Genomic DNA, 94774 nt, shown 5'->3' with positions numbered 1-94774 from the left:
CGTCTGCCATCGGCTCGCAATGCTGGTCGTGGCAGCACTGTTTTTCGTACCAGTCATCATGTGCCGACGCCAACGGCATTCCGAAAGCGCAGGCTGCGGCGATGCTAGCGCCCAACCCGAATGCGCCGCCGCGCCCCCTCAATGGCCAGATCATGATTTTCATTAGGCTTGTCTGATATGATGGCGCAAGCGCAGGATCAACCGTTGAAGGTTCATGAGGGGAAAGCGCTGGCCAAAGCCCGGTCCGTTGCCTACTCCGCAGCGGCTGTCGGGCCGTCCCTATCACACGCGCGGTATGGCACGGGGGACAGGCCGGTGAACTAGGCTCAAGCCACCGTTTCCATCAGCGAATACGCACGGAATCGAGTCTAGGCCGTCCCATCTGGTGGCTAGGGGAACGGATCAAGATCATTTACTAAATTAGCAATGATGCATGAAATCGCCTATAATTCGCTCCAGCCGGCGAGTGCGAGAGCTCACGACCCGGTTATGCCTGGCGGCCGAAGGCTGTCGGGCCATTCACAGACCACTGTAAATTGGTAGCGAAAAGATAAATAACTCCGTGTTGGTCAAATATTGATACGACACGAGTATAAGCTTTGGAGGAACACCCATGAAAGTCACTATATTGGCAAACTATGCACCCAATGCCTATAAAGGATTGATACAGGGCTCAGACCGAGAAGCTGCAATCAAGGCGCTTTTTAAAGTGTTGGCGGCAAGGTTTTCGGTGTGATGTTTACTCGCGGCGCCTATGATATCGTGGTAAATGCTGAGGTGCCGGACCAGGCCGCTGGGATGGGGCTAGCCCTGGCGGTGCGGGCAAGCGGCTCGGTAACCGACCTCGTTGTCCTCGAAGAGCTCGACATGAAGGCGGTGCTCGCAGCGGCCAACAAAGCTGCAAGGGTTTACAAGCCCGCCGGCTGATTGGACTGACTGTGCATTGATGGCAGCACGGTTTCGATTGAGACTAACATACCTCCTTGGTCGGGAGGGACCAACGTGGGGAACTTCCTGGCAGGCCTGTTTGCCGCGATGCTGGTGGCGTCGGCAGGACAATGCTGGTCCAATGACAGGCTTCCTTACAAGCCGATCGCCGAAGAAGCAGTGAGAACGGCCAGTGCCCGGCTGTATTCCGACATTCTGAAGCAACAATGCATGCACGGGCGGCGGTATCCACGGAGCCAAATTAAGAGCGGCTTCAAAAGGCACTTCGAGGAATTGAAACTGACGATTGTCGAGGAAGGGTACACCATCGTTCCTAATGTGAGGGAGAACAACTCACTCTGGACTGTTTCTGAGATGGCATTTGACGCCAAACGGCGACTGGATCTCCCGCCCCAATTCGGCTGTTTTGGAGCATATTGGCTCGATGACAATCCGGATTGGTAACCCGCGATAAGGCAGCCGTGCAAGCCGAGAGGTGGTGTTTTCCTTTCCGACTATGACTGCCTCCGAAAATTCCGCGCGTATTGCGCAGAAAAGCGGCGGCTTGGTCTTTTAGGGCCCGACAAAAATCATCTGTTTCCCCCTACTTTAGGCGCGGCGCCCCGTGCCTGGCCGGCAACCGATTGAGAATGCAGCGCTTTCGAATTTTACTCCCCCGTCTAATTCGCTCTATTTTAGACCCCCCGAGACTGACGCTAAAAAAGCGGTAGCGTCGAAGCACGCCAAGCCTTAAGCAGTTGATTTCATGAAGGAATGCCCGGTTAACTGGTGGATGCCTGCGCGCGGGGAAGTCAGCAGGCTCGGGGCATTCCTGTTATTTTCCTTTACTGGCAGGCCCGACAACTCGCACGGTTCCTGAAAAATTTTCCCGTATCCGGCTAGTCTGAGGCTGAAAACCCCGGCAACCACCGGGGTTTTCAGCACCCTAACTGCTAGTAATACCAGGCCCAAACCCAAACAGGCCTGCGAAAGCACCGTCTGCGCAGACGGCCATACCGCCAGGCACGACGACAGACCCTTCTCCAAGTCCGCCGCCGGCGCCGCCGCCTGCGGTGCCAGCGTCTATGGCGGACCGGCTCCGCTTGAGTATTTTCATCCTCGAAGGCTTCCGTATCCGGCGCGTCGAGTTCATCGAGGATGCCACTTCTGGCGCTCGGTACGCCGGCTACCGCGTTGATTGGCCGGACTGCGCTCACAAGGGCTGCTGCCCCAGCAATGCCAAACATTCCTGTCAAAAATGATCGCCGATCCATGGAAACCTCCAATCGTCTAGTCAGCGAGACAAGGTCGCAAAACTGAAAAATAGCGCGGTCGATACAAAAGCAAAGCAGACGCTATGAATGGCGTTTAAGAAGCTTAACGCGTCACCTCCGCCAACTTAGGGCAGTTCCCGAAGCGGTAACTGGGTCAATTCTTACCATGCCGCATTGCACAATCGCGCGCCGTGCGCAAAATGCGGCATGATCCGGAAATCCCTCACCGTCCTGGTGATCGACGAAAACCACATCCGCGCCTCCATCATCGAGGCGGGATTGCGGGAGGCCGGGCATGAGCAGGTCACGGTCCTTCACGATGTTGCGGGAATAGCGCGGCGCATTGCCGAGATCGAACCGGACGTGATCGTCATCGATCTCGAAAATCCCAACCGCGATATGCTTGAAAACATGTTCCAACTTTCGCGCGTGGTGAAGCGGCCGATCGCCATGTTCGTGGACCGGTCGGATCAGGCTTCGATCGAAGCTGCGGTGGAAGCGGGGGTCTCCGCCTATGTCGTCGACGGGCTGCGCCAGGAGCGCGTCAAGCCGATCCTCGACATGGCGATCAGCCGCTTCAACGCGTTCTCGCGGATGGCGCGCGAACTGGAGGAAGCCCGCAGTGAATTAGAGGACCGCAAGGTCATCGACCGCGCCAAGGGCATCCTGATGCGGTCGCGCTGCCTGTCGGAGGACGCGGCCTATGCGCTTTTGCGCAAGACCGCCATGAACCAGAACCGCAAGATAAGCGAAATCGCACAGAGCCTGGTGACGGCGGCAGGCCTTCTGGATTCCGGAGAGAGTTGAGCATGGCGGCCGAACACCAGATCAATGCCGGTTTCATGCCGCTCTTCGACAGCGCCGTTCTTGTCGCAGCGAAGGAGATCGGCTTTGCCGCGCGCGAAGGCGTCGACCTGACGCTTAGTCGCGAAACGTCCTGGGCCAATATCCGCGACCGCATCGCGATCGGGCATTTCGATCTGGCGCATATGCTGGGGCCGATGCCGATCGCCTGCAATCTCGGACTCACCCCACTCGCCTCCGATACGATCGTGCCGTTCTCGCTGGGACTGGGCGGCAACTGCGTTACGGTTTCGAACACGCTCTGGGCGGGCATGGCCGAGCACGGCGCTTTGCCCGACCTCGATCCGGCGCGCGCCGGCAAGGCCTTGGGAGCGCTGATCCGTGAACGGGCAAATGCCGGTCGCGACCCGCTGCGCTTTGCGGTCGTGCATCCGCACTCCGGACACAATTACGAACTGCGCTACTGGCTCGCCGCCTGCGGCATCGATCCGTCGCGCGAAATAGAAATCGTCATCGTGCCGCCGCCCTTCATGGCCGACGCACTCGCCGCCGGCAGGATCGACGGCTACTGCGCCGGCGAACCGTGGAACAGCGCCTCGGTCGTCGCCGGAACCGGCCATATCGCCACGGTCAAGGCCACCATCTGGAAGACCAGCCCCGAGAAAGTCGTCGGCGTGCGCAAGGCTTGGGCCGAAAAACACCCGGAAGCCCTTTCGGCGCTGCTGCGCGCGCTCCATCACGCCGCGCGCTGGTGCCAGGATCCGGCAAACCGCGGCGAACTGGCCGCCCTGATGGCGCAGCCTTCCTTCCTCGGCCTTTCGCCGGCGCTGCAGATGCCGATCCTGACCGGACATCTGGCGCTGGGCGGCGGCGCCGAACTGACCGTCGAGGACTTCTTTCTGGCTTTCGGCAAGGCGGCAAATTTTCCGTGGAAAAGCCACGCGCTGTGGTTCTACACGCAGATGGTCCGTTGGGGGCAGGTCAAGCACAGCGCTGCCCACATGGCGCTCGCGCGCGACACCTACCGGCCCGACCTCTATCGCGCAGCGCTGAAGCCGCTCGGTGTCGCCCTGCCGGGAGCCAACGCCAAGGTCGAGGGGGCGCTGACCGCTGCCACCCCGGTAGGCTCGGCCGGCGCCAGCCTCGTCCTTGGTCCGGATGGGTTCTTCGACGGCCGCATCTTCGATCCGGACAGGATCGACGAATATCTCGCTGTCCGCGACTGGGCCATGCTCTGAGCATTCCTTGCGCACTATCGTGCACTGCACAATTTTTGTGCCACTGCACAATGAATGTGACTGCCGCATGAGCATCGACAATCCGGCGCTCCAGCCTTCACGCCCGCGCGCTCGATTGTTTTTATTGCTTAATCGGTCGTTTTTTCCAAGTGGCACGGTTCCTGCATAGTGTTCCATAGGCCTTCAGGCCACGGAATACGGCGTCCAATGGCGGGCGCCACAGGCAAAGCTGCCGCTCAGGTCAACACGCGATCCGGATCAACGGACGTAATGGCCTGGCCGGCGGCTTTTTTGTTTTTGGTCGAACACGCAATCGACGGCGCAGATCCCAAGCCGCGCCCAACGGAGATGACGATGACGAAACGCATCAAAACCCAATCCGCCCTCAAGGGCGTCACCCGCCGCGATTTCCTGATGATGAGCGCGGCCACTGCGGCAACGCTGGCGGCGGCGCGCGCGCTGCTGCCGTCCGGCGCCTATGCCGCGACCGCCTCGCCGGAAGTGACGGGCGCCAAGCTCGGCTTCATCGCGCTGACCGATGCCGCACCGCTGATGATCGCCAAGCAGAAGGGCCTGTTCGAAAAATTCGGCATGCCCGATGTCGAGGTGCTCAAGCAGGCCTCCTGGGGCGCGACCCGCGACAACCTGATGCTCGGCGGCGAAGCCAACGGCATCGACGGCGCCCATATCCTGACGCCGATGCCTTACCTGATGCACACCGGCAAGGTGACGCAGAACAACCAGCCGATGCCGATGGCGATCGTGGCGCGACTCAACTACGACTGCCAGGCGATTTCCGTCGCGCAGGAATATGCCGGCACCGGCGTCGGCCTCGATGCCTCCAAGCTGAAGGAAGCCTTCGCGGCCAAGAAGGCCGAAGGCAAGGAGGTGAAAGCCGCCATGACCTTCCCAGGCGGCACCCATGATCTCTGGTTGCGCTACTGGCTGGCTGCCGGCGGCATCGATCCCGACAAGGATGTCTCGACCATCGTCGTGCCGCCGCCGCAGATGGTCGCCAACATGAAGGTCGGCAACATGGACGTGTTCTGCGTCGGCGAGCCGTGGAACGAGCAGCTCGTCCATCAGGGCGTCGGCTTCACCGCGACCACAACCGGCGAACTCTGGAAGGGCCATCCGGAAAAGGCGCTCGGCCTGCGCGCCGCCTTCATCGACAAGAACCCGAACGCCACCAAGGCGATCCTGATGGCCGTCATGGAAGCCCAGCAATGGTGCGAAGCCATGGAAAACAAGGACGAGATGGCGGCCATCATCGGCAAGCGGCAATGGATGAACGTGCCGACCGCCGACATCATCGGCCGCCTCAAGGGCGACATCAACTATGGCAATGACCGCGTCGCCACCGGCACCGACCTCTACATGAAGTTCTGGAAGGGCGGTGTGTCCTATCCGTTCAAGAGCCACGACAGCTGGTTCCTCGCCGAGAACATCCGCTGGGGCAAATTCGCGGCGACCACCGACATCAAGGCGCTGGTCGATCAGGTCAACCGCGAAGATCTGTGGCGCGAGGCGGCGAAGGCTCTCGGCGTCGCTGCGGCAGACATCCCGGCGTCTTCATCGCGCGGTGTCGAAACCTTCTTCGACGGCAAGATCTTCGATCCGGCCAATCCGTCCGCCTATCTCGACAGCCTGAAGATCAAGGCATCGGCCTGACGTCGCCGGCAGCGCCGCCACTTGGCGCCGCCTGTCGGTCCAATGCTCAAGGAGCTTTTTGCGAAATGTCTATCCAAGCCATCGAGAACCCCAAGGTGAAGGCGTTCCCCACGCCTGCCAAACCCGCAGAGGTCATAGCTTTCACCGCCAAGGTGAGGCGCCGCTTCGAACCCGGCGCGATCGCCGGCAAGCTGGCGAGCACGCTGGTGCCGCCGGCAGTCGTCATCGTGGTCATGCTCGTCATCTGGCAGATCGCCTGCTCGTCGCCCAACGCCAGCTTGCCGCCGCCTAGCCAGGTATGGACCGAGGCCTACGATCTGATCGCCCATCCGTTCTTCGATTATGGTCCGCAGGATATCGGACTGGCCTGGCGGGTGCTGATCTCGCTGCAGCGCGTCGCCATCGGCTTCGGCCTGGCTGCAATTGTCGGCGTTGCGCTCGGCGCGCTGGTCGGCCAGTCGATCTGGGCGATGCGCGGTCTCGACCCGGTGTTCCAGATTCTGCGCACCGTGCCGCCGCTCGCCTGGCTGCCGCTGTCGCTGGCCGCTTTCCGCGACTCCAGCCCGTCGGCGATCTTCGTCATCTTCATCACCTCGATCTGGCCAGTGATCATCAACACCGCCGTCGGCGTTCGCAACATTCCAGAGGACTATCGCAACGTCTCGCGCATCCTCAGGCTCAACCAGCTCGAATTCTTCGTGAAGATCATGGTGCCGGCCGCGGCACCTTACATCTTCACCGGCCTGCGCATCGGCATCGGTCTGTCCTGGCTTGCCATCGTCGCCGCCGAAATGCTGACCGGCGGCGTCGGCATCGGCTTCTTCATCTGGGACGCCTGGAACTCGTCGCGGCTGCCCGACATCATCGTTGCGCTCGCCTATATCGGCGTCACCGGCTTTTGCCTCGACCGCCTGGTCGCGGCGGTCGGCGCCTTCGTCACCCGCGGCACAACGGCAAAGTGAGGAGAGGGCAATGACGGCCTATCTGAAACTCGACCATATCGACAAGTCCTTCGCCCGCGGCGGCCAGGTCAGCGAGGTGCTGAAAGACATCCGGCTGACCATCGACAAGGGCGAATTCGTCTCGATCATCGGCCATTCCGGCTGCGGCAAGTCGACCTTGCTCAACCTGATCGCCGGGCTGACGAAAGTGACCGCCGGAGCCGTCCTGCTCGAAAACAAGGAGGTCGACAGCCCCGGTCCTGAACGCGCCGTGGTGTTCCAGAACCACAGCCTGCTGCCATGGCTCACCGTCTACGAAAACATCAACCTGGCGGTGTCGAAGGTGTTCGGCCGCACCAGGAGCCGAGCCGAACGGCACGACTGGATCATGCGCAATCTCGACCTCGTGCAGATGGCGCATGCCAGGGACAAGCGGCCGGCCGAGATTTCGGGCGGCATGAAGCAGCGCGTCGGCATCGCCCGCGCGCTGGCCATGGAGCCTAAGATCCTGCTGCTCGACGAGCCCTTCGGTGCGCTCGACGCGCTGACGCGCGCGCATCTGCAGGACGCGGTGATGGATATCCATTCGAGGCTTGGCTCGACGACGATCATGATCACCCACGACGTCGACGAAGCGGTGCTGTTGTCCGACCGCATCGTGATGATGACCAACGGCCCGGCGGCGACCATCGGCGAGGTGCTTGCCGTGCCGCTGGCCCGGCCGCGCCGCCGCGTCGAGCTTTCCTCCGACCGGACCTTCCTGCGCTGCCGCGAGGCGGTGCTGAAGTTCCTCTACGAACGCCACCGCTTCGTCGAAGCCGCGGAGTAGCTCAAATGACCGAAAAACTCGTCATCATCGGCAACGGCATGGCGCCCGGGCGGATGCTGGAGCACCTTTTCGAACAGGTGCCCGGTCGCTACCAGGTCACCATCTTCAACGCCGAGCCGCGGGTCAATTACGACCGCATCATGCTGTCGCCGGTGCTGTCGGGTGAGAAGGCCTTCGAAGAGATCATCATCCATGGCGACGGCTGGTACATCGCCAACGGCATCACCCTCTACAAGGGCCACAAGATCGTCGCCATCGACCGGACGGCGAAGACGGTCACTTCCGACCACGGCGTCACCGAGTCTTATGACAAGCTCGTCATCGCCACCGGCTCGGTGCCGTTCATCATTCCGGTGCCCGGCCACGATCTGCCGGGCGTGCTCACCTATCGCGATCTCGACGACGTCCAGGCCATGCTGCTTGCCGCCCAGTCGCGAGCCAAGGCCGTGGTCATCGGCGGGGGTTTACTCGGGCTGGAGGCGGCAGCGGGCTTGAACTCGCAAGGCATGGACGTCACCGTGCTGCACGTCATGCCGACGCTGATGGAGCGTCAGCTTGATCCGGCCGCCGGCTATCTGCTGCAGCGAGCTGTCGAGCAACGCGGCATCAAGGTCATCACCAAGGCCAACACCCAGGCGATCACAGGCAAGGGCAAGGTCGAGCAGGTGGAACTCGCCGACGGAACCATCATCCCGGCGACGCTGGTCGTCATGGCGGTGGGCATCAGGCCGAATGCGGCGTTGGCGAAGGACGCCGGCATTGCCGTCAATCGCGGCATCGTCGTCGACTCTGGCATGCGCAGCAACGATCCCGATATCTACGCGCTCGGCGAATGCGCCGAGGTCAACGGACAGGTCTACGGGCTTGTCGCGCCGCTCTACGAGATGGCGCGCGTCGCAGCCAGCCAGCTTGCCGGCAACGAGGCGGCGGCTTTCGTCCATATGGATACGCCGACCAAGCTCAAGGTCACCGGCATCGAGCTGTTCTCGCTCGGCGACTTTGCCGAGGGCGAGGACCGCCAGGAGATCGTGCTGCGCGATGCCGCCGCCGGCGTCTACAAACGGCTGGTGCTCAGGGATGACCGCATCATCGGCACCGTGCTTTACGGCGAGACGGCGGACGGCGCCTGGTTCAACGACCTTAAGAAGAAGCAGACCGACATATCGGAAATGCGCGACACGCTTATCTTCGGCCAGTCATACCAGGGAGGCGCCTCCTTGGACCCTATGGCGGCCGTTGCAGCCTTGCCGAATGATGCGGAAATCTGCGGCTGCAACGGCGTTTGCAAGGGAAAGATCACTGGCGCGATCACGGCTAAAGGCCTGACCTCGCTCGACGACGTGCGCGCTCACACCAAGGCGTCCGCCTCCTGCGGCTCCTGCACCGGGCTGGTCGAAAAGCTGATGGTGCTTACCATCGGCGACAAATATAATCCGGCGGCGGTGCAACCGATGTGCGGCTGCACCACGCTCGGCCATGATGAGGTCCGCCGGCTGATCAAGGCCAAGGGCCTGAAGACCATTCCCGCCGTTATGCAGGAACTGGAATGGACCACCTCCTGCGGCTGCGCCAAATGCCGGCCGGCGCTCAATTATTATCTCGTCTGCGACTGGCCGGACGAGTATGCCGACGACTACCAGTCGCGCTTCATCAACGAGCGCGTCCACGCCAACATCCAGAAGGACGGCACCTATTCGGTGGTGCCGCGCATGTGGGGCGGCGTCACCAATGCGGCCGAACTGCGCGCCATTGCCGATGTCGTCGACAAATTCGAAATCCCAATGGTCAAGGTCACCGGTGGCCAGCGCATCGACATGCTCGGCATCCGCAAGGAGGATCTGCCGGCGGTGTGGGCCGATCTTGGTCAGGCCGGCTTCGTCTCCGGTCACGCCTATGCCAAGGGACTGCGCACGGTAAAGACCTGCGTCGGTTCGGACTGGTGCCGCTTCGGCACGCAGGATTCGACGGGGTTCGGCGTCCGCATCGAGAAATTCATGTGGGGCTCGTGGACGCCGGCCAAGGTCAAGATGGCGGTGTCGGGCTGCCCAAGGAACTGCGCTGAGGCAACCTGCAAGGATGTCGGCGTGGTCTGCGTCGATTCAGGCTACGAGATCCATTTCGCCGGGGCAGCCGGCCTCGACATCAAGGGCACCGAGGTGCTCGGCCTGGTCAAGACCGAGGACGAGGCACTGGAGCATATCGTGGCGCTGACGCAGATGTATCGCGAGCAGGGCCGCTATCTCGAGCGCATCTACAAATGGGCCAAGCGCATCGGCATCGCCGAGATCAAGCGCCAGATCATGGACGATGGCGAGAAGCGCAAGGCCTATTTCGACCGCTTCGTCTTTTCGCAGAGATTCGCGCAGGTCGACCCGTGGTCGGAACGCGTTTCCGGCAAGGACAAACACGAATTCCGGCCGATGGCTTCGGTCGGCTTCGCGCAGGCGGCGGAGTGATCATGATGAATTGGATTGCTGTCGGCACGCTCTCGGACATTCCGCGCCGCGGCGCGCGCTGCGTCGCCACGCCTCAAGGCAAGATCGCCGTCTTCCGCACGGCGGAGGACCAGGTCTTTGCCATCGAGGACCATTGCCCGCACAAGGGCGGACCGCTCTCGCAGGGGATCGTCCATGGCGCGGCGGTGACCTGTCCCCTGCACAATTGGGTGATCTCGCTGGAAACCGGCAAGGCGCTTGGCGCTGACGAAGGTGCGGTGCGCACCATTCCGGTGCGGATCGAGGGAGAGCGTCTATTCATTGCGCTGGAAGCGCTGGCCAGTCGCGCGGCTTGAGCATGAAGATCGACGAAGCGCGCGAGGTGAGGACCACCTGCCCCTATTGCGGGGTGGGCTGCGGCGTGCTGGCGAAGGTCGCCGCGAACGGTGAGGTAACCGTTCGCGGCGATCCTGAGCATCCGGCGAACTTCGGCCGGCTCTGTTCCAAGGGCTCGGCACTGGCCGAGACGATCGACCTCGACGGACGGCTGCTCTATCCGGAGATCCACGGTCGCCGCACCGACTGGGACGAAGCGCTCGATCTCGTCGCCTCGACCTTCTCGCGGACCATCGCCGAGCATGGTCCCGACGCGGTCGCCTTCTACGTCTCCGGTCAATTGCTGACCGAGGACTACTATGTCGCCAACAAGCTGATGAAAGGCTTCATCGGCTCGGCCAATATCGACACCAATTCGCGGCTGTGCATGGCCTCGTCGGTTGTCGGCCACCGCCGCGCCTTCGGCTCTGACACGGTGCCGGGCAGCTACGAGGATCTGGAACTCGCCGACCTGATCGTGCTGGTCGGCTCCAATCTCGCCTGGTGCCATCCGGTGCTTTACCAGCGCATTGCCGCTGCCCGGGAAAAACGGCCCGAGATGAAGGTGGTGCTGATCGACCCGCGCCGCACGATGACCGCCGATATCGCCGACATGCATCTGGCGATCGCGGCGGATGGCGACGTCGCGCTGTTCACAGGGCTGCTCGCCTATCTCGGCCAGCACAACGCGTTGGACCGCAACTACATCACGGCGCACACGACCGGCTTCGGGCAAGCCCTTTTTGCCGCTTCCGCGCTCGACATTGCCGGCATCGCCGCTGCCACGGGCCTCGGCGAGGATGAACTTGTCCGCTTCTACAGCCTGTTCGCCGCGACGGCGAATTCGGTGACCGTCTACAGCCAGGGCGTGAACCAGTCGTCCTCGGGCACCGACAAGGTCAACGCCATCATCAACTGTCATCTCGCCACCGGCCGCATCGGCAAGCCCGGCGCCGGACCGTTTTCGGTGACCGGCCAGCCCAACGCCATGGGCGGTCGCGAGGTCGGCGGCTTGGCCAACATGCTGGCCGCCCATATGGAGATCGAAAATCCCGAGCACCGCGACCGCGTGCAGCGGTTCTGGAGCGCACCGACCGTCGCCGAAAAGCCCGGCCTGAAGGCGGTCGAGATGTTTCAGGCGGTAGCCGATGGGCGCATCAAGGCGCTGTGGATCATGGCAACCAACCCGGTCGACTCGATGCCGGACGCCGATGCTGTCGAGGCGGCGATCAAGGCCTGCCCGTTTGTCGCGGTGTCGGACGTATTGGCCAAGACCGACACGGTCCGCCACGCCCACGTCCGGCTGCCCGCCGCCGCATGGGGCGAGAAGGACGGCTCGGTCACTAATTCGGAGCGCCGCATCTCGCGCCAGCGCGCCTTTTTGGCCACGCCCGGCGAGGCAAGGGCCGACTGGTGGATCGTCGCCGAAGTCGCCAGGCGGATGGGTTTTGGCGAAGCGTTTTCGCATGCGTTGCCAGCCGATGTCTTCGCCGAGCACGCCGCGCTGTCGGCATTCGAGAATGACGGCGCCCGCGATTTCGACATCGGTGCATATGCTGGGGTCGATGCGGAGACGTATGAGGAGTTGGCGCCATTCCAATGGCCAGCGCCGAGCCCAGGCACCCCCCTCTGGCCTGCCGGCCATCTCCCCCTCAAGGGGGGAGATCGGATGTCACCGTCGTTTTCGCCAATCGCCGACGTTGCAGAAAAGGCGCTCCAGCGGAAGCTGCCAATCTCCCCCCTTGAGGGGGAGATGGCCGGCAGGCCAGAGGGGGGTGTTCAAGCTGGACATAGCTCACCCAGCACCCGCTTTTTCGCCAACGGCAACTTCTACACACCCAATGGCAAAGCGCGCTTCATCCCGATCCGTCCAGTTCCGCAAACCCGCACGAACGAAAAATTCCCGCTTGTGCTCAACACCGGGCGGGTTCGCGACCACTGGCACACCATGACGCGAACCGGCAAGAGCCCGCGGCTGTCGCAGCACCTGGCCGAGCCGTTCGCCGAAATCCACCCGGCGGATGCGCAGCACTTCGGCATCGGCGACGCCGACATCGCCCGCGTCTCGAGCGCGCAGGGCGAGGTGCTGCTTCGTGCGCTGGTGACGGCGCGGCAGCGGCAAGGCTCGGTCTTCGTGCCGATGCATTGGACGGACCAGTTTTCCGCGCGAGCTCGCGTCGATGCGCTGGTGGCGCCCATCACCGATCCGATTTCAGGACAGCCGGCCTCGAAGAATGTTGCCGCTCGGGTGGAACGCTTCGCTGCCGTCGCGTTCGGCTTCGCGGTGCTTGCCGAACGGCCAGCCTCGATCGACGCCGACTATTGGAGCCTCGCCCGCTGCGCTGCCGGCTGGCGTCTCGAGCTTGCGCTGGAAGCCGACCGGGACTGGCCGGATTTCGCGGCTTCGCTTTTCGGGGCGGACGCGCCAGGCGAGACGCTCGCCTATCATGACGCTGCCGGCGGGCACTATCGCTTCGCCCGCTTTACCGGCAGCCGGCTGACTGGCGCGCTCTATCTTGCGCCCAAGCCGGTCGCGGTGTCGCGCAGCTGGGCGGTCGAGCAGTTGAGCGCGGACCATGCCGATCGGCGCGGGCGGCTGGCGATCGTGGCGGGGCGGCCGGGCGGCAACAGTGTCGATCGTGGTGCCGTTGTCTGCTCCTGTTTCGGGGTCGGCGCCAATCAGATCGCCGAAGCGGTGCGCGGAGGCTGCGTAAGCGTCGAAGCGATCGGCGCCACCTTGCATGCCGGCACCAATTGCGGCTCCTGCCGCGCCGAGATCAGGACCATCATCGAGGCGCGACGCCTTCACGCGGCGGAGTGAGGGCGTCTAAAGCGCGTCGCGTTTGACCGGCGTCATGCGACGCGCGTTAGGTTGTTGTTTTATGCATGTCGTTATCGCAAAACCGCTGCACACCCTCGGGTCAGGCCCGAAGGCATGCTTTTGCGCGACATGGATTAGAACTCTGTCACGCCGGGTCTCGGCGCTTACCAGCAATTTACAAACCGTGGGCTACCAAGGTCCTTATCCGATTCGTTCCGAGCAGGACCCTTATGAGCAAAGCCCTCACTTCATTCGCATTGGTGGCCATCTTGACGGCTTTGCTGATAGCTCTCAGCCTGGCAGTGGCCAGGCATGGCTATCCCTTTGGTGCGATCGGCGCAGAACGCCTGAACGACGTCGCCGATGCCGGGACGTTTATCCCGCTCGCGGCCGTGTACTTCTTCAGCGCGCTGCTGATGATGATCCTGCCGATCAGGGTCGCCGGCATCGTCCTGACACATGCTGCGGATGCGATCTTCTGGACAGTCATCGTGTTGTTCGCGGCCATCATTGGCGGCCTCGCCGCCAGATGGGCTTTTGATCGAAGCAATATCTTGCCGGCACTGCTGAATTGGCGGTTCCTGTTAGTCGCCGCCGTCATCGGCTGCCATCTCTTCATGAACGAGCTGCGCCGCAATATCCTGTTGAGAAGCCTGTTCTTTGTCGTCTTCGCTGCAGCGACGCTGGCCTGCCTGTTTTGGTCGTTCACCATCTGAGTATCCCGCGCAGGCGCTGGATTGACGGCTTAGTTCTTGTCGACCGGCTTCGAACGCATGCGCGAGACGGTCTCGCGTTCGGCCCGCTTCGACCGCATCGGCGGCAGGCCACGGTCGATCAAGTCCATGTCCTCCAGCACCATGTCGCCCATGCGCTTGAAAGCGATGTCGAGCGCGCCGGCCCGGTGGGCGGAGCGCAGGAAGCCGGGCAGCGTGCGGACAGGATGGTCTTGCGCCAGCGGCTCTTGCGGAAACACATCGCTGGCGGCGACAATGTGGCCGCTGCGAACTGCATCCATCAGCGCCGGAAAATCGACCACGCCGGCACGGCTGAGCAGGATGAAGGCGGCTCCTTTGCGCATCCTGGCAAAGGCCTCAGTGCCGAGAAAACCCTGGTTTTCGCTGGTCACCGAAGCGACGACGAAGACGAAATCGCTACTCGACAAAACCGTGTCGAGGGAAGCCGGCTCGACGCCGTTCTCGACCAGGATCGAGGGCGGCAGCCACGGATCGAAGACCTTGGTCCGCGTGCGAAAGCCCGACAGCAGCCGGTTGAGCGCACGGCCGAGATCGCCGAAGCCGATGATACCGACATCCGTGCCGGAGAGAAGCCGCGCCGCCTGGTTGCCCTCGCCGCCCCACAGCTCCTTGCCATGACGAAACGCAAGATCGGCGTCGACGATGTCGCGGGCGAGGTTGAGCGCCATGGCAAGACCGAGCTCGGCCACCGGCTCGGCAAATACCATGCCCGTGGTGACGACATGGATGCCGCGCGAAAACAGTGTTTCATACGGCATGTTGTTGATGAGGTTGCTCTCGACATTGAAGACACAGCGCAGCGTCGTCATTCTTTCCAGCGTCTCCGGCGCGATCGGCGGCTGGCCGACGATGTAGCGCGCCTCGGCGAGCACATCGTGTGGCAGGCCCGCGACGCCTTCAGGCGACGTTTCGACAATACGGTATCTGGCGCGGAATCTCGCCAGTGCCTCGGGCGTGAAAATCAGGTCGAGCGTGCGTGGCTCGGGCGCGCTGATCACCAGCGGCAACGCGCTGTCGGACATGGCAGCTTCCTCCTGGCGCGATCCGCGTCGCACCGCACTAGAATCATGGTTTACCACCTCGACACCCAAGCAGGCTTGCGCAGCTTCGCCTGCTGGGCTTTTGCTTGTCGCAGGTTTTTATCGGAAAACCATCGAACACTTTTCCGAAACCTGCTTAGCACATGCCTGTCGAGGAGCAGAACTTTGCCGCTGGCGGCCTTGCGGTGTGGCGGCCGGTGGTCCAGATAGACGGCAATCGAAGGACAAGGAAGACAGCGACATGATCCCGTTTCGAAAGAACCTCATCGATGGCGAGTGGGTGGGCGATGCCGACTCCCGCAACATCAACCCTTCCAATCTCGACGACGTGGTCGGCGAATATGCGTCGGGCGACGCCGAGCAGGCGCGGCAGGCCATCGCAGCGGCGAAAGCGGCATTTCCGGCGTGGTCTCGATCGGGCTTGCTGGCACGCCATGCGGTGCTGAGGAAGGCGTCGGACGAGATCACCGCGCGGAAAGATGAAATCGGCCGGGCGTTGGCCCGCGAGGAGGGCAAGACGCTGGTCGAGGGTATTGGCGAAACCGTGCGGGCCGCCCAGATCTTTGATTTCTTTGCTGGTGAGACGCTGCGCCTGTCGGGCCAGCTGGTTCCAAGCGTGCGGCCCGGCGTCGGTGTCGAGATCACACGCGAAGCAGTCGGCGTCGTCGGCATCATCACACCGTGGAATTTCCCGATCGCCATCCCGGCGTGGAAAATCGCTCCTGCCCTGGCCTACGGCAACACCATCGTCTTCAAGCCGGCCGAGCTGGTTCCGGAGAGCGCCTGGACCATTGTCGACATATTGCACCGTGCCGGCCTGCCTAAGGGTGTGCTCAATCTCGTCATGGGCAAGGGTTCGGTAGTCGGTCAGGCCATGCTCGACAGCCCTGACCTCAATGCCATCACCTTCACCGGCTCGGTCGGCACCGGCAAGCGCGTGGCTGCCGCCAGCGTCGAGCACATGCGCAAGTACCAGCTCGAAATGGGCGGCAAGAACCCGCTCGTCGTGCTCGACGATGCAGATCTTGCCATCGCCGTCGACTGCGCGATCAATGGCGCATATTTCTCTACCGGCCAGCGCTGCACGGCGTCGTCCCGCCTGGTCGTGACGGACGGCATCCATGACCGCTTCGTCGATGCGATGAAAGATCGCCTCGCCAAGCTGGTCGTCGGCGACGCTCTCGATGCGAAAACCCAGATCGGACCCGTCGTCGACCAGAGCCAGTTGAAACAGGACGAAGACTATATCGCCATTGGCCGCCAGGAAGGCGCCGATCTCGCCTTCGGCGGCGAGCGGCTCGATCGCGAAACCCGCGGCTTCTACCTGCAACCGGCGCTGTTCACGCAAGCCACCAACGCCATGCGCATTTCACGCGAGGAGATTTTCGGACCAGTCGCCAACGTCATCCGCGTCAAGGACTATGACGAGGCCCTGGCAGTAGCCAACGACACGCCGTTCGGGCTGACGTCGGGCATCTGCACCTCGAGCCTCAAGCACGCCACGCATTTCAAGCGCAACTCGGAGGCCGGCATGGTGATGGTCAATCTGCCGACGGCGGGCGTCGACTTCCACGTGCCTTTCGGCGGACGCAAGGGGTCGAGCTACGGCCCGCGCGAGCAAGGCCGCTACGCAGCGGAATTCTACACTACGGTAAAGACCGCCTACACGTTTGCCGGCTAGGTAAATCAAGCAGACGAAATCGAACGGCCCTCCCAGCAAGGGCGCGTTGCTGGGAAGGGCGAACGTCTTCGTGCCGAAACGACAGCGACCACTTGATGTAGCCGTCATTCAGCAGGGGTCTTGCGAGGAGGGCTCGCCGGCTGCGACAGCCAGCCGCCGCAGAACCCGGCCTTGCACAGGCCGCGACGGATATGCGGGCTCGACCGCATCAGGTCCCAGATCAGGCGCGAGCGGTGGTTTTCGATCATCAGCACGACGATGCCCTGGTCCAGTCCATAATGCGAATCTGATATCCAGCCGCTTGGCCCGAACTTCCGCCGGTTCGCCAGCGTCGGGTTGAAGCCGCTCGGCATCCTGAAACTGTCGACCACCTCAGGGTGGCGTTCTCTGAGGTGGCGCAGCGCCAGCAGGCAGATTTCAGGCGCGAAGGGCAGCGATGCGAGATACGACCACGGCGCGATCGTTCCGTCATCGGGGCCGAACGGTGCGCCGCGCGCCGCATAGCCGGCAAATTTGCGCGGTCGCCGCTCGATCTGCGCGCGAAAGTTGCCGGGTCCGTCACCCGCCGAAAGTCCCCAAAGTCCTTCGCCGTAGCCGTCATAGCCGGAGGGGTTGTGCCGCGCATAGTCCCGGTGAAGGTAGGTCGCGCGGCGGCTGTTTTCGAAATAGTCCGAGTTCTTGTCCCGCATGAACGCATCCCGGATGCCATCGAAGTCAATCCAGGCATGCGAGAATTGGTGCATGAACAGCGGGCCGCCATAGAGCACGTCGTAGCCGTAGATGTTTTCCCACTGATATGTAGCCGTCCAGCCGGCATAGCTGTCGTCCGAGGCTGGCTTGTCGGGGGCGGCCATTGCCAGGACGTAAAGGATCGTCGCTTCGTTGTAGCCTTCCCAGCCATAACGCAGAAAACCGCTCTTCGGCTTCCAGCCCTGTCGCAAGGTCGGTCTGCTGCCTTGCATCCATCGCCAGTCGACGCGCCGGTAGAGCATTTCCGCCAGCTCGCGGATTTCGGTTTCGTCGTCAGTGTCGCCTGTGAAATAGGCGCCAGCCGCGAGCACGCCGGCCATCAGCAGCGCCGTGTCAACCACCGACAACTCGCATCGCCAGGCGCGCAGGCCGGTCCGCATGTCGAGGAAATGGTAGTAAAAGCCTTTGTGGCCGGTGACGTCGTCGCCATCGCCTTGCCGGCTGTTCCAGAAGAAGCGCAGTGCGGCAAGCGTCAGCTTCACGGCTGCGTCTCGCGTTATCCAGCCGCGCTCGACCCCGACCGGATAGCAGGACAGGGCGAAGCCGACGACCGCGATGCTTGCCGGCCAATTTGGCCGCGACGTGTCGGCAACCAGTCCGTTTTCCGGATTCACTGTTTCCAGAAAATAGCCGAAGGCGGCGCGCTGGAAGCGGTCGAGGAGTTCTTCGTCGGACAGTGGAGGTTCGACCCTACGCAAACGACGGGAACTCCAGTCTGGCGTCCGTGGTTGCAAATCGTTCCAGTTGCTTCAATAAGTCGCCCGGCCGCCGGAAATGTCGAAAACGGCAGCCGTCGTAAAGGAACATTCCTCGGAAGCGATCCACGAGATCAGCGCCGCCACCTCCTCGACCTCGCCGAACCGCGCCATCGGTATCTTCGACAGCATGAAATCGATGTGCTGCTGGCTCATCTGCTGGAAGATCGCGGTGCGCACCGCCGCCGGCGTGACGCAGTTCACCGTCACCTTGGTCTTGGCCAGTTCCTTGCCCAGCGACTTGGTCAGGCCGATCACCGCCGCCTTGGAAGTGCTGTAGGCAGAGGCATTCTGGTTTCCCTCCTTGCCGGCGATGGAAGCGATGTTGACGATCCTGCCGTAATTGCGCTCGAGCATGTGCGGAACCAGTGCCTTGTTGCAGTAGAAGACGCCGTTAATGTTGATGTCGATGACCCGGCGCCAGTCCTCCACCGAATAGTCCCAGGTCGTCATATTCGGTCCGGTGATGGCCGCACTGGTGACCAGGATATCGACCGCGCCAAGGGCTTCGATCGTCTGCCGGGCGGCCTGTGCGACCGCTACGGGATCGGCGACGTCGACAGTCACGCCGTCCAAGTCGGCAATGACAGCCTTCGCCTGCTCGATCTGGGTGGAGTCGCGATCCCAGACGCAGACGCGCCCGCCCTCTTCAACGATTCTTTGCGCGACGGCCAGGCCAATTCCCGACGCGCCGCCGGTGATCACGGCCGACCGCCCGCCAAACCGTCCCGCAAAACTCATCGTCATGTGCTCGTCCTCCCAGTCGGCGGCGAATGTGAGGTCAACGGCGGAGAAAGAAAAGCAAAAACAGTTCCCGCGCTACGGTGATGCTTCTTGACTGTGCCGACGGGATGCCAAGCCAGAAGCCGGCCGCGATGCTCGGTTCTTGCCGCACGGCCTGTCGTGGTATTTTACCGCCCTTCCGGGACGCCCTTGGCTGTTTTCGCCTCATTTGGGTGACAGGCTGTGGGGGATGGCTTATATTGCACTGCACAATGGAAGCGTTGGCGCATGGCGCCGCGGCAGATCGGCATTGAACTGCATGGACGGGAATTCGTTACCGAGATGAAGATTCCAAAATCTCTGTTGATCGACCCCGAGAAGAACACGGTCTACGGTAGCTTTGCTGTTGCCATCTCCATTTGGGCGTTCTCCTACTCCTCGGTTTTTGGCCCGGTTCTGATCCTGGCCTATTATGCGGTCTGGCTTCCCCTGATCATGGTAGATTACCGGCGGCTGTTGCGACATGCCTCCGGTGCGTGGCTGCCGCTGGCGTTTGCAATCTACGTCTGCCTCTCGGTGTTCTGGTCGGATGCCCCCGGCATCACGTTGCGAACGGCAATCCAGTATTGCTCCCATATCGCCTGCGCCTACATCGCCGCGCGCACCGTCAGCGTCCGGACGTTGACGATAGGCTCGCTGATCGGGATTTTTCTCGTGCTGCTCTATTCGCTCAGCGTCGGGAGTTATTCCTATGATGTCCTCGACGGGACGTATAATTTCGTCGGCGCTTTCAGCTCCAAGAACCAGCTCGGCTTTGTCGCCTCCCTTGGCATCTATTTTTGCGTTGTCTTCCTGGCCCTTCTCAGGCGCGGCCGGATAAGCTTTATCCTGACGGCGCCCATCTTCGTCCTATCGGCCTATCTTCTGATCATGGCGCATTCCGCCACCTCGACGGCTTCGATACCGGCAGTTCTCGCCCTGGTGGTTCTGCTTGCCGTGGCCAAAAAGCTTCCACTCCGCTACCGACGGGTGATTTTCCTGGTCGGCGCATCCGGGCTGGTCGTGGTCACCGGGGTTGCCTTTGCAGGACTTCTGGATTTCGTCCTTGGCGCCTTCGGAAAGGATTCCACGCTCACCGGACGGACCTATCTCTGGGAGCAGGGCTGGGAAGCGGCGCAGCAAGCGCCGATCTTCGGCGTCGGCTACGCGGCCTATTGGGTGCAGGGGTTCGCCGAGGCCGAGCGGCTTTGGAACGAGTTCTACATCACGACCCGAAGCGGCTTCCACTTCCACAACACCTATATCGAAGCCCTCGTCGAGCTAGGTTATGTCGGGGCGACGCTGATTTCGCTGATCATCCTGCGCACGCTATGGGGCCATATATCGGCCCTGATATTCAGGGCGTGGCAAGCCGAGTCGGTGATTCTTGGCGGCGTGATGGTGCTTCTGTTGATCCGGTCCTTCGTTGAGATCGACACCTTCAACCCCTACATCATGGGCTCCTTCCTCCTGTATTACAGCTACTTCAAGCTGGTCAGGGTGCATGTCGCCCGTCCCCGATGGACCGCGGCCGACCTCGCGGAGCCAGAAACCGCAGGGCGCTAAGCAAAGGGCTAAAATATTACCCTGATTTGGTGGCGCGCACAAAAACGCCGCCTGATAGCGCTAAGCCCAAGCAATCATCTCATCTCACAGGCAGCAGGCGAGCCTCGCCCGAGTTGGGTTTGCTGCCTATTGATCAGGCCCTAAGGGTCAGGAGCGCATACCATGCGAACCGCTTCACAAAGGGAAGCGTCAAAACTACTGAATCGACAGCTTTGCCAACTGTGTAGACGGTCTCCGAGAGGGTTCGCGGCATCAGCGCGCTTCCTACGGAGCACAGGCCGAAATAGTCCACCTGGACGTTGCTGAAGTAGCGGCGGGCCAAAGCGAAGTCCGAAATTAGCAAGGGATGTTCATCAGCGGTGCGGATGAGGGGTGTCCGCTTTCTGAAGGCATTCAGGAGAGGATTGTGTCCCATCGGCTCGTAGAAGGACGCCACGCCGTTCGGCCTCAGGACACGGACCACATCGGAAAAACACCGGTCCAGATCCAGGTGATGGATGATCCCGCGTCCATACACCAGGTCGAACTTGTTGTCCTCGAACGACATGGCTTCCGCATTCATCGCCAGGAATGTAGCGTTCGTGCTTCCAAGCGCGCTCGCCCGTTCGTTCGCCTTGTTTACTGCTACATCCGAAATATCGATCCCCGTCAGAGATCGGCAAAGATCGGGCAGGTGCAGGGAGTGCAGGGACCACCCGCCATCGGAGCAACCGTACTCGAGCACGTCTGCGTTTTTCGAAAGCCGTTTTATCTGCTCGTCTTGACGTTCAGCGCCGTGGCGAATTGTTCGATACCACTTGTCCAGGCTTCCTCTTGGATCCTCCTCCTGACTAAATCTGAGATTGTGAAATTCTCTTTCTCGACTGACGATTTCGTCCCTTTCACTGTGCATTACGAAGTCCTCCACGGATTTAAGTCGCAACTAAAGCACAACATCTCCTGCGCTGTAATTACTCACGTCCCGACTTGGCGGTAGGCTGGCTTGTCGGGCAGCGAGCACAGTGTCGACGAGTTCAAGGTCGAACTCGTCCGGGTCGAACTCCTTGCAGATCGAATCTGTATGGCGCGGTCGGATCGGCCGATCGCTCCATGCCTACTGGCTTGCCATTGGCACCAGCTTCACCTTGATCACGTCCCCGGGCAGCACGGGCGTATCTTCGCTGGCAGCGATTTCGCTCGTCTTGCCGTCGACAACCCGAACCAGGCCAAACGACATCGCTGGCTCTTCGCCGTCCCGATAGCGTTGTAGCGCCGGGTTTCCCGACATGGCTTCGGCCATCAGGCCGGTGTGCATGTTCATCTTGAGCATTGTTTCGCTGAGATCGGCTTCTGCCTGTTGCCGGCCGGTGGCGAGATCCGCACTCTGGGTGTTCTCCAGGTCGATGGCGTCCTGGTTGGCCTTGCTGATCGACTGCCGGGCGGTGAGGATGGCCGTTTCGTAATCCAGGATCTGTCCTTCCAGGTCGGCGATCGTTTGCTGCGAATTCAGAACCCGAGTGTTGACGACAAGGCCTTTTTGCGCAAGCGAACCGATGCCGCTGAGCTGTTCCTTTGCCAGGTCGACCTGCCGCTGCTGGTTGACAATCTTTTTCTGCAGCGATTCGATCTCGCTCTGCAGCAGCTTCTTCAAATCGTCGAGCGCCTGAAGGCGCAGTTTGAGATTCTTTTGATCGGCCGTCAGGATCGCCATCTCGTCGGCAACGATGCTTGCCAGCTTCGGATCCTCGGTCAGCTCTTTCGGCACGTCGAATGTCGGCTTGTCGGCGATCTGTGCTTCGATGCGCGCGCGCCGAACGATCAGTCGGACCCGTTGGTCCTGGAGAACGTCAAACTCGCCCTTGGCGTTGATCATGTCGCGGTCGTACCGCTGTCCTTCGGGGGCCCGCCGGACGCCACCGGCGATGCTCATAGCCCTAAGGACGGTCAGGCCGGGCACGTAAGGATACTGGCCGGGCGTCTCGACCTCCCCGGAAATGTAGAAAGGCCTGTACTGCGCCATTTCGACGGAGGCTTCCGGCCGGTCCGTCAGAGCGAGCTTGCGCTGGAGCGCCTGGCCGATCGCTGCCGCGATCTCGGATGTGGTCTTGCCGGAGGCCGGCATTTCGCCGACGAACGGTACGGACAATGTTCCGGACGGGCCGACCGTGTATTCTCCGTTGACGGCCGTCCAGTCGCGGAACGTGCCTTCAACGGTCTGCCATTCGGCCACGCGGATGGTCAGCCTGTCCTGCGATCCAAGCCGGTACTCGTCGGCCGCGGCGAGTTGCGGAACGGCGAGCGCCAGCACGAGGCAAGTGGTCATAAGTCGCATCCGTCGCATGCGATTGCCAACCGTGCCGGCCCAGGAGATTTCGAAGATGTCTGTTTTCAACTGTACGTTTTCCGATTCGCTTTAGCCCGATGAAGCTTGCTGCAGAATGCTTGGGGCCTGGACAGTCACGCCTCCGCACAAAACCGGCTCCCGGCCGGTCAATAGCAGCCCCGCGACATCCAGACGGCAGGCACGGTCTTGATGATGATGCGAATGTCCTCGAACAGCGACCAGTTCTCGACATAGTGGCGATCGAATGCGACGCGGCTGTCATAGGAAACGTCATTGCGGCCGCTGACCTGCCAGAGCCCGGTCAGGCCAGGGCGCGATTTCAGGTAATAGACGGCCGAACTGCCATAGATTTCGAGCTCGTCGCGCACCACCGGGCGAGGACCGACAAGGCTCATGTCACCCTGAAGGATGTTGATGATCTGCGGCAGTTCATCGAGGCTGAGCTTCCTCAGCACGGCCCCGACGCGCGTGACGCGTGGATCGTTCTTGAGCTTGCGGGTGGCTACCCATTCGGCGTTGGCTTCCGGATTGGCGGCAAGATATGCCGCCAGCACCTGTTCGCCATTCTGAACCATAGTGCGGAACTTGAGGCACGGGAAAATCCGTCCTCCCCGACCGATCCGGCTGTGACCGTAGAAAATCGGCCCGCCGTCGGAAAACTTGACAAGCAGCGCGACCATCACAAACAGCGGACTGAGAGCAACCAGGCCAATCAGTGAACCGGCGATATCGAAGCTGCGTTTAAGCAGGCCGCCGATCGGTGGAAAGTCGATACCGGCCTGCGGAAAATCCGCGTCGGCCGGCTTGGCTACGTCCCTCATGCGTAAACTCCATACGTTGAACGGATGGTTTGCCGCACGATACCAAAAAAATGCTGCATCGCAACACACAATTCCTTGAGCGCCTGAAATAATCGCGTCATGAATTGACTAAATAATAACCCGATCCTGCGCAAATTTTGGCCTTTTGTGGCGAGTTCGTGACAAAGTTTGGGCAACCTTGAAAAATCTAGTGCCTTTTTGAGGCTGATTTTGGGCGTATCGCTCTCGTGCCAGGCGGCTGAGAATTATCCTGCTGTATCCTTGTAAAAATATAGAGCGCTTTTAGAGTAAAATACTGATTAATGTTATGATCCTTACTGAGGTGAGTCGATACCGGGTGGTTGGTTGTGATACCGGGTGTGCATCGCAACATGGCAGAGTCGATGCCCCGAGCTTATACAAAATAATTTGCGGCTGGCCTTGCCCGCTATTGCACACCTTAATAGAGTTGCAAATTGTTTCTGTCAGAGTATGGACAGCGTAGGAAGGCCGGAAGCAACCGGCCAAAAAAAGCGAGTGGCCTCAACGAGCTCGCATGGCGAAGGGAGGCTCGGGGTGGGTCAATCATCGATTTTGCCCGAGCAGGTTGACGGGCTATCGGGTATGTCGCTACCAAAATTCATTGTTGGCATGCTTTTCGCGCTGGCGATCGTGGTCGCCTGGTCTTATCTCGACGGCGCTTCGCTAGGCACAACGCTTTTTCGCGCCATAGCCTGCGCCATTGTCATTCAACTGGGCTACTTCCTGCTGGTTTTCGTCATGATTGCCAGGAATACCCCGACATCGGCTGATAAGATTCGCGATGCCGAACGAAAGCTGAGTTCGACCGAAGCGGCCGATGGCGAGAAGTTCAGTGCCAGGAGAAGCCTCCACTGACCTGACGGCAGGTGCGTCGGCCGGGTCCCGGCGGACTGCTCGCCCGATAGCATCCTGGGCAACCGACTTGCGGATTTCCCCTTCAGCCTCGGATCCTCTGACTCGGCCACCACTGCCTAAACTCTGTCGATCGACCTGGTGATCAGCTTCGAGTGCGCTGACGCCCCATCCAGAATGGGCAGGGACGGTGTGCGAAGCGGCCCGCCTATCCGCTGGCATTTCACCGCCCATCGATTTGCGACACCGAAAGGAAAGACTGGACGGAGCGAATGATTTTAACGATGCTTTGCTTCGCATTGCAGCATAAGCGCCGGCTGATGTTTTTCGTACAGCCGAACAGTCAGTGAGAACGAGAGCTGCGTTGGACATCAAAGGGGGGCAGGAAATTCGGAGCTACCTGTGCAGTCGAGAGGCGAATTGATGACAGAGCCGGAAGTCTGCGTGATCATCGCCGCCCGCAATGCGGCGCGGACAATTCCGGTTGCCGTCGCATCGGCCTTGCGCGAGCCGGCGGTGGCCGAAGTCGTCGTCGTCGATGATGCCTCCACTGACCATACCGCGAAAGTCGCTCGGGCGGCCGACGATGGCAGCGGCAGGCTTTCCGTCATCCGGCTCGACGTCAACGGCGGTCCTTCCTTCGCCCGCAATGCCGCGATCGCCAGTTCCAAATCGCCGTTCATCAGCATTCTGGACGCCGACGATTTTTTTCTCGAGGGCAGATTTCGCGAGTTGTTCGCCAGCGCCGATTGGGATTTCGCTGCCGACAACATCATGATGATCAGGGACGATGCGGCGACCGACGTTTCGAAAATCACCGCTCCGCGGTTTTCGGCCGATCCGGAATTTCTCGATTTCGAGCGCTTCATCGAAGGCAACATCTCCAGTCGTCGTGTGCGGAGAGGTGAGCTGGGTTTCCTCAAACCGGTGATCAGCCGCGCTTTTCTTGACCGGCATGGGCTGCGCTATGACGAAAACCTGCGGCTGGGCGAAGACTATGAACTCTACGCGCGCGCGGTCGCTTGCGGGGCGCGCTTCAAGGTCATCAGGTCCTGCGGCTACGGCGCGATTGTTCGCGCGGATTCGCTGAGCGGGCAGCACAAGACGCAGGATCTCAAGCGTCTGGCCGACGCGGATCTGGCGCTGCTGGCGATCGACAGTTTGCCGGAAGGCTCCAAAGCCGTGCTCAGAAGGCACGAACGGCAGGTGCGTGACAAATATCGGTTGCGAAAATTCCTTGACGTGAAGAACGACAAAGGGCTGACGGCGGCTGCGGCCTACGCCCTGGCCAGCCAATCCAATCTCATCCCCATCGTTCGCGGCGTGACCGCCGACAAGCTGGATGCGCTGTTTCGCCGCGCCGGCTTTGGCTCGAAACAGCCTGTGCCGCCGCGGCGCTTTCTCATGGCCGCAACCAGCCCGGCCGGCGAGAGTTGAGCTGGTCCGCAACCCGCGCCATGCCGATCATGTCAACAGGTCCTTACCCTGCCTCAAAGCGATGCGAATTTCCGATTCGCCGCCCTAGGTGGTTGCCTACTCGCTTTGGGGATGGCATGTATGTTGCGGTGCAGCAATTTTGACTGGCTGTTTGAATCGGCCGAAAATGTCCGCCTGTCAGAGGAGCTGGACGATGCGACAAGAATTTTTTTGGCCGGCCGGGCACAGGGATAGCTTAGGCCGGCTATGACAGGAAACTGAGCGCATGGCCTCGATATTTGGCTTCAGATCAAGGGATCCGGCTCGAGACAGACAGACCGATGTCTCGCGCCTTGACCGCCTGGCAAAGCTGCTTGACCAGATCGCAGCCGAGATCGAGGCGGAGAAGAACGGGCTTGAGAATCGCTACCGGACAAAGGCCACCAACGCTGCCTTCCTGGTCGAGGCGATGGAAAATGGCGCGGCCTCCTCCAGCAGATCCTCCGAGGTCAGCGAACTGACGAAGTCGATCCTGAATTACGAGCGGCGCATCGCGGCGCTCGCCCGCCAGTACGAATTGATGAAGGGTCTCCGTCATTCGCTGGATGCTATCTTCGACGAAAGCGCCCAGCGTAGCTCGACCACCAACGCCGATTTCGCCAACCCGGCCGCCGGCACGGGGTGAAATTTCAAGATCCTGGGTGGCGCCACTGGGCAAGAAGCAGGCAACCGGGGAAGCTACCGGCAGAAGGTCAAGATCAGCTCGTTTCGTCATGGTTTTGAACATCGACTTTGGGTTGGGGGGGCGCACAGCACAAGGTGAGTTTGGTATGAACGCGGATTCGATAAGCACGTCCACCCCAGAAACCGGCGACCGGCCGTTCACGCACTTGATGAGGCAAGGGAAACTGAGGCAGCTATGTTCGGGCGGCGCGTTTCTGCTGGTCGCACTCGGCAGCCTGGTTGCGGGCCCGACCCCTTCCCGTTCGCAGGACATCCCGACTGCGCCGTCGTTCGTCGATGATTTCACCAGCTTCGACCGAGCGCGTTGGTACATTGCCGACGGCTGGGCGAACGGCAAGTATCAGAACTGCATCTGGTCCAAAAGACAGGTCAAGCTTTCCAATGGCATGCTGACGCTCGGTTTCGAAAAGCAGAAGGTGAAGGCTCGCGACTTTGCCTGCGGCGAGATCCAATCCAAGCAGCGCTTCGGCTATGGCACCTACGAGGCGCGGATGAAAACCGATTCGGGCTCTGGCATCAACGCCTCCTTCTTCACCTATATCGGCCCCACCGATAAGCAGCCGTGGGATGAAATCGACTTCGAGGTGCTGACCAAGGACACCTCCAAAGTGCAGATCAATGCCTACATCGCCGGCAAGGGCAATAACGAGAAAGTGGTGGATGTAGCTGGCGGCACCGACAAGGCTTTTAACGATTACGCCTTCGTCTGGGAAAAGGACCGGCTGCGCTGGTACGTCAATGGCGAGCTGGTGAACACGATCACCGATCCGGCAAAGCTGCCCACCCATGCGCAAAAGATATTCTTTAGCCTCTGGGGCAGCGACACGATGAACGAATGGCTGGGGCCGTTTTCGGATCCGGGTCGCAAGCTTGCCCTGCAAGTGGATCGCGTCGCATTCACGGCGCTCGGCCAGCCATGCCAGTTTCCGGAATCGCTGGCATGCAGCATAAAGTAACGACTAATCTGAACCGGCCGGACCGAAAGCGCTCCGAAGTCTTCAACAGGAATGAAATCACATGAATTTGACGGTCTTTGGGATTGGCTATGTCGGTCTGGTGCAGGCGGCGGTGCTTGCCGAAGTCGGCCATCAGGTCGTATGCGTCGACATCGACGTTAAAAAGGTGGAGCGGCTCAATCAGGGCCTCATCCCGATTTTCGAGCCCGGGCTCGAAAACCTCGTCAAGGAGAACCATGCGGCCGGCCGCATCAAGTTCACCACCGACGCCGCGGCCGCCGTCAAGCATGGCCAGATCCAGATGATCGCTGTCGGCACGCCTCCGGGCGAGGATGGTTCGGCCGACCTCAAATATGTGCTGGCCGTTGCCGAGGCCATCGGCCGGGAGATGGCCGCGCCCAAGATCGTCGTCGGCAAGTCGACCGTGCCGGTCGGCACCTGCGAAAAGATAAAGGCCAAGATCGCCGCGACGCTGAAGGCGCGGGGCCGCGAGGATCTGACTTTCGACGTCGCCTCCAATCCGGAATTCCTCAAGGAAGGCTCCGCGGTGGCCGACTGCATGAAGCCCGACCGCATTATCGTCGGCACCGGCAGCGAAGACACCGAGGCGGTGATGCGTGAGCTTTACGCTCCATTCAACCGCAACCACGAGAAGATGATCGTGATGGATGTGCGCAGCGCCGAGTTCACCAAATACGCGGCCAATTGCATGCTGGCGACCAAGATCAGCTTCATGAACGAAATGGCCAATCTGGCCGAGGAACTCGGCGCCGACATCGAGGAGGTCCGCAAGGGCATCGGCAGCGATCCGCGCATCGGCTACCATTTCATCTATCCGGGCCTCGGTTATGGCGGCTCGTGCTTCCCCAAGGATGTGCGAGCCCTGATCAAAACCGCCGAAGGCGTCAAATTCGATGCCAAGCTGCTGCGCGCCGTCGAAGAACGCAACAACGAGCAGAAGTCGGTCCTGTTTGATAAGGTGAACCGCTATTTCAAGGGCAATCTGAAGGGCAAGACTTTTGCGCTGTGGGGCCTGGCTTTCAAGCCCAATACCGACGACATGCGCGAGGCGCCGGCTCGGGTCTTGATGGAAGCGCTCTGGAAGGCCGGTGCCAAGGTGCAGGCTTACGACCCCGAGGCGATGCAGGAGTGCCAGGCCATCTACGGACTGCGCGAGGATCTGCTCTTGTGCGGGACCAAGGAGGCAGCGATGCGTGGCGCCGATGCGCTCATGATCGCCACCGAGTGGAAGAACTTCCAGGCACCTTCGTTCGACGCGATCAAGGATGCGCTGTCCACGCCGATCATCTTCGACGGCCGAAACCTCTACGATCCCAAGGTCATCACTCGCTACGGCATCGAATATCACTCGATCGGCAGGATGGCGGCGTGAGATCACGCGGGAAAGGCCGGTGGCAAGACCGGCTGGGGCACCAAGGACGCTGATGAACGCGCTCGTATCAACAAAGGGTTTTATCTGATGGTGCTGGGCATCAGGCCGGAACAGATCGCCAACGAGCATTTCGATCTGGTCGCTGTCGGTTCCGGTTTCGGTTCGGCCTTCTTCCTGCATGCGTTCGCCAAGCAGCGAAAGGCACGCGTTCTGGTTCTGGAATGGGGCCGGCACAACACGCATGAATGGCAGCTCGAGCAGAACGTCAACACCGACATCGAGGACGAGACCACCTACAAGACCAACTCTGACAAGCCGTGGAACTACACCATCGGATTGGGTGGCGGAACGAATTGCTGGTTCGCGCAGACGCCTCGCTTTCACCCGAACGACTTCAGGCTGAAAAGCCTCTACGGCGTCGGTAACGATTGGCCGATCAGCTATGACGAGCTCGAGCCGTTCTACTGCGATGCAGAGGACGTCATGTCGATTTCAGGCGACCCCGACATGGCGGCGATGATGCCGCGTTCCAGGCCATTTCCCCAGCCACCGCATCACATGTCGACGCCGGACCGGATGATGAAAGCGGCGCAGCCGGACCAGCATTTTGTCATGCCGACAGCCCGGGCGCGCGTGCCGACCGCGCAGCGGTCTTCGTGCTGCGCCAACTTGCGATGCGGATTATGCCCGGTCGATGCCAAATTCACCGCCAACAATGGCCTGATGCACGTCTTCGAGCATCCCGACGTTTCGGTCTGCCTTGGCGCAGAAGTGCGCCGGCTCGACCATATCGGCGGTTCGGTCCGTTCGGTCGCTTTCGTCCATGAGGGCAAGGAATATTCGGTCAGCGGCGATCTTTTCATTCTGGGCGCCAATGCCATCCACAGCCCGGCGATCATGTTGCGCTCGGGCCTGTCGGGCGAATTCGTCGGGCGCGGCCTGCACGAATCCTACGGCTGGAATCTCGAAGCCTATCTCGACGGTGTCGACAATTTCGACGGAAGCACCATCACCACCGGCTTGAATTTCGGCCTTTATGACGGCGCTCACAGATCAGACCATGCGGCGGCGCTGGTCTATTTCGAAAACCGCTGGCAGCACGGGATGCGCCCCGAAAAGGGACGTGTCCGTCAGACGCTTCCCCTCATCATTGTTACCGAAGACCTGCTCGACCCGGAAAATCTCGTGATTCTAGACGAGGATGAAAACGCCTTCGTCAGTTTCGCGGGAGCATCCGACTATGCCGTCAAGGGCATGGCGCGGGCAAAGGAGAAATTGGCGGCGCTTCTGGCGCCGCTCCCGGTCGAAGAGATTTTCGATCGCGGCATCCGGCGCACCGAATCGCATGTCCAGGGCACGTTGCGGATGGGCTCGAGCCCAGCGGATTCGGTCGTCGACCGGGACATGATCCACCATCAGCTGAGGAACCTGGTTGTCGTCGGCTCGAGCACATATCCAAGCTGTTCCTGCGCCAATCCGAGCCTGACGGCGGCAGCCCTCTCCCTGCGGGCGGCGAGCCGGATAGCAGGAAAGGAAATGGCTGGATGATCAAGGTTTCGCGACGCGCGGCACTGGCCATCATGGCTGGCGGAGTTGCTTCGACCGGCATCGCCTACGCCGCCATTTCCTCGCTTTCGGACGAGGACCTGGTGCGCGTCACGCTCGAAAGATATTTCGGCAGGCTGAACATACGCATCGAGCATTTGCAGCAGTTCGTCCTGGAATTTCAGAAGCGGAACCCCTGGATATTTCCGAACACAAAGCTGGGCGATGCTGTCACTCTGCTTGAGGAGTTGAAATTGGGCGCCGCACGCCGGTTTCTGCCCGAACAGAAAAAAGCGGACCTGAGGCATTTCGACCGTTGGGTCATTGCCGAGTTCCATATGCTGACCGACTACGCCCGGCGCAGTTCGCCAGCCGACCCGGTCCGGTTCACCGGATGGCAGCCATGCACTAATCCGTTCGCCAATTTAGAGACGCAGCAGGATGCGTGAAGCGGGTCGCAAGCCAGCATCCGTAAATAAGCCGTGCGTCATTGCCCGTAATTTTGAGAATGCGACAAGGAGCCGAAACCATGAAAGTGCTTTTTGCAGGCGGTAACGGTTACACGCCCCAGTTCAGCGGCGGTGTCCAGTCCAGCACCCATCATCTCGCCGAACAGTTGCGCGAGCACGGGCATGAGGCTTCGGTGCTCGCCGCCCTGTTCGGCCAGGGCGTCTTCGGCTACAAGGCGCGCGCCAAGATGAAGCTTTTGAGGCAGCGCGCTGTCATCGACAGCTTTCCGGGCTATCCGGTCGTGCGCGCCTGGTTTCCCTGGGAGGCGGCGGGATTTGCCGTCGAAAAACTGAGGCCGGATGTCGCCGTGGTCCAGTGCCACAAGTCGGTTCCGATCGGCAAGGCGCTGCAGGCCGAAGGCGTGCCGCTGGTCGTCTATCTCAGGAATGTCGAGTTCCACGAATTGGGCGGCGATCTGCGCGAGCTGCGTTCGGCGCTCTACATCGCCAATTCCGAGTTCACGGCGCGCACCTACAAGGCAAAATTCGATATCGATTCGACGGTTATACCGCCGACCATCAATCCCACACTCTACAGCACGCCGACGACGGGTGAGTTTGTCACGCTGATCAACCCGTATGAGGAAAAGGGTTTCGAACTTGCGGTGCGCATCGCCGCCGCCTGCTCTGAAATTCCGTTCCTGTTCGTCGAAAGCTGGAAGCTCGATGACGATCATCGGGCCCGGATCGAGCAGACGATCGCGCCGCTCGGCAACGTCACGCTGGAGAGCCGGACCAACGACATGAAGACGGTCTACGGCCGCACGAAAATCCTGCTGGCTCCCAGCAAGTGGGAAGAGGCCTGGGGCCGGGTGGCGTCGGAAGCCCATTGCAGCGGCATTCCAGTCGTCGGCTCGCGTCGTGGCGGCCTGCCCGAAGCGATCGGCTCCGGTGGCGTGGTGCTGGACTACGACGCCCCTCTCGCCGATTGGGTGGCGGTGGTCAGGCGTCTGTGGACCGATAGCCAGGAATATCGGGGGCTTTCAGCGGCGGCGCGCGCATTCTCCGAGCGTCCGGAACTCGATCCGGCGGGTCAATTCGCGACTTTCTTCTCGATGCTCGAGAGGGCGGCACGGCAGCCTTCGCGGCAGGCCGCCTAGATGTTTGATCCCGGACCTTCGGTTCGGAAAAGATCGTGGCCGCAAGGAGATAGATCATGATCCCGAAAAGTGGATCCGGTTTTCGGAAAATGATCATGGTCGCACAAAGAGATAGAACCCATCCCGATTCCATCGGGATATCGGTTCAAAGTCCAACGCCTGGGTTCAAGCCGGTCGTTTGACCCGGCTTTTGAGCGTCTCGTAACCGCGTTCGCCAAGCAGCGTGCGCGCGACGGTCTTGATTGCCGTCTTGCGCCCGTCGGGCGAACTGATCTGCCGCAACCTGCCCGGAAGGTTGCGCGCCGTCTGTCCAAGTGCCGGAAGCGACAGCGTGTCGGGATAAGTTACCAGATGCGTTTCCACGCACAGCACCGGTTTGCCGGAAAGCTCGGCGATCTTGAGGGCCTGCTGGTGCTCGCTCTCGATGAACAGGATGGCGTCGGATTTGCGGTAGAAATCGGCTTTGAAACTGCCATGCACGCCAAGCCGTTGCCGTTCCGCCTTGCTCGGCAGGTCAAGCATGATCAGCTTGTCGTATTCGATGCCGTGCTTTGCCAGCCATGCTTCGGTAAGCGCGCGGTATTTCTCGAGCCGGCTGGTGACGAGCCAGCCGATCTTGCGGGTCGGGCCAAACAGAGGCAGCGCTTCGCCCAGGAATTTCTCATAGGCGGGGCCGTCGTCGTTCTCTGCTTCGGTCGGATCCAGGCAGAGCACGCCGTCGATATCGACGCAGCATTGCGCGAGGAATTTGTGGTGCATGAAATTCCACTGGAACATCCTTGGATGCGGCACGACCTCCAGGACGATGTCGGTTTCCTCGTGCTGCGGCAGCAGGCCGAACACTGCGGCAAAGGTGAAGTCCGCCTTGATCCCGGCGGCCTCTACCCGGCTGCGCGCCTCTCTCATGGCGGCGCCGCCGCTGACGCTGTCGTCGATCACCAGAACCTTGCGCATCTCGGCGGCCTGGCGGTCGAGCGCGGCGCGGCGTTTGGTGACGCCCGAAGCATAGATCTTTCCGGCCAGGAAACTGTCCAGGTCGGTCATCGGAATGTTCGCTGTCAGGCTGAGCAGAGTGGCGGCGAGAATGCCGCTTCGTGGAACCCCGACCACCAGGTCGATGTCGCGCGGCAGCCGGTGAAGGTTCCTGACGATGGCATCGTTCATATCAGAGATCGATCGGTAGTGCATGGGATCAGGCCTGGTCCTCGAATGGATGTCCGTGCAAGTTACTTCGCCTCGCTTGCTGTTGCCGCGGGGGCCCGTGCCGGCAGCAGCTTCAGTGCCTCCCGCAACGCCTCGCGGCCGGAAGCGAACGCCAGCGCGACCACAATGGTGACCATATAGGACAGCACCGCCGCGCTCGCCATGGCGAGGATATGCTGTTGCGGTAGCAGCGGCTTGGCGAACCAGATGACGGCAAGCGCCAGATGCGCGCCAAGCACGAAGGGGGTTGCCGCGCGAAGGATATGGCTTGCCCGCAGCGGCCCGGTCTTGCCGATATAGAGCCACAGGAAAGGCGTTCTGAGATACTCGCTCACCGCATAGGCGATCGCCACGCCCAGCGCGCCATAGGGCAGGCCGACCAGGAAGGCCAGCACCGACGTCAAGGCTGTTATGATGCCCCAGCGCATGAAATCGCCCGAGCGGCCCTGGCTGATGAAAAGCCATCCCGCCGGGTTGTTGAGCGGCTGCAGCAGCCCGGCAAAACCGAGCGCCAGGAAGATGCTGGAACTCTGGCGCCACTGCTCGCCGAGTGCGAACGGTATCAGCACGTCGGCCATGGCGATGGCGAAGGCGACACCTGGAAGTGCGACCAGCAATATCAGCGGCATGACGCGAAGATAAGCGCTGCGGTAGCGATCCGGCTCGTCCTTCAGCCTGGAAAGAGCCGGCACCATGACCTTCGACAGCGGATTGGTGATCTGGCTCAGCGGAAACAGAAGCAGCTTGTAGGCGCGGTCATAGAGTCCAAGTTGCGCTTCGCCCCAGTATTTTCCGATCAGCACATTGTCGAGATTTCGGGCAAAGAAGTTGGCGAAGTTGAACCCGGTGATGCCGGCGCCGAAATTGATCAGCTCGCTGATGCCGTTGACCTTGCGCGGCAGGCTGGGGCGCCATCGCGAGTTTGCCCAGTAGCAAAGCGTGGGCAGCACGGCTGCTGTCAGCGTGCCGGCAAAAAGCGCCCAGTAGGAACGGTCGATAAAAGTCCAGGCGATCGATACGGCGAGGCCGGCAATGGCACTTGCGACGTCGATGATAGCCAGGGGGGCGAACTGCATGCGGCGTGTCAGCAGCGCCAGATGCTGGGCGCCCAGCCCATAGGCTATGATCTGCAGCCCAAGTGCTGCCACCAGACCTGCAACCCGCGGTTCGCCGTAGAAGGCGGCGACCAGCGGCGCCGCGCCGGCCAGCACGCAGGCAAGCAATGCGCTGACCGCGACATTGACCCAGAAGAGGTAATTGACCTCCTCATGCTTGATTCCGCTTTTCTGGACCGTCGCCTGGGTCAGGCCGAAATCCTGGAACAGCGCGATGAAGGCCAGCACCGGCGCGCACATCGCCACGACGCCGAAGTCCTGCGGCGACAGCAGGCGCGACAGCACGATGACGGAGACGATCTGTGTTGCAACCCGCACGGATTGCGCCAAAGCCGTAATGATAGCGCCGCGTCCGACCGATCTGCGGAGAGAGCCCTCTGGCGGGTCGAATGCATTGGCTTGCAAATTCAGGGTCCCTGATTTTCGTGCCGGGTCCCGGAGTCCCGACCCATGCCCGATGCCACCACCAAACTACGGCAATAATTTTGCAGCGCAACAAAAAACGTGGATTTTGCTACGCTGCACCAAAAATGTTGCGATGCAGCACGAGCTGTACTAGGATTCTTTCGGGTGGGCCAACAGCGGTCGAGTTTTCATGCTGCATGTCTTGTACTTGGTGCACGACGTCTCCGATCCGGCGGTGCGCCGGCGGATCATAATGCTCAAGGCAGGCGGCGCCCAGGTCACACTGGCAGGCTTTCGCCGGTCAGCAAGCCCGATCGCCGAGGTCGAGGGCTTGCATCCGATCGATCTTGGCGCAACGCGCGACGGGCGATTTGCCCAGCGGCTGGCAGCGGTCACCAAGGCGGCGGTTTCGATCGGGTCGAAACTCGGTTCGATGCCCAGACCCGACCTCATCATCGCGCGCAATCTGGAAATGCTGGCGCTTGCCCGGCGTGCCAAATCGGCATTCCAGGCAACGGTGCCGATCGTCTATGAGTGTCTCGACATCCATCGTCTGATGCTTCGCAACGATTTTCTGGGCAAGGCGATGCGCAGCGCGGAGCGCTATCTGGCCAGGGATGTAAAGCTGCTGGTCACCAGTTCGCCGGCCTTCATCGCCAACTATTTCAAGCCGTTCGGGCAGATTTCTGCGCCGGTCGAACTGCTCGAAAACAAATATTTCGAGCCTGCCGCGGTTTCGCTGAATGATCGCACAGCGGCGGAGCCGGTCGCTCCGCCTTGGCGGATCGGCTGGTTCGGCGCGCTCCGATGCCGCCGCTCCCTGGAACTGCTGGCCGAATTTTCCCGACGATTTGAGGGCCGCTTCGAAATCATCCTAAGGGGCCGTCCGGCGCTTTCCGAATTTCCGGATTTCCACGGTTTCGTCGAATCTGAGCCTTGGCTCTCGTTTGGCGGGCCCTATCGGAATCCCGAAGATATGGCGACGATCTACCGTGAGGTTCATTTTTCCTGGGCCATCGATTTTTTCGAGCAGGGGCTGAATTCTGAATGGCTGCTGCCCAACCGCCTCTACGAGGGCTGCCGCTTCGGCGCCGTGCCGATCTCGATGGGCAATACCGAAACCGGCCGGTTCCTCGACCAGCAGGGAATCGGCGTTCTCTTGCCTCAAGCCACTCCCGAGGCACTCGAAGCCGCCTTGGGCGAGTTGGAGGAGCATCGTTTCGGGGAATTGCGGGCGCGTGTTCTTGCCCGCAATCCGCGAACCTGGAGCCACGATCGCAGCGATTGCCGGGCGCTCGTCGAGAAGCTTCGCGGGCTGACGGTCGCGCCCGGTTCATATGCTGCCGAGGCACTGGCTTAGGATGGCTAGGGAAGGACATAGGCCGATGATGCAGACCGAAATGCTGCCGTCCAACCTGATCGTGATTCCGTGCCTGAACGAAGCGGCTCACATCGGTGCGCTTGTTCATGAGCTTCGACCGGCGGCCGAGAGGCTCGGCGCCCGGATCATCGTTGCCGATGGCGGTAGCACGGACGGCACTAGGGCGATCGTCGAGGAGATCGCCGGGAAGGATCCGAGGGTCATCCTTCTTAACAATGAAAAGCGCCTCCAGAGCGCGGCGATCAATCTCGCTATCGCCAGTTACGGCGATCGGGCTGAGTATTTCATTCGCATCGACGCGCATGGCGGCTACCCACCGGATTATTGCGACCGGCTGATCGAAGAGGCGCTGGCCACCGGCGCCGATTCGGTCGTCGTCTCGATGCTGACCAGCGGCAGCGGCATGGTGCAGAAAGCGGTGGCGGCTGCACAGAATTCCAAGCTCGGCACGGGCGGCTCCAAGCACCGGCATCTCTCGGCGGGAGAGTGGGTCGACCACGGTCACCATGCGCTGATGCGAATATCGGCCTTCAAGGCGGTGGGCGGCTATGACGAAACGTTCAGCCACAACGAGGATGCGGAGCTCGACTACCGGCTCCGTCGGGCCGGCTACCGGATCTGGATGAGCGGCAAGACGCAAATGATCTATTACCCACGCTCGTCGCTCGCCGGCCTCTATTTCCAGTATCTCGGCTATGGCCGCGGCCGGGCAAAGAACGTTCTCAAGCACCGCATGATACCAAAAGTCCGGCAGCTGGTGCCGCTTCTGGTGTTCCCTGTCGTCCTTCTCTCTGCCTTTTTCTTCGTGCATTGGCTGGCAGTCATGCCGCTTCTGGTGTGGGCGTCGGTTTGTCTCGGCTATGGCGTGTGGACCGCCATCAGCCAGCGCAATCCGGACAGCGCCCTTGCCGGGATTTCGGCAATGGTCATGCATTTCGGCTGGTCCGTCGGTTTCTGGCTGCAACTGCTTGGACCGCGATCGCAGCCTAGGAGGATGGCGTGATGGGTGTGGCCGAAAAAAACCGCAGCGTCGACGTCTGCGTCTGCACGTTTCGGCGGCCGGAGCTTGCCGACACGCTTCGCTCCATAGCCGCCCTGGACGTGCCTTCAGGATTCGACATCCGCGTCATCGTCGCCGACAATGATGACGGGCCGACGGCCGAACTGCTGGTGGCGACGCTGGCGGAGACGCTGAAGCTGCCGATAAGCTATCGTCATTGCCCGGCACGCAACATCTCGATCGCCCGCAATGCCTGCCTCGACGCCAGCACGGCGGATTTCGTCGCTTTCCTCGACGACGACGAAACGGCATCGTCGAGATGGCTCGCCGAACTGGTTGCGACGGCGGATTTGAGTGGCGCTGCCGCCGTGCTCGGGCCAGTGCGGGCGCGCTATCGGCCGGACGCGCCCGACTGGATGCGCCGCGGCGATTTTCACTCCACCTTGCCGGTCTGGGTGGGCGGCGAGATCCGCACCGGCTACACCTGCAACGTCCTGCTCAGGATGGGCGCCGACTGCCTCTGCGGCCGGCGATTCAGCCTGGCGCGTGGCCAGACCGGCGGCGAGGACACCGAATTCTTCGACCATATGGTCAAGGCCGGCGGTCGCATCGCCTTTTCGCCGCACGCCTGGGTCGATGAAGTGGTGCCGCGCGCCAGGGCCGCTTTCGACTGGCTCCGTCGCCGCCGGTTCCGCGTCGGGCAGACGCATGGGCACCTGCTGGGGCGCGACGCGCATGGCCTCGCGCTGGTCAGGCAAGTCGGCCTCGCCTCGGCAAAGGCGGTTTTTTGTTTCGCATCGGCAATCCCGGTCGCCATCAGTCCCGTGCGCAGGAACCGCAGCGTGCTTCGCGGCATCATGCATGTCGGTGTCGTGAGCGGTCTTGTCGGTGTGCGTGAAATCCGCCAATACGGCCTGCCCTCGCCGCAGGAAGGGGGCAAGCGTGCAGCCTGACGTCACCTTTGTCATTGCCGCCTACAATGCAGAGCTGACCATCGAGCGGGCGATCGCCAGCGCCATCGCCCAGCGCGATGTCAGCGTGGAGGTGATCGTCGTCGACGACCAGTCGCGCGACCGGACGCTCGATCTGGCGCGATCCTACCCCGAAGACATCGTACGCGTCGTCGCACTTGAGCAAAACCGCGGTCCAGGCGGCGCCAGGAATGCCGGCCTTGAGCTTGCCCGAGGCCGGTGGATCGCGGTCCTCGATTCCGACGACGCGGTCTATCCCGGACGGATCTGCACCATGATTGACCGCGCCGAGAAAGCGGGCGCCGCGATCGCGGTCGACAATCTCCAGGTCGTTCGCGAGGACGGTGTTGCCGAAGAGACGATGTTCCCGGCCGACTATCTCGAGGGCTTGAGTGAAATCTCGCTGGCGGACTATATTGCCGGCAATGTGGTCTTCGAATCCAGGTTCAATCTCGGCTATCTCAAACCGATCTTCCAGCGCCGGTTTCTGAACGAAAACGGGCTTCGCTATGACGAAAGCCTGATCATCGGCGAGGATTACATCCTGCTGGCCAGTGCTCTGGCCAAGGGCGGCAAATGCGTGGTCGAACCGACGACCGGCTATGTCTACCATATCCGGACCGGCTCCATTTCCCGCGTGCTTGAGCTTCATCACGTCGAGGCGATGCATAAGGCCGACCTCGTTTTCGCCAGAACCCATTCGATGGACGCGAAGGCCGAGGCCGCCTTCGCAAGGCGCACACGCAGCCTGCGCAAGGCGGCGTCGTTCCTTTCTCTGGTCCAGCACATCAAGGCGCGATCCCCACTCAAGGCGGTGTGGACGGCGCTCAGCGATCCGGCGGCGGTTTGGCACATGGGCATGCCGATCGCCGTTCGGCTGCGAAGGGTGGCGGCGCAATTTGCCGTGGGTGCGGGGGAGGTAAAGGGTGCAGGCAGCTGAAATATTTTCGCGGCCTGCAACACGTTGAAATCGATCTCCTCAGAAGGAATATGCAATGAAGAAAGTCAGGAAGGCAGTCATACCGGTAGCGGGGCTTGGAACGCGATTCCTGCCGGCGACCAAGTCGATGCCGAAGGAAATGCTGCCGGTCGTCGACAGGCCTGTCGTGCAATATGCGGTGGACGAGGCGTTCGAAGCCGGCATCGAGCACATTGTCTTCGTGACGGGCCGCAACAAGGCGGTCATCGAGGATTATTTCGACCTGCATCCAGAATTGATCGGAACTTTGGAGCAGACCGGCAAGACGGCGCAGCTTCAGGCGCTCGAAAGCCTGCTTCCGGTGGCTGGTGCGACGAGCTTCATCCGGCAGCAGTCGCCGCAAGGTCTCGGCCATGCGGTATGGTGCGCCCGGGAAGTCATCGGCGATGAGCCCTTCGCGTTGCTGTTACCGGACATGGTGTCCTTCGGCGGCCGCGGATGTCTCGCTGAAATTGCCGACCTCTATGCGCAGACCGGCGGAAACGTCATCGCCGTCGAGCGCTGCGACCCGACCGAGACCAGCAAATACGGCATCGTCGGCTGCGGCGCCGATGTCGGCTCGGGCTTCGAGGTCACCGCCATGGTCGAAAAGCCGGCTCCGGCGAATGCGCCGTCGAACTACTACATCAACGGCCGCTATATCCTGCAGCCCGAGATATTCGGGCTGCTCGGCAATCAGCAGCGCGGCGCCGGCAATGAGATCCAACTGACCGACGCCATGGTTCGCCTTGCGCAAAGCCAGGCTTTCTTCGCCCAGCCCTTCAACGGCCGGATGTTCGATTGTGGCTCGAAAGAAGGGTTTATCCAGGCCAATGTCGCCTTCGCGCTGGCGCGCGACGACATGAAAGGACCGATCTTCGAAATGCTTGAGGAGTTCGTCCGGTCGCATGAGCGCCGGGTGGAAGCCGCATAAACCCCATTATTTGGGAGCATTGGGGATATGAATGATGACGGAAGACATGCCGATGTGTTTGCTGCCCAGGTCCCGCGGTGGCTGGCATGAAGCTTGCGTTGGGCATATGCTGATGCTCCCGATCTGCTCTAAGCGCCTGCAAAGGAGAGCAGCGGACCCGAGTGGAAACAGGGTTTGGGAAAATCCGAGGCTCAAACAAAGATAGAGCGGCGGCGCGTTCGACTTGAGAGACCGCCGCACTAGATGCAAACTTGAATTGGACCGAAGATGAATTATGCCAATTTTCCTCTCGACAAGAGGAAACCATTGCCGAGTTCGGACCCAGTCAGCGCCGACGATTTCATTGATGTCGAGCGCCTGCTCGGCATGGCAGCAAGGCAGGCAAAGGTGGTTGCGGCATGCGCTGCCATCGGTCTTTTTCTGGGTGTGCTCTATTTGCAGACCACGCCTCCCACCTACATGGCGACGAGCCGTGTGCTGATCGACGAAGGGTTGAACAAGGTCGTTGACGAGGTCTCGGCGGCGTCGGTCAGCATGCAGACCGACTCCGCCATTCTGAGCCAGATCGAAATACTCCACTCGGCGAGACTGGCAGCGGTGGTCGTCGACAAGCAGAAGCTCGATCAGAACGACGCTTTCATGAACCCTCCGACGTCGGCCGTGTCGAAGGCTGCCGGTTTTGTGCGCGGCGTGGTCCGGTATTTCCGTCCCAATCCCGCCGTCGGTACTGCCGACGTTACTCAGCTTGATCCGGCCACGCGTGACGCGATGATTGCCTCGTCACGCCGCGATTACGCAATCCTCAAACTGCAGGACGAGGTGCAAGCCGAGCGCATTGGTCGAAGCTATGTGATCTCCATCGCCTACCAGGCGACGGACCCCGCACTTGCGACCTCGGTCACCAAAGCCTATGCCGACGCCTATCTCGCCGATCAGCTCGATGCGAGCTTCGATGCGACCGAGCGGGCGGCGGTCTGGCTGCAAGGTCGGCTGACGGAGCTTCGCGAAAGTTCCCAGGCAGCGGCGCTCGCCGTCGAGAAGTTCAGGGCCGAACATGGGCTGGCCGTCGATGACGGCCAGTTGATCAGTGGCAAGCAACTGTCGGACCTCAATGGCCAGCTCATTGAGGCGCAGGCCGATACCGCCCGCGCCAGCGCCCGCTACCAGCAATACAAGTCGATCGTCGAAAGCGGTTCGGACAACGCATTCAGGGACGCCGCCATATCCGCCGACCAGCCGAGCAACTCGATCATTTCAACGCTCAAGACCCGCTATCTCACTGTCGCCAAGCGGCAGCAGGATATCGAAGCCAATTTCGGGGCTGAGCATCCCCAGGCGGTCGCACTTGCCAAGGAAAAGGCCGACATTTCGGCGCAGATATTCGGCGAGCTGAAGCAATTGACCGAAAGCTACCGCAACGAATACGAAGTCGCTCTCGCGCGCGAGACGGCGCTCCGCGCAAATGTCGCGTTAGCGGCTGGCAAGAGTTCCATCGACAACCAGTCGCAGGTCAAGCTGCGCGAACTGGAGCAGAAGGCAACGGCGCTCTCGACGCTCTATCAGACGTTCCTTGGCCGCTACGAGGAAGCCTCCCAGCAGCAATCCTTCCCAGTCGGCAAGATCCGCGTCATCTCGGACGCGACGATGCCAAAGTCCGCGGCAACCCCGCGCACGTCCATGGTGCTGGGACTTTCGCTCGTGCTTGGCGTGATGATGGGAGCCGGGGTTGGTGGCCTGAATGAATTCAGGGAGCGGTTCTTCAGGACCGGCGAAGACGTTCGCGATCGCGTCGGCCTCAAATTCCTCGGCTACCTGCCGATCATTGGCAGCAAGGTCGCCAAGGACGATAAGCGCGATGGCGGTCAGGCGGATATCAAAACCGCCCAATCACCGTCGGCGGCTGAAAGACGCGCGCGCATGCGGGTGAGCATCGACGCCCCGGCATCGATGTTTTCCGAGACGCTTCGCAGCGCCAAGATTGCCTTCGACGTGGTGATGGAAGGGCAAGGCAGCCGGGTCATTGGCGTGATCTCGGTCCTTCCGGGCGAGGGCAAGTCGACCGTGGCGGCGAATCTGGCCGGATTGCTCGCCGCCAATGGGTCGAAAACCCTGCTGGTGGACGGCGACCTGCGTAACCCCGGCCTCAGCCGCAGCCTTGGCATGGAGGCCGAGCAAGGCCTGATGGAAGCGGTAGTGAGCGGGCAGACCTGGCAGTCCGTCGGCAAGATCGACCGGCAGACCAAGCTGGCGATCGTCCCGGCCGTGCCGCGCGGTCATTTCTCGCACACAAGCGAGCTTCTGTCGTCGGCCGGGATGCGGCGTTTCATCGACAATGCCAAGGAGACCTTCGAGTACATCATCGTCGATCTGCCGCCGCTCGGCCCCGTGGTCGATGCCAAGGCCTTTGCTCCGCTTGCCGACGGCTTCGTGCTCGTGACCGAGTGGGGACGCACGCCGCGTGCGATGGTGCAATCCATATTGAGTTCGGAATCCTATATCGCCAACAAGATCGTCGGCGTGGTCCTCAACAAGGTCGATTTGAAGAAGCTGGCGAAGTATGGATCGCTCGGCGGCTCGGAAAAATTCTTCGACAGATATTCGTCATACTATCTGGAGAAGTCGGAAGCGCGGACGAAGGTGAACAGCTGAGGCCCGTCGGTAGTACGGATACTGAGCAGATCGGCGTCGTCCTGCGCGGCCAGGCCGATACCGGGCCCGAGGCCGTCGCGAGCGAAGACGAATGCCCCTCGAACAGACCATAACCGGCAGCCTGCGCAGGAGCCGGTAGGGTCGGTGGGGAATGATGTCCCTTAGTGCATGTCGCGCAAAAGTGTCAGCGGTTTTGCGATAACCCTAAGCGCGTCGCATGAGGCCGGTCAAACGCGACACGCTTGGGGGTGCCGGACGATTTCCTCGCTTGACTTGACTAGTATAGGTCGCCGAGCCGCGAGGGGGCGCGCAAAAGCGTGCGCACCATGCTTTGTGCCGGACACCGTAGGACGTTTGCAGCCAGGAACCGGCGTGACAACGCCGGCGCGGTTACACGGCCTTGAGCCGATAGCGGAAGATGGTGTGGTCGAGCAGAAGCCGGATACGCGGTTCGGCCTCGATCGCAATCAGCCAGCTCGCGGCGATCATGGTCGCGCCGACGATGACCACCGAAAGCAGGTATGGCACTCCCGCGCGCGTCAACGCCCCGAGAATAGCCGCGCCGACCACATTATGGATCAGATAGAGAGGGTAGGTCATCAGCCCGATCCGGCGCCAGCCGCGCCAGGACAGGTCGAGCCGTAATGACCACGCCATCAGCGCCATGGCAGCGAGAAACAGGACGATCGGCGGCGCGTAGGGCATCGCGGCTTCGACCTTGATGCTGCGGACGTCGACAGCACTGATGATCTGCAGCACGCCGCCGGCCAGGAACAAGGCGCAGAAAACAAGGCGGGCGGGCGTCACTGCCTTGAAACGCATCAGCCAGAGCAGCACACCTGTCGCGAAAAAACATCCGTGATGCACCAGGAGCAGGTCGAGCCAGCGCGCCTCGGCAAGGTCCGACCAGTCGAATGGATAGTACAGGCACCAGAAAAGCGTGCTGATCGCGCCGAGCGCGATTGCCACCGCTTCCATCAGATCGAAGCGGCCGATCCGCAGCAGGATCCAGACGACGGCATAAAAGGCGATCTCGATGCCGAGCGTCCAATAGACGCTGTCGGCCCAGGGGTTGAACGGAACGAACAGGGCGGTGCGCATGAGCCTGGTGACAGCGTCCGTCGGCCAACTGAGATCGACGAAAAGCAGCACCATCGCGGTGACTGGCGCGCAGATCCAGACGGCCGGCGCCAATCGTTTCACCCTTGCCTCGAAAAACCGCAGCGGTGTCGAATGCTCGGCGCTGAAGGCGATGACGAAGCCGCTGATGACGAAGAATATCTGGACGCCGACCCATCCGAATTGGACCAGTCCGCCTATTTCCGGATGCGGCGGGATGCCGCCCGTCGCGCGCGCCGAAACGCCCTCGGGGAACGCCCACACCCAGAAGCCGTAGTGGTAGAACATCACGAGGACAGCGGCGAGAAAACGCAGGATGTCGACGCCGCCGAATGTGGTCTTTTGCTGAGCCATGCCGTGCCTTCGGAACGGCCCCCCACGCAAAGGTTTAAGGGCTATTGCTGCATTGCACAACAGACGATTGCAGTGCAGGATGAATTCGTGGATTCGTCCTGCACTGCAATCCGCCTGCCGCGCTTCGAAAGCAACTAAAGCCCGATTCCGCGTCCCTTCAGCGCCGCGGTGATTTCGTCGAGAATGACCGGGTCGTCGATGGTCGCCGGCATCGTCCATTCTTCCTTGTCGGCAATCTTCTGCATGGTGCCGCGCAGGATTTTGCCGGAGCGCGTCTTGGGCAGGCGCTTGATCGTCACCACCGTCTTGAGGGCGGCGACCGGGCCGATCCGCTCGCGCACCAGGCTGACGACCTCGGTCTCGATGGCGTCGGTGTCGCGCGTGACACCGGCATTCAGCACGACGAAGCCGAGCGGCACCTGGCCCTTCATCGCATCGGCGATGCCGACGACAGCGCACTCGGCAACGTCGGGATGCGCGGCCAGCACCTCCTCCATGGCGCCGGTCGACAGCCGGTGGCCGGCGACATTGATGATGTCGTCGGTTCGGGCCATCACGAACAAATAGCCGTCCTCGTCCATCATGCCGGCATCCGCCGTCTTGTAGAAGCCGGGGAATTCGTCGAGATAGGCTTGGCGAAACCGGTCATCGGCATTCCACAGCGTCGGCAGGCAGCCGGCCGGCAGCGGCAGCTTGACCACGACATTGCCCAACGTGCCGCGCGGCACTTCGTGGCCGGCATCGTCGAGCACACGGATGTCGTAGCCGGGCATCGGCACCCCGGGCGAGCCGTATTTCACCGGCAGCAGGCCTAACCCGGCCGGGTTGATCGTCATCGGCGAGCCCGTCTCGGTCTGCCACCAATGGTCGATCACCGGCACGTTCAATTTCTGCTCCGCCCATCTGATGGTTTCCGGATCGGCGCGCTCGCCGGCGAGGAACAGCGTGCGGAATTTCGACAGGTCGTATTTCGGGACGAATTCGCCCTTGGGGTCCTGTCCCTTGATGGCGCGGAAGGCGGTCGGCGCGGTGAACAGTGCGACCACGCCATGCTCTGATATCACCCGCCAGTAGGTGCCGGCGTCGGGCGTGCCGACCGGCTTGCCCTCGAACAGGACGGTCGTGCAGCCATGCAGCAGCGGGCCGTAGACGATATAGGAATGGCCGACCACCCAGCCGACGTCGGAAGCCGCCCAGAACACCTCGCCCGGCTTGACGCCGAACTCGTTCTCCATCGACCATTTCAGCGCAACCATGTGGCCGCCATTGTCGCGCACGATGCCCTTGGGCTGGCCGGTCGTTCCAGACGTGTAAATTATGTAGAGCGGATCGGTGGCGAGCACCGGAACGCAGTCGACATTGGCACCCGCCGCCCGCTCGCGGGCGACGGTGTCGGCATAGTCGATGTCGCGGTTCTCCTTTAGCTCGCAGCGCAGCTGATCGCGCTGCAGGATGAGGCAGGCTTCGGGCTTGTGCCGCGACATGTCGATCGCCTTGTCGAGCAGCGGCTTGTAGGCGACGACGCGCCCGGGCTCCAGGCCGCAGGAGGCGGAAATGATCAGCTTCGGCCTGGCGTCGTCGATGCGCGTGGCGAGCTCGTGCGAGGCAAAGCCGCCGAAGACGACCGAATGCACGGCGCCGATCCGGGCGCAGGCGAGCATGGCAAACGTCGCTTCCGGCACCATCGGCATGTAGATGATGACCCGATCGCCTTTTTTGACGCCGCGGTTCTTCAGCACCGAGGTCAGTGCGACCACCTCGCGTTTCAATTCGGCATAGGTGAATTTCCTGAACGTGCCGGAAATCGCGCTGTCATGGATCAGCGCGATCTGATCGGCGCGGCCACCCGCCACGTGGCGGTCGACGGCGTTGAAGCAGGTGTTGCAGGAGGCGCCGCCAAACCAGCGCCCATAGACGCCGGCATTCGGATCGAAGACCGTGTCGAACGGCGAGAACCAGTCGATGGCCTTGGCCGCATCCGCCCAGAATTTTTCCGGATCGCGTTTCCAGCCGTCATAGACCTCGTGGTAGCGTGACGCCATCCAGCTTCCTCCAAGAATGTTTCTGTCCTTGGAAATAGCGTATGCTGTTTTTGCAAGCACGTGCAAATTCGTCTTGGCGACTTCGTGGTCGAAATGGACGTGACCGCCGCTTTGTCGCCGCAACCGGCCAGGTGCGTTGAAAGCGCCTGCTCGCTCAATACGGTTCCTATAGCCGTGGCGCGGTTTTGGCCGTGCTACATCCCCCAGCGCAGCGCAGCCGTATGAACCGGTGCGTCCCAAAATGCGGTCGTCTCGTCGTCGAGCATGGTCAGCGTGATCGAGCAGCCGGCCATGTCGAGCGAAGTCACGTAGGACCCGACCAGTGAGCGAGTGACCGTCACGCCGTTGCTCTCGAAGATTTTCCGGGCGCTGTTGTACATCAGGTAGAGTTCCATCAGCGGCGTGCCGCCGAAACCGTTGACGAAAAGCAGCGCCGGGCCTTTTGCTCCGTCACCGAGATCGCCTGATATCGCCGCGCAGATTTCCTCGGCGATGGCGTCGGCGCTCTTCAACGCGTCGCGGCGGCGCCCCGGTTCGCCATGGATGCCGACACCGAATTCCATCTCGCCGTCGCCGATATCGAAGGTCGGCTTGCCGGCGGCCGGTACGGTGCAACTGGTCAGCGCAACGCCCATAGAGCGCGTCGCGCCATTGACGCGTTCGCCAAGCGCCTTCAACGGCTTCAGCGCCATGCCCTGCTCGGCCGCGGCGCCGAGGATCTTCTCGACCACCAGCGTCCCGGCAACGCCGCGTCGGCCAGTAGTATAGGAGGAGTTCTCGACCGCGACATCGTCATTGGTCACCACTTGCATCACGCCCTCCGACATTTCGGCAGCCATGTCGAAATTCATCACGTCGCCCTCGTAGTTCTTGACGATGAACAGGCAGCCGGCACCGGTGTTGACCGCCTCCGCGGCCGCCATCATCTGGTCCGGCGTCGGCGAGGTGAACACCTGGCCGGGGCAGGCGGCATCCAGCATGCCATGCCCGACCAGCCCGCCATGCAGCGGCTCGTGACCAGAGCCGCCCCCGGAAATCAGCGCTACCTTGCCCGGCTTGAGTGTCCTGCGGCGCACGAATTTATGCTCGTCGCCAAGCACAAGGACGTCGGCATGGGCGGCAACGAAGCCGTCGAGGCTTTCGGTCAGCACCGTGTCCACAGAATTCAGAAACTTCTTCATGGCCGTCTCTCCCGAAATAGCTGAACGTGGCGCGACTATGTCCCGCCCTTGCCGGCGATACTGGTGATCTTCTGGATGAAATCGTTGACCGCCCTGTCGAGCGCCGCGTTCTGTTTGTCGTCGCCGAAATCGGGAACGATCAGCGAAACATGCCGCGTCTTGCGCATGCCGGATGCCAGCGACATTTTTCCCGGATGCGCCTGATGGTAGGCGGCAAGAAAATGGTCGCGTTCGGCCGTGCTGAAATGGCAGACGGCGAAAATAGCCGGCAAATGTTTTGACGGGATCGGGATCGAGTAGGCCGGGCTGGAAATCTGGGTGACGAAGCTGCGATGCTTGCCCAACGCGTCGGCGAGGCGCTGGCGCATGCCGGACGGGCGCTGGTCGAGGACCTGCGACAGGATCGACTTATAGGCGCGGATCGCCTCTTCGGAGCCGGCTTCAGGTGTCTTGTCGACCATGCCGGTTGCCTAGATCGAGACGTCCGCGATGGCCGCTTTGGCCATTGCGAGCTGGGCGGGAACCACGGAAAGGTCGCGCAGGCCGGCCTCAATCAGCGCCGGGATCGCCGCAGGATCGCCGCCGGCGTCGCCGCACAGGCTGACCGGAATCTCTTGCGCGCGGCCGAACGCCGCAACCGAGGCGATCAGCCGAAGCACGGCCGGGTTCCTGATCGAATTGAGATGCGCGACCGACGCGTTGTCGCGCGCCGCCGCCATCACATACTGGGTCAGGTCGTTCGAGCCGATCGAGAAGAAGGCGACCTCGGCAAACGCCTCAGGCGCGATCGCCACCGACGGCACCTCGACCATGATGCCGAGCGGCGGCATTTTTTGCGCGACGCCGCGCGCAGCAAGCGCTGCCTGCTCTTCCGCGAACAGCGCGGCTGCTCGCTGATATTCGTCCCGCACGGCGACCATCGGGAACATCACCTTCAGATTGCCATGCAAGGCGGCGCGCAGCAGCGCCCTGATCTGCACGCGAAAAACCTCCGGTCTCGCCAGCGATAGCCTGATGCCGCGCAGGCCGAGAAACGGATTGCCCTCCTCGACGGTGAAGCCCGGCACCGGCTTGTCGCCGCCGGCGTCCACGGTGCGAATGGTCACCGGCTTGTCCCCAGCCCATTCGAGCACCTTGCGGTAGGCGCGATACTGCGTTTCCTCGTCCGGCAGCGTCTTGCCGAACAGAAATTCGGTTCGCATCAGCCCGACGCCGTCGCAGGTCGAGACATCGATACCGTTGACGTCGGACGGATCGGCGATGTTAACCTGCACCCGCACCGCAGTGCCGGCTTTCGTCACTGCCGGCCGGGCCAAAAACGTTTCCGCAATGTTGCGACGTGCCGCGAAACACGACGACGACTGCCGGAACGCCTCGACCTCTGCCCTTGTTGGCCCCAACACGATGCCGCCATGCTCGGCATCGAGCAGGGCGACGCCGGCAAGATCAGCCGGCGAAGCCCCGAGCCCGACTGCCCCGAGCCCCACGATCATAGGCACGCCGCGCGAGCGCGCCAGCATGGCGACGTGGCTGGCGGCGCTGCCCGCCTTCAGCGCGATGCCGCCGCCGGCGCTCCAGTCGGTTTCGAGAAAGCGCGTCGGCGCGATGTCCTCGCCGTAGAAGATAGCTCCTGCCGGCGCCGCAGGGTCGCTGTCCTCGGTCAGCGCGCGCAGCACCTGGTCTCTGATGTCGCGCATGTCGGCGGCGCGCGCCCGGAAATAATCCTGATCTGACGTTTCGTAGCCTACAATTTCGGCGTCGAGCGCCTGCCCCCAGGCCGCATCGGCTGGCTGGCCGGCGGCAATCGCGGCAAAGGCCGGGCCGGTCAGCGCATCGTCCTCCAGCATGGCGAGCTGGAATTCGAGAATTTCGGCGGCATCGCCCTCGGTCGCCTGGATCAGCTTGGCAAGCCGGCCTGTCGCTGTGCCGATTGCCGTTTCGAGCGCGAGCCTTTCGTCAGCGGCGGTCGCTTTACTTCTATAGCGCGCGACAACCGGGTCGAGGTTGAACAGCGGCCCTTCGGCATAGCCGGCCGAAGCCGGGATCCCCTTCAGTCTAAGCGGTTCGGGCATGGTCGACACCCTCGTCGAAATCGCGCCGCACCAGCTCGACGAGCGCGCCGACCGCCTCGCCGGCACCGTCGCCCTTGGCTCTGATATGCAGCACCGTGCCTTTCGGCGCCTTGGCTGCCATCACCTTGACGATGCTCTTGGCGTCGAACCAAGGCCCGTTGGCGGCGAGCGCCACTTCGACTTCGGCCGAAAACGTCTTGGCGAGCTTGGTGAACTTCACCGAAGGGCGCGCATGCAGGCCGACCTCATGGGTGATCAGAACGGTGGCTTCGGCGGCTGCGGACATTGAGTCAAAATTCCTGTTCATTCACGATGGCGACAATTCGTGTGCTGTCGCCACCACTTCCCTGAGCGAAGCGCCGCCGGACGCCTCTGTCGCCGCCATCACCGCGCCCTCGACGATCGGAGCATTGCAGACGATGATCTTGTGCGCGCGCGGCTCGCCGATCATCTCGACCGCCATCTCGCTGTTGGTTTCGGCGCCGCCAAGATCGACAAGTATGGCGACACCTGCCTCCGACCAGGCCTTGTCGATCGCGGCCATGATCGCCTCGACATTGGTTCCCAGCCCGCCATGGCCGTTTCCGCCGCACCATGCAAGCGGCACTTCGTCGCCGACCATTTGGCGCACCATGTCGGCCGTGCCCTCGGCGACCAGCGGTGAATGCGAGACGATGACGATGCCGACATTGCTCATGCTTGCCCCTCGATCGTCTCGGCGACAGCCCGCACCAGAAGCGCGACCGAGCGCCCGCCGGCATCCATATGGCCGATAGAGCGGTCGCCGAGGAACGAAGCGCGTCCGCGCAAGGCCTTCATCGGCACGGTGGCAGCGGCAGCATTGTCCGCGGCGTCAGTGATTTCCAATCCGGTCTTTCCCTGCAGCAGGGCGTCATGCACCGGCTGCAGCACGTCGAGCATGGTCTTCTGCCCGACCTGCGACTTGCCACGTGCTGCCACCGCTTCGATTGCCTTGCCGAACGCTGCCGTCAGATTGGCGCGATCCGGCTCTGCCGAAATTTCCTTGCCGAGCGCCATGAACAGCGTCCCGAACAAGGGGCCCGAAGCCCCGCCAACGGTCATCACCAGCTTGGTGCCGATCGCTTTCAGAGCGTCCGGCAGCGGCTTTGTCGCGAACGTGTCGGCCTCGGCGCGCACCGCCTCGAAGCCGCGCTTCATGTTGAGGCCATGGTCGCCGTCGCCGATCGCCTGGTCGAGCGCGGTCAACTCTTCGGCGTGAGCGGCAATCGTGTCGGCGGTGACTGATATCAGCGTCTTCAGGTCAACCTTGTCCAGTGTCCCAGTCTTGACCATCGTCCCAGCGCTCATCGGTTTGCAATCCTGTTTCCGGCCTGGTCGAAGAACAGCGGCGCCCGATAGCGGATAATCACCCTGTCGCCCTTTTCCAATTGGGTGTCGGGGTCGGTCAGCGTCACCAGCTTTCTGCTTCCCACCGTCACATGCAGGTGGTTCTGGTCGCCCAGATGTTCGACCCAGTTGACAACGCCGTCGGCGGGGCCATTCGATGCCTTGCCGATCGACAGATGTTCTGTACGCGCGCCGATCGTTTTGGTTCCCGCCGGCATGTCGCCATCCGGCAGCAGGCCGGTCGGCAACAGATTGATCGCCGGCTGGCCGAGCCTTGCGGCGACATGAAGGTTTGCCGGCTCCGAGTAGATGGTGCGCGGCGTGCCGATCTGCACCAGCACGCCGTCGGCGAGAATGCCGATGCGATCGGCCATCGTCATCGCTTCGATCTGGTCGTGCGTGACATAAAGCATGGTGGCGCCGAGCTCGGCCTGGATGCGCTTCAGTTCGAGCCGGAGGTCGGCGCGCAGTTTGGCGTCGAGCGACGACAACGGCTCGTCCATCAGGTAGATCGAAGGCTTGCGCACCAAAGCGCGGCCGATGGCGACGCGCTGCATCTCGCCGCCGGAAAGTTTGGTGGAGCGGCTGGAGAGCTTGTGATGGATGCGCACCATCCTGGCCACATCCTCGACGCGGCGGCGCACCGCGTCCTCGTTCAGCCGCCGCGCCGGCGAGCGCAGCGGAAAGGCCAGATTGTCGTAGACCGACAGATGCGGATAGAGCGAATATTGCTGGAAGACGAAGGCGGTGTCGCGCTCGGCCGGCGACAACGTTGTCGCATTGCGGCCGCCGATATGGATCGAGCCCGTGTCGGGCCGTTCCAATCCGGCGATCAGCCGCAGCGTCGTCGTCTTGCCGGCGCCGGTCGGGCCGAGCAGCACGACGAATTCGCCATCGGCGACGTGCAGATCGAGAGTGTCCACGGCGACATACTCGCCGAAGCTCTTGGTCACGCCTTTGATCTGCACGTCAGCCACGATGCGCTCTTCCCTGGGAAGCCCCGTGATGGATTACCGTGTCATGGATTGCGGTTCGCACAGCGCGGCCGGAGCCCTTCTCGAACAGCGACAGCCGCGTGCTGCTCAGCGCCAGGCCGACTTGGTCGCCCGGATTGAGCCGGATTTCGGCCGGCACCCGCGCCTTGATGATGCCGCCGGACGTCTCCACCGCGACGATCTGCGTGGTGCCGAGATATTCGGTGCCATAGATGGCGCCGCGCAGCTTCGAGCCGTCGTCGAAGCGGATGTGCTCGGGCCGGATGCCGAGCGCCATGTCGGCGGGCGCGATATCCTCGCGGACCTCCGGCACTGCCACCTTGGCGCCTTGCACCACAATCTCGCTGGCGCCCTTTGAAAGCCCGCCGCCGAAGCCGAGAAAATTCATCGGCGGCGAGCCGATGAAATCGGCGACGAACATGGTCGCCGGCCGGTCGTAGATTTCGCGTGGCGTGCCGAACTGCTCGATGACGCCGTGGTTCATCACTGCGATCTTGTCGGCCATCGACATCGCTTCCATCTGGTCATGCGTGACGTAGACCGTGGTGGCGTGGATGCGGTTGTGCAGTTCGCGCAGCTCGTGGATCATGAGATCGCGGAATTCGGTGTCGAGCGTGCCGAGCGGCTCGTCCATAAGGAAGCACTTTGGCCGCCGCACGATGGCGCGGCCGAGCGCCACGCGCTGGCGATCACCGCCGGCAAGGCCGGAGACCGATTTGTTGAGCAGATGGTCGATGCGCAACAGCTTCGCCGTCTCTTCGACGCGCCGGCGGATTTCGATGCCGGGCATGCCTTGCGCCAGCAGCGGGAAACCGATGTTCTTGCGCACATTCATGTGCGGATAGAGCGCGAACAACTGGAAGACGAAGGCGATGTCGCGCTCGCGGGCACGCCGCATGGTGACGTCCTCGCCACCGAGCAGGATCTTGCCGCCGGTCGGCAGTTCGAGCCCGGCAATCATGCGCAACGTCGTCGTCTTGCCGCAACCCGACGGGCCCAGCATGACGAAGAACTCGCCATCCCCGACGACGAAGTTGGAATCCTGCACGGCGATGAAATCGCCGAATGCCTTTCTCAGATGCTCGACCCTGATCTCCGCCATCGTCTACTCCGGAAACTTCGAGACGATGATGAACATCGCGGTGCCGGCAAGCATGGTGATGAACGAATAAGTGTAGAGCGACAGCGCGAAGGGCTGGAACAGCATCAGGAAGCCAATGGCAATGATCGCGGTAGCGATATTCTCCATCAGTCCGCGCCTGGCCCATGCCGGCCAGCGCGACTTGCGTTTTGCGGGTTGGGTCAGGCTCATTTGCGCACCGCGCCGAAGGTGATGCCACGCAGCAACTGCTTGCGAAGCAGGATGGTGAACACCAGGATCGGCACCAGGAAGATCGTCGTGCCCGCGGCGACCGCCGGCCAGTCCTGGCCGCCTTCGCCGATGATGGTCGGGATGAAGGGCGGTGCGGTCTGCGCCGTGCCCGAGGTCAGCAGTGCTGCGAACGCATACTCGTTCCAGGCGAAGATCAGGCAGAAGATTGCTGTCGCGGCAATGCCGGTGGTCGCCTGCGGCAGCACGGTGCGCCAGAAGGCCTGCAGCCGCGTATAGCCGTCGATCATCGCCGCTTCTTCGTATTCGCGCGGGATCTCGTCGATGAAGCCCTTCAGCAGCCACACGGCGAGCGACACATTGACTGCCGTATAGAGCAGGATCATGCCGAGCGCGGTGTCCGACAGGCCAAGCTCGCGATACATCAGATAGATGGGGATAGCGACCGCGATCGGCGGCATCATCCGCGTCGACAGGATGAAGAACAGCAGGTCGTCGGCCAGCGGCACCTTGAAGCGCGAGAAGCCATACGCCGACAATGTGCCGAGGAACACCGCGCAAAAGGTCGAGCCGAAGGCGATGATCAGCGAATTGACGAAGCGCGGCATGAAATTGGACGGGCCGGCGATCACCATGTTGCGCTTGCGCACTGTCTCGTCGCAGACGCCGGTCGCCGGCCCCAGCGCGTTGATGTATTCCGGCGTCTGCCGGGTGCGGGTCGAGAACAGATTGCAGTAGCCCTCGAGGCTCGGCTGGAACAGGATTTTTGGCGGATAGGCGATCGAGTCCGGCGGCGTCTTGAAGCTGGTGGCGAAGATCCACAACAGCGGCACGATCGAGATCAGCGCGTAAAGCACGATGATCGTGCCGGCGACGCGCTTCGACACCGCCGAGGGTGCGACAACAGAATGGGCTGACGTCAGGCTCATCTCTGCTTCACCTTGTTGAGCGCCTTGACATAGATGTTGGCCAGCCCGAACACCGCGACGAACAGGATGATGGCGAAGGCCGAGGAATAGCCGGTTCGCCAGCTTTCGAAGGCCTGCCGCTTCAGCGTGATCGAAGCGACTTCGGTGGTCGATCCAGGGCCGCCGCCGGTGAGCAGGTTGACCATGTCGAACATCTTGAAGTTCTCGATGCCGCGAAACAGCACCGCCAGCATGATGAAGGGCAGTGCCATCGGCAGCGTGATCGACCAGAACTGCCGCCAGTTCGAGGCGCGGTCGACCTCCGCCGCCTCATAGATGTATTCGGGGATCGAGCGCAGGCCGGCGAGGCAGATCAGCATCACGTATGGCGTCCACATCCAGGTGTCGACGATGACGATAGACCACGGCGCCAGCGAGACGTTGGAGAGCATGCCGATCTGCGTTGCCGGAATGCCGGTGACGAAGGAGACGGCATAGGCGAACAGGCCGATCTGCGGCTCGTAGAGGAAGCGCCAGAAATTGCCGACGACTGCCGGCGATAGCATCATCGGCACCAGAATGATGGTCGTCCAGAAGGCGTGGCCGCGAAACTTCCGGTCGATCAGCCAGGCCAGCGTGAAGCCGATCAGCGTCTGCAGGAGGATGGTCCAGAACACGAAATGCGCCGTCGTCTGCATGGCAATCCAGATATCCTGGTCGCCGAGGATGCGCTTGTAATTGGCGAGGCCGACGTTCTTCACCATCTCGTTGGGGCGATTGGCGCGGTAGTTGGTGAAGGAAAGATAGATTGCCCAGAACAGCGGGAAGATGTTGATGGCGAGAAGCAACAGGATCGTCGGCGAGATGAACAGCCAGGCAAGGCCCTTGTCGCTGATACCCCGGACCTTGCGGGCCAACGGCTCAGGCGTAGCCCGGGCAACGCTGTCCGCAGTCCGATTGAGCATGGTCAGTCCCGCTTCGGTCACTTCGTCGTCTCGACAATGGAATTTATCTGAACTGTGTCCCGTGCCAAGGGTGGCACGGGACACGCGGTCGTGGCTCGGGAGGAGCCGGTTAGGTCTTGCCCAATTACATCTTGCCCCAACTACATCTTGCCATCGTCCTGGAAGACCCCGGTCCAGTCCTTGACCAGGCCATCAAGCGCATCCTTGGCCGAACCCTGGCCGGCCACGACATAGTCGTGGAAGCGCTTTTGCGACGCCTGCAGCAGCGGTGCATAGCTGGGCTCTGCCCAAAAATCCTTCACGATGGCCATGGAGTCGAGGAAGGTCTGTGCGTAAGGTTGGCTGGCCGCGAAGCCTGGATCCTTGACGACTGCGTTGAGGCAGGAAAAGCCGCCGAGCGACCACCATTTGGCCTGCACGTCCTTGTTGGCGAACCATTTGATGTATTTGAGCGCGGCCTCCTGCTTGTCCGAGTAAGAGACCACCGAGATGCCCTGGCCGCCGAGCTGGGCGAATTGATCGCCGTCGGGGCCCTTTGGATTGGCGAAATAGCCAATCTTGTCGCCGCCGACATTCTCGTCCTTCTGCAGGCCTGGCCAGGTAAAGGCAAAGTTCATGTGCATCGCCACCTGGCCGGATTTGAAGGCGTCGACGCCTTCGCCCATGTAGCTGTTCGAGGCCCCTGGAGGCGTGCAGCAGTCATAGAGCGCCTTGTAGAACTCCAGACCCTTCACCGATTTCTCGGAGTTGACGAAGCCGTCCATCTCGTAGGGCTTGTCGGGGTTCTCATATTTGAAGCCGAAGCTGTAGAGCACGTCCATGGCGCCCATGGTGATGCCTTCGGAGCCGCGCTCGGTATAGATCGACGCGCCATAGACCGTCTTGCCGTCGATCTCGCGCTTCTGGAAGAACTCGGCGATCTGCTTCAGCTGGTCGAAGGTCGTCGGCGCTGCGAGATCCCAGCCGTACTTTTCCTTGAACTCCTTCTGCAGTTCCGGCTTGGAGAACCAGTCCTTGCGATAGGTCCAGCCGACGACGTCGCCCATGGCCGGCAACGCCCAGTAATTCGGTGAGTTCTTCGGCCATTCGGAGTAGCCGACGACGGTCGCCGGCACGAAGTCGTCCATGCTGATCTTCTCCTTGTCGAAGAAGTCGTTCAGCTTGACGTAGTGGCCGTTCTCGGCCGAGCCGCCGATCCACTGGCTGTCGCCGATGATCAGGTCGCACAGCTTGCCCTTGGAATTCAGCTCGTTGAGGAAGCGATCGGCATAGTTGGTCCACGGCACGAATTCGAATTTCATGCCGATGCCAGTTTCCTTGGAAAAATCCTTGGACAATTCGACGAGCGCGTTGGCCGGGTCCCAGGCTGCCCAGCAAAGCGTCAGATCTTCAGCCTGCGCGACGTTCGAAACGGCGGTCGACGCAAACATCGCCGAGGTCAGTCCCAACGTCAGTTTCAAGGTCGATTTCATGCCTTCCTCCCATTTGCGAAACGCGCCCGAATGACGGTTCCAAAAACCTCAACCCCCCTCCTCAGGGGTCTAAACATGACGACGCGCGGTAGAGCGTCCGATGTTTAGTAATTTGTTTAGTGATGCAATTTTTACTAAACAACGCAAGCGAAATCGTTGCTGCGCCGCAGCATTGCTTGCTGATCCTCTGGGGCGGTGGTTCTGAGCGCATGTCGTTGCCGGTTGCGTGGCGACCGCCGCCGCTGATATGCGGGCACTGCGAATCCGCCGCAATTGGATGGATGCATCCTTGAAACAAATGACCAGAAAACCCTTGCCGGAGCTTCCGGTCGCCGCCGTGCTGCCGGCGCTCGGCGAAGCGCTCGGCCATGGCAACAGTGTCGTGCTGGTGGCGCCGCCCGGCGCCGGCAAGACGACGTTGGTGCCGCTGGTGCTGCTCGATGCAGCATGGCTCGGCACGGGCAAGATCATTCTGCTCGAGCCGCGCCGGCTCGCTGCCCGCGCTGCAGCCCGGCGCATGGCCGAACTGCTTGGCGAGGAGCCCGGCGAAACGGTCGGGTATGCCATGCGGATGGAGAGCCGCACTTCTGCGAGGACCAGAATCCTTGTCGTCACCGAAGGCGTGCTGTCGCGGATGATCCTCGACGATCCGGAGTTGCCCGGCGTCTCGGCGCTATTCTTCGACGAGTTCCATGAGCGCTCGCTCGACGGCGATTTTGGTCTGGCGCTGGCGCTCGATGTGCAAGGTGCGCTGCGGCACGATCTGCGATTGCTGGTCATGTCGGCGACGCTCGACGGCGCCCGCGTTGCGCGGCTGCTTTCCGGCGCCCCGGTGATCGAGAGCAAGGGCCGCGCCTTTCCCGTCGACATCCGCTACGACGAACGGCCGGCCGGCGTCGCCATCGAGGACGCCATGGCCAATGCCATCCGCGCCGCCCTTGCCGATGAGCCAGGCAGCGTGCTCGCCTTCCTGCCCGGCCAGCGCGAGATCGAGCGCACCGCCGAGCGGCTGCAGGGACGCATCGGCGCCGACACCGAAATCGTGCCGCTCTACGGCATGCTCGACAACAAGGCGCAGGACGCCGCAATCAAGCCGGCGCCGTCCGGCCGCCGCAAGGTGGTGCTGGCGACCTCGATCGCCGAGACCTCGATCACCATCGACGGCGTGCGCGTCGTCATCGATTCCGGCCTGTCGCGCCTGCCGCGCTACGAGCCGGCCAGCGGCCTGACGCGGCTGGAGACGGTGCGGGTCAGCAAAGCCTCGGCCGACCAGCGCGCCGGCCGCGCCGGCCGCACCCAGCCGGGCGTCGCCATCCGGCTGTGGCGGGCCGAGCAGACCGCGGCTCTTCCCGCCTTCACCCCGCCGGAAATCCTCGAGGCCGACCTTTCCGGACTTCTGGTTGATTGCGCCGCCTTCGGTGTCGCCGACCCGTCGAGCCTCTCCTTCCTCGATCCGCCGCCGGCCCCGGCGCTCAACGAGGCAAGGGCGCTGCTTCGTGCGCTCGACGCCATTGACGAGGCAGGGCGTCTGACGCAATCGGGTGCTGCGATGCGCAGGCTGGCACTGCCGGTGCGGCTGGCTCACATGGTCGCCGAGGCGGCAAACACCGGCCAGGCGTTAGAAGCGGCCATGCTCGCCGTGCTGCTCACCGAGCGTGGCCTTGGCGGCGAAGGCGCCGATCTCGAACGGCGGCTGATGCGGTTCCGATCCGAAAGATCGCCGCGCGCCACCGCCGCGCGGCAGCTCGCCGAGCGGCTGGCGAAACAGGCTTCACCCTCCCCCTCGAGGGGAGGGTCGGCGAGCGAGCCGAGCGCAGCGAAGCGAAGGAGACGGGGTGGGGTCGCCGATGGCGTGCCCGATCCGACCCCACCCCGCTCCGCTGCGCGGATCGACGTACCGGGGCGAGCCACGGGTCTCGCCCGTCCTTCGGACCCCCTCGAGGGGGAGGGTAATGCCGGCGCTCTCCTCATCCATGCCTGGCCGGACCGCGTTGCCAAGGCGCGCGGCGAGCGCGGCCGTTTCGTGCTGGCCAATGGTTCGGGCGCCATGCTCGACGCCGCCGACCCGTTGGCGGGCGAAACCTGGCTAGTCGTCGCCGATCTGCAGGGCAAGGCGCAGAACGCCCGCATCACGGCAGCAGCTGCGATAGACGAGGCCGACCTTCGCGCTTCGCTCGCCGATAAGATCGAGACAAGCCGCGAAACCAGCTTCGACCGCGACAGGCGCGCGGTGCGTGTGCGTGAAACCGTTCGCCTCGGCGCCATCACCCTTTCCGAACGCATGCTGCCGGCTCCGACTGGCACTGAGGCGGATCGCGCCATCCTCGACGCCTTGCGCCAACACGGTCTGTCGCTTTTGCCGTGGGGCAGGGAGGCCGAAACGCTGCGCCAACGGCTCGGCTGGCTGCATCGCGGTCTTGGCGCGCCCTGGCCAGATGTTTCCGACGCGGCGCTCGTCGGCCGCCTCGACGACTGGCTGCTGCCCTTCCTTTCCGGCGCGGCGTCCTTTGCCGCGATCGATCCAGGCGTGCTTTCGGCCGGGCTCATGGCATTGGTGCCGCACGATCTGCAGCGCCGGATCGAGGCGCTGGCGCCGACCCATTTCGACGCGCCGACGGGCAGCCGCGTGCCGATCCGCTATGACGGTGAATGGCCGGTGCTGGCGATCCGCGTCCAGGAGCTGTTCGGCCTCGACCGGCATCCCGCAATCGCCAACGGCGCGGTGCCGCTGACGCTCGAGCTATTGTCGCCGGCGCACCGGCCGATCCAGACGACGCGCGACCTGCCCGGTTTCTGGCGCGGCTCCTGGGCCGATGTGCGGGCCGAGATGCGTGGCCGCTATCCCCGGCATGTCTGGCCGGAGAACCCGCTTCTCGCCACCGCCACCAGCCGTGCCAAGCCGCGGGGGACCTAGCCTTTGTCCTTTTCCGGCTATAATCCTTGGCCATGATAAACATCCTGCGGGCGCCCGACTTCCAGCAAAGCCAGCGGCTGCGCCTCAACACGCTGATCAGGCTGCGCTGGTTGGCCATTGTCGGCCAGAGCCTGGCGGTCCTTGTCGTTGCCTACGGGCTGAAATTCCCGCTGCCGGTCAGTCTCTGCTTCGCGCTGATCGCCTGTTCAGCCTGGATGAACCTGTTGCTGACCTTCCGTTATCCGGCGGCGCACCGGCTGACCCCGCTTCAGGCTTTCGCCATCCTGACCATCGACAGCCTGCAGCTTGCTGGTCTGCTCTACCTGACCGGCGGCCTCACCAACCCGTTTTCAGTGCTGGTGACCGTGCCCGTGGTCATCTCGGCGACGTCGCTGCCGCTGCGCCTGACCGCCATCCTGGGCGCGCTGGTGATGGTGATGGCGAGCCTGTTGGTGTTCTTCCATCTGCCGCTACCCTGGTACGAGGGCGCGCCGCTGGAGATGCCGTTCATTTACGTCGCCGGCATGTGGATGGCGGTGTTTTCCTCGGTCGCCTTCACCGCGATCTACGCCTTCCGCGTGGCCGAGGAAGCCCGGCTGCTCGCCAACGCGCTGGCCGCCACCGAGCTGGTGCTGCAGCGTGAGCAGCATTTGTCGGCGCTGGACGGTCTTGCCGCTGCCGCCGCGCATGAGCTCGGCACGCCGCTCGCCACCATCACGCTTGTTGCCAAGGAGATGGAGAAGGCGCTCCGCAACGATCCGAAATACGGCGAGGACGTGACGCTGCTGCGCTCGCAGAGCGAGCGTTGCCGCGAGATCCTCAAACGCCTCACCAGCCTGTCCTCCGAGGGCGAGGCGCATCTCTCCCGCCTGCCGCTGACCTCGCTGGTCGAGGAGATGACGGCCCCGCACCGCGACTTCGGCATCTCGATCAAGCTTCGCCCCGGCGAGCGCATCGGCCCCGAACCGGTGGGACGGCGCAATCCCGGCGTCATCTACGGCCTCGGCAATCTGGTCGAGAACGCCGTCGATTTTTCCCGCAAGAGCGTCACCGTGCGCTGGAGCTGGAACGAGGCCACGGTCACCTTCTCGATCACCGACGACGGGCCGGGTTTTCCTCCCGAGATCATCGATCGCATCGGCGAGCCCTATATGTCGACGCGCCAGGGTACCGAGGCCGGCGGCGGCCTGGGACTGGGGCTGTTCATCGCCAAGACCCTGCTTGAACGCTCGGGGGCCACGCTCGATTTCCGCAATTCAAACGAGCCGGGCGAGGGCGCCGTCGTGCGGATATCGTGGCCGCGCAGCGTCTTCCTCAATCCTGAATCGGCCTCGGCCACCATGTTTGACACGGCTTGAATTGGACAATAGCGCTCCAAAACTATATTTGCGTAAAATTCAGGCAGCAGGAATCTAGAAGACCATGAATGGCGACGAAACGATTGGCGCAATGGTTGAGGGCGAGGACACCTCGCTGCTGATCGTCGACGATGACAGGCCGTTCCTCACGCGCCTTGCCCGCGCCATGGAGACCAGGGGTTTCGTGGTCGAGACGGCCGAGAGCGTCGAGGAGGCGGTGGCCAAGGCGCGCGCCAATCCGCCAGCCTACGCGGTGGTCGACATGCGGCTCGCCGACGGCAACGGCCTCGACGTCGTCGCCGCCATCCGCGAGAAGCGCGACGACGCCCGCGCCGTCATCCTCACCGGCTATGGCAACATCGCCACCGCGGTTACGGCGGTGAAGCTGGGGGCCATCGACTATTTGTCGAAACCGGCCGATGCCGACGAGGTTTTCGCGGCTCTTACCCGCACTGCGGGTGAACGCGCCGCGCCGCCTGAAAACCCGATGTCGGCCGACCGCGTGCGCTGGGAGCACATCCAGCGCGTCTACGAAATGTGCGACCGCAACGTCTCCGAAACCGCGCGCCGGCTCAACATGCATCGCCGGACGCTGCAGCGGATACTCGCCAAACGCGCGCCGCGCTAAAGAGGTCTCTAACGCCTGACCGTCCTTTGCGCCCCCAAGGGCCGCGAGGCGCTTAAGAACTTGCCCTGCCATCGGCGGTTGCGCATCATCGCACGAGGCGACACCGGCCGTTCCGGCCGACAGGACGGAGACGACATGCAGGACGAGAAGCCGCGGCCGATCTCCATCTTTCGCGAATTCCTGGCCAGCGAGGCGGCAGGCGGCATCGTCCTGATGGCGGCCGCCGCATTGGCGCTGGTCGTCGCCAATTCGCCGCTGGCCGAAACCTATTTCGGCGCCCTTCACGCCTATCTGGGACCGCTCAGCGTGTCGCACTGGATCAATGACGGGCTGATGGCGGTGTTTTTCCTGCTGGTCGGCCTCGAGATCAAGCGCGAGATGCTGGACGGCCAGCTCTCGACCTGGCCACGCCGCGCTTTGCCCGGCATCGCCGCTGCCGGTGGCATGCTGGTGCCGGCACTTGTTTATGTCGCCATCAACCGTGACAATCCAGCCTCCCTGTCCGGCTGGGCGATCCCGACCGCCACCGACATCGCCTTTGCGCTCGGCGTGCTGTCGCTGCTCGGCAGCCGCGTGCCGGGGTCGCTGAAGGTCTTCCTCACCGCGCTCGCCATCATCGACGACCTTGGCGCGGTCATCATCATCGCGGTATTCTATACGAGCGGCCTGTCGCTCGCCTATCTCGGCGCTGCCTTCGCGGTTATCGCATTGCTGATCGTGCTCAACCGCATGAAGGTGCTGACGCTGCTGCCCTATATCCTGCTCGGTGTCGTCCTGTGGGTGCTGGTGCTGAAATCGGGCGTCCATGCCACGCTCGCCGGCGTGGCGCTGGCCCTGACCATACCTTTAAAAGTCTCCCCGGGCATCGGGCATGATCTCGACCATTCGCCACTGCACCGGCTCGAGCACGGCCTGCACAGGATAGTGCCGTTCGTCGTCGTCCCGATCTTCGGCTTCGCCAATGCCGGCGTCCCGCTCGCCGGCCTGAGTGCTGCCACCCTGGTCGAGCCGCTGACGCTGGGCGTCGCCGCCGGCCTCGTCATTGGCAAGCTGGTCGGCGTGTTCGGTTCTTCCGCGCTTGCCATCCGGCTCGGCCTCGCCGATCTGCCGGTCAACGCTGGCTGGCTGCACATGGCCGGCATCTCGCTGCTCTGCGGCATCGGCTTCACCATGAGCCTGTTCATCGGCCTGCTCGCCTTCGCCAGCAATGTCGAACTGCAGGACGCGGTCAAGGTCGGCATCCTCGCCGGCTCCTTCATCGCCGCCATCCTCGGCGCCGCCGTGCTGCTGGTGGCGCCGGCGGCGAATGGGCTAGACGAGGAGGAAGAGTAGCCGACGAACGTTCGCGCCGCCCCTCATTGCCCTGCCCGGCCTTTCTCCCCGTATAGAGACGGGGAGAAAGGCGCCTTCGCAAAGGATTTCGCCAATCTCCAGCGTTGCAGAAAGTCTGCCGAGGTTGCGGCCAGCGCCCCTTCTCCCCGTTCACGGGGAGAAGATGCCGGCAGGCAGATGAGGGGCAGCGCAAGCGTCGAAGGTTACGAGGATATCCAAACACCTCTACTCGCTCTCGCCCTCCAGCGCCGGCACCGCCACACCGGCGAGTTCCGCCGCCAGCAGCCGCGCTGCACCCGCCCGTGCGATCCTCAGCATCAGCGCCTTGCGCGTCGCCGCCGCCATGCGGTGCTCGGGCGCATCGCGCAGGATTTCGGCGCCGTAGCCGTCGGAAAGGATAAAGCCGCATTCCTGCGGAAAGATCTCCGAGGGCACGCCGGGATGGGTGGCGAAGAAGAAGCGGTCGGAGTGCAGCCGGTAGTCCGGCCATTTGCGGTCGACCCTGAAATCCTCGATCGAGGATTTGATTTCGATGATCCAGATGTCGCCCTGGCGGGTCAGCGCGACGAGATCGGCGCGGCGCCCGGTCGCCAGCGACAGCTCGGGCAGCACATGCGCGCCCATTTGCTTGAGCAGCCGCTGCACGCCGCGCCGAACCAGCATCGCGCGCTCCGACTGGCGGCCGTCGATGAGAGGGTTGAGGAGTGCAGGCGATATGATTGGCATGGGAGCACCATGCCAGACATTGTTCACGGTTTGAACCCGTTTTCTTGAGGCACCCAAGGCGCGCTTGAAATGTGGTTTTTACGTGAAATCTTGGTACTCAAACGGACACCGCACGTTCCACACATTAGCAATATGCGATACTGTGCGAACGCGGGTGGCTCTAGGGGAGTTTGGATGATGAACGCGGACGAGATGCAGGCGATAGCCGACACCCTGATGCGGGTCGTGACGCCTGACATGGCACCCAAGCAATTGATCAAAGCGGCCAGGAAGGAACACCCGAATGCGTCAAAGAAGGACATCGCCCGTGCGGCGTTCTTCTCGATTATCGCCAACGCCGAAGCAGACCACGGCAAGGCAAGGAACCTACAGGCATTCGCTATAGCCGAGCGCATCGACGGTACCGCTTGATCGCTGGAAAACCCAACCTGCACAACGGCTGGCATTCCGGGTCTCGCCACGGCATAGCGGTTCCATGATTGAGCGGCGTGGCCTTGGTGCATTTGCAGTTGGAACTGGCGTTGGTTCGCTTGGCGGCTTGATCGGCCTTGGCGGTTCAGAGTTTCGCCTGCCGTTCCTGATCGGTCTGTTTCGATTTGCCGCCCTTGAAGCCGTGATCTTGAACAAGGCCGCCAGCCTGGTTGTCGTCGCTGCAGCGCTGCCATTCCGGGCCGCCACGGTGCCGCTAGCCTCGGTAGCCGCACAATGGCCAATCATACTCAATCTCCTGGCGGGCAGCCTTCTAGGCGCCTGGTTTGGGGCAGGATGGGCAACGCGCCTCCGGTCCGAAACGCTTCACAAGGTAATAGCCGCGCTGCTGATCCTTATCGCGATTGTCCTGGTTTTCGGCCATGATCCTGGTGCTGCAGGATTGCAATTGGTAACCGGAGCCGCGTTGATCGTCGCCGGGATCATTGCAGGGTTTGCCATCGGCGTCGTGGCATCCCTGCTCGGCGTGGCAGGCGGTGAACTGCTCGTCCCGACACTTGTCCTGCTGTTCGGTGCCGACATCAAGCTGGCGGGTTCTCTATCGCTGGCGGTAAGCCTGCCGACCATGCTGGTCGGCTTCACCCGCTACAGCCGCGACCAAAGCTTTTCGGTCATCGGCAGGAATAAGGCGTTCTTGCTGGCCATGGCTGTCGGTTCGATTGTCGGAGCATATATCGGCGGGCAGTTGCTTGGATTGGTCCCCGAGCAAATCCTGCTCCCGCTGCTGGCGGCAATACTAGTGATCTCGGCCTACAGGATCTGGCGGCACGAATAGCACCACCGGAGCTCGCGCATGGTCTCTTCGTGCTGACGGCACGGGCTCATTTATCTGCGGCGATTATCCCTTCGAAGGTCAGGCCCTCCCATCCGCGTCGACGACGCGGAACCTTCACACCTGTGCGGGAACGACTTTATCACCTGGCGAGGACGCCCCCGCAATATCGTCAAGGATCGGGCAGTCCGGTCTGTCGTCGCCGTGGCAGGCATGGATCAGCTTCTGCAGGGTCGAGCGCATCGACTGCAGCTCGCGCACCTTCTCCTCGATTGCCGTCACATGCGCGGCGGCGATCTCGCGCACGTCATGGCTGGCGCGGCTGCGGTCCTGGTAGAGCGCCATCAGCTGGCGGCAGTCGTCGATGGAAAAGCCGAGACTGCGCGCGCGGCGCAGAAAAGTCAGCCGGTGGATATCGTCGCCGCAATAGTCGCGGTAGCCATTGCCGGCGCGCTGCGGTCGGATCAGGCCGATCTCCTCATAGTAGCGAATGGTCTTGGCCGGCAGGCCGGAACGCTGGGCGGCATCTCCGACATTCATGATTGGTTCCTCAACTTCCGGCGGCCTGGCGAGCCGCCCCATTGAATTTCCTACATAATCTTATGAGTGCCGTTGCCGAAAAGCCACAGGTACCGACTTACCGGCATGTAAGCCCCTGCATATAGGCATCGCGCGCTTGGCAAGCAAAGCAAATGCCAGCATGAATGATGGCGACAAGGCGGCCGTCTCGTGCCGCTATCTTTCGGGCGGGGCATCGGACCTTTTCATGCGCATGAAGTCATTCGCAATCGTCGCCGCACTTGCGCTGTCGACGGCAATTGCTGGTTGCAGCACCATCGGCTCGCAGATCTTCACCAACAACTATGGCCCGATGACCGATGCAGGCTATCAACTGCCGCGCGTTCCGATCGAAAAGGTGCCGTTCAAGTACCGCCGGCAGATCGTTAGCTACGACACCGATGAAAGGCCGGGCACCATCGTCGTCGATACGCAGAACAAGTTTCTCTACTACGTCATGGGCGGTGGCGAGGCGATGCGTTACGGCATCGGCGTCGGTCGCGAGGGTTTTGAATGGCGCGGCACCGCCCGCATCGCGGTGAAGCGCGAATGGCCGACCTGGACGCCGCCTTCGGCGATGATCAAGCGCCAGCCGGAACTCGCAAAATTTGCCGGCGGCATGGATCCCGGATTGACCAACCCACTCGGCGCGCGCGCCCTGTATCTGTTCAACAAAGGTGGCGATTCAGGCTACCGCCTGCATGGCAGCCCGGAGTGGAACTCGATCGGCAAGGCGATGTCGTCGGGCTGCATCCGGCTGATGAATCAGGACATCATCGACCTTTACGACCGCACCTCGGTCGGCGCCAAGGTTATCGTTCTCTAGAGATTACGCGGACCGTCTAGGCAACAACTGACGTCCCAAAACAGAAAACCGGGCAATTCGGCCCGGTTTTTTGTTTTGGCTCGAGTGCGAATTGTTCCTAGACGTTTGTCTCTCAAGAGACCTGTTCGACCTGCTGCACCTCGGGCACAAAATGCCGGAGCAGGTTCTGGATGCCGTGCTTCAGCGTCGCCGTCGACGACGGGCAACCGGCGCAGGCGCCCTTCATGTGCAGGAACACGGTGCCGTTCTCGAAGCCGCGGAAGGTGATGTCGCCACCGTCCTGGGCGACCGCCGGGCGCACCCGCGTGTCGAGCAGTTCCTTGATGGTGATGACCAGTTCCTCGTCGGCCTTGTCGTAGAATTCTCCGGTCTGGCTGGTCTCGGCAGCGGGGCCGGCCCTGGCCATGACAGGCGCGCCGGACATGAAGTGCTCCATGATGGCGCCGAGGATCGCCGGCTTCAGATGCTGCCAGTCGGGGCCGTCCTTGGTCACGGTGACGAAATCATAGCCGAAGAAGACGCCGGTGACGCCCGGGATCTCGAACAGCCGGCCGGCCAGCGGCGAAGCCGCGGCAGCGCTGTCGGCATCGCGGAAATCGGCGGTGCCTTCGACAAGCACTTCCTTGCCGGGCAGGAACTTCAATGTCGCCGGATTTGGCGTCGATTCGGTCTGGATGAACATGGATGTCTCCGTGCCCATTCGGGCGCATAGTTTGGAATAATTCTAAATAGGCCTTATCGGCAGGACATTCAAGCGAAAGCCATCGCCGGAACGGCTGGCTGGGAGAATGTTTTTGCGGTCTTCTGCAACATACTTTGAGGTGTGTTGAGATTCAGGTCAGGCCGAGCCGAAAATGGCGGTTTCCGAGAACCGGAGCGGAGCGTACTTTTGGGTACGTGAGCCCGCGCATGACCCCGAAATCGAGATCGATTTTGGAAAGGTCATGCGCAAAGTCAAAGTTCTACAGCGTCCTTTGCGCGCCCAAGAGGGCGCGCGGCGCTGTAGGTAAGCGGAGGAAGCCGCCGTTTGCAGGCCGGCATCGCCTGAATATCAGCGCACCTCAGGCGAGGCTGTCGATTTCTTCGTCCGACAGGTTCTGCGGCACCACCGTCACCGGGATCGGGAAGGCGGCGCCCTTGCCGGCGACCGCGCCGACCAGCGGCCCCGGCCCCTCCTTGCCGGCGCCGGCCGCCAGCACGAGGATGGCAATATCCTGGTCTTCCTCGATCAATTTGTGGATCTCTTCGGTCGGCTTGCCTTCGCGCACCACCAGTTCCGGCTCGATGCCGAGTTTCTGGCGCACCTTGTTGGCATAGCTGTCCAGTGCGGCGCGCGCGGTGGCGGTGGCCTCCTCGCGCATGATCTTCTCGACACCCAGCCAATGCTGGAAATCGTCGGGCTCGATAACGTAGAGCAGCACCAGCACCCCGCTGGTGCTCTGCGCGCGCTTCGAGGCGTAGACGACGGCCCGTTCGCATTCGGGCGTGTCGTCGATGATCGCCAAGAACTTGCGGCGATGGCCGGCTTCGCGGCTGAGGCGTTTGGAGACCATATTCTACCTTCGATGGTTTCGGCGCAATCTGCCACCGCCACAGCCCGGCTGCAAGCGACCGGCGGATGTAGCAATATTGGCTGCAGATTAACCCTGCAGCAGGCCGATGATGTCGCGCACGGTCTTCATCGTCGCCTCGGCCAGCAGGCCGGCCCGCTCGCCGCCGTCGCTCAGCACCGCGTCGACATAGGCGCGATCGCCGGAAATGCGGCGCATTTCGCCGGCGACCGGCGCCAGCTTTTCCACGGCAAGGTCGGCCAGCGCCGGCTTGAACACCGAAAACTGCTGGCCGCCGAACTCCTTCAGCACCGCCTCTTTCGAGATCTCGGCGAGACCCGCATAGATGCCGACCAGGTTTTCGGCTTCCGGCCGGCCGGCCAGGCCGTCCAATTCGCCAGGCAACGCCTCCGGGTCGGTCTTGGCCTTGCGGATTTTCTTCGAGATGCTGTCGGCATCGTCGGTCAGGTTGATGCGCGACAGGTCCGACGGGTCCGACTTCGACATCTTCTTCGAGCCGTCGCGCAGCGACATGATGCGCGCCGCCGGTCCGCCGATGATCGGTTCGGTGAGCGGGAAAAAGCCGTTGACCGTCTCCTCGCCGACGTTCATCTCGACGCCGACACCAAGGCCGGCAATGCGGTCGGAAAAGTCGTTGTTGAATTTTTGCGCGATGTCGCGTGTCAGCTCCAGATGCTGCTTCTGGTCATCGCCGACCGGCACATGGGTGGCGCGGTAGACGAGGATGTCGGCAGCCATCAGGCTCGGATAGGCAAGCAGCCCAAGCGAGGCGTTCTCGCGATCCTTGCCGGCCTTGTCCTTGAACTGCGTCATCCGGTTCATCCAGCCGATGCGGGCCACGCAGTTGAAGATCCAGGCAAGCTCGGCGTGCTGCATAACCCGCGACTGGTTGAAGACGATGTGCTTCTTCGGGTCGATGCCGGAGGCGAGAAACGCCGCGGTGATCGCGCGCGTTTGGTCCTTGAGATCCTCATGAACAAGCTGCGCGGTCAGCGAATGCAGGTCGACGACGCAATAGATGCAATCGGAGGTGTCCTGCAGGGCGACGAATTTCTTGATGGCGCCGAGATAGTTGCCGAGGTGCAGATTGCCGGTCGGCTGGACGCCGGAAAAGACGAGTGGCTTGAAGGCGGTCATGGATGTTTCCCTGGCTTGTGGAGGGCCGTTTCGCGCGCGGCGAAAGTCTTGCGACGGCGCGCTTATGGACGAGAGCGGGGAGGCGATCAAGGGGCTGTAGGCTGGGCGGCGCAGGGCTTTGGCCTCGGCTGGGTAAGACGCCGCAAGAGGCCCTGTTTGTAGCTTCAAGCTGGGGAACGTGAAATATAAAAACCCGCCTCAACGGCAGGTCGCTGGCGACTCAGCACTATGAATAAATTCCTAGCATAGCTGCCGTCATCTATCAAGTTGAAACTACACACAGTTCAGGGCAATCGCTTCAGGTTTGCGCTGCCCCTCACCCTTACCCTCTCCCCGTGAAAAACGGGGAGAGGGGTCGCCAGCGTTGCGGCCAACCCCTTCTCCCCGTTCTTGACGGGGAAAAGGTCCCGGCAGGCGGTTGAGGGGCGGCGCCGAATCGACAATCGGCTTCGACTTACGGATCTGGAGATTGTTTCTCGATCGGCGGGGAGCCTTTCCGCCTGATATTGCGTCGGATCATGCCAAAATCCGCGCCGCCGGTGGCAAAGGCGGTGACGAAATACAGCAACGCCCCGCCGGCTACCAGCGCAAGAAGCGTCGTAGCCTTGATTGCCAGCGGTGAGCCCGAGGAAAGTTGGGCGGCAAACCAGTGCTCGGCGAAATACAGCGCCGCCGCCATCACCGCCGCCGACAGCACCAGCCGTGGGATGCGCCTCAGGAGCGGCACGTCGCGGCCCCAATGGCCGCGCCGGATCAGCACGCCGAGCAGCATCAGCGCATTGACCCAGCCGGCAACGGCCGAGGCGACGGCGATGCCCGGCGCACCCATCTGCGGAAACAGCGTCAGCGCGGTGGTGATGTTCACCGCCACCGAGATCGCGGCGAAGATCATCGGCGTGCGCGTGTCCTCGCGGGCGAAATAGCCCGGGGTGAACGCCTTGATCAGCACGAAGGCCGGCAGCCCCAAGCCGAAGATCGCCAGGATCGCCGCCACGATCGGCGTCGAGTTGTTGGCGGCAAACGCGCCGCGTTCGTAGACCAGCCCGACGATCGGCTCCGCCATGACCAGCAGTGCCGCCGCCGCCGGCAAGGTCAGGAACAGCGTGAACTCCACCGACCGGTTCTGCAGATTGGCCGCCTCGATTAGATTGCCTGACTTCAGCGCCCGCGACAGTTCGGGCAGAAGCACGATGGCGACGGCGACGCCGACGACGCCGAGCGGCAGCTGATAGATGCGATCGGCATAGGCGAGCGACGACACCGCGCTGTCTTGCGCCGAGGCGATCGCCGTGCCGATCAGCTGGTTGATCTGGGTGATGCCGCCGGTGATCGCCGCCGGCAGCGCCAGGATCAGCAGCCGCTTGACATTGGGGGTCATCTTTGGCCGGCGAAAGCCGATCGAGATGCCGGCATGGCGCACCGCCACCCAGACGATCGCCAGTTGCACCACCCCCGCCGCCAGCACGCCCCAGGCCAGTGCGAAGCCAACGCTGCGCGCGTCCGATCCCTTATGCCAGGCATAGGCGAGCACGCTGATCAGGATGATGTTGAGGAACACCGGCGCCACCGCGGCGGCGAAATAGCGGCGCAGCGAATTCAGCATGCCGGCCATCATCGCGCCGAGCGACATGCAGATCAGATAGGGGAACATGATGGTCGCGAGCCGGACCGTCATCTCGAACTTTCCCTGCGAGTCGGCAAAGCCCGGCGCCACCAGGTAGCGCACGATCAGCGGCATCGCCAGTTCCATGGCGATGGTCAGCGCCAGCAGCGCCGTGAACAGCACGCCGAACACCTCTTCCGAAAAGCGCTTGGCGCCGTCGGTGCCGTGGGTCTCGATCTCCTTGGCGAAGAGGGGCACGAAGGCGGCGTTGAAGGCGCCTTCGGCAAACAGCCGGCGGAAGGTGTTGGGAAACTGGAAGGCGGCGTTGAAGGCGTCGGCGATCGGCCCGGTGCCGAGTGCTGCCGCCATCAGCATCTCGCGGCCGAAGCCGAGGGCACGGCTCATCAGCGTGCCGGAAGCGACCGTCGCGAACTTTTTGACAAGGCTCATGCGTCTGGAGACTGCCTGCAGGATTGGGACAAATGAATGGTGGCTGTCACTCGGCCGCGGCCTTGGCCTTGCCGCCGCGCTCGGGCACGGTGCCTTCGAGGACCGCGACCAGCCTGTTTTGGATGGCGGCCATGCGCGTCGGGCTGTCGATCTTCTGGCCGGTTAGATCGGTGACGTAGAAGGTATCGATGACCTTTTCGCCGAACGTGGTGATGTGCGCCGAGGCGATGTCGAGCGACAGGTCGGACAGCGCCCCGGTGATCTCGGACAGCAGGCCCGGCCGATCCAGCCCCTCGACCTCGATCACCGAGAACCGGTTCGACAGCGTGTTGCGGATTTCGGCGCGCGGCGGGATGCGGAAGACCTTGGCGCCGCGCCGCGGCTTGGTCCGCTTTTCGATCATCTCCGGCAGCCAGCTCTTGCCCGACAGCACGTCTTCGATCAGACGGCCGACGCGCTCGGCGCGGCGGCGCTCGTCCTCGTCGCGGTCGAATTCCCTCGAGATCAGGATGGTGTCCAGCGCGCGGCCATCGGAGGTGGTGAAGATCTGCGCGTCGACAATGTTGCCGCCGGCCGCCACGCAGGCGCCGGCAATGACCGAAAGCAGGCGGGGATGGTCCTGCGCCAGCACGGTGATCTCGGTCACCGCCTCGAACTGATGGGACTTGATCATCGTGGCGAGCTTCTTGCCCGCCGCATCCGCCTCGCGGATGAATTCGGCGTGGCGAAGCTGGTCGGCGAGATCGACCGCCAGCAGATAGTTCTCATAGTGCTTGGCGACATAGCGCTTGCGGGCCTTTTCCGGCCAATCGGCAAGCGCCTCGGCCAGCTTTTCGCGGGCAGCCGCGGTGCGCATGGCGCGCGACACTTCCGAAAACCCGCCGGTCAACAGCAATTCGGTTTCGTAGTAGAGGGTGCGCAGCAACTGCCCCTTCCAGCCGTTCCAGACGCCGGGCCCGACGCCTCTGATATCGCAGACGGTGAGGACGAGCAGCAGCTTCAGCCGTTCGACCGACTGCACGATCGCGGAAAAGTCCTCGATCGTCTTGCGATCGTTGAGGTCGCGGGTCTGCGCCGTCATCGACATGGCGAGATGGTTCTCGACCAGCCAGGCGACCGTTTCGGTGTCGGCCGCCGACAGCCCCATATGCGGGCAGATCCGCCGCGCGATCCGGGCGCCAGCTTCGGAATGGTCCTCGGGCCGGCCCTTGGCGATATCGTGCAGGAGCACCGCGACATAGAGCGCCTCGCGGCTCTTCTTCAGCCCCGGCATCAGCGAGTGGGCAAGCGGGTGGATCTTTTCACCGTCGCCGCGCTCGATCTCGGCCAGCACGCCGATACAGCGGATCAGGTGCTCGTCCACCGTATAGTGGTGGTACATCGAGAACTGCATCATGGCGACGATCTTGCCGAAATCCGGGATCAGCTTTGCCAGCAGTCCCGCCTCGTTCATGCGCCTGAGATTGAGTTCGGCATTGCGGTCCGACGTCAATATGTCGAGGAACAGCCGGTTGGCTTCCTCATCGCGCCTGAGCGCCTTGCCGACGAGGCCGAGCGAACGGGTCAGCAGCTTCAGCGCATCGGGGTGAAATTCCAGCCCGTGCTTGTCGGCGAACCAGAACAACCTCAAGAGATTGACCGGATCGCGCTCGAACACCAGGTCGTCGGCGACGTTGATGCGATGGTTGTCGATAATGAAATCAGACGTGCCGGCAAGCTTGCGCTTGCGGCGCGAGAAGGTGAGGAAGATACGGTTGAAGCCCGGCACATGCTTGGCCTGCTCTTCCTCGAGCGCCGCGCAGAAGATGCGGGTCAGATCGCCGACGTCCTTGGCGACGAGGAAGTAGTGCTTCATGAAGCGCTCGACCGCCGACAGGCCCGGATGTGTGGTGTAGCCCAGCCGCTCGGCGATCTCGCGCTGGATGTCGAAATGCAGCCGTTCCTCGGCCTTGCCGGTGAGGAAATGCATGTGGCAGCGCACCGCCCACAGGAAATCCTCGGCCTTCTGGAATTCCCGGTATTCGGTGTCGGTGAAGACGCCCTTGTCGACCAGTTCCTCGCCGGTGCGCACCCGGTAGAAATACTTGCCGATCCAGAACAGCGTCTGCAGGTCGCGCAGGCCGCCCTTGCCGTCCTTGACGTTGGGTTCGACCAGGTAGCGGCTTTCGCCGGCCTTGGCATGACGCTCGTCGCGTTCGGCAAGCTTGGCCTGCACATATTCGGGTCCGGTCGTGCGCACCACCTCGCGGTCGAAGCGCTGCAGGAGCTCGTCATAGAGCTTCTGCTCGCCCCACAGGAAACGCGCCTCCAGGATCGAGGTGCGGATGGTGATGTCGGTGCGCGACTGCCGCAGGCATTCGTCGATGTTGCGGGTGGCGTGGCCGACCTTCAGCCCCAGGTCCCACAGCACGTAGAGCATGTATTCGACGATCTGCTCGCCCCACGGCGTCTGCTTGTAGGGCAGCAGGAAGAGGAGATCGATATCGGACCCCGGCGCCAGCGTGCCGCGGCCATAGCCGCCGACCGCGACGACGGCCATGCGTTCCGCCGATGACGGGTTTTTGACGCGATAGACATGGGTGGCGGCGAACTCGTAGAGCGCGCGGATGATTTCGTCCATGAGATGCGACAGCCGGGCGGCGCAGGCGGTGCCGCTGCCGTCGTCCATCAGCATGCGTTCGGCGATGCTGCGGCCGGCGACCAGCCTGCCCTTGAGAAGCTGGAGAACACCGGTGCGCGCAGCCTTGCCGGAGCCGTCGCCTGCCGTGGCCGCAGTCAGCGCGGTCATCTCGCTGCGCAAGGCTTCGCCGTCGATCAGTTCGTCGAGCTTTAGAGAGATTCTTGCCATAAGTGCCGTTCGGCCTCGCCGTTTTGGCGGCGTCTATAGCGCGTTTTCGCGGCGCTGGGTATGGGGCGGACGGACACGCTCTCCGCGGGAGTCGAAACCGGATGATCGTCTCCTGCCGCACTTGATAGATGGTCTTGCTGGACGACGTTGCCAAGCCCAGAAGTGGTTTGGGTGCGGGATTTCCCGCCCAGGCCGTGCGGCATGCGCCACGGCACAAAATGCCGAAATTGGGGCCTTGACCTTCCAGTTACTGGAAGCACTACCTCCGTTGCAAGTACGAGACAGAGAGGCCTTTCCGCATGACCCATTCCGGCCACGACCATCTCCCGCATAGCGGCTGCTTATCGCCGAAAGCTGCTCCGTCCGTCGCCGACGCGGTCATTCGCGACCCGGTCTGCGGCATGACTGTCGATCCGGCCGCCGGCAAGCCGACCGCCGATCATGGCGGCCATCGCTATCATTTCTGCAGCGAGCGCTGCCGTTCGAGGTTCACGGCCGAGCCTGAAAACTACATGACCGCCACCGACCCGGTCTGCGGCATGCGTGTCGAGCGTGCCGCCGCGAAGCACTTTTCCCGGCATGAAGGCCAGGGCTTCTATTTCTGCTCGGCCGGCTGCAAGGTGAAATTCGAGGCGGAGCCGGCAAAATATCTTGGCGACAGGCCGGTGCCGCAGGCGATGCCGAAAGGCACGCAATACACCTGCCCGATGCATCCCGAAATCGTCCGCGACAAGCCAGGCGCCTGCCCGATCTGCGGCATGGCGCTGGAACCGATGGGCGTGCCGACCGGCGATGAGGGACCGAACCCGGAACTGGTCGATTTCACCAGGCGCTTCTGGGTGAGCGCCGTGCTGTCGGTGCCATTGCTGATCTTCGCCATGGCGCCGATGCTCGGCCTAACGTTTAGCGCCTTGACAGAGGATTCGACCAGGATCTGGGTGGAATTGGCGCTGGCCAGCCCGGTTGTGCTGTGGGCGGCTTCTCCTTTCTTCCATCGCGGCTGGGATTCGGTTCTCAACCGCAGCCCCAACATGTGGACGCTGATTTCGCTCGGCGTTGGTGCCGCCTATCTCTACAGCGTCGCCGCCACGCTATTCCCGGATCTATTTCCGCACCAGTTCCGCGGTCATGAGGGCACGGTGCCGGTCTATTTCGAGGCGGCCGCCGTCATCGTGGCGCTGGTTTTCCTCGGCCAGGTGCTGGAACTGCGCGCCCGTGAAAAAACCGGCTCGGCGATCCGCGCGCTGCTCGACCTCGCGCCGAAGACCGCGCGGCTGATCGGCGACGACGGTTCCGAAAACGACGTGCCGCTCGACACGGTCAAGGCCGGCGACCGCCTGCGCATCCGCCCCGGCGATGCCGTGCCGGTCGATGGCATCGTGCTGGAAGGCCGCTCTTCGATCGACGAATCGATGCTGTCCGGCGAGCCGCTGCCGGTCGAAAAGACGCAAGGCGATTCCGTCACCGGCGGCACGCTCAACAAGAACGGTTCGCTGATCATGCGCGCCGAGAGGATCGGCTCCGAAACCACGCTGGCGCGGATCGTCGCGCTGGTCGCCAAGGCGCAGCGTTCGCGCGCGCCGATCCAGGGAATGGCCGACCGCGTTTCCTTCTATTTCGTCCCGGCCGTCGTCGTGGTTGCGATCGTTGCGTTCATCGCCTGGGCGATCTTCGGGCCGCAACCCAGCCTGGTCTTTGCCATCGTCGCGGCGGTCTCGGTGCTGATCATCGCCTGTCCTTGCGCATTGGGGCTTGCCACGCCGATGTCGATCATGACCGCCACAGGGCGCGGCGCGCATGCCGGCGTGCTGATCAAGGACGCCGAGGCGCTCGAGCGCTTTGCCTCGGTCGACACGCTGGTCGTCGACAAGACCGGCACCTTGACCGAAGGCCGGCCGAGATTGACGGACGTCATCGTCGCCGAGGGCATGACGCAAGATGATCTGCTGGCACTTGCCGCCGGCCTCGAAAAAGGCTCGGAGCATCCGCTGGCCGAGGCGATCGTCGAAGGTGCCCGTGGACGCGCGGTAAAAATTCCCGACGCCGGCAGTTTCGAGGCGGTCACCGGCAAGGGCGTTTCCGGCACGGTATCGGAAAAGAAGGTGGCGCTCGGCAACGCCGCGATGATGGCCGATCTCGGCATCGACATCGCATCGATCTCGACCAGCGCCGAAGCGCTGCAGGCCGAGGGCAAGACCGCGATGTTCGTCGCTGTCGGCAACAAACTGGCCGGCATTGTCGCCGTCGCCGACCCGATCAAGGCGACGACATCAGAGGCGATCAAGGCGCTGCACGAGCGCGGCCTGAAGATCATCATGGCGACCGGCGACAACGAACGCACGGCGCAAGCCATCGCAAGCGAACTCGGCATCGACGAGGTGCGTGCCGGCCTGCTGCCGGAACAGAAGAGCGCGCTAATCGAGGCGTTGCGCGCCAGCGGCGCCGCCGTCGCCATGGCCGGCGACGGCGTCAACGACGCGCCGGCGCTGGCCGCCGCCGATGTCGGCATCGCCATGGGCACCGGCGCCGATGTCGCGGTCGAAAGCGCCGGGATCACGCTGGTCAAGGGCGATCTCAACGGCATCGTCCGGGCCCGCACGCTCGCCCAGGCGACGATCCGCAACATCCGCCAGAACCTGTTCTTCGCCTTCCTCTACAATTTGCTCGGCGTGCCGGTCGCCGCCGGCGTGCTCTATCCGCTCACCGGCACGCTGTTGTCGCCGATGCTGGCGGCAGCGGCGATGAGCCTGTCCTCGGTTTCGGTGATCACCAACGCGTTGCGGCTCAGGACGTTGAAACTCTGAGCCAAGTCCCCAGATAGGAATTCGCTCAAAAGGAGATCATGAATGACTTTGGCCAAGAAGATCGTGCTGCTGCTGATGGCGGCCGGAATGCTGCTTGCGGTTTTCCTGGAAAGCATGCCGTCGCAAGCCCAGGAGACGAAACACGACATGGGGACACACGACATAGGCGCGATGCACGCGCAGGGTGCCTCGACCGATGGCTACAAGGCGGCAATGGACAAGATGCACAGCGCGATGATGGCGATCGAATATTCCGGCAATGCCGATGTCGATTTCGCCCGCGGCATGATCCCGCACCACCAGGCGGCTATCGATATGGCCAAGGTCGAGCTTGCCAATGGCAAGGATCCGGAATTGCGCAAGCTGGCCGAAGCGGTGATCGCGGCGCAGGAAGCCGAAATCAAGCAGATGCAGGCCTGGCTGGCCGCCCATCAGGCGAAGTAGCACCGGGCAGTCTGCAGGCAATCCAGGGGAGGACTTTCATCTGGATTTCTCCCGAAAGGTGTGGTGCCATCCGGTCTCGACTGGATTGCGCCATGCCGTCAACGATAAGAACCACAACATTGCCCTCTGGGGAAGCCGTTCCGGTGCTCGGTCAGGGCACTTGGAAAATGGGCGAGGACGCCCGCCGCCGTGCCGATGAGGTCAATGCCCTGAAGCTTGGGCTTGATCTCGGCATGACGCTGATCGACACCGCCGAAATGTATGCCAGTGGCGGCGCCGAGGAAGTGGTGGCGGATGCCATTGCCGGGCGCCGCGACGAGGTGTTCGTGGTCTCCAAGGTGCTGCCGGCCAACGCCTCGCGCACCGGCGTGCCGGCTGCCTGCGAGGCAAGCCTCAGGCACCTGCGCACCGACCGCATCGATCTCTATCTGCTGCACTGGCCCGGCAGCGTGCCGCTGGCGGAAACGGTCGAGGCCTTCGAGGCGTTGAAAAGGGCCGGCAAGATCCGCCACTGGGGCGTCAGCAATTTTGACACTCATGAGATGGAGGAACTGGTCAGCCTGCCGGCCGGCGACAGCGTCCAGACCAACCAGATCCTCTACAATCTGTCCCAGCGCGGCCCCGAATTCGACCTTGCGCCCTGGAGCCGGCAGCGCGGCATTCCGCTGATGGCCTATTCGCCGGTCGACCAGGGCGTATTGGCGCGCAATACCAGGCTCGAAGCCATCGCCGCCCGCCACGACGCGACAGCGGCGCAAATCGCACTTGCCTGGGTGATGGCACAAGACGGCGTCATCGCCATTCCAAAGGCCAGCAGGCAAGAGCACATCCGCCAGAATGTCGCTGCGCTCGACATCGAGCTCACCGCGGAAGATTTCGCCGAAATCGACCGCGCCTTCCCACCGCCGAGGCAGAAGTCGGGCCTGCAGATGATTTGAGGATAGTAGCGGGGAAACAAAACTAAGGCCGCGTTCCTTCGCGCCGCCCTCTGTCCTGCCGGACATCTCCCCCTCAAAGGGGGGAGATTGGCTATCACCATCGCTTTCGCCAATCTCCAACGCTGGAGAAAAGACGCCGTCTGCGAAGCTGCCGATCTCCCCGCCTGTGGGGGAGATGTCCGGCAGGACAGAGGGGGGCGCCGTAGAGCGCTACCTTACGAAGGCTGACTACTTCCCTACCATTCCCTTCAGCCGATACAGCGCTTCCAGCGCCTCCCGGGGCGTCATCTCGTCGGGGTTGATCGCGCCGAGCGCGGCGCCCGGTCCATCGTCCTTCACCGGCTTTTGCGCTTCCCGCCTCACCGCCACCGAAAACAGCGGCAGATCGTCGACCAGCCGGTTGGCCTTGCCCGAAACCTCGCCCGCTTCCAACTGGTGCAGCACTTCCCTGGCCCGCCCGACCACCGCCTCCGGCAGGCCGGCCAGGCGCGCCACCTGCACGCCGTAGGAGCGGTCGGCGGCACCCTTGCCGACCTCGTGCAGGAAGACCACCTCGCCCTCCCATTCCTTGACCCGCATGGTGACATTGTGCAGTCGAGCGAGCTTGCTGGCCAGCGCAGTCATTTCGTGGAAATGGGTGGCGAAGATCGCCCGGCAGCGGTTTTTCTCGTGCAGATACTCGACCGCCGCCCAGGCGATCGACAGGCCGTCGAAGGTGGCGGTGCCGCGGCCGATCTCGTCGAGGATCACCAGCGCTCGTTCGCCGGCCTGGTTGAGGATCGCCGCCGTTTCGACCATCTCGACCATGAAGGTCGAGCGGCCGCGCGCCAGATCGTCGGAGGCGCCGACACGTGAAAACAGCCGGTCGACGACGCCGATATGGGCTGATGCCGCCGGCACGAAGGAACCGGTCTGGGCGAGGATGGCGATCAGCGCGTTCTGCCTGAGGAAGGTCGATTTGCCGCCCATATTGGGGCCGGTCAGCAGCCAGATCGCGCCGTTTTTGGCATTGCCTTCCGGCGACAGATCGCAATCATTGGCGACGAACGGTCCTTCGCCCGAACGCCGCAGCGACTGTTCCACCACCGGATGCCGCCCGCCCGATATTGCGAAGGCGAGGCTCGCGTCCACCACCGGCCGGCACCAGGCCTCGCTTTCGCAAAGCAAGGCAAGTGCCGCCGACACGTCGAGCACGGCGAGCGCTTCGGCGCCGGCGCGGATCTTGTCCGCCTCGCCGACCGCTTCCGCCGTCAGCCTCTCGAAGGCGGCAAGCTCGATCGCCAGCGCCCGGTCGGCGGCATTGGCGATCTTCGATTCCAGCTCGGCCAGTTCGGTGGTGGTGAAGCGCATGGCGTTGGCCATGGTCTGGCGATGGATGAAGCGCGCCTTCGCCCCGTCGCTGCTGGTCATGATCGCATGGTGGTTGGCGGTGACTTCGATGTAGTAGCCAAGCACATTGTTGTGCCGGATTTTCAGCGAGCGGATGCCGGTTTCGTCGATCAGCGAGCGCTCCAGCCCGGCAATCACCTTGCGTGATTCGTCGCGCAGCGCCCGCATCTCGTCGAGCTCAGCGTTGTAGCTGGAACGGACGAAGCCGCCGTCGCGCTTGAGCTGCGGCAGCTCGTCGGCGAGCGCCCGCGTCAGATGCTCGGCCAGCGGGCGCGGCAGCGCCTCGATCGCCGCCAGCGCCGCCGCCAGTTCTGGCGGCAGGGCGGTCGCCCCAAACAGTTCGGCAATGGCGCCGGCTGCCTCGAACCCGGCACGCAGCGCGCCGAGATCGCGCGGGCCGCCGCGGTTGAGCGCCAGCCGCGACAGGGCGCGTGGCATGTCGGCGACACTCTTCAGGCTCGCCCGCACCGCCTGGCACAGCCGTGTCTCGGACCGGAAGAACGACACCGAATCCAGCCTTGCGCCAATTGCCGCCGGATCGGTCAACGGCGCCATCAGCCGGTCGGCGAGCAGCCGCGCCCCGCCGCCGGTCACCGTGCGGTCGATCGCCTTGAACAGCGAACCCTCGCGGCTGCCGGACAAGGTGCGCAGCAGCTCCAGATTGGCGCGTGTCGCCGGATCGATGAACAGCGTCGAACCCTGCTCCTCGCGCTCGGGCCGCGACAGCGGCGGCCGCTCGGCCTTCTGCGTCTTCTCCACATAGGCGATAGCGCCTGAGATCGCCGACAGCTCAGCGCGGGAAAACGTGCCGAAACTGTCCGGCGTCGCCACCTCGAAGAAGCGGGCGATGCGCCCGGCGGCCGACGCCGAGTCGAACAGGCTCGGCGGCTGCGGATTGGCGACGCGGCCGAGCACATCGAACACCGGTTTCAGCTCCGGATCGTAAAACACCGGCTCGGCGACGATCAATTCGCGCGGGTCGACGCGAAAGACATCGGCGAGCAGCCGGTCGGCGCTAGTCTCGGCAACGCGGAAGGCGCCGGTCGAGATCTCGATCCAGGCCAATGCAAAACTTCCTTGGTTCCCCGTCGCGCTGGCGCGTTCCCCGGCTCTTGGCTCGGCCCCGCTCTTGACCCGGCCAAGCGCCATCAAGAAACTCGATTCCGACGGCGCCAGCAATTTGTCCTCGGTGATGGTGCCGGGCGTCACCAGCCGCACCACGTCGCGACGCACCACCGACTTGCCGCCGCGCTTCTTCGCTTCGGCCGGATCCTCGATCTGCTCGCAGACGGCCACGCGGAACCCTTGTCCGATCAGCTTCTGCAGATAGTCGTCGGCGGCATGCACCGGCACGCCGCACATCGGGATGTCGAGGCCCTGATGCTTGCCGCGCTTGGTCAGTACGATGCCGAGCGCCCGGCTCGCCTTCTCGGCGTCGTCGAAGAACAATTCGTAGAAATCGCCCATGCGGTAGAACAGCAGCGAATCCGGGTTCGCCGCCTTGATTTCGATATATTGCTCCATCATCGGCGTTGCCGGCGCAAAGGCCGGCGTAGCGCTATCGCTGCGAATGGGCGTTTCGTCGTTCAAGAAGCTGCTTCCAAAATTTCCCAAGCCATCTGCTTGGCGGTTTACAGCGGCGAAGTGTAGCCTTAATCCCGAACGTTCCACAAAAGAAAGCATCGCGCCCGTCTCAACGAGGTGCTGCACGGGTGAGGAAATCGAAAGCATCATGGCCAGGAAAACCGAAAGCAACGGCCCCTCCGTCAGTGCGCAGGAGGCGCTGGAATTTCACGCCATGGGCCGCCCGGGCAAGCTGGAGATCGTCGCCACCAAGCCGATGGCGACGCAGCGCGACTTGAGCCTCGCCTATTCGCCGGGCGTCGCGGTTCCCGTCCTCGCCATTGCCGAGGATCCCAGCCGCGCCTTCGACTACACGACGCGCGGCAACATGGTCGCCGTCATCTCCAACGGCACCGCCATCCTCGGCCTCGGCAATCTTGGCGCGCTGGCCGCCAAGCCGGTGATGGAAGGCAAGGCGGTGCTGTTCAAGCGCTTCGCCGATGTCGATTCCATCGACCTCGAGGTCGACACCGAGGATGCCGAAGAGTTCATCAATTGCGTGCGTTTCCTTGGGCCGTCGTTCGGCGGTATCAATCTGGAAGACATCAAGGCGCCGGAATGCTTCATCATCGAGCAGCGGCTGCGCGAACTTATGGACATACCGGTCTTTCATGACGACCAGCACGGCACCGCCATCATTTCGGCAGCCGGCCTGATCAACGCGCTGGAAATCACCGGCCGCGACATGAAGACCACCAAAATGGTCTGCAACGGCGCCGGTGCTGCCGGCGTCGCCTGCATCGAGCTGATGAAGGCGATGGGCTTTGCGCCCGAAAACATCATCCTGTGCGACACCAAAGGCGTCGTCTTCCAGGGCCGCACCGAAGGCATGAACCAGTGGAAGTCGGCGCATGCCGTCAAGACCGACGCGCGCTCGCTGGCCGAGGCGCTCGACGGTGCCGACGTGTTCCTCGGCCTCTCAGCCAAGGGCGCGCTGACCACCAAGATGGTGCAGTCGATGGCCGAGAAGCCGATCATCTTCGCCATGGCCAACCCCGATCCCGAGATCACGCCGGAGGAAGTCGCCGAAATTCGCGCCGATGCCATCATGGCCACCGGGCGTTCGGACTATCCGAACCAGGTCAACAACGTGCTCGGCTTCCCTTACATCTTCCGCGGCGCGCTGGACGTGCGGGCGACCACTATCAATGACGACATGAAGATCGCCGCGGCGCGTGCGCTCGCCGAATTGGCGCGCCAGGATGTGCCCGACGACGTCGCCGCCGCCTACCAGGGCATGCGGCCGAAATTCGGCCCCAACTACATCATCCCGGTGCCGTTCGACCCGCGCCTGATCTCGGCCATTCCGATCGCGGTTGCCAAGGCCGCGATGGATTCCGGCGTTGCGCGCAAGCCGATCCTCGACCTCGACCGCTACGCGCAGGAGCTTTCCGCCCGCCGCGATCCGATCGCCTCGACCCTGCAGCGCATCTACGACCGCGTGCGCCGCCAGCCCAAGCGCATCGTTTTCGCAGAGGGCGAGGAGGAGCAGGTGATGCGCGCCGCCGTCTCCTATGTGAACCAGCGGCTCGGCACCGCCATCCTACTCGGCCGCGATGACATCATCAAGGAGAACGCCAGGAACGCCGGCATCGAACTGAACAAGCAAGGCATCGAGATCATCAATGCCAGGCTGTCGCGCCGCAACGGCGTCTACACCGACTATCTGTACGAGCGCATGCAGCGCAAGGGCTTCCTGTTTCGCGACTGCCAGCGCCTGATCAACAACGACCGCAACCATTTCGCCGCATGCATGGTGGCGCTGGGCGATGCTGATGGCATCGTCACCGGCGTCACCCGCAACTACTCGACGGCGCTCGACGACATCCGCCGCATCATCGACGCCAAGCCCGGCCACCGCGTCATCGGCGCCTCGATCGTGCTGGCGCGGGGCCGAACCGTGATCGTCGCCGACACCGCCGTGCACGACATGCCGAATGCCGAACAGATCGCCGACATCGCCGAGGAGGCCGCCGGCTTTGCCCGCCGCATGGGTTATGAGCCACGGCTGGCCATGCTTGCCTATTCCACCTTCGGCCATCCGCAGGGCGAGCGCTCCGAACGCGTCCAGGAAGCGGTGCGCATCCTCGACAAGCGGCGCGTCGATTTCGAGTATGACGGCGAGATGGCCGCCGACGTGGCGCTCAACGCACGCGCCATGGCGCAATACCCGTTCATCCGGCTGACCGGTCCGGCCAATGTGCTGATCATGCCGGCCTTCCACTCGGCCTCGATCTCGACCAAGATGCTGCAGGAACTCGGCGGCTCGACCGTCATCGGCCCGCTGCTGGTCGGCCTGGACAAGCCGGTTCAGATCGTCTCGCTCAACGCCAAGGACTCAGACATCGTCAACATGGCGGCGATTGCCGCGTACACGGCGGGGGCCTGAGGAGCGCCTGCCTACAGCAGCCCTGCCTGCTCAGCTTCGTGGCGCAGATTCTGCCGTGGGCGCGGGCCGATCTGCTGGATGACCAAGCCGGCCGCCAGCGAGCCGAGATCGCCGCAATGCTTCAGGCTGCGCCCTTGCGTGTAGCCGTAGAGGAAACCGGCGGCATAGAGGTCGCCGGCGCCGGTGGTGTCGACCAGTTCCCGGATTTTGGTCGCCTCGACGGTGACGGTCTCGTCGCCGCGCACAATGACCGAGCCCATTTCCGAGCGGGTGACGGCGGCGATCTTGCAGTCCTTGCGGATCTGCGCCAGCGCCTCGTCGAAGGAGGCGGTCTGGTAGAGCGACTTGATCTCGTGGCTGTTGGCAAAGACGATGTCGACGGTGCCCGAGCACATCAGGTCCAGAAACTCGTCGCGGTAACGGTCGACGCAGAACGAATCCGACAGCGTCATCGACACTTCGCGGCCAGCGGCATGCGCAAGCTTCGCCGTCTGCCGGATCGCTTCCTTGGCGCGCGGCGGGTCCCAGAGGTAACCTTCGAAATAAGTGACCGCCGCCCCCGAAGCCTTGTCTGCCTCGACGTCCTCCGGTCCGAGTTCGACGCAGGCGCCGAGATAGGTGTTCATTGAGCGCTCGCCGTCGGGCGTGACGAAGATCATCGAGCGGGCCGTCGGCGGCTCGCCATTGAGCGGCTTGGTGTCGAAGGCGACGCCCTGCGCGTGGATGTCATGGGCGTAGATTTCGCCGAGCGCATCATTCGAGACCTTGCCGAAGAAGGCGGCGCGACCGCCGAAGCTGGCGACGCCCGCCGCCGTGTTGCCGGCGCTGCCGCCAGAGGCTTCGATGGCCGGGCCCATGCGGCTGTAGAGCAGCTCGGCGCGCCTCGTGTCGATCAGGTTCATCGCGCCCTTGATGATGCCGTTCGTCTCTAGAAATGCCTCGTCGCACTGGGCGATGATGTCGACGATGGCATTACCGATACAAAGCACGTCATAGTTCGGCATCAATGATGTCTCCGCGAAAACCACCGGCTTTCTGGCACGCCGGCCGCGGGCGGGTCTAGCGATTTGATGCGGCTTTGCCTAGGGTCGGGATCTATTAATCTGGTCGAACGGCAGATGCACTGCATCGCGCTGTGCGTGTCTTGTTCTGTCTCCGCCTGTCTCGGAGATATCAGCCATGGAATTGGAAGCGCCGTGATCTCAAGCGCCGCCCGCGCCGCCGCCAGCCGGTTGTTCTCGCCCGAATTCCGCTCGGTGTTCGTGAAGACGTTGGGCCTGACCTTGTTGGCGCTCGCCGCTCTGTGGTTCGCCATCGAGGGCCTGTTCGAATGGCTGGCCTGGCCATGGATCGACGCATGGCTGCCTAGCCTGCCGTCCTGGGCCGGATGGCTGGGCTTCATCGTCGCCGGGATCGGTCTCGCGCTGGGTTTGGCACTGCTGATCGCGCCGGTGACGGCGATCATCGCCGGCCTGTTTCTCGACGACGTCGCCGAAGTGGTCGAGCGCACCGACTATCCCAATGACCCGCCCGGCCGCGCCATGCCGGCACTGCGCTCGATGGTGCTGGCGATAAGATTTTTCGGCGTCGTTATCCTCGGCAACATCGTGGCCTTGCTGCTTCTGCTGGTGCCGGGCATCAACATCGCCGCCTTCTTCATCGTCAACGGCTATCTGCTGGGACGCGAATTTTTCGAGTTCGCCGCGATGCGCTTTCGCCCGGAGGCCGAGGCACGGGCGTTGCGCAAAAAACATGCCGTCACGGTGTTCCTCGCCGGGCTGGTTGTCGCCGCCTTCCTCGCCGTGCCGCTGCTCAACCTTCTGACGCCGCTGTTCGCCGCCGCCATGATGGTGCATTTGCACAAGGCGATCTCGGCGCGGGAAGCGGCTTAGGGGTGCTGATGTTCTGGTGATGCCGGCTTGCGAATGGCGGTTGCGCTTCCGGTGCGTACCCAGCGTTACGCTCGGTTCCGTTTGTTGGGCCCCAGCGTTAGCGTAGAAGAAAACCGCGTCCCAGTTCGTCGTTGGGTTCGACGATGAATTCGGCCCGGCCGCAGTAGAAGGCGCGGCCGCCGACTCGGGCGATGATGGCGTCATGCGGCCCGGCTTTCGCGGTCCTCGCCACGCGGCCGGAAAAGCGCGACCCGGCGATACTCTCGAACAGCCGCGTCTGGCCGGCGATTTCGCCCTTGGCATGCATTGCCGCGAGCCGCGCGGTGACGCCCGATCCGGTCGGCGAGCGGTCGACCTGGGCCTCGGCGAAGACGCAGATGTTCTTGGTCGGGCTATCGGAGAATACGTCCTGTCCGTCGGTCAGGATGGTGCCGTAGAGAAAGGCAAGGTCGGCATGGTCGGGATGCGACAGCGGGAATTCCTTCTTCAGCTTCTCCGTCAGCGCCGTCGCCGCATCGACGAAATCGCGCACGCGGCTGTTGCCGAACTCCAGCCCGAACTGCCGGCAATCGGCGAGCGCATAGAAGGCGCCGCCATAGGCGATGTCGAAGCCGATCGCCCCGAAGCCCGGCAATTCGCTCTCCTGGTCGCGGGCGAACAGAAAGGCCGGCACGCTCTCGAACGACACCGCCCCGGCCTTGCCGTCCTGCACCTCGACCGAGGCCAGGACCAGCCCGCACGGTGCCTCGATGTTGACCGTCGTCAGCGGCTCCTGCCGCGCCACCAGCCCCTCGTCGACGGCGTAGCGGCCGAGCGCGACAATGGCGTGGCCACACATCGTCGAATAGCCCTCATTGTGCATGAACAGCACGGCGAGGTCGGCGCCGGGCAGGTCGGGTTCCACCAGCAGCGCGCCATACATGTCGTAGTGGCCGCGCGGCTCGAACATCAGGATCTTCCTGAGATGGTCGAGGTGGTCGCGCACATAGGCGCGTTTTTCCAGGATCGTGCCTGCAGGAATCCTGGGGTAGCCACCGGTGACGATCCGCAGCGGCTCGCCGCCGGTATGCATGTCGACGACGCTGAGCGTCATGCGTTGGGTTCGGCAAACAACGCCTGCAGCTTGCCGAACGGCATGGCGGCGTGGGTGAAGCCGAAGGTGCCGTCCTGCTGGATCTCACGCGCCGCCGTCTCCAGCATGCCGAAGGCGTAATTGGTCAGCCAGGGCCCGAGCGAAATGCGCTTGACCCCTGCCAGGGCAAGATCGGCGATGGTGAAGCCGGGCCTGACCATGACGTTGACCGGCTTGGTCAGCGCCGAGCAGACGGTCTGCACCGTCTCGATATCGCCGAGGCCTGGCGCGTAGAGCACGTCGGCGCCGGCCTTCTCGAAGGCTTGCAGCCGCTTGATCGTGTCGTCGATGTCGGGCTTGCCCCATAGAAAATTCTCGGCCCGCGCGGTGAAGACGAAATCGTGCTTCAGCGCCCGCGCCGCCTCGGCTGCAGCGGCGACGCGCTCGACCGCATGCGAAAAATCATAGATCGGCTTCTCGGGCTCGCCGGTGTGGTCCTCGATCGAGCAGCCGGCGAGGCCTGCCGCTTCGGCCGCGAAGATGGTTTCGGATGCACTTGTAGCGCTGTCGCCCTTGCCCTTTTCGAGATCGGCCGAGACCGGCAGGCCGGTCGCCGCAGTCACGTCGCGGCAGTGGTGGATCATCGCCTCGAAGCTCACCGCACCATCGGGCAGGCCACGCGAAAAGGCAAAGCCGGCGCTGGTCGTTGCCAACGCCTTGAAACCGAAGGATGCCAGCAGTTTCGTCGTGCCGACGTCCCAGGGATTGGGCATGACGAAGATCGAGCTGTGCAGGTGGCGAAATATTTTGCCCTTGTCCATGGATGCTCCCCAGAGTGCGAAGCGCATTTTATCCCGCCGTCGCGCGCCGGGCAAACGAATGCGATTGGTTCAGAAGCGATTGGCGTTCTTTCCTGCCAATTTGTCCAATGCGTCGGACCCCTTGACGCCTCGCACTGTCGAGCGTTCGAAAGCTGATACGGACGACCGAGGCGTACACCCGGAGAAGCAGCTCGATATCAGATCAGTGGATCGGCACCAGCCCGGCCAGTTCGCGCATGTCGTCGAACAGGACGCCGCCGGCCTCGGTCAGGCCGTCGCGGTCGGAGTGCGGGTCGCCGTGGTAGGAGTAGACGCGCATGCCGGCGGCAATGCCGGCTAACGTCCCGGCGACGCTGTCCTCGATGACGATGCAATCGGCGGGCGCGAAGCCCATCGTGCTTGCGGCATGCAGGAACAGGTCGGGAAACGGCTTGCCGCGCGAGACCATTGTCGAGCTGAACAGCGCTTGCTTGAACAGCGGCAGCAGTCCGGTCTGGCCGAGCGTGATGTGCATTTTAGACACCCGTGCCGATGAAGCGACGCAAGTTGCGATGCCGGCCGCGTGCACGGCTTCGATAAAATCCCTGACATAGGGGACGGCTTCGACGCCATGCGCGAACAGGTCCGGCAGGCCGGCGTTCCAGCGTTCGACGAAATCGGCGCCGAGGCTGACTCCGGTCGCCTCGACTTCCTTCTGCACCGAGACCATGCTGCGGCCGGAGAAATTCTTGCGGCAATATTCGAAGCTCGCCGGATAGCCGGCAGCGCTGAGCCATTCGGCGAGGCGCCGATTGGCCAGGTTCTCGGTGTCGACCAGAACCCCGTCGCAATCGAAGATGACCAGTTTGGGTAGGGGCCAAAGCATCAGGCGGTGCCGGTCGATCCGAAGCCACCGGAGCCGCGCGCCGTGCCGCCGGCCAGGCTGCGCTCCTCGACCGTCGCCTGCGTCACCGGGGCGAAGACGATCTGGGCGATCCGCATGCCGCGCGTCACCGCGAAATCCTCGTCGCCGAGATTGATCAGCAGCACCTTGACCTCGCCGCGATAGTCGCTGTCGATGGTGCCCGGCGTGTTGAGGCAGGTGAGACCATGCTTAAAGGCTAGGCCTGAGCGCGGTCGGACCTGGCCTTCCAGGCCCTCCGGGATCTCCAGGATCAGTCCGGTCGGCACCAGCGCGCGTTTTCCCGGCAGGATCAGCAGCGGCCGGTCGTCGGGGACCGCGGCGCGCAGATCCATGCCTGCGGCGCCCGGGCTTTCATAGGCGGGAAGCGGCAGGCCTTCGCCATGCGGCAGCCTGACGAAGCCGACGGCCGGACCGATGACGGAGGAAGTGTAGAGGGCTGCGCGCATGAGGCTGATCCTATCGCTACCAATGCCGGTTCAGTCAACTCGGCGGCTGGGCTATCAACGGCTTTCTTTCAGCGCAGTTCCGTTTCAGCGCAGTTCTACGGGAACGACCGTCGTCTCCTTGATCTCCTCCATGACGAAAGAGGCCGAAACATCCGACAGCGCCACCTTGGCGATCAGCCGCTGATAGAGCCGGTCATAGGCCTTGACGTCGGCGACTCGGGCACGCAGCACATAATCGAGGTCGCCGGACATGCGGTAGACGCCGGTGATCTCTGGAAGACCGGTCACCGCCGCCCGGAATTTCTGCAGCCAGTCCGGATCGTGATTGGAGGTCCGGATCAGGACGAACACCGAAAGGCCGAGGCCGAGCTTGTCGGCATCGACCAGCGCCACCCGGCCGGTAATGACACCGTCTTCTTCCAGCCGCTTGACCCGGCGCCAGCAGGCGTTGCGCGACAGCGACACTCTTTGCGACAATTGGTCGACCGACAATGTGCCGTCGCGTTGCAACTCGGCCAGCAATCTTCGGTCGATCTCATCGATTTCCAGCGGCATATGGGATGCTTGTCCCAACAACTGGCCGAACACAAGGATATTTTGGGACCGATCAATCAAAACTTCGTGTCAGAATACTCAGCATCGGGGCTTATCCCGGCAGGAGGGACCACCATGACGACACCGCTTGCAAGGCTCTTTACCTCTCACCCGGCCAAGGTGGGGGAGACTTATTTCAGCCACATGGCCTTCGCGGCGTGGTTCTGCTCGCGTCTGTTGATGGCAGCGTTCGCCGCGCTCATTCACGCCTTCTTGCCGTTTCTGTTTGAGACTACGGCCAGCCGAATCGTTCGCGAGCTCTATGAGCGCACGCACAACAGAGGTACACACGCGATCAAGGAGCCTGCGGCTCTCATGGATCGCGCCTGAGAAGATTAACCGATGTGCCGGTGGGCGGCCTATCTTGGCGAAGCGGTCTTTCTCGAAGACATTGTCACGGCACCCTGCCATTCGCTGATCGCCCAGAGCCATTGCGCCCAGGAAGCCAAGTCGCCGACCAATGGCGATGGATTTGGCCTCGCCTGGTACGGCGACCGGCCCGAACCGGGTCTCTATCGCGACATCCTGCCGGCCTGGTCCGATCCCAATCTGAAGAGCCTGTGCCGCCAGATCAGGTCCAGCCTGTTCCTTGCCCATGTGCGCGCCTCGACCGGCGGCGCCACCAGCCGCATGAACTGTCATCCCTTCACTGCCGGCCGCTGGTCGTTCATGCACAACGGCCAGATCGGCGGCTTCGAAAGAATCCGCCGCGCGCTGGAAAATTCGCTCTCCGACGCGGGCTTCGCCCAGCGCGAAGGCACCACCGATTCCGAACTCTTCTTTCTCCTGATGATCGACGAAGGACTGTCGGGTGATCCGGAGGGCGCTGTTCTCCGCGCCACCAGCCGCGTTATGGACGCCTCGCGCCGCGCCGGCTTCGAACCGGCGCTGAGACTTACCGCCGCCTTGTCGGACGGCGAATCGCTCCATGCGGTGCGCTATGCGACCGATGCCCACGCGCCGACGCTCTACACCTCCGCCTTCGGTAATGGCGGCGGGCGATGCCTTATGTCGGAGCCTTTCGACCGTGACGGCGGCGACTGGCAGCCGATCCCGCCCTCTAGCTTCGTCACCATTACCAGAGACGGCATGACCATTCGTCCGTTTGCGCCGGAACCGGTAAGGCTGGCGCTGGCCGTGTAGATCCTTGCTATCGCGGCAACATCGCGGGACAGCGCCCCCTCAGCAGACCCTCGCAGCGCAATTCCGATCAAGCACCGCCTGTCCTCGAATGCTGAGTTCTGCTTGAAGACGCGCCGTAGTCCGCCATTTGGTGAGGCTGGCGCCGCTAGCAAGCCGGAGCATTCGTCATGGACCTCGTCTTTTCCTCGACTATTGAACTCGCTGCCGCCATTCGCGACCGCAAGATTTCCGCCGTGGAAGCGCTGGACGCGCATCTGGCGCAGATCGACAGGCACAATGAGGCGGTCAACGCAGTCGTCACGCTCGACAGGGAAGGGGCTCGCGCTCGAGCGAAGAAAGCCGACGAAGCCCAGGCGCGCGGCGACGCCCTCGGGCCGCTGCATGGCGTGCCGTTCACGCTCAAGGACACGCACGAAACATTGGGGATGAAGACCACGGTCGGCTTCCCGCCCTTTGCAGACTATGTGGCCAGGCAGGACAGCCCGGTCGTTCTCAGGTTGAAGGCGGCCGGCGGCGTGCTGGTCGGCAAGACAAACGTCGCAACGATGCTGGCCGACTGGCAGTCCAACAATCCGCTATTCGGCCGCACCGGCAATCCGTGGAACCTCCAGCGCACCGCCGGCGGCTCCAGCGGGGGGGCGGCGGCAGCACTTTGCACGGGCATGACACCATTCGAGCTCGGCACCGATATGCAGGATTCGATCCGCTTGCCGGCCGCCTTCTGCGGCGTCTATGGCCTCAAGCCGACCGAGCATCGCGTCTCATTGGCCGGCGCTTTTCCCGACCCCACTGGTGCGCCGCGCAGCGTGCGGCTGATGTCCTGCATTGGTCCGCTGGCACGCAGCGTCGAAGATTTGGCGCTGATCCTGGGGATCATCGCAGGACCGGACGGTAGCGACGCCGACCTTGCGCCGGTGCCGGTCGAGGACATGCCGAAGCTTGATCTCAAGACCCTGCGCATCGCTTTCGCGCCGGCCTTTCCGGGTTTTCCGGTGGCCGGCGAGATCAGGGCCGCGGTGGAAAATCTGGCCGAGCAACTCAAATCTGCGGGCGCGGCCGTCGAGGAAGCAAGACTCCCGACGCTCGACCTGCATGACGATCTGACGCAAGGCGGCGCGCTGATCGGCATGATGCTGGAGGCTGCGCAGCCAGAGCCGCCAGAACAACCGACGCCGGTCTCGCGCTGGTTCGACGCGCTCGCCCGCCGCGACTCGTCAATCCTTGCGTGGGACCGGTTTTTTGAAGGTTGCGATGTCTTGCTTTGCCCCGTCGCCATGACCACGGCCTTTCCGCATTGCGAGCCGGGAACACCGATCAAGGTCGATGACAGGGAGCAGAGCTACTGGATGCTGCCGGCCTATGGCGCGGTGTTCAACTACAGCGGCCACCCCGCACTGTCGATGTCTTGCGGGCAGGACCGCGACGGCCTGCCCATCGGCCTGCAACTGGTCGGCCGCCGCTGGTCCGAATCGCGGCTGCTCGGCATCGCGAGGGCAATAGCGCCGCTAACCGGCGGTTTTCGCCGTCCGCCCGGCTATTGAGTGAACCGCGCCAGCCCATAGGGCTCAAGTAGCGGATCGCGCGCGTCGTCCAGGGTTTCCTGGGCGGCGAACAGGCCAACGGCTGGCGCCAGCGTAATGCCGGAATGCATGACCGCGACATAAAGGCCGCTCACGCCTTGAGCCCGTCCGATGATCGGAAAGCCGTCGATCGGCGTCGGCCGATAGCCGACCGTGTGGAAATCCAATTCCAGCCCGTCGGCGCCGCGCAGCATGCTCGCCATCGCCGCAAACAGCTCGTGAGCGGTGGCTTCGGCATCCAGGCCCGGATCGGCGCCGCCGAAATCCGAACCGGCGATGATACGGCCCTCGGCAGTCTGGCGCATATGCAGCCGGTCTCCGATCACTAGGCCGTTGAGCAGCTTCGTGTAGGGGCGTGAGTGGACGATCAGGCCGGGCGACGTCTCGATCGGCAGTTTTAGCCCGGCCGTCGCAGCGATTGCCGGAGAGCCGGCGCCGGCCGCGATTACCGCCTCATCAGCAGCGATCCGTCCGCCTGACGTATCCACGCCGGTAACCCTGCCATCTGCCCGCACCAACGCGGTCACGGCTGTCGCGGCCATCACCCGCGCGCCAAGCCGCTCGGCGTCGGCCAGCAGTGCTTGCGTGGTGGCGACCGGCTCGGCGACGCCTTCCTCCGCGACATGCAACGCGAAATCGGGAAGCTCGGTCAAACAGGGCTCTATACGCGCGGCTCCCACGCGGTCGATGCGCTCGATGCCGTAGCCCCAGGCAGAGTGCTCGACGGCATAGGCCTCCAACTCGGCCGGCGGCAGGTCCCAGCACAGGCCGCCGCACCAGGCGAGTGGAATGCTGGGCACGTCATGAGCAAGCCGCGTCCATTCCGCCATCGAACGGGTACGCAGCCGGAAATACGGCTCTGGATTGCCCCAGATGGCATTGATCCAGGCAAAGGAATTCGGCGTGGCGACGCCGCCGGCGCCGCTGTCGGCAACGACCGTCACCTTCGCGCCAGCCTTCGCCAGATGCCAGGCGATGGAGGCGCCGATGATGCCGGCGCCGACAACAATGACGTGCTTGGCTGCGCTCATGGATGGACCTTTGTCGAACCGCCTCTGTTGATGCCATTGCGGCGGACCTATCTCAAGGCCGGCCATCTGCCCAAAATTGTTCGACAGGCTGCAAAAGCGCTGCTAGAAGCCCGCGCACCACATGGGATTCCATAAATTGGCTGAAGACATCACGAACGCGGTGGCGCGCCGCCGCACTTTCGCGATCATCGCGCATCCGGACGCCGGCAAGACGACGCTGACCGAAAAGCTGCTTTTGTTCGGCGGCGCCATCCAGCTTGCCGGCGAGGTCAAGGCCAAGAAGGATCGCATCCAGACCCGGTCGGACTGGATGAAGATCGAGCGCGAGCGCGGCATTTCGGTCGTCACCTCGGTGATGACCTTCGAGTATGAGGACAATGTCTTCAACCTGCTCGATACGCCCGGTCACGAGGATTTCGCCGACGATACCTATCGCACGCTGTCGGCCGTCGATGCGGCGGTCATGGTTATCGACGCCGCCAAGGGTATCGAGCCGCGCACGCTAAAATTGTTCGAGGTCTGCCGGCTGCGTGACATCCCGATCATCACCTTCGTCAACAAGATGGACCGCGAAAGCCGCGACCCGTTCGAGATCCTCGACGAGATCGAGCAGAAGCTGGCACTCGACACCGCGCCGATCACCTGGCCGATCGGCCGCGGCAAGACCTTTTCCGGCACATACCACCTGGCGCTGAACGCCGTGCGCAAGGGCGACGCGGAAAAGGAGCGCACGCCGGTCAACGGTCCCGATTCCAACCGCGTCGCCGGCCTGTTGCCGGAGAACGAGCGCGAGGCCTTCATCGAGGAGCTGGAACTGGCGCGCGAAGCCTGCCGTCCGCTCGACATCGATTCCTTCCGCGATGGTCATTTGACGCCGGTCTATTTCGGTTCGGCGCTGCGCAACTACGGCGTGCGCGACCTGATCGAGGCGCTTGGCGCCTACGGGCCGCCGCCGCGCGCGCAGGAGGCCGACACCCGCAAGGTCGAGGCGACCGAGGATAGGATGACCTCCTTCGTCTTCAAGATCCAGGCCAACATGGATCCCAACCACCGCGACCGTATCGCCTTCGTCCGCGTTTGCTCGGGCAAGCTCGAGCGCGGCATGAAGGCCAAGCTGGTGCGCACGGGAAAGCCGATGTCGCTGTCGGCGCCGCAATTCTTCTTCGCCCGCACCCGCGTCACCGCCGACGAGGCCTTTGCCGGCGACGTCGTCGGCATCCCCAACCACGGCACGCTGCGCATCGGCGACACGCTGACCGAGGGCGAAGAGATCCTGTTTCGCGGCGTGCCGAATTTCGCGCCGGAAATCCTGCGCCGCGTCCGTCTCGGCGACGCGATGAAGGCCAAGAAGCTGAAGGAAGCGCTGCACCAGATGGCCGAGGAAGGCGTTGTGCAACTGTTCTCGCCGGAGGACGGTTCGCCGGCGATCGTCGGCGTCGTCGGCGCGCTGCAACTCGACGTGCTGAAGGAGCGGCTGAGCATCGAATACACGCTGCCCGTCGATTTCGAGATGTCGCGCTTTTCGGTCTGCCGCTGGATATCGGCCGACGACAAGGCCGAGATGCATCGCTTCATCGAGGCGCATCGCGGCGACATCGCCCGCGACCTCGACAACGATCCGGTGTTCCTGGCCCAGCACGCCTTCTCGCTCAACTACGAGGCCGAGCGCTGGAAGGCGATCCGCTTCGCCGCGGTAAAGGATTACCAGGTCCGCGACAAGGCGGCTTGAGCTGTTGGTTTTCCCTTCTCCCCCTGTGAGGGCTTTG

General features: G+C 62.9%; 82 protein-coding genes. 44 read left to right on the top strand and 38 right to left on the bottom strand.

Annotated elements, in window-relative coordinates; all coding sequences use genetic code 11:
* The first annotated feature begins 613 nt into the window (after positions 1 to 613).
* The 5 genes from NMG80_RS37010 to NMG80_RS07585 all read left to right on the top strand — a co-directional run bounded on the left by NMG80_RS37010 (position 614) and on the right by NMG80_RS07585 (position 4243).
* Positions 614 to 736 carry a hypothetical protein gene (locus NMG80_RS37010; RefSeq protein ID WP_301942981.1) on the top strand — a complete coding sequence of 41 codons (123 nt, stop codon included), beginning with the start codon at positions 614 to 616 and terminating at the stop codon, positions 734 to 736.
* Positions 736 to 927: a hypothetical protein gene (locus NMG80_RS07600; protein WP_254017539.1), complete on the top strand. Its 192-nt coding sequence runs from the start codon at positions 736 to 738 to the stop codon at positions 925 to 927. The genes NMG80_RS37010 and NMG80_RS07600 overlap by 1 nt, the downstream gene beginning before the upstream one ends.
* A 75-nt stretch (positions 928 to 1002) precedes the next feature.
* A complete protein-coding gene (locus NMG80_RS07595) occupies positions 1003 to 1392 on the top strand; it encodes a hypothetical protein (RefSeq protein WP_254017538.1) in 390 nt (129 codons plus the stop codon).
* Between the two features lie 1016 nt (positions 1393 to 2408).
* Positions 2409 to 3008 carry an ANTAR domain-containing response regulator gene (locus NMG80_RS07590; protein ID WP_254017537.1) on the top strand — a complete coding sequence of 200 codons (600 nt, stop codon included), beginning with the start codon at positions 2409 to 2411 and terminating at the stop codon, positions 3006 to 3008.
* A gap of 2 nt (positions 3009 to 3010) precedes the next feature.
* Positions 3011 to 4243: a CmpA/NrtA family ABC transporter substrate-binding protein gene (locus NMG80_RS07585; RefSeq protein ID WP_254017536.1), complete on the top strand. Its 1233-nt coding sequence runs from the start codon at positions 3011 to 3013 to the stop codon at positions 4241 to 4243.
* Positions 4244 to 4479: 236 nt separating this feature from the next.
* Here the strand turns inward: NMG80_RS07585 and NMG80_RS37005 are convergent, their stop codons facing one another.
* On the bottom strand, positions 4480 to 4611 hold the full coding sequence (locus tag NMG80_RS37005) for a hypothetical protein (protein WP_301942979.1): 132 nt from the start codon (positions 4609 to 4611) through the stop codon (positions 4480 to 4482).
* Here NMG80_RS37005 and NMG80_RS07580 point away from each other — a divergent pair.
* The 7 genes from NMG80_RS07580 (at position 4598) to NMG80_RS07550 (ending at position 14031) form a co-directional block, all read left to right on the top strand.
* Complete coding sequence (locus tag NMG80_RS07580; RefSeq protein WP_254017535.1) at positions 4598 to 5914, top strand: CmpA/NrtA family ABC transporter substrate-binding protein; 1317 nt, start codon at positions 4598 to 4600, stop codon at positions 5912 to 5914. The genes NMG80_RS37005 and NMG80_RS07580 overlap by 14 nt on opposite strands.
* A 65-nt stretch (positions 5915 to 5979) precedes the next feature.
* Complete coding sequence (gene ntrB, locus NMG80_RS07575; protein WP_254017534.1) at positions 5980 to 6876, top strand: nitrate ABC transporter permease; 897 nt, start codon at positions 5980 to 5982, stop codon at positions 6874 to 6876.
* A 10-nt stretch (positions 6877 to 6886) separates the two neighbouring features.
* Positions 6887 to 7684: an ABC transporter ATP-binding protein gene (locus tag NMG80_RS07570; RefSeq protein WP_077376831.1), complete on the top strand. Its 798-nt coding sequence runs from the start codon at positions 6887 to 6889 to the stop codon at positions 7682 to 7684.
* Between the two features lie 5 nt (positions 7685 to 7689).
* A complete protein-coding gene (nirB, locus tag NMG80_RS07565; RefSeq protein WP_254017533.1) occupies positions 7690 to 10140 on the top strand; it encodes a nitrite reductase large subunit NirB in 2451 nt (816 codons plus the stop codon).
* 5 nt (positions 10141 to 10145) lie between these two features.
* Complete coding sequence (nirD, locus tag NMG80_RS07560; protein WP_254017548.1) at positions 10146 to 10475, top strand: nitrite reductase small subunit NirD; 330 nt, start codon at positions 10146 to 10148, stop codon at positions 10473 to 10475.
* A gap of 2 nt (positions 10476 to 10477) precedes the next feature.
* Entirely contained in the window at positions 10478 to 13315 is a 2838-nt protein-coding gene (locus tag NMG80_RS07555; protein ID WP_254017532.1) for a nitrate reductase, read from the top strand.
* Between the two features lie 230 nt (positions 13316 to 13545).
* Positions 13546 to 14031: a hypothetical protein gene (locus NMG80_RS07550; RefSeq protein ID WP_254017531.1), complete on the top strand. Its 486-nt coding sequence runs from the start codon at positions 13546 to 13548 to the stop codon at positions 14029 to 14031.
* Positions 14032 to 14060: 29 nt separating this feature from the next.
* On the opposite strand, the gene NMG80_RS07545 is transcribed toward NMG80_RS07550, so the two are convergent.
* Positions 14061 to 15092 carry a hydroxyacid dehydrogenase gene (locus tag NMG80_RS07545; RefSeq protein WP_254017530.1) on the bottom strand — a complete coding sequence of 344 codons (1032 nt, stop codon included), beginning with the start codon at positions 15090 to 15092 and terminating at the stop codon, positions 14061 to 14063.
* A 262-nt stretch (positions 15093 to 15354) separates the two neighbouring features.
* Here NMG80_RS07545 and NMG80_RS07540 point away from each other — a divergent pair, with 262 nt between their 5' ends.
* Positions 15355 to 16791, top strand: a complete 1437-nt coding sequence (locus NMG80_RS07540; RefSeq protein ID WP_254017547.1) for an aldehyde dehydrogenase family protein — start codon at positions 15355 to 15357, stop codon at positions 16789 to 16791.
* 104 nt (positions 16792 to 16895) lie between these two features.
* Here the strand turns inward: NMG80_RS07540 and NMG80_RS07535 are convergent, their stop codons facing one another.
* Positions 16896 to 18239: a glucoamylase family protein gene (locus NMG80_RS07535; RefSeq protein ID WP_254017529.1), complete on the bottom strand. Its 1344-nt coding sequence runs from the start codon at positions 18237 to 18239 to the stop codon at positions 16896 to 16898.
* 51 nt (positions 18240 to 18290) lie between these two features.
* Entirely contained in the window at positions 18291 to 19043 is a 753-nt protein-coding gene (locus NMG80_RS07530; RefSeq protein WP_254017528.1) for an SDR family NAD(P)-dependent oxidoreductase, read from the bottom strand.
* Positions 19044 to 19361: 318 nt separating this feature from the next.
* Between NMG80_RS07530 and NMG80_RS07525 the strand changes: the two genes are divergently transcribed.
* Positions 19362 to 20624 carry an O-antigen ligase family protein gene (locus NMG80_RS07525; protein ID WP_254017546.1) on the top strand — a complete coding sequence of 421 codons (1263 nt, stop codon included), beginning with the start codon at positions 19362 to 19364 and terminating at the stop codon, positions 20622 to 20624.
* Between the two features lie 133 nt (positions 20625 to 20757).
* On the opposite strand, the gene NMG80_RS07520 is transcribed toward NMG80_RS07525, so the two are convergent.
* The 3 genes from NMG80_RS07520 to NMG80_RS07510 form a co-directional block, all read right to left on the bottom strand.
* Positions 20758 to 21516: a class I SAM-dependent methyltransferase gene (locus tag NMG80_RS07520; protein ID WP_254017527.1), complete on the bottom strand. Its 759-nt coding sequence runs from the start codon at positions 21514 to 21516 to the stop codon at positions 20758 to 20760.
* A gap of 201 nt (positions 21517 to 21717) precedes the next feature.
* The gene (locus NMG80_RS07515) at positions 21718 to 22926 is read right to left on the bottom strand and encodes a polysaccharide biosynthesis/export family protein (RefSeq protein ID WP_254017526.1); all 1209 of its coding nucleotides are present in this window, start codon (positions 22924 to 22926) and stop codon (positions 21718 to 21720) included.
* 167 nt (positions 22927 to 23093) lie between these two features.
* Positions 23094 to 23768, bottom strand: coding sequence for a sugar transferase (locus tag NMG80_RS07510; RefSeq protein ID WP_254017525.1), 675 nt, complete (start codon positions 23766 to 23768; stop codon positions 23094 to 23096).
* A gap of 516 nt (positions 23769 to 24284) precedes the next feature.
* Between NMG80_RS07510 and NMG80_RS07505 the strand changes: the two genes are divergently transcribed.
* From NMG80_RS07505 to NMG80_RS07470, 8 genes are all read left to right on the top strand, one after another.
* On the top strand, positions 24285 to 24644 hold the full coding sequence (locus tag NMG80_RS07505) for an exopolysaccharide production repressor protein (protein WP_436798561.1): 360 nt from the start codon (positions 24285 to 24287) through the stop codon (positions 24642 to 24644).
* Between the two features lie 420 nt (positions 24645 to 25064).
* Positions 25065 to 26078 carry a glycosyltransferase family 2 protein gene (locus NMG80_RS07500; RefSeq protein ID WP_254017523.1) on the top strand — a complete coding sequence of 338 codons (1014 nt, stop codon included), beginning with the start codon at positions 25065 to 25067 and terminating at the stop codon, positions 26076 to 26078.
* 265 nt (positions 26079 to 26343) lie between these two features.
* The gene (locus NMG80_RS07495; protein WP_254017522.1) at positions 26344 to 26742 is read left to right on the top strand and encodes a hypothetical protein; all 399 of its coding nucleotides are present in this window, start codon (positions 26344 to 26346) and stop codon (positions 26740 to 26742) included.
* A 145-nt stretch (positions 26743 to 26887) separates the two neighbouring features.
* Positions 26888 to 27757 carry an endo-1,3-1,4-beta-glycanase ExoK gene (gene exoK, locus NMG80_RS07490; RefSeq protein ID WP_436798563.1) on the top strand — a complete coding sequence of 290 codons (870 nt, stop codon included), beginning with the start codon at positions 26888 to 26890 and terminating at the stop codon, positions 27755 to 27757.
* A gap of 61 nt (positions 27758 to 27818) precedes the next feature.
* Positions 27819 to 29150, top strand: coding sequence for a UDP-glucose dehydrogenase family protein (locus NMG80_RS07485; protein WP_254017521.1), 1332 nt, complete (start codon positions 27819 to 27821; stop codon positions 29148 to 29150).
* Positions 29151 to 29237: 87 nt separating this feature from the next.
* Positions 29238 to 30698 carry a GMC oxidoreductase gene (locus NMG80_RS07480; protein ID WP_254017520.1) on the top strand — a complete coding sequence of 487 codons (1461 nt, stop codon included), beginning with the start codon at positions 29238 to 29240 and terminating at the stop codon, positions 30696 to 30698.
* On the top strand, positions 30695 to 31144 hold the full coding sequence (locus tag NMG80_RS07475; RefSeq protein ID WP_254017519.1) for a hypothetical protein: 450 nt from the start codon (positions 30695 to 30697) through the stop codon (positions 31142 to 31144). The genes NMG80_RS07480 and NMG80_RS07475 overlap by 4 nt, the downstream gene beginning before the upstream one ends.
* 80 nt (positions 31145 to 31224) lie before the next feature.
* Positions 31225 to 32304, top strand: a complete 1080-nt coding sequence (locus tag NMG80_RS07470) for a glycosyltransferase (RefSeq protein WP_254017518.1) — start codon at positions 31225 to 31227, stop codon at positions 32302 to 32304.
* Between the two features lie 165 nt (positions 32305 to 32469).
* Here NMG80_RS07470 and NMG80_RS07465 read toward each other — a convergent pair whose 3' ends face one another.
* A complete protein-coding gene (locus tag NMG80_RS07465; RefSeq protein ID WP_367185935.1) occupies positions 32470 to 33492 on the bottom strand; it encodes a phosphoribosyltransferase in 1023 nt (340 codons plus the stop codon).
* A 38-nt stretch (positions 33493 to 33530) separates the two neighbouring features.
* Positions 33531 to 35027 (bottom strand): lipopolysaccharide biosynthesis protein, encoded by a 1497-nt coding sequence (locus NMG80_RS07460; RefSeq protein ID WP_301942973.1) that lies wholly within the window; start codon positions 35025 to 35027, stop codon positions 33531 to 33533.
* Positions 35028 to 35217: 190 nt separating this feature from the next.
* Here NMG80_RS07460 and NMG80_RS07455 point away from each other — a divergent pair, with 190 nt between their 5' ends.
* The 6 genes from NMG80_RS07455 (at position 35218) to NMG80_RS07430 (ending at position 42920) form a co-directional block, all read left to right on the top strand.
* Positions 35218 to 36387: a glycosyltransferase family protein gene (locus NMG80_RS07455; protein WP_254017515.1), complete on the top strand. Its 1170-nt coding sequence runs from the start codon at positions 35218 to 35220 to the stop codon at positions 36385 to 36387.
* Positions 36388 to 36412: 25 nt separating this feature from the next.
* Entirely contained in the window at positions 36413 to 37411 is a 999-nt protein-coding gene (locus NMG80_RS07450; protein WP_254017514.1) for a glycosyltransferase family 2 protein, read from the top strand.
* On the top strand, positions 37411 to 38361 hold the full coding sequence (locus NMG80_RS07445; protein WP_254017513.1) for a glycosyltransferase family 2 protein: 951 nt from the start codon (positions 37411 to 37413) through the stop codon (positions 38359 to 38361). Before NMG80_RS07450 ends, NMG80_RS07445 begins: the two co-directional genes overlap by 1 nt.
* Positions 38351 to 39319 carry a glycosyltransferase family 2 protein gene (locus tag NMG80_RS07440; RefSeq protein ID WP_254017512.1) on the top strand — a complete coding sequence of 323 codons (969 nt, stop codon included), beginning with the start codon at positions 38351 to 38353 and terminating at the stop codon, positions 39317 to 39319. The genes NMG80_RS07445 and NMG80_RS07440 overlap by 11 nt, the downstream gene beginning before the upstream one ends.
* A gap of 55 nt (positions 39320 to 39374) precedes the next feature.
* On the top strand, positions 39375 to 40271 hold the full coding sequence (locus NMG80_RS07435; protein ID WP_254017511.1) for a UTP--glucose-1-phosphate uridylyltransferase: 897 nt from the start codon (positions 39375 to 39377) through the stop codon (positions 40269 to 40271).
* 267 nt (positions 40272 to 40538) lie between these two features.
* Positions 40539 to 42920, top strand: a complete 2382-nt coding sequence (locus tag NMG80_RS07430) for a polysaccharide biosynthesis tyrosine autokinase (protein WP_254017510.1) — start codon at positions 40539 to 40541, stop codon at positions 42918 to 42920.
* A 390-nt stretch (positions 42921 to 43310) separates the two neighbouring features.
* Here NMG80_RS07430 and NMG80_RS07425 read toward each other — a convergent pair whose 3' ends face one another.
* The 14 genes from NMG80_RS07425 to NMG80_RS07360 all read right to left on the bottom strand — a co-directional run bounded on the left by NMG80_RS07425 (position 43311) and on the right by NMG80_RS07360 (position 56726).
* The gene (locus NMG80_RS07425) at positions 43311 to 44393 is read right to left on the bottom strand and encodes an acyltransferase family protein (RefSeq protein WP_254017509.1); all 1083 of its coding nucleotides are present in this window, start codon (positions 44391 to 44393) and stop codon (positions 43311 to 43313) included.
* A gap of 134 nt (positions 44394 to 44527) precedes the next feature.
* A complete protein-coding gene (locus NMG80_RS07420; RefSeq protein ID WP_254017508.1) occupies positions 44528 to 46435 on the bottom strand; it encodes a propionyl-CoA synthetase in 1908 nt (635 codons plus the stop codon).
* A 194-nt stretch (positions 46436 to 46629) separates the two neighbouring features.
* Positions 46630 to 47616: a dihydroxyacetone kinase subunit DhaK gene (gene dhaK / locus NMG80_RS07415; RefSeq protein WP_254017507.1), complete on the bottom strand. Its 987-nt coding sequence runs from the start codon at positions 47614 to 47616 to the stop codon at positions 46630 to 46632.
* A 35-nt stretch (positions 47617 to 47651) separates the two neighbouring features.
* Complete coding sequence (locus NMG80_RS07410) at positions 47652 to 48077, bottom strand: hypothetical protein (RefSeq protein WP_254017506.1); 426 nt, start codon at positions 48075 to 48077, stop codon at positions 47652 to 47654.
* Positions 48078 to 48086: 9 nt separating this feature from the next.
* Positions 48087 to 49688 carry a phosphoenolpyruvate--protein phosphotransferase gene (ptsP, locus tag NMG80_RS07405; RefSeq protein ID WP_254017505.1) on the bottom strand — a complete coding sequence of 534 codons (1602 nt, stop codon included), beginning with the start codon at positions 49686 to 49688 and terminating at the stop codon, positions 48087 to 48089.
* Complete coding sequence (locus NMG80_RS07400) at positions 49672 to 49974, bottom strand: HPr family phosphocarrier protein (RefSeq protein WP_254017504.1); 303 nt, start codon at positions 49972 to 49974, stop codon at positions 49672 to 49674. Before NMG80_RS07400 ends, ptsP begins: the two co-directional genes overlap by 17 nt.
* Positions 49975 to 49995: 21 nt before the next feature.
* Entirely contained in the window at positions 49996 to 50385 is a 390-nt protein-coding gene (gene dhaM, locus NMG80_RS07395) for a dihydroxyacetone kinase phosphoryl donor subunit DhaM (RefSeq protein WP_202364838.1), read from the bottom strand.
* A complete protein-coding gene (gene dhaL, locus NMG80_RS07390) occupies positions 50382 to 51002 on the bottom strand; it encodes a dihydroxyacetone kinase subunit DhaL (protein WP_436798562.1) in 621 nt (206 codons plus the stop codon). Before dhaL ends, dhaM begins: the two co-directional genes overlap by 4 nt.
* A gap of 11 nt (positions 51003 to 51013) precedes the next feature.
* Complete coding sequence (locus tag NMG80_RS07385) at positions 51014 to 52033, bottom strand: ABC transporter ATP-binding protein (protein ID WP_254017502.1); 1020 nt, start codon at positions 52031 to 52033, stop codon at positions 51014 to 51016.
* Positions 52026 to 53153 (bottom strand): ABC transporter ATP-binding protein, encoded by a 1128-nt coding sequence (locus tag NMG80_RS07380; RefSeq protein WP_254017501.1) that lies wholly within the window; start codon positions 53151 to 53153, stop codon positions 52026 to 52028. The genes NMG80_RS07385 and NMG80_RS07380 overlap by 8 nt, the downstream gene beginning before the upstream one ends.
* 3 nt (positions 53154 to 53156) lie before the next feature.
* On the bottom strand, positions 53157 to 53363 hold the full coding sequence (locus NMG80_RS07375) for a hypothetical protein (protein WP_254017500.1): 207 nt from the start codon (positions 53361 to 53363) through the stop codon (positions 53157 to 53159).
* Positions 53360 to 54310: a carbohydrate ABC transporter permease gene (locus NMG80_RS07370; RefSeq protein WP_254017499.1), complete on the bottom strand. Its 951-nt coding sequence runs from the start codon at positions 54308 to 54310 to the stop codon at positions 53360 to 53362. Before NMG80_RS07370 ends, NMG80_RS07375 begins: the two co-directional genes overlap by 4 nt.
* Positions 54307 to 55254: a carbohydrate ABC transporter permease gene (locus NMG80_RS07365; RefSeq protein WP_254017544.1), complete on the bottom strand. Its 948-nt coding sequence runs from the start codon at positions 55252 to 55254 to the stop codon at positions 54307 to 54309. Before NMG80_RS07365 ends, NMG80_RS07370 begins: the two co-directional genes overlap by 4 nt.
* A 140-nt stretch (positions 55255 to 55394) precedes the next feature.
* On the bottom strand, positions 55395 to 56726 hold the full coding sequence (locus NMG80_RS07360; RefSeq protein WP_254017498.1) for an ABC transporter substrate-binding protein: 1332 nt from the start codon (positions 56724 to 56726) through the stop codon (positions 55395 to 55397).
* A 298-nt stretch (positions 56727 to 57024) separates the two neighbouring features.
* Here NMG80_RS07360 and hrpB point away from each other — a divergent pair, with 298 nt between their 5' ends.
* The 4 genes from hrpB (at position 57025) to nhaA (ending at position 62958) form a co-directional block, all read left to right on the top strand.
* Positions 57025 to 59640: an ATP-dependent helicase HrpB gene (gene hrpB, locus NMG80_RS07355; RefSeq protein ID WP_254017497.1), complete on the top strand. Its 2616-nt coding sequence runs from the start codon at positions 57025 to 57027 to the stop codon at positions 59638 to 59640.
* Positions 59641 to 59672: 32 nt separating this feature from the next.
* Entirely contained in the window at positions 59673 to 60998 is a 1326-nt protein-coding gene (locus NMG80_RS07350) for an ActS/PrrB/RegB family redox-sensitive histidine kinase (RefSeq protein ID WP_254017543.1), read from the top strand.
* A 64-nt stretch (positions 60999 to 61062) separates the two neighbouring features.
* Positions 61063 to 61626, top strand: coding sequence for an ActR/PrrA/RegA family redox response regulator transcription factor (locus NMG80_RS07345; protein ID WP_023796717.1), 564 nt, complete (start codon positions 61063 to 61065; stop codon positions 61624 to 61626).
* Between the two features lie 135 nt (positions 61627 to 61761).
* On the top strand, positions 61762 to 62958 hold the full coding sequence (gene nhaA, locus NMG80_RS07340; RefSeq protein WP_254017496.1) for a Na+/H+ antiporter NhaA: 1197 nt from the start codon (positions 61762 to 61764) through the stop codon (positions 62956 to 62958).
* 225 nt (positions 62959 to 63183) lie between these two features.
* Here nhaA and NMG80_RS07335 read toward each other — a convergent pair whose 3' ends face one another.
* Positions 63184 to 63684 carry an MmcB family DNA repair protein gene (locus NMG80_RS07335; RefSeq protein WP_254017495.1) on the bottom strand — a complete coding sequence of 167 codons (501 nt, stop codon included), beginning with the start codon at positions 63682 to 63684 and terminating at the stop codon, positions 63184 to 63186.
* A gap of 177 nt (positions 63685 to 63861) precedes the next feature.
* On the opposite strand from NMG80_RS07335, the gene NMG80_RS07330 reads away from it, so the two are divergent.
* Together NMG80_RS07330 and NMG80_RS07325 are read left to right on the top strand one after the other, a co-directional pair.
* Positions 63862 to 64095: a hypothetical protein gene (locus NMG80_RS07330; RefSeq protein WP_254017542.1), complete on the top strand. Its 234-nt coding sequence runs from the start codon at positions 63862 to 63864 to the stop codon at positions 64093 to 64095.
* 64 nt (positions 64096 to 64159) lie between these two features.
* Positions 64160 to 64948: a sulfite exporter TauE/SafE family protein gene (locus tag NMG80_RS07325; protein WP_254017494.1), complete on the top strand. Its 789-nt coding sequence runs from the start codon at positions 64160 to 64162 to the stop codon at positions 64946 to 64948.
* Positions 64949 to 65062: 114 nt separating this feature from the next.
* Here NMG80_RS07325 and cueR read toward each other — a convergent pair whose 3' ends face one another.
* The gene (cueR, locus tag NMG80_RS07320; RefSeq protein ID WP_254017493.1) at positions 65063 to 65485 is read right to left on the bottom strand and encodes a Cu(I)-responsive transcriptional regulator; all 423 of its coding nucleotides are present in this window, start codon (positions 65483 to 65485) and stop codon (positions 65063 to 65065) included.
* 226 nt (positions 65486 to 65711) lie between these two features.
* Here cueR and NMG80_RS07315 point away from each other — a divergent pair, with 226 nt between their 5' ends.
* Entirely contained in the window at positions 65712 to 66329 is a 618-nt protein-coding gene (locus NMG80_RS07315; RefSeq protein WP_254017541.1) for a L,D-transpeptidase, read from the top strand.
* Positions 66330 to 66441: 112 nt separating this feature from the next.
* Here the strand turns inward: NMG80_RS07315 and NMG80_RS07310 are convergent, their stop codons facing one another.
* The 5 genes from NMG80_RS07310 to NMG80_RS07290 all read right to left on the bottom strand — a co-directional run bounded on the left by NMG80_RS07310 (position 66442) and on the right by NMG80_RS07290 (position 73938).
* Positions 66442 to 67011: a NifU family protein gene (locus NMG80_RS07310; protein WP_023796710.1), complete on the bottom strand. Its 570-nt coding sequence runs from the start codon at positions 67009 to 67011 to the stop codon at positions 66442 to 66444.
* A 379-nt stretch (positions 67012 to 67390) separates the two neighbouring features.
* A complete protein-coding gene (locus NMG80_RS07305; RefSeq protein ID WP_023796709.1) occupies positions 67391 to 67882 on the bottom strand; it encodes a universal stress protein in 492 nt (163 codons plus the stop codon).
* An 87-nt stretch (positions 67883 to 67969) separates the two neighbouring features.
* The gene (gene trpS, locus NMG80_RS07300) at positions 67970 to 69037 is read right to left on the bottom strand and encodes a tryptophan--tRNA ligase (protein WP_254017492.1); all 1068 of its coding nucleotides are present in this window, start codon (positions 69035 to 69037) and stop codon (positions 67970 to 67972) included.
* Positions 69038 to 69491: 454 nt separating this feature from the next.
* Positions 69492 to 71090, bottom strand: coding sequence for a murein biosynthesis integral membrane protein MurJ (murJ, locus tag NMG80_RS07295; protein ID WP_254017491.1), 1599 nt, complete (start codon positions 71088 to 71090; stop codon positions 69492 to 69494).
* Positions 71091 to 71136: 46 nt separating this feature from the next.
* Positions 71137 to 73938, bottom strand: coding sequence for a [protein-PII] uridylyltransferase (locus NMG80_RS07290; RefSeq protein ID WP_254017490.1), 2802 nt, complete (start codon positions 73936 to 73938; stop codon positions 71137 to 71139).
* 299 nt (positions 73939 to 74237) lie between these two features.
* Here NMG80_RS07290 and NMG80_RS07285 point away from each other — a divergent pair, with 299 nt between their 5' ends.
* The 3 genes from NMG80_RS07285 to NMG80_RS07275 all read left to right on the top strand — a co-directional run bounded on the left by NMG80_RS07285 (position 74238) and on the right by NMG80_RS07275 (position 78124).
* Positions 74238 to 76742: a heavy metal translocating P-type ATPase gene (locus NMG80_RS07285; RefSeq protein ID WP_254017489.1), complete on the top strand. Its 2505-nt coding sequence runs from the start codon at positions 74238 to 74240 to the stop codon at positions 76740 to 76742.
* Between the two features lie 42 nt (positions 76743 to 76784).
* Positions 76785 to 77186, top strand: coding sequence for a CopM family metallochaperone (gene copM, locus NMG80_RS07280; protein ID WP_254017488.1), 402 nt, complete (start codon positions 76785 to 76787; stop codon positions 77184 to 77186).
* A 92-nt stretch (positions 77187 to 77278) separates the two neighbouring features.
* The gene (locus NMG80_RS07275; protein ID WP_254017487.1) at positions 77279 to 78124 is read left to right on the top strand and encodes an aldo/keto reductase; all 846 of its coding nucleotides are present in this window, start codon (positions 77279 to 77281) and stop codon (positions 78122 to 78124) included.
* Positions 78125 to 78352: 228 nt separating this feature from the next.
* Here NMG80_RS07275 and mutS read toward each other — a convergent pair whose 3' ends face one another.
* Positions 78353 to 81103: a DNA mismatch repair protein MutS gene (gene mutS / locus NMG80_RS07270; RefSeq protein WP_254017486.1), complete on the bottom strand. Its 2751-nt coding sequence runs from the start codon at positions 81101 to 81103 to the stop codon at positions 78353 to 78355.
* Positions 81104 to 81245: 142 nt separating this feature from the next.
* Here mutS and NMG80_RS07265 point away from each other — a divergent pair, with 142 nt between their 5' ends.
* The gene (locus NMG80_RS07265) at positions 81246 to 83525 is read left to right on the top strand and encodes an NADP-dependent malic enzyme (RefSeq protein WP_254017485.1); all 2280 of its coding nucleotides are present in this window, start codon (positions 81246 to 81248) and stop codon (positions 83523 to 83525) included.
* Between the two features lie 11 nt (positions 83526 to 83536).
* Here the strand turns inward: NMG80_RS07265 and NMG80_RS07260 are convergent, their stop codons facing one another.
* Positions 83537 to 84529, bottom strand: coding sequence for an adenosine kinase (locus NMG80_RS07260; RefSeq protein WP_254017484.1), 993 nt, complete (start codon positions 84527 to 84529; stop codon positions 83537 to 83539).
* A gap of 192 nt (positions 84530 to 84721) precedes the next feature.
* On the opposite strand from NMG80_RS07260, the gene NMG80_RS07255 reads away from it, so the two are divergent.
* Positions 84722 to 85417: a sulfate transporter family protein gene (locus NMG80_RS07255; RefSeq protein ID WP_254017483.1), complete on the top strand. Its 696-nt coding sequence runs from the start codon at positions 84722 to 84724 to the stop codon at positions 85415 to 85417.
* A gap of 97 nt (positions 85418 to 85514) precedes the next feature.
* Here NMG80_RS07255 and NMG80_RS07250 read toward each other — a convergent pair whose 3' ends face one another.
* The 5 genes from NMG80_RS07250 to NMG80_RS07230 form a co-directional block, all read right to left on the bottom strand.
* Positions 85515 to 86510, bottom strand: coding sequence for a proline racemase family protein (locus tag NMG80_RS07250; RefSeq protein WP_254017482.1), 996 nt, complete (start codon positions 86508 to 86510; stop codon positions 85515 to 85517).
* A complete protein-coding gene (locus NMG80_RS07245) occupies positions 86507 to 87310 on the bottom strand; it encodes an isocitrate lyase/PEP mutase family protein (RefSeq protein WP_254017481.1) in 804 nt (267 codons plus the stop codon). The genes NMG80_RS07250 and NMG80_RS07245 overlap by 4 nt, the downstream gene beginning before the upstream one ends.
* Before the next feature lie 202 nt (positions 87311 to 87512).
* Entirely contained in the window at positions 87513 to 88175 is a 663-nt protein-coding gene (locus NMG80_RS07240; protein WP_254017480.1) for an HAD family hydrolase, read from the bottom strand.
* Positions 88175 to 88660 (bottom strand): dUTP diphosphatase, encoded by a 486-nt coding sequence (dut, locus tag NMG80_RS07235; RefSeq protein ID WP_254017479.1) that lies wholly within the window; start codon positions 88658 to 88660, stop codon positions 88175 to 88177. Before dut ends, NMG80_RS07240 begins: the two co-directional genes overlap by 1 nt.
* A gap of 84 nt (positions 88661 to 88744) precedes the next feature.
* Entirely contained in the window at positions 88745 to 89215 is a 471-nt protein-coding gene (locus tag NMG80_RS07230) for an Lrp/AsnC family transcriptional regulator (RefSeq protein WP_254017478.1), read from the bottom strand.
* A gap of 114 nt (positions 89216 to 89329) precedes the next feature.
* Here NMG80_RS07230 and NMG80_RS07225 point away from each other — a divergent pair, with 114 nt between their 5' ends.
* The 3 genes from NMG80_RS07225 (at position 89330) to NMG80_RS07215 (ending at position 91938) form a co-directional block, all read left to right on the top strand.
* Positions 89330 to 89584, top strand: coding sequence for a DUF6356 family protein (locus NMG80_RS07225; protein WP_254017540.1), 255 nt, complete (start codon positions 89330 to 89332; stop codon positions 89582 to 89584).
* 12 nt (positions 89585 to 89596) lie between these two features.
* Positions 89597 to 90397, top strand: a complete 801-nt coding sequence (locus tag NMG80_RS07220; protein WP_254017477.1) for a class II glutamine amidotransferase — start codon at positions 89597 to 89599, stop codon at positions 90395 to 90397.
* A 167-nt stretch (positions 90398 to 90564) separates the two neighbouring features.
* Positions 90565 to 91938, top strand: coding sequence for an amidase (locus NMG80_RS07215; protein ID WP_254017476.1), 1374 nt, complete (start codon positions 90565 to 90567; stop codon positions 91936 to 91938).
* On the opposite strand, the gene NMG80_RS07210 is transcribed toward NMG80_RS07215, so the two are convergent.
* Positions 91932 to 93008 carry an NAD(P)/FAD-dependent oxidoreductase gene (locus tag NMG80_RS07210; protein ID WP_254017475.1) on the bottom strand — a complete coding sequence of 359 codons (1077 nt, stop codon included), beginning with the start codon at positions 93006 to 93008 and terminating at the stop codon, positions 91932 to 91934. The genes NMG80_RS07215 and NMG80_RS07210 overlap by 7 nt on opposite strands.
* A gap of 136 nt (positions 93009 to 93144) precedes the next feature.
* Here NMG80_RS07210 and NMG80_RS07205 point away from each other — a divergent pair, with 136 nt between their 5' ends.
* Positions 93145 to 94737: a peptide chain release factor 3 gene (locus NMG80_RS07205; RefSeq protein ID WP_254017474.1), complete on the top strand. Its 1593-nt coding sequence runs from the start codon at positions 93145 to 93147 to the stop codon at positions 94735 to 94737.
* Positions 94738 to 94774: the final 37 nt, after the last annotated feature.

It is taken from the genome of Mesorhizobium escarrei, assembly GCF_935825525.1.
Lineage (GTDB): Bacteria > Pseudomonadota > Alphaproteobacteria > Rhizobiales > Rhizobiaceae > Mesorhizobium > Mesorhizobium escarrei.
The sequence above is the reverse complement of the archived record's forward strand: the minus strand, read 5'-3'. Positions and strand labels throughout refer to the sequence as shown.

Coding starts and splice junctions, on each gene's coding strand:
- NMG80_RS37010 (WP_301942981.1), top strand. CDS start 614: ATGAAAGTCACTATATTGGCAAACTATGCACCCAATGCCTATAAAGGA.
- NMG80_RS07600 (WP_254017539.1), top strand. CDS start 736: ATGTTTACTCGCGGCGCCTATGATATCGTGGTAAATGCTGAGGTGCCG.
- NMG80_RS07590 (WP_254017537.1), top strand. CDS start 2,409: ATGATCCGGAAATCCCTCACCGTCCTGGTGATCGACGAAAACCACATC.
- NMG80_RS07585 (WP_254017536.1), top strand. CDS start 3,011: ATGGCGGCCGAACACCAGATCAATGCCGGTTTCATGCCGCTCTTCGAC.
- NMG80_RS07580 (WP_254017535.1), top strand. CDS start 4,598: ATGACGAAACGCATCAAAACCCAATCCGCCCTCAAGGGCGTCACCCGC.
- NMG80_RS37005 (WP_301942979.1), bottom strand. CDS start 4,611: ATGCGTTTCGTCATCGTCATCTCCGTTGGGCGCGGCTTGGGATCTGCG.
- ntrB (WP_254017534.1), top strand. CDS start 5,980: ATGTCTATCCAAGCCATCGAGAACCCCAAGGTGAAGGCGTTCCCCACG.
- NMG80_RS07570 (WP_077376831.1), top strand. CDS start 6,887: ATGACGGCCTATCTGAAACTCGACCATATCGACAAGTCCTTCGCCCGC.
- nirB (WP_254017533.1), top strand. CDS start 7,690: ATGACCGAAAAACTCGTCATCATCGGCAACGGCATGGCGCCCGGGCGG.
- nirD (WP_254017548.1), top strand. CDS start 10,146: ATGAATTGGATTGCTGTCGGCACGCTCTCGGACATTCCGCGCCGCGGC.
- NMG80_RS07555 (WP_254017532.1), top strand. CDS start 10,478: ATGAAGATCGACGAAGCGCGCGAGGTGAGGACCACCTGCCCCTATTGC.
- NMG80_RS07550 (WP_254017531.1), top strand. CDS start 13,546: ATGAGCAAAGCCCTCACTTCATTCGCATTGGTGGCCATCTTGACGGCT.
- NMG80_RS07545 (WP_254017530.1), bottom strand. CDS start 15,092: ATGTCCGACAGCGCGTTGCCGCTGGTGATCAGCGCGCCCGAGCCACGC.
- NMG80_RS07530 (WP_254017528.1), bottom strand. CDS start 19,043: ATGACGATGAGTTTTGCGGGACGGTTTGGCGGGCGGTCGGCCGTGATC.
- NMG80_RS07525 (WP_254017546.1), top strand. CDS start 19,362: ATGAAGATTCCAAAATCTCTGTTGATCGACCCCGAGAAGAACACGGTC.
- NMG80_RS07520 (WP_254017527.1), bottom strand. CDS start 21,516: ATGCACAGTGAAAGGGACGAAATCGTCAGTCGAGAAAGAGAATTTCAC.
- NMG80_RS07515 (WP_254017526.1), bottom strand. CDS start 22,926: ATGACCACTTGCCTCGTGCTGGCGCTCGCCGTTCCGCAACTCGCCGCG.
- NMG80_RS07510 (WP_254017525.1), bottom strand. CDS start 23,768: ATGAGGGACGTAGCCAAGCCGGCCGACGCGGATTTTCCGCAGGCCGGT.
- NMG80_RS07500 (WP_254017523.1), top strand. CDS start 25,065: ATGACAGAGCCGGAAGTCTGCGTGATCATCGCCGCCCGCAATGCGGCG.
- NMG80_RS07495 (WP_254017522.1), top strand. CDS start 26,344: ATGGCCTCGATATTTGGCTTCAGATCAAGGGATCCGGCTCGAGACAGA.
- exoK (WP_436798563.1), top strand. CDS start 26,888: ATGAACGCGGATTCGATAAGCACGTCCACCCCAGAAACCGGCGACCGG.
- NMG80_RS07485 (WP_254017521.1), top strand. CDS start 27,819: ATGAATTTGACGGTCTTTGGGATTGGCTATGTCGGTCTGGTGCAGGCG.
- NMG80_RS07480 (WP_254017520.1), top strand. CDS start 29,238: ATGGTGCTGGGCATCAGGCCGGAACAGATCGCCAACGAGCATTTCGAT.
- NMG80_RS07475 (WP_254017519.1), top strand. CDS start 30,695: ATGATCAAGGTTTCGCGACGCGCGGCACTGGCCATCATGGCTGGCGGA.
- NMG80_RS07470 (WP_254017518.1), top strand. CDS start 31,225: ATGAAAGTGCTTTTTGCAGGCGGTAACGGTTACACGCCCCAGTTCAGC.
- NMG80_RS07465 (WP_367185935.1), bottom strand. CDS start 33,492: ATGCACTACCGATCGATCTCTGATATGAACGATGCCATCGTCAGGAAC.
- NMG80_RS07455 (WP_254017515.1), top strand. CDS start 35,218: ATGCTGCATGTCTTGTACTTGGTGCACGACGTCTCCGATCCGGCGGTG.
- NMG80_RS07450 (WP_254017514.1), top strand. CDS start 36,413: ATGATGCAGACCGAAATGCTGCCGTCCAACCTGATCGTGATTCCGTGC.
- NMG80_RS07445 (WP_254017513.1), top strand. CDS start 37,411: ATGGGTGTGGCCGAAAAAAACCGCAGCGTCGACGTCTGCGTCTGCACG.
- NMG80_RS07435 (WP_254017511.1), top strand. CDS start 39,375: ATGAAGAAAGTCAGGAAGGCAGTCATACCGGTAGCGGGGCTTGGAACG.
- NMG80_RS07430 (WP_254017510.1), top strand. CDS start 40,539: ATGAATTATGCCAATTTTCCTCTCGACAAGAGGAAACCATTGCCGAGT.
- NMG80_RS07425 (WP_254017509.1), bottom strand. CDS start 44,393: ATGGCTCAGCAAAAGACCACATTCGGCGGCGTCGACATCCTGCGTTTT.
- NMG80_RS07420 (WP_254017508.1), bottom strand. CDS start 46,435: ATGGCGTCACGCTACCACGAGGTCTATGACGGCTGGAAACGCGATCCG.
- dhaK (WP_254017507.1), bottom strand. CDS start 47,616: ATGAAGAAGTTTCTGAATTCTGTGGACACGGTGCTGACCGAAAGCCTC.
- NMG80_RS07410 (WP_254017506.1), bottom strand. CDS start 48,077: ATGGTCGACAAGACACCTGAAGCCGGCTCCGAAGAGGCGATCCGCGCC.
- ptsP (WP_254017505.1), bottom strand. CDS start 49,688: ATGCCCGAACCGCTTAGACTGAAGGGGATCCCGGCTTCGGCCGGCTAT.
- NMG80_RS07400 (WP_254017504.1), bottom strand. CDS start 49,974: ATGTCCGCAGCCGCCGAAGCCACCGTTCTGATCACCCATGAGGTCGGC.
- dhaM (WP_202364838.1), bottom strand. CDS start 50,385: ATGAGCAATGTCGGCATCGTCATCGTCTCGCATTCACCGCTGGTCGCC.
- dhaL (WP_436798562.1), bottom strand. CDS start 51,002: ATGGTCAAGACTGGGACACTGGACAAGGTTGACCTGAAGACGCTGATA.
- NMG80_RS07380 (WP_254017501.1), bottom strand. CDS start 53,153: ATGGCGGAGATCAGGGTCGAGCATCTGAGAAAGGCATTCGGCGATTTC.
- NMG80_RS07375 (WP_254017500.1), bottom strand. CDS start 53,363: ATGAGCCTGACCCAACCCGCAAAACGCAAGTCGCGCTGGCCGGCATGG.
- NMG80_RS07370 (WP_254017499.1), bottom strand. CDS start 54,310: ATGAGCCTGACGTCAGCCCATTCTGTTGTCGCACCCTCGGCGGTGTCG.
- NMG80_RS07365 (WP_254017544.1), bottom strand. CDS start 55,254: ATGCTCAATCGGACTGCGGACAGCGTTGCCCGGGCTACGCCTGAGCCG.
- NMG80_RS07360 (WP_254017498.1), bottom strand. CDS start 56,726: ATGAAATCGACCTTGAAACTGACGTTGGGACTGACCTCGGCGATGTTT.
- hrpB (WP_254017497.1), top strand. CDS start 57,025: ATGACCAGAAAACCCTTGCCGGAGCTTCCGGTCGCCGCCGTGCTGCCG.
- NMG80_RS07350 (WP_254017543.1), top strand. CDS start 59,673: ATGATAAACATCCTGCGGGCGCCCGACTTCCAGCAAAGCCAGCGGCTG.
- NMG80_RS07345 (WP_023796717.1), top strand. CDS start 61,063: ATGAATGGCGACGAAACGATTGGCGCAATGGTTGAGGGCGAGGACACC.
- nhaA (WP_254017496.1), top strand. CDS start 61,762: ATGCAGGACGAGAAGCCGCGGCCGATCTCCATCTTTCGCGAATTCCTG.
- NMG80_RS07335 (WP_254017495.1), bottom strand. CDS start 63,684: ATGCCAATCATATCGCCTGCACTCCTCAACCCTCTCATCGACGGCCGC.
- NMG80_RS07330 (WP_254017542.1), top strand. CDS start 63,862: ATGAACGCGGACGAGATGCAGGCGATAGCCGACACCCTGATGCGGGTC.
- NMG80_RS07325 (WP_254017494.1), top strand. CDS start 64,160: ATGATTGAGCGGCGTGGCCTTGGTGCATTTGCAGTTGGAACTGGCGTT.
- cueR (WP_254017493.1), bottom strand. CDS start 65,485: ATGAATGTCGGAGATGCCGCCCAGCGTTCCGGCCTGCCGGCCAAGACC.
- NMG80_RS07315 (WP_254017541.1), top strand. CDS start 65,712: ATGCGCATGAAGTCATTCGCAATCGTCGCCGCACTTGCGCTGTCGACG.
- NMG80_RS07310 (WP_023796710.1), bottom strand. CDS start 67,011: ATGTTCATCCAGACCGAATCGACGCCAAATCCGGCGACATTGAAGTTC.
- NMG80_RS07305 (WP_023796709.1), bottom strand. CDS start 67,882: ATGGTCTCCAAACGCCTCAGCCGCGAAGCCGGCCATCGCCGCAAGTTC.
- trpS (WP_254017492.1), bottom strand. CDS start 69,037: ATGACCGCCTTCAAGCCACTCGTCTTTTCCGGCGTCCAGCCGACCGGC.
- murJ (WP_254017491.1), bottom strand. CDS start 71,090: ATGAGCCTTGTCAAAAAGTTCGCGACGGTCGCTTCCGGCACGCTGATG.
- NMG80_RS07290 (WP_254017490.1), bottom strand. CDS start 73,938: ATGGCAAGAATCTCTCTAAAGCTCGACGAACTGATCGACGGCGAAGCC.
- NMG80_RS07285 (WP_254017489.1), top strand. CDS start 74,238: ATGACCCATTCCGGCCACGACCATCTCCCGCATAGCGGCTGCTTATCG.
- copM (WP_254017488.1), top strand. CDS start 76,785: ATGACTTTGGCCAAGAAGATCGTGCTGCTGCTGATGGCGGCCGGAATG.
- NMG80_RS07275 (WP_254017487.1), top strand. CDS start 77,279: ATGCCGTCAACGATAAGAACCACAACATTGCCCTCTGGGGAAGCCGTT.
- NMG80_RS07265 (WP_254017485.1), top strand. CDS start 81,246: ATGGCCAGGAAAACCGAAAGCAACGGCCCCTCCGTCAGTGCGCAGGAG.
- NMG80_RS07260 (WP_254017484.1), bottom strand. CDS start 84,529: ATGCCGAACTATGACGTGCTTTGTATCGGTAATGCCATCGTCGACATC.
- NMG80_RS07250 (WP_254017482.1), bottom strand. CDS start 86,510: ATGACGCTCAGCGTCGTCGACATGCATACCGGCGGCGAGCCGCTGCGG.
- NMG80_RS07245 (WP_254017481.1), bottom strand. CDS start 87,310: ATGGACAAGGGCAAAATATTTCGCCACCTGCACAGCTCGATCTTCGTC.
- NMG80_RS07240 (WP_254017480.1), bottom strand. CDS start 88,175: ATGCTTTGGCCCCTACCCAAACTGGTCATCTTCGATTGCGACGGGGTT.
- dut (WP_254017479.1), bottom strand. CDS start 88,660: ATGCGCGCAGCCCTCTACACTTCCTCCGTCATCGGTCCGGCCGTCGGC.
- NMG80_RS07230 (WP_254017478.1), bottom strand. CDS start 89,215: ATGCCGCTGGAAATCGATGAGATCGACCGAAGATTGCTGGCCGAGTTG.
- NMG80_RS07225 (WP_254017540.1), top strand. CDS start 89,330: ATGACGACACCGCTTGCAAGGCTCTTTACCTCTCACCCGGCCAAGGTG.
- NMG80_RS07220 (WP_254017477.1), top strand. CDS start 89,597: ATGTGCCGGTGGGCGGCCTATCTTGGCGAAGCGGTCTTTCTCGAAGAC.
- NMG80_RS07215 (WP_254017476.1), top strand. CDS start 90,565: ATGGACCTCGTCTTTTCCTCGACTATTGAACTCGCTGCCGCCATTCGC.
- NMG80_RS07210 (WP_254017475.1), bottom strand. CDS start 93,008: ATGAGCGCAGCCAAGCACGTCATTGTTGTCGGCGCCGGCATCATCGGC.